Source organism: Croceicoccus sp. BE223, assembly GCF_031457155.1.
GTDB lineage: Bacteria > Pseudomonadota > Alphaproteobacteria > Sphingomonadales > Sphingomonadaceae > Croceicoccus.
On the sequence record NZ_JAVDWB010000004.1, the window covers coordinates 1 to 110,339 of the forward strand.

At 67.4% G+C, this 110,339-nt stretch carries 115 protein-coding genes, 1 tRNA gene and 1 pseudogene (1 of these 117 running past the window's edge); 41 read left to right on the forward strand and 76 right to left on the reverse strand.

Going from position 1 to position 110,339, the window contains the following annotated elements; genetic code table 11:
- A pseudogene (locus tag J2X37_RS09330) lies at window positions 1-150 on the forward strand (phosphotransferase family protein); the annotation flags it as partial.
- On the opposite strand, the gene J2X37_RS09335 reads toward J2X37_RS09330, so the two are convergent.
- Together J2X37_RS09335 and J2X37_RS09340 are read right to left on the reverse strand one after the other, a co-directional pair.
- Window positions 147-599: a YaiI/YqxD family protein gene (locus J2X37_RS09335; RefSeq protein WP_310020376.1), complete on the reverse strand. Its 453-nt coding sequence runs from the start codon at window positions 597-599 to the stop codon at window positions 147-149. The pseudogene J2X37_RS09330 and the gene J2X37_RS09335 overlap by 4 nt on opposite strands.
- Window positions 600-610: 11 nt before the next feature.
- Complete coding sequence (locus J2X37_RS09340; RefSeq protein ID WP_310021087.1) at window positions 611-2,581, reverse strand: DEAD/DEAH box helicase; 1,971 nt, start codon at window positions 2,579-2,581, stop codon at window positions 611-613.
- 474 nt (window positions 2,582-3,055) lie between these two features.
- On the opposite strand from J2X37_RS09340, the gene purU reads away from it, so the two are divergent.
- Both purU and J2X37_RS09350 read left to right on the forward strand, forming a co-directional pair.
- Complete coding sequence (purU, locus tag J2X37_RS09345; protein ID WP_310020378.1) at window positions 3,056-3,910, forward strand: formyltetrahydrofolate deformylase; 855 nt, start codon at window positions 3,056-3,058, stop codon at window positions 3,908-3,910.
- A gap of 177 nt (window positions 3,911-4,087) precedes the next feature.
- Entirely contained in the window at window positions 4,088-6,394 is a 2,307-nt protein-coding gene (locus J2X37_RS09350) for an EAL domain-containing protein (protein WP_310020381.1), read from the forward strand.
- 196 nt (window positions 6,395-6,590) lie between these two features.
- Here the strand turns inward: J2X37_RS09350 and J2X37_RS09355 are convergent, their stop codons facing one another.
- From J2X37_RS09355 to purC, 7 genes are all read right to left on the reverse strand, one after another.
- Window positions 6,591-7,694: an ionic transporter y4hA gene (locus J2X37_RS09355; RefSeq protein ID WP_310020382.1), complete on the reverse strand. Its 1,104-nt coding sequence runs from the start codon at window positions 7,692-7,694 to the stop codon at window positions 6,591-6,593.
- 59 nt (window positions 7,695-7,753) lie between these two features.
- Window positions 7,754-8,047 carry a hypothetical protein gene (locus J2X37_RS09360; protein ID WP_310020384.1) on the reverse strand — a complete coding sequence of 98 codons (294 nt, stop codon included), beginning with the start codon at window positions 8,045-8,047 and terminating at the stop codon, window positions 7,754-7,756.
- Between the two features lie 76 nt (window positions 8,048-8,123).
- Window positions 8,124-8,498 (reverse strand): YkvA family protein, encoded by a 375-nt coding sequence (locus J2X37_RS09365; RefSeq protein WP_310020386.1) that lies wholly within the window; start codon window positions 8,496-8,498, stop codon window positions 8,124-8,126.
- A 14-nt stretch (window positions 8,499-8,512) separates the two neighbouring features.
- Window positions 8,513-9,190 (reverse strand): phosphoribosylformylglycinamidine synthase subunit PurQ, encoded by a 678-nt coding sequence (purQ, locus tag J2X37_RS09370; RefSeq protein ID WP_310020388.1) that lies wholly within the window; start codon window positions 9,188-9,190, stop codon window positions 8,513-8,515.
- Window positions 9,191-9,192: 2 nt separating this feature from the next.
- Complete coding sequence (gene purS, locus J2X37_RS09375; protein WP_310020391.1) at window positions 9,193-9,426, reverse strand: phosphoribosylformylglycinamidine synthase subunit PurS; 234 nt, start codon at window positions 9,424-9,426, stop codon at window positions 9,193-9,195.
- A 275-nt stretch (window positions 9,427-9,701) separates the two neighbouring features.
- Window positions 9,702-12,503: an insulinase family protein gene (locus tag J2X37_RS09380; RefSeq protein WP_310020393.1), complete on the reverse strand. Its 2,802-nt coding sequence runs from the start codon at window positions 12,501-12,503 to the stop codon at window positions 9,702-9,704.
- Window positions 12,504-12,634: 131 nt separating this feature from the next.
- A complete protein-coding gene (gene purC, locus J2X37_RS09385) occupies window positions 12,635-13,417 on the reverse strand; it encodes a phosphoribosylaminoimidazolesuccinocarboxamide synthase (RefSeq protein WP_310020395.1) in 783 nt (260 codons plus the stop codon).
- Between the two features lie 235 nt (window positions 13,418-13,652).
- Between purC and J2X37_RS09390 the strand changes: the two genes are divergently transcribed.
- The gene (locus J2X37_RS09390; RefSeq protein WP_310020397.1) at window positions 13,653-14,090 is read left to right on the forward strand and encodes a MaoC/PaaZ C-terminal domain-containing protein; all 438 of its coding nucleotides are present in this window, start codon (window positions 13,653-13,655) and stop codon (window positions 14,088-14,090) included.
- Between the two features lie 36 nt (window positions 14,091-14,126).
- Here the strand turns inward: J2X37_RS09390 and J2X37_RS09395 are convergent, their stop codons facing one another.
- Entirely contained in the window at window positions 14,127-14,717 is a 591-nt protein-coding gene (locus tag J2X37_RS09395; RefSeq protein ID WP_310020399.1) for an NAD(P)H-dependent oxidoreductase, read from the reverse strand.
- Between the two features lie 228 nt (window positions 14,718-14,945).
- Between J2X37_RS09395 and J2X37_RS09400 the strand changes: the two genes are divergently transcribed.
- Together J2X37_RS09400 and J2X37_RS09405 are read left to right on the forward strand one after the other, a co-directional pair.
- Complete coding sequence (locus tag J2X37_RS09400; protein ID WP_310020401.1) at window positions 14,946-17,030, forward strand: TonB-dependent siderophore receptor; 2,085 nt, start codon at window positions 14,946-14,948, stop codon at window positions 17,028-17,030.
- A 21-nt stretch (window positions 17,031-17,051) separates the two neighbouring features.
- Complete coding sequence (locus J2X37_RS09405; protein ID WP_310020404.1) at window positions 17,052-17,462, forward strand: LysR family transcriptional regulator; 411 nt, start codon at window positions 17,052-17,054, stop codon at window positions 17,460-17,462.
- A gap of 7 nt (window positions 17,463-17,469) precedes the next feature.
- Here J2X37_RS09405 and J2X37_RS09410 read toward each other — a convergent pair whose 3' ends face one another.
- Window positions 17,470-18,021 carry a hypothetical protein gene (locus J2X37_RS09410; protein WP_310020406.1) on the reverse strand — a complete coding sequence of 184 codons (552 nt, stop codon included), beginning with the start codon at window positions 18,019-18,021 and terminating at the stop codon, window positions 17,470-17,472.
- A 139-nt stretch (window positions 18,022-18,160) separates the two neighbouring features.
- On the opposite strand from J2X37_RS09410, the gene J2X37_RS09415 reads away from it, so the two are divergent.
- Complete coding sequence (locus tag J2X37_RS09415; RefSeq protein ID WP_310020408.1) at window positions 18,161-19,183, forward strand: transcriptional regulator; 1,023 nt, start codon at window positions 18,161-18,163, stop codon at window positions 19,181-19,183.
- Window positions 19,184-19,254: 71 nt separating this feature from the next.
- Here J2X37_RS09415 and J2X37_RS09420 read toward each other — a convergent pair whose 3' ends face one another.
- The 8 genes from J2X37_RS09420 to infA form a co-directional block, all read right to left on the reverse strand.
- A complete protein-coding gene (locus J2X37_RS09420; protein ID WP_310020410.1) occupies window positions 19,255-19,878 on the reverse strand; it encodes an ATP-binding cassette domain-containing protein in 624 nt (207 codons plus the stop codon).
- Window positions 19,879-19,883: 5 nt separating this feature from the next.
- Entirely contained in the window at window positions 19,884-20,573 is a 690-nt protein-coding gene (gene modB, locus J2X37_RS09425) for a molybdate ABC transporter permease subunit (protein ID WP_310020412.1), read from the reverse strand.
- A gap of 3 nt (window positions 20,574-20,576) precedes the next feature.
- Complete coding sequence (gene modA, locus J2X37_RS09430) at window positions 20,577-21,428, reverse strand: molybdate ABC transporter substrate-binding protein (protein WP_310020414.1); 852 nt, start codon at window positions 21,426-21,428, stop codon at window positions 20,577-20,579.
- A gap of 97 nt (window positions 21,429-21,525) precedes the next feature.
- Window positions 21,526-21,601: transfer RNA gene (locus tag J2X37_RS09435), tRNA-Phe, on the reverse strand.
- A gap of 101 nt (window positions 21,602-21,702) precedes the next feature.
- Window positions 21,703-21,876 (reverse strand): DNA gyrase inhibitor YacG, encoded by a 174-nt coding sequence (gene yacG / locus J2X37_RS09440; RefSeq protein ID WP_310020416.1) that lies wholly within the window; start codon window positions 21,874-21,876, stop codon window positions 21,703-21,705.
- Window positions 21,873-22,844, reverse strand: coding sequence for a ribonuclease (locus J2X37_RS09445; RefSeq protein ID WP_310020418.1), 972 nt, complete (start codon window positions 22,842-22,844; stop codon window positions 21,873-21,875). The genes yacG and J2X37_RS09445 overlap by 4 nt, the downstream gene beginning before the upstream one ends.
- Before the next feature lie 36 nt (window positions 22,845-22,880).
- Window positions 22,881-23,453 carry a nucleoside triphosphate pyrophosphatase gene (locus J2X37_RS09450; protein WP_310020420.1) on the reverse strand — a complete coding sequence of 191 codons (573 nt, stop codon included), beginning with the start codon at window positions 23,451-23,453 and terminating at the stop codon, window positions 22,881-22,883.
- Window positions 23,454-23,491: 38 nt separating this feature from the next.
- A complete protein-coding gene (gene infA / locus J2X37_RS09455) occupies window positions 23,492-23,737 on the reverse strand; it encodes a translation initiation factor IF-1 (protein WP_026325702.1) in 246 nt (81 codons plus the stop codon).
- A 257-nt stretch (window positions 23,738-23,994) separates the two neighbouring features.
- On the opposite strand from infA, the gene J2X37_RS09460 reads away from it, so the two are divergent.
- The 3 genes from J2X37_RS09460 (at window position 23,995) to folE (ending at window position 29,178) form a co-directional block, all read left to right on the forward strand.
- On the forward strand, window positions 23,995-26,454 hold the full coding sequence (locus J2X37_RS09460) for a TonB-dependent receptor domain-containing protein (protein WP_310020434.1): 2,460 nt from the start codon (window positions 23,995-23,997) through the stop codon (window positions 26,452-26,454).
- A 99-nt stretch (window positions 26,455-26,553) separates the two neighbouring features.
- Entirely contained in the window at window positions 26,554-28,494 is a 1,941-nt protein-coding gene (uvrC, locus tag J2X37_RS09465; protein ID WP_310020437.1) for an excinuclease ABC subunit UvrC, read from the forward strand.
- A 75-nt stretch (window positions 28,495-28,569) separates the two neighbouring features.
- Window positions 28,570-29,178 (forward strand): GTP cyclohydrolase I FolE, encoded by a 609-nt coding sequence (folE, locus tag J2X37_RS09470; RefSeq protein WP_310020439.1) that lies wholly within the window; start codon window positions 28,570-28,572, stop codon window positions 29,176-29,178.
- On the opposite strand, the gene J2X37_RS09475 is transcribed toward folE, so the two are convergent.
- Entirely contained in the window at window positions 29,172-29,780 is a 609-nt protein-coding gene (locus J2X37_RS09475) for a TetR/AcrR family transcriptional regulator (protein ID WP_310020440.1), read from the reverse strand. The genes folE and J2X37_RS09475 overlap by 7 nt on opposite strands.
- Window positions 29,781-29,882: 102 nt before the next feature.
- On the opposite strand from J2X37_RS09475, the gene J2X37_RS09480 reads away from it, so the two are divergent.
- Together J2X37_RS09480 and acs are read left to right on the forward strand one after the other, a co-directional pair.
- Window positions 29,883-32,450 carry a DUF2339 domain-containing protein gene (locus J2X37_RS09480; RefSeq protein ID WP_310020443.1) on the forward strand — a complete coding sequence of 856 codons (2,568 nt, stop codon included), beginning with the start codon at window positions 29,883-29,885 and terminating at the stop codon, window positions 32,448-32,450.
- A gap of 210 nt (window positions 32,451-32,660) precedes the next feature.
- The gene (gene acs, locus J2X37_RS09485) at window positions 32,661-34,598 is read left to right on the forward strand and encodes an acetate--CoA ligase (RefSeq protein WP_310021089.1); all 1,938 of its coding nucleotides are present in this window, start codon (window positions 32,661-32,663) and stop codon (window positions 34,596-34,598) included.
- Window positions 34,599-34,646: 48 nt separating this feature from the next.
- On the opposite strand, the gene bfr is transcribed toward acs, so the two are convergent.
- The 3 genes from bfr to J2X37_RS09500 form a co-directional block, all read right to left on the reverse strand.
- Window positions 34,647-35,129: a bacterioferritin gene (bfr, locus tag J2X37_RS09490; RefSeq protein WP_310020445.1), complete on the reverse strand. Its 483-nt coding sequence runs from the start codon at window positions 35,127-35,129 to the stop codon at window positions 34,647-34,649.
- 118 nt (window positions 35,130-35,247) lie between these two features.
- On the reverse strand, window positions 35,248-35,421 hold the full coding sequence (locus tag J2X37_RS09495; protein WP_310020447.1) for a ferredoxin: 174 nt from the start codon (window positions 35,419-35,421) through the stop codon (window positions 35,248-35,250).
- A gap of 59 nt (window positions 35,422-35,480) precedes the next feature.
- Complete coding sequence (locus tag J2X37_RS09500) at window positions 35,481-36,668, reverse strand: DUF418 domain-containing protein (protein WP_310020449.1); 1,188 nt, start codon at window positions 36,666-36,668, stop codon at window positions 35,481-35,483.
- Window positions 36,669-36,830: 162 nt separating this feature from the next.
- Between J2X37_RS09500 and J2X37_RS09505 the strand changes: the two genes are divergently transcribed.
- The 3 genes from J2X37_RS09505 to J2X37_RS09515 are packed head-to-tail and all read left to right on the forward strand — an operon-like array spanning window position 36,831 to window position 39,883.
- Window positions 36,831-37,547 carry a ParA family protein gene (locus J2X37_RS09505; RefSeq protein WP_310020451.1) on the forward strand — a complete coding sequence of 239 codons (717 nt, stop codon included), beginning with the start codon at window positions 36,831-36,833 and terminating at the stop codon, window positions 37,545-37,547.
- Window positions 37,548-38,306, forward strand: a complete 759-nt coding sequence (locus J2X37_RS09510) for a hypothetical protein (protein WP_310020453.1) — start codon at window positions 37,548-37,550, stop codon at window positions 38,304-38,306.
- 35 nt (window positions 38,307-38,341) lie between these two features.
- Complete coding sequence (locus tag J2X37_RS09515) at window positions 38,342-39,883, forward strand: tetratricopeptide repeat protein (RefSeq protein WP_310020456.1); 1,542 nt, start codon at window positions 38,342-38,344, stop codon at window positions 39,881-39,883.
- 90 nt (window positions 39,884-39,973) lie between these two features.
- On the opposite strand, the gene J2X37_RS09520 is transcribed toward J2X37_RS09515, so the two are convergent.
- The 9 genes from J2X37_RS09520 to J2X37_RS09560 form a co-directional block, all read right to left on the reverse strand.
- Window positions 39,974-40,885 carry an acyl-CoA thioesterase domain-containing protein gene (locus J2X37_RS09520; protein ID WP_310020458.1) on the reverse strand — a complete coding sequence of 304 codons (912 nt, stop codon included), beginning with the start codon at window positions 40,883-40,885 and terminating at the stop codon, window positions 39,974-39,976.
- 131 nt (window positions 40,886-41,016) lie between these two features.
- Window positions 41,017-43,182 carry a sodium-translocating pyrophosphatase gene (locus J2X37_RS09525; RefSeq protein ID WP_310020460.1) on the reverse strand — a complete coding sequence of 722 codons (2,166 nt, stop codon included), beginning with the start codon at window positions 43,180-43,182 and terminating at the stop codon, window positions 41,017-41,019.
- 110 nt (window positions 43,183-43,292) lie between these two features.
- Window positions 43,293-44,207 carry a thiamine-phosphate kinase gene (gene thiL / locus J2X37_RS09530; protein WP_310020462.1) on the reverse strand — a complete coding sequence of 305 codons (915 nt, stop codon included), beginning with the start codon at window positions 44,205-44,207 and terminating at the stop codon, window positions 43,293-43,295.
- 2 nt (window positions 44,208-44,209) lie between these two features.
- The gene (nusB, locus tag J2X37_RS09535) at window positions 44,210-44,686 is read right to left on the reverse strand and encodes a transcription antitermination factor NusB (protein WP_310020464.1); all 477 of its coding nucleotides are present in this window, start codon (window positions 44,684-44,686) and stop codon (window positions 44,210-44,212) included.
- The gene (locus tag J2X37_RS09540) at window positions 44,683-45,210 is read right to left on the reverse strand and encodes a DUF1993 domain-containing protein (protein ID WP_310020465.1); all 528 of its coding nucleotides are present in this window, start codon (window positions 45,208-45,210) and stop codon (window positions 44,683-44,685) included. Before J2X37_RS09540 ends, nusB begins: the two co-directional genes overlap by 4 nt.
- A gap of 2 nt (window positions 45,211-45,212) precedes the next feature.
- Complete coding sequence (gene hisD / locus J2X37_RS09545) at window positions 45,213-46,517, reverse strand: histidinol dehydrogenase (protein ID WP_310020467.1); 1,305 nt, start codon at window positions 46,515-46,517, stop codon at window positions 45,213-45,215.
- Window positions 46,517-47,176 (reverse strand): ATP phosphoribosyltransferase, encoded by a 660-nt coding sequence (hisG, locus tag J2X37_RS09550; protein ID WP_310020469.1) that lies wholly within the window; start codon window positions 47,174-47,176, stop codon window positions 46,517-46,519. Before hisG ends, hisD begins: the two co-directional genes overlap by 1 nt.
- 36 nt (window positions 47,177-47,212) lie before the next feature.
- Window positions 47,213-48,115: a pirin family protein gene (locus J2X37_RS09555; RefSeq protein WP_310020471.1), complete on the reverse strand. Its 903-nt coding sequence runs from the start codon at window positions 48,113-48,115 to the stop codon at window positions 47,213-47,215.
- A gap of 52 nt (window positions 48,116-48,167) precedes the next feature.
- On the reverse strand, window positions 48,168-48,449 hold the full coding sequence (locus J2X37_RS09560) for a BolA family protein (RefSeq protein WP_310020473.1): 282 nt from the start codon (window positions 48,447-48,449) through the stop codon (window positions 48,168-48,170).
- 59 nt (window positions 48,450-48,508) lie between these two features.
- Between J2X37_RS09560 and J2X37_RS09565 the strand changes: the two genes are divergently transcribed.
- Window positions 48,509-49,108 (forward strand): J domain-containing protein, encoded by a 600-nt coding sequence (locus J2X37_RS09565; RefSeq protein ID WP_310020476.1) that lies wholly within the window; start codon window positions 48,509-48,511, stop codon window positions 49,106-49,108.
- Here J2X37_RS09565 and J2X37_RS09570 read toward each other — a convergent pair.
- The 6 genes from J2X37_RS09570 to J2X37_RS09595 form a co-directional block, all read right to left on the reverse strand.
- Window positions 49,105-49,590, reverse strand: a complete 486-nt coding sequence (locus J2X37_RS09570) for a GFA family protein (protein WP_310020478.1) — start codon at window positions 49,588-49,590, stop codon at window positions 49,105-49,107. The two genes, J2X37_RS09565 and J2X37_RS09570, sit on opposite strands and share 4 nt — an antisense overlap.
- Window position 49,591: 1 nt before the next feature.
- Window positions 49,592-50,056, reverse strand: a complete 465-nt coding sequence (locus J2X37_RS09575; RefSeq protein WP_310020480.1) for an SRPBCC domain-containing protein — start codon at window positions 50,054-50,056, stop codon at window positions 49,592-49,594.
- Window positions 50,057-50,067: 11 nt separating this feature from the next.
- The gene (locus J2X37_RS09580) at window positions 50,068-50,715 is read right to left on the reverse strand and encodes a glutathione S-transferase family protein (RefSeq protein ID WP_310020483.1); all 648 of its coding nucleotides are present in this window, start codon (window positions 50,713-50,715) and stop codon (window positions 50,068-50,070) included.
- Window positions 50,716-50,821: 106 nt separating this feature from the next.
- The gene (locus J2X37_RS09585; protein ID WP_310020485.1) at window positions 50,822-51,175 is read right to left on the reverse strand and encodes a DUF1428 domain-containing protein; all 354 of its coding nucleotides are present in this window, start codon (window positions 51,173-51,175) and stop codon (window positions 50,822-50,824) included.
- Between the two features lies 1 nt (window position 51,176).
- Complete coding sequence (locus tag J2X37_RS09590; RefSeq protein WP_310020487.1) at window positions 51,177-51,863, reverse strand: glutathione S-transferase family protein; 687 nt, start codon at window positions 51,861-51,863, stop codon at window positions 51,177-51,179.
- 23 nt (window positions 51,864-51,886) lie between these two features.
- Window positions 51,887-52,321 (reverse strand): lactoylglutathione lyase, encoded by a 435-nt coding sequence (locus J2X37_RS09595; protein WP_310020489.1) that lies wholly within the window; start codon window positions 52,319-52,321, stop codon window positions 51,887-51,889.
- An 86-nt stretch (window positions 52,322-52,407) separates the two neighbouring features.
- On the opposite strand from J2X37_RS09595, the gene J2X37_RS09600 reads away from it, so the two are divergent.
- Both J2X37_RS09600 and cobS read left to right on the forward strand, forming a co-directional pair.
- Window positions 52,408-53,133 (forward strand): winged helix-turn-helix transcriptional regulator, encoded by a 726-nt coding sequence (locus J2X37_RS09600; RefSeq protein WP_310020491.1) that lies wholly within the window; start codon window positions 52,408-52,410, stop codon window positions 53,131-53,133.
- 67 nt (window positions 53,134-53,200) lie between these two features.
- The gene (cobS, locus tag J2X37_RS09605) at window positions 53,201-54,178 is read left to right on the forward strand and encodes a cobaltochelatase subunit CobS (protein WP_310020493.1); all 978 of its coding nucleotides are present in this window, start codon (window positions 53,201-53,203) and stop codon (window positions 54,176-54,178) included.
- Window positions 54,179-54,250: 72 nt separating this feature from the next.
- Here the strand turns inward: cobS and J2X37_RS09610 are convergent, their stop codons facing one another.
- From J2X37_RS09610 to fmt, 3 genes are all read right to left on the reverse strand, one after another.
- Window positions 54,251-56,188, reverse strand: a complete 1,938-nt coding sequence (locus J2X37_RS09610) for an alpha/beta fold hydrolase (protein WP_310020496.1) — start codon at window positions 56,186-56,188, stop codon at window positions 54,251-54,253.
- Window positions 56,189-56,334: 146 nt separating this feature from the next.
- On the reverse strand, window positions 56,335-57,081 hold the full coding sequence (gene truA, locus J2X37_RS09615) for a tRNA pseudouridine(38-40) synthase TruA (RefSeq protein ID WP_310020497.1): 747 nt from the start codon (window positions 57,079-57,081) through the stop codon (window positions 56,335-56,337).
- Between the two features lie 6 nt (window positions 57,082-57,087).
- Complete coding sequence (gene fmt / locus J2X37_RS09620; protein WP_310020499.1) at window positions 57,088-57,993, reverse strand: methionyl-tRNA formyltransferase; 906 nt, start codon at window positions 57,991-57,993, stop codon at window positions 57,088-57,090.
- A 60-nt stretch (window positions 57,994-58,053) separates the two neighbouring features.
- Here fmt and recR point away from each other — a divergent pair, with 60 nt between their 5' ends.
- Both recR and def read left to right on the forward strand, forming a co-directional pair.
- Window positions 58,054-58,665 carry a recombination mediator RecR gene (gene recR / locus J2X37_RS09625; protein WP_310020502.1) on the forward strand — a complete coding sequence of 204 codons (612 nt, stop codon included), beginning with the start codon at window positions 58,054-58,056 and terminating at the stop codon, window positions 58,663-58,665.
- Window positions 58,666-58,747: 82 nt separating this feature from the next.
- Entirely contained in the window at window positions 58,748-59,311 is a 564-nt protein-coding gene (gene def, locus J2X37_RS09630; RefSeq protein ID WP_310020503.1) for a peptide deformylase, read from the forward strand.
- Window positions 59,312-59,475: 164 nt separating this feature from the next.
- On the opposite strand, the gene J2X37_RS09635 is transcribed toward def, so the two are convergent.
- Window positions 59,476-59,883 carry a four-helix bundle copper-binding protein gene (locus tag J2X37_RS09635; protein WP_310020505.1) on the reverse strand — a complete coding sequence of 136 codons (408 nt, stop codon included), beginning with the start codon at window positions 59,881-59,883 and terminating at the stop codon, window positions 59,476-59,478.
- A 104-nt stretch (window positions 59,884-59,987) separates the two neighbouring features.
- On the opposite strand from J2X37_RS09635, the gene rmuC reads away from it, so the two are divergent.
- Complete coding sequence (gene rmuC, locus J2X37_RS09640) at window positions 59,988-61,499, forward strand: DNA recombination protein RmuC (protein WP_310020507.1); 1,512 nt, start codon at window positions 59,988-59,990, stop codon at window positions 61,497-61,499.
- Window positions 61,500-61,503: 4 nt separating this feature from the next.
- On the opposite strand, the gene J2X37_RS09645 is transcribed toward rmuC, so the two are convergent.
- The 7 genes from J2X37_RS09645 to J2X37_RS09675 form a co-directional block, all read right to left on the reverse strand.
- Window positions 61,504-62,298, reverse strand: coding sequence for an RNA methyltransferase (locus J2X37_RS09645; RefSeq protein WP_310020510.1), 795 nt, complete (start codon window positions 62,296-62,298; stop codon window positions 61,504-61,506).
- A 12-nt stretch (window positions 62,299-62,310) separates the two neighbouring features.
- Window positions 62,311-62,601 (reverse strand): HPr family phosphocarrier protein, encoded by a 291-nt coding sequence (locus J2X37_RS09650; protein WP_310020512.1) that lies wholly within the window; start codon window positions 62,599-62,601, stop codon window positions 62,311-62,313.
- Window positions 62,598-63,002: a PTS sugar transporter subunit IIA gene (locus J2X37_RS09655; RefSeq protein ID WP_310020513.1), complete on the reverse strand. Its 405-nt coding sequence runs from the start codon at window positions 63,000-63,002 to the stop codon at window positions 62,598-62,600. Before J2X37_RS09655 ends, J2X37_RS09650 begins: the two co-directional genes overlap by 4 nt.
- A 99-nt stretch (window positions 63,003-63,101) precedes the next feature.
- Entirely contained in the window at window positions 63,102-64,037 is a 936-nt protein-coding gene (gene rapZ / locus J2X37_RS09660; protein WP_310020515.1) for an RNase adapter RapZ, read from the reverse strand.
- Window positions 64,038-64,063: 26 nt separating this feature from the next.
- Window positions 64,064-64,486 (reverse strand): HPr kinase/phosphatase C-terminal domain-containing protein, encoded by a 423-nt coding sequence (locus J2X37_RS09665; protein WP_310020518.1) that lies wholly within the window; start codon window positions 64,484-64,486, stop codon window positions 64,064-64,066.
- Window positions 64,483-66,135, reverse strand: coding sequence for an ATP-binding protein (locus tag J2X37_RS09670; protein ID WP_310020520.1), 1,653 nt, complete (start codon window positions 66,133-66,135; stop codon window positions 64,483-64,485). The genes J2X37_RS09665 and J2X37_RS09670 overlap by 4 nt, the downstream gene beginning before the upstream one ends.
- Window positions 66,122-66,832, reverse strand: coding sequence for a response regulator transcription factor (locus J2X37_RS09675; protein WP_310020522.1), 711 nt, complete (start codon window positions 66,830-66,832; stop codon window positions 66,122-66,124). The genes J2X37_RS09670 and J2X37_RS09675 overlap by 14 nt, the downstream gene beginning before the upstream one ends.
- Window positions 66,833-67,175: 343 nt before the next feature.
- Between J2X37_RS09675 and J2X37_RS09680 the strand changes: the two genes are divergently transcribed.
- The 11 genes from J2X37_RS09680 to J2X37_RS09730 all read left to right on the forward strand — a co-directional run bounded on the left by J2X37_RS09680 (window position 67,176) and on the right by J2X37_RS09730 (window position 79,752).
- Window positions 67,176-68,765, forward strand: a complete 1,590-nt coding sequence (locus J2X37_RS09680; RefSeq protein WP_310020524.1) for a phosphoenolpyruvate carboxykinase — start codon at window positions 67,176-67,178, stop codon at window positions 68,763-68,765.
- 461 nt (window positions 68,766-69,226) lie between these two features.
- Window positions 69,227-70,363 (forward strand): phenylalanine--tRNA ligase subunit alpha, encoded by a 1,137-nt coding sequence (gene pheS / locus J2X37_RS09685; protein WP_310020526.1) that lies wholly within the window; start codon window positions 69,227-69,229, stop codon window positions 70,361-70,363.
- Window positions 70,360-72,759: a phenylalanine--tRNA ligase subunit beta gene (pheT, locus tag J2X37_RS09690; protein ID WP_310020528.1), complete on the forward strand. Its 2,400-nt coding sequence runs from the start codon at window positions 70,360-70,362 to the stop codon at window positions 72,757-72,759. The genes pheS and pheT overlap by 4 nt, the downstream gene beginning before the upstream one ends.
- Window positions 72,760-72,768: 9 nt before the next feature.
- A complete protein-coding gene (locus J2X37_RS09695) occupies window positions 72,769-73,683 on the forward strand; it encodes an aldose 1-epimerase family protein (protein ID WP_310020531.1) in 915 nt (304 codons plus the stop codon).
- A gap of 4 nt (window positions 73,684-73,687) precedes the next feature.
- Entirely contained in the window at window positions 73,688-74,431 is a 744-nt protein-coding gene (locus J2X37_RS09700; RefSeq protein WP_310020532.1) for an SDR family NAD(P)-dependent oxidoreductase, read from the forward strand.
- Between the two features lie 15 nt (window positions 74,432-74,446).
- Window positions 74,447-75,967 (forward strand): peptide chain release factor 3, encoded by a 1,521-nt coding sequence (locus tag J2X37_RS09705; RefSeq protein WP_310020534.1) that lies wholly within the window; start codon window positions 74,447-74,449, stop codon window positions 75,965-75,967.
- Between the two features lie 46 nt (window positions 75,968-76,013).
- A complete protein-coding gene (locus tag J2X37_RS09710) occupies window positions 76,014-76,589 on the forward strand; it encodes a pyridoxamine 5'-phosphate oxidase family protein (protein ID WP_310020536.1) in 576 nt (191 codons plus the stop codon).
- 19 nt (window positions 76,590-76,608) lie between these two features.
- Window positions 76,609-77,337, forward strand: coding sequence for an endonuclease/exonuclease/phosphatase family protein (locus J2X37_RS09715; protein ID WP_310020538.1), 729 nt, complete (start codon window positions 76,609-76,611; stop codon window positions 77,335-77,337).
- Window positions 77,338-77,505: 168 nt separating this feature from the next.
- Window positions 77,506-77,844 carry a P-II family nitrogen regulator gene (locus J2X37_RS09720; protein ID WP_310020540.1) on the forward strand — a complete coding sequence of 113 codons (339 nt, stop codon included), beginning with the start codon at window positions 77,506-77,508 and terminating at the stop codon, window positions 77,842-77,844.
- A gap of 14 nt (window positions 77,845-77,858) precedes the next feature.
- The gene (locus J2X37_RS09725) at window positions 77,859-79,181 is read left to right on the forward strand and encodes an ammonium transporter (protein WP_310020542.1); all 1,323 of its coding nucleotides are present in this window, start codon (window positions 77,859-77,861) and stop codon (window positions 79,179-79,181) included.
- Between the two features lie 232 nt (window positions 79,182-79,413).
- Entirely contained in the window at window positions 79,414-79,752 is a 339-nt protein-coding gene (locus tag J2X37_RS09730) for a P-II family nitrogen regulator (RefSeq protein WP_310020544.1), read from the forward strand.
- A 79-nt stretch (window positions 79,753-79,831) separates the two neighbouring features.
- Here the strand turns inward: J2X37_RS09730 and J2X37_RS09735 are convergent, their stop codons facing one another.
- Complete coding sequence (locus J2X37_RS09735; RefSeq protein ID WP_310020546.1) at window positions 79,832-80,266, reverse strand: TIGR01244 family sulfur transferase; 435 nt, start codon at window positions 80,264-80,266, stop codon at window positions 79,832-79,834.
- Window position 80,267: 1 nt separating this feature from the next.
- Entirely contained in the window at window positions 80,268-81,074 is an 807-nt protein-coding gene (locus tag J2X37_RS09740) for a TerC family protein (RefSeq protein ID WP_310020548.1), read from the reverse strand.
- Between the two features lie 247 nt (window positions 81,075-81,321).
- On the opposite strand from J2X37_RS09740, the gene J2X37_RS09745 reads away from it, so the two are divergent.
- The 5 genes from J2X37_RS09745 to queC all read left to right on the forward strand — a co-directional run bounded on the left by J2X37_RS09745 (window position 81,322) and on the right by queC (window position 85,968).
- On the forward strand, window positions 81,322-82,119 hold the full coding sequence (locus tag J2X37_RS09745; protein ID WP_310020550.1) for a cold-shock protein: 798 nt from the start codon (window positions 81,322-81,324) through the stop codon (window positions 82,117-82,119).
- Between the two features lie 124 nt (window positions 82,120-82,243).
- Entirely contained in the window at window positions 82,244-83,422 is a 1,179-nt protein-coding gene (locus J2X37_RS09750; protein ID WP_310020552.1) for an aspartate aminotransferase family protein, read from the forward strand.
- Window positions 83,419-84,348, forward strand: a complete 930-nt coding sequence (gene argF, locus J2X37_RS09755) for an ornithine carbamoyltransferase (RefSeq protein WP_310020555.1) — start codon at window positions 83,419-83,421, stop codon at window positions 84,346-84,348. Before J2X37_RS09750 ends, argF begins: the two co-directional genes overlap by 4 nt.
- Entirely contained in the window at window positions 84,345-85,247 is a 903-nt protein-coding gene (locus J2X37_RS09760) for an Hsp33 family molecular chaperone HslO (protein WP_310020557.1), read from the forward strand. Before argF ends, J2X37_RS09760 begins: the two co-directional genes overlap by 4 nt.
- Window positions 85,248-85,284: 37 nt before the next feature.
- Window positions 85,285-85,968, forward strand: coding sequence for a 7-cyano-7-deazaguanine synthase QueC (gene queC, locus J2X37_RS09765; protein ID WP_310020559.1), 684 nt, complete (start codon window positions 85,285-85,287; stop codon window positions 85,966-85,968).
- Window positions 85,969-86,049: 81 nt separating this feature from the next.
- Here the strand turns inward: queC and J2X37_RS09770 are convergent, their stop codons facing one another.
- From J2X37_RS09770 to J2X37_RS09870, 21 genes are all read right to left on the reverse strand, one after another.
- A complete protein-coding gene (locus tag J2X37_RS09770; RefSeq protein WP_310020561.1) occupies window positions 86,050-87,117 on the reverse strand; it encodes an outer membrane beta-barrel protein in 1,068 nt (355 codons plus the stop codon).
- 200 nt (window positions 87,118-87,317) lie between these two features.
- Complete coding sequence (locus tag J2X37_RS09775) at window positions 87,318-87,776, reverse strand: DUF2793 domain-containing protein (RefSeq protein WP_310020563.1); 459 nt, start codon at window positions 87,774-87,776, stop codon at window positions 87,318-87,320.
- 11 nt (window positions 87,777-87,787) lie between these two features.
- Window positions 87,788-89,911 (reverse strand): phage tail protein, encoded by a 2,124-nt coding sequence (locus J2X37_RS09780; protein ID WP_310020565.1) that lies wholly within the window; start codon window positions 89,909-89,911, stop codon window positions 87,788-87,790.
- A 73-nt stretch (window positions 89,912-89,984) separates the two neighbouring features.
- Complete coding sequence (locus J2X37_RS09785; RefSeq protein ID WP_310020568.1) at window positions 89,985-90,398, reverse strand: NlpC/P60 family protein; 414 nt, start codon at window positions 90,396-90,398, stop codon at window positions 89,985-89,987.
- The gene (locus J2X37_RS09790; RefSeq protein ID WP_310020570.1) at window positions 90,395-91,213 is read right to left on the reverse strand and encodes a DUF2163 domain-containing protein; all 819 of its coding nucleotides are present in this window, start codon (window positions 91,211-91,213) and stop codon (window positions 90,395-90,397) included. The genes J2X37_RS09785 and J2X37_RS09790 overlap by 4 nt, the downstream gene beginning before the upstream one ends.
- Window positions 91,210-93,546: a DUF2460 domain-containing protein gene (locus J2X37_RS09795; RefSeq protein ID WP_310020572.1), complete on the reverse strand. Its 2,337-nt coding sequence runs from the start codon at window positions 93,544-93,546 to the stop codon at window positions 91,210-91,212. The genes J2X37_RS09790 and J2X37_RS09795 overlap by 4 nt, the downstream gene beginning before the upstream one ends.
- A gap of 20 nt (window positions 93,547-93,566) precedes the next feature.
- A complete protein-coding gene (locus J2X37_RS09800) occupies window positions 93,567-94,130 on the reverse strand; it encodes a tail tape measure protein (RefSeq protein ID WP_310020575.1) in 564 nt (187 codons plus the stop codon).
- Window positions 94,123-94,329, reverse strand: a complete 207-nt coding sequence (locus J2X37_RS09805; protein WP_310020577.1) for a phage tail assembly chaperone — start codon at window positions 94,327-94,329, stop codon at window positions 94,123-94,125. Before J2X37_RS09805 ends, J2X37_RS09800 begins: the two co-directional genes overlap by 8 nt.
- On the reverse strand, window positions 94,330-94,656 hold the full coding sequence (locus tag J2X37_RS09810) for a gene transfer agent family protein (RefSeq protein WP_310020579.1): 327 nt from the start codon (window positions 94,654-94,656) through the stop codon (window positions 94,330-94,332). It lies immediately after the preceding gene.
- Window positions 94,656-95,069 (reverse strand): phage major tail protein, TP901-1 family, encoded by a 414-nt coding sequence (locus J2X37_RS09815; protein ID WP_310020581.1) that lies wholly within the window; start codon window positions 95,067-95,069, stop codon window positions 94,656-94,658. Before J2X37_RS09815 ends, J2X37_RS09810 begins: the two co-directional genes overlap by 1 nt.
- Window positions 95,070-95,098: 29 nt before the next feature.
- Window positions 95,099-95,488 (reverse strand): DUF3168 domain-containing protein, encoded by a 390-nt coding sequence (locus tag J2X37_RS09820; protein WP_310020583.1) that lies wholly within the window; start codon window positions 95,486-95,488, stop codon window positions 95,099-95,101.
- A gap of 165 nt (window positions 95,489-95,653) precedes the next feature.
- Entirely contained in the window at window positions 95,654-96,220 is a 567-nt protein-coding gene (locus J2X37_RS09825; protein WP_310020586.1) for a phage head-tail connector protein, read from the reverse strand.
- 188 nt (window positions 96,221-96,408) lie between these two features.
- Window positions 96,409-97,560 carry a phage major capsid protein gene (locus tag J2X37_RS09830; protein ID WP_404979614.1) on the reverse strand — a complete coding sequence of 384 codons (1,152 nt, stop codon included), beginning with the start codon at window positions 97,558-97,560 and terminating at the stop codon, window positions 96,409-96,411.
- 118 nt (window positions 97,561-97,678) lie between these two features.
- Window positions 97,679-98,131 carry an HK97 family phage prohead protease gene (locus tag J2X37_RS09835; protein ID WP_310020588.1) on the reverse strand — a complete coding sequence of 151 codons (453 nt, stop codon included), beginning with the start codon at window positions 98,129-98,131 and terminating at the stop codon, window positions 97,679-97,681.
- Window positions 98,128-98,436, reverse strand: a complete 309-nt coding sequence (locus J2X37_RS09840; protein ID WP_310020589.1) for a DUF6127 family protein — start codon at window positions 98,434-98,436, stop codon at window positions 98,128-98,130. The genes J2X37_RS09835 and J2X37_RS09840 overlap by 4 nt, the downstream gene beginning before the upstream one ends.
- A complete protein-coding gene (locus J2X37_RS09845; protein WP_310020591.1) occupies window positions 98,433-99,680 on the reverse strand; it encodes a phage portal protein in 1,248 nt (415 codons plus the stop codon). Before J2X37_RS09845 ends, J2X37_RS09840 begins: the two co-directional genes overlap by 4 nt.
- Before the next feature lie 34 nt (window positions 99,681-99,714).
- Window positions 99,715-101,013 (reverse strand): terminase large subunit domain-containing protein, encoded by a 1,299-nt coding sequence (locus J2X37_RS09850; RefSeq protein ID WP_310020593.1) that lies wholly within the window; start codon window positions 101,011-101,013, stop codon window positions 99,715-99,717.
- 26 nt (window positions 101,014-101,039) lie between these two features.
- Window positions 101,040-101,519, reverse strand: coding sequence for a hypothetical protein (locus J2X37_RS09855; protein WP_310020595.1), 480 nt, complete (start codon window positions 101,517-101,519; stop codon window positions 101,040-101,042).
- 291 nt (window positions 101,520-101,810) lie between these two features.
- Window positions 101,811-102,482, reverse strand: a complete 672-nt coding sequence (locus J2X37_RS09860; protein WP_310020597.1) for a hypothetical protein — start codon at window positions 102,480-102,482, stop codon at window positions 101,811-101,813.
- A 275-nt stretch (window positions 102,483-102,757) separates the two neighbouring features.
- Window positions 102,758-103,318 (reverse strand): winged helix-turn-helix domain-containing protein, encoded by a 561-nt coding sequence (locus tag J2X37_RS09865; RefSeq protein WP_310020599.1) that lies wholly within the window; start codon window positions 103,316-103,318, stop codon window positions 102,758-102,760.
- Window positions 103,319-103,660: 342 nt separating this feature from the next.
- A complete protein-coding gene (locus tag J2X37_RS09870) occupies window positions 103,661-104,632 on the reverse strand; it encodes an IS1595 family transposase (RefSeq protein WP_310020601.1) in 972 nt (323 codons plus the stop codon).
- A 214-nt stretch (window positions 104,633-104,846) separates the two neighbouring features.
- Here J2X37_RS09870 and J2X37_RS09875 point away from each other — a divergent pair, with 214 nt between their 5' ends.
- Window positions 104,847-105,482 (forward strand): YqaA family protein, encoded by a 636-nt coding sequence (locus J2X37_RS09875; RefSeq protein WP_310020603.1) that lies wholly within the window; start codon window positions 104,847-104,849, stop codon window positions 105,480-105,482.
- 100 nt (window positions 105,483-105,582) lie between these two features.
- On the forward strand, window positions 105,583-105,852 hold the full coding sequence (locus J2X37_RS09880; RefSeq protein ID WP_310020606.1) for a protein usg: 270 nt from the start codon (window positions 105,583-105,585) through the stop codon (window positions 105,850-105,852).
- 9 nt (window positions 105,853-105,861) lie between these two features.
- Here J2X37_RS09880 and J2X37_RS09885 read toward each other — a convergent pair whose 3' ends face one another.
- From J2X37_RS09885 to J2X37_RS09900, 4 genes are all read right to left on the reverse strand, one after another.
- Complete coding sequence (locus J2X37_RS09885) at window positions 105,862-107,520, reverse strand: hypothetical protein (protein ID WP_310020608.1); 1,659 nt, start codon at window positions 107,518-107,520, stop codon at window positions 105,862-105,864.
- Window positions 107,521-107,609: 89 nt separating this feature from the next.
- On the reverse strand, window positions 107,610-108,866 hold the full coding sequence (gene spt, locus J2X37_RS09890; RefSeq protein ID WP_310020610.1) for a serine palmitoyltransferase: 1,257 nt from the start codon (window positions 108,864-108,866) through the stop codon (window positions 107,610-107,612).
- Between the two features lies 1 nt (window position 108,867).
- Window positions 108,868-109,110, reverse strand: coding sequence for an acyl carrier protein (locus tag J2X37_RS09895; protein WP_310020612.1), 243 nt, complete (start codon window positions 109,108-109,110; stop codon window positions 108,868-108,870).
- A gap of 192 nt (window positions 109,111-109,302) precedes the next feature.
- Window positions 109,303-109,683 carry a response regulator gene (locus tag J2X37_RS09900; protein ID WP_310020614.1) on the reverse strand — a complete coding sequence of 127 codons (381 nt, stop codon included), beginning with the start codon at window positions 109,681-109,683 and terminating at the stop codon, window positions 109,303-109,305.
- A gap of 127 nt (window positions 109,684-109,810) precedes the next feature.
- Between J2X37_RS09900 and J2X37_RS09905 the strand changes: the two genes are divergently transcribed.
- A complete protein-coding gene (locus J2X37_RS09905) occupies window positions 109,811-110,065 on the forward strand; it encodes a DUF3572 family protein (RefSeq protein ID WP_310020616.1) in 255 nt (84 codons plus the stop codon).
- Window positions 110,062-110,339: the beginning of an HAD family hydrolase gene (locus J2X37_RS09910; protein ID WP_310020618.1), read on the forward strand. 361 nt of this gene lie beyond the right edge of the window; 278 of the gene's 639 nt are visible here — the first part of the coding sequence; the start codon lies at window positions 110,062-110,064; the stop codon falls past the right edge of the window. Before J2X37_RS09905 ends, J2X37_RS09910 begins: the two co-directional genes overlap by 4 nt.

Consider the following 110,339-nt stretch of genomic DNA (forward strand, 5'->3'; position numbering starts at 1 on the left):
TTCCAGTTCTTCCGGCTTGCCGCCATCTTCCACGGCATCAAGGGCCGCGTCATCCGCGGCACCGCCGCCAACGCCCAGGCTCAGGAGCGCGCCAAGGCCTTCCCACGCCTCGCAACTCTCGCCGCACAGGCCGTGGAGCGCTGTCGCTAGGCGCGGTTCAGGCGCACGATCTCGCGGTCTAGCGCCTGCAGGAAGTTCGAACGGTCGGCCTTTGAAAACGGCTTGGGCCCGCCGATCTGCTCCCCGCCCGCTCGCAAGTCGGCCATGATCGCGCGGGTCGCGATGGCGCCGCCGATCGAGCCGGTGGTGAACGGCTTGCCGGTGGGGGAAAGCACCGTCGCGCCGGCCTTCAGCGCGCGGTCGGCGAGCAGGATGTCGGCCGTCACCACCAGCGAACGCGCGTCGGCCAGTTCGACGATGCGGTCGTCGGCGGCGTCGAAGCCGTCACTCACCACCTCGCGGCTGACCAGCGGGCTTTCGGGAACGCGCATCCATGCATTGCTGACGACCACAACGCTCGCGCCGTGACGCTGGGCGACCCGGTAGATCTCGTCCTTGACCGGGCAAGCGTCGGCATCGACGAGGACGGTGACCGTCACGCCCGCAGCCCTCAGGCCGGATCGCGGCGACCAGGCCGGCCGCCGGCGGGACCCTTGCGGAACGGCTTTGCGCCGCCCGGCTTGACGCCAAAGGGCTTGCCACCGGGAGCGCCGGGCTTGGCCTTCCACGGCTTGGCACCGGGCTTCGCGGGCTGGGCATCATCGCGACGCTCATAGGGCCGCGCCTCGGCGCGTTCGCCGCGCGGGCCATCGGCCTTCGGACCCTGCCCGCGATGCGGCTTGGGCTTGTGCCGCGGACTGGCCGATGCGCCGGGATTTTCGGCATCGCGGCTGTCGTTGCCGGCACGGCGGTCGCGGCGATATTCGCGCGGACCGTCGTGACTGCGTTCGCGGGACTCTTCGCGCGGCGCTTCGGACGGCTCGATGCGCGATCCCTCGCGGTCTTCCTCTCCGCCAGCGGTCCTTTCCAGCGTGGCGGCAAACTTGGCGGCGATGGCGGTCGGCACCTGAAACCAGGTATCACTGGGCCCGATGCGGATCGCGCCGACCTCGTTGCGGGTGATGTGGCCGCGGCGGCACAGCAGCGGCAGGATCCAGCGCGGATCGGCGTTCTGACGCCGCCCGATGTCGAGCCGGAACCATTGTACGTCCTCAAACCCGGGACGCTGGCGTTCCTTCTGCGCGGCGCGGCGCGCCTCGGGCGAATTGTCGGTCAGTTCCTCGGGCTGCGGCATTGCGGCGCGGTGGGCGCGGACCAGTGCGGCGGCGATATCCTCGGCCGAGCGTTCGGCCAGCAGCCGTTCGGCCAGCGCGCGGTCCTCGTCGTCGAACTCGACCGGGGCGAGGAGGGCGGCGATCAGCCTCTCGCGGTCCTGCTGGCGGATCATCTCGGGGGTCGGCGCCTCGATCCATTCCGCTTCGATCCGCGCACCGCGCAGCATCGATTCGACCCGGCGGCGGCGGGTGTAGGGCACGACGATGACCGCGGTGCCCTTCTTTCCGGCGCGGCCCGTGCGGCCCGAACGGTGCTGCAGCGTTTCGGCATCGCGCGGGATCTCGACATGAACGACGAGGCTGAGCGTGGGCAGGTCGATGCCGCGCGCGGCGACGTCGGTGGCGACACAGACCCGCGCGCGCCGGTCGCGCAGCGCCTGCAGCGCATGGTTGCGTTCCGACTGCGAATGTTCGCCCGACAGCGCGACGACGGCGAAGCCGCGTTCCTGCAGGGTGGCGTGCAGATGGCGCACGTTGTCGCGCGTGGCGCAGAACAGGATCGCCGTCTCCGCTTCGTGATAGCGCAGCAGGTTGACGACGGCAGCCTCGATTTCGGAGGGGGCGACGGTCATCGCCTGGTAGGCGATGTCGCCGTGGCCGCGATCGTCGCCCACGGTCGAGATGCGCAGCGCATCGTTCTGATACCGCCGCGCCAGCGCGACGATGGGCTTGGGCATCGTGGCCGAAAACAGCAGCGTGCGGCGATCCTCGGGCGTGGCGTCGAGGATCTCCTCAAGGTCCTCGCGGAAGCCCATGTCGAGCATCTCGTCCGCCTCGTCGAGCACGGCGACCTTCAGTTGGGACAGGTCGAGCGCCCCGCGCTCGAGGTGATCGCGCAGGCGGCCCGGTGTGCCGACGACGATGTGCGCGCCGCGGCTAAGGGTCCGCCTCTCCTTCGAAGCGTCCATGCCGCCGACGCACGTGGCGATGCGCGCCCCGGCGCTGGCATAGAGCCAGGCCAGCTCGCGGCTGACCTGCAGGGCCAGTTCGCGCGTCGGCGCGATGACCAGCGCCAGCGGGGCAACGCCGAAGGGAAGCGACTGCCCGCCGACGCTATCGCCCAGCAGGTCGCTGGCGAAGGCAAGCCCGAAGGCGACGGTCTTGCCCGAGCCGGTCTGCGCCGAAACGACGAGGTCGCGGCCGTTCGCCTCTTCGGCAAGGACCGCGAACTGGACCGCGGTGGGCGCCTCGTAGCCGCGTTCGGCAAGGGCTTGGGCTAGGACGGGGTGGACATTGGAAAAAGTCATCGTGCTCACGCAGGTTGGCCACGGCGGGTGGCCGGGGAAGGGGCAATCGGGTTTTGCGACCGGGGTCAAGCGCCACCGCCGGGCCGGGCCGGAAAAGTGGACGATCGTGGCCCGCAGGGGTTCCGGTTCGGGCCGTTCGGGCCGCCCATACAGGCAAATGGCGCGTTTGGCTTGCATTCTTTTCGCCTTGCAGCGCGTGGCATGCCGCGAACGGCGAGAGGAACGAAGACCTCTCCCCGTTTCCCAGAGGAAGTGGCTGCGCCGCGCGACAGGTACGACTAGCCCATCGGGCGGTCGATGACCCGCTTGGGCAAGTGCTCAACGGCCGGACGCGCTTTCGCTGATCCAGCGATATGCAGCCGCTTCGGCACGGCCTGACTTCGAAGCTGGCGCGAGAGGTGGACTTCGCGGTCGCACCCCGTTAACCCGCCGCAGCGATCCATCGCGCGTCAACCTGATCGACCGGGAGCAACCGTGCCGAAGAGTTTCGTTCTCAGCCTGTCCTGCCGCGATCGTGCGGGTCTTGTCGCCAGGGTCGCGGGCTTCCTCGCCGCGCTGGGCGGCAACATCACCGAAGCGCAGCAATACAACGACCAGGCGACCGAGCGGTTCTTCATGCGGGTCGAATTCGATCCGGGTGAGGTGAGCCTCGAGAATTACCGCGCCGGTTTCGCGCCCATCGCGGCGGAAGCGGGCATGGACTGGCGGTTGCGCGACCAGGACGAGTTGCGCAAGGTCGTGCTGATGGTGTCCAAGTTCGACCATTGCCTCGCCGACCTGCTCTATCGCAACCGCATCGGCGAACTGCGGATGGACATTGCGGCGATCATCTCCAACCATCCGCAGGCGGCGCTGGGCGCGTCGCATATCGAGGACATTCCGTTCCACCACCTTCCCGTGACCGCCGCGACCAAGCCCGACCAGGAAGCCGCGGTGAAGCGGGTTATCGAGGAAAGCGGCGCGGAACTCGTCGTCCTGGCCCGCTACATGCAGATCCTGTCAGACGATCTCGCCCGGTTCCTTTCGGGCCGGTGCATCAACATCCACCACTCGTTTCTGCCCGGCTTTAAGGGCGCGAAGCCTTATCACCAGGCGCATGCGCGCGGGGTGAAGATGATCGGCGCGACCAGCCACTACGTCACCGGCGATCTCGACGAAGGGCCGATCATCGCCCAGTCGGTCGAGCCGGTCAGCCATTCCGACACGCCCGATATGCTGGTCGCCAAGGGGCGCGACGTCGAACGTCGGGTGCTTGCCCGCGCGGTGCGCGCCCATCTCGACGACAGGGTCTTCCTGAACGGTAACAGGACCGTCGTTTTCGAAAGCTGAGGCTGGGCACCGGTGCCTCGCGGCCCGTGCAAACAGGCGTGGCGGCGTTTACCCTTAATCAACCCTGTTTGGCTTAAGCCTTGGGCCATGTTGGGGTCATTTCTTTCCAGAAAGCGCGCCACTGCCGCGCCGCCGCCCGATTTCGAGGATTCCTTCGCGGGCGAAGGCCGCCCAGGCATGGCCGCCCGGATCATGGGCAGGCTGCGCGGGGCGGAGGAGAAGCCGGGCCGCCTGACCGGGCTGCAATACGGCGCATTGTCGCGCGGGGCGGGGCTTCGTTTTGCGGTGTTCGTTGCTGCCGCGCTGCCTGCCATCTCCATCTGGATGACGGCGGCGGGCGGCATGATCGCGGCCGGCTGGTTCGTCGTCATCGTGATGATGGCGATGGCGCTGATGCGGATCGAACGCACGTTCGCCGATGCCGAACGCCGCCAGCTATCGGCAGAAGAGCTGCGCAACCATCTCGCGACGGTGGGCGCGGCAGGCGCGGTCTGGGCCGCGCCGATGCTGATCTTCCCCGCCGCGCTCAGCACCGGGGGCGCGCCGCAATATGCCGTCGTCGTCATGCTGATCGGCGTCTTCGTCCTGTCGCTGTCCGTCGTGCCGACCGCGGCGCTGGTCTTCATCGGCATCTTCGGCATCGGCGGCGCGATCGGCCCGGCGATCCACGGCGATTTCCTTGCCGCTGCGGCGCAGTTGGCGTTCAGCGCGGTGATCGCGGGCGGCGCGCTTGCCCTCTCGCGGCTCTACCTGCGCCTGCGCCTGACCGAGGCGAGCCTGGCCGAAAAGGCCGAGACCGTCTCGCTGCTCCTCCACGAGTTCGAGGAAAACAGCGCCGACTGGCTGTGGAGCGTCGACAGTTCGCGCCGGGTGCGCGGCGTGTCGCCCCGCTTCGCCCACGCCCTGCAGATGCACGGTCACGAGGCCGACGGCCAGCCGTTGCTGCGCCTGATCGCGGGCGAAGGCTGGGAAACCGGCGCGCTGCCCTCTTCGCTTCGCGACCTTGCCGAACGGCTGAAGCGCCGCGAATCGTTCTCCAACCTCATGGTCCGCGTCAACGTCGGCAACCGCAGCCGCTGGTGGGAGCTTTCGGGCACCCCTAAGTATGACGAGCACGGCCAGTTTTCGGGCTTCCGCGGCGTCGGTTCCGACGTGACCGAACAGCGCGAATCGGCGGAAAAGATCGCGCAGCTTGCTCGCTACGACCAGCTGACCGGCCTGCCCAACCGCATGATGCTGACCGAGGCGCTGGGATCGGCGCTGCAGCGGGCCGAACAGTGGCGCACGCGCTGCGCCTTCCTGATGATCGACCTCGACCGGTTCAAGGCGGTCAACGATACGCTCGGCCACCAGATCGGCGACGAACTGCTGGCCCAGGTCTCCCGCCGCCTGCGCGTGCTGATGGGGCCGCAGGACACCTGCGGACGCCTTGGCGGCGACGAATTCGCGGTCGTCATGGCCGACGTCAACGATCGCAACGCGGTCGACCGGATGGCCCACGCGATCATCGACGTGCTGTCCAAGCCCTACGACGTCGATCACCACACCCTTTACGTCGGCGCCTCGGTCGGCTCGGCGGTCGGGCCGCGCGATGCGCGCACGGTGGAAACGCTGATGCGCAACGCCGACCTCGCGCTCTACCGTTCGAAGGACGAGGGCGGCGGCAGCCACTTCGCCTACGAACCGCAGATGCACGCCCATGCCGAGGAACGGCGCAAGCTGGAATTCGCGCTGCGCCACGCGCTGGAGCGGGACGAGATGTCGCTCGCCTTCCAGCCGGTGGTCGATGCCGTGACCGAGCGGGTGATGAGCTTCGAGGCGCTGATCCGCTGGAACTCGGCCGAATTCGGGCCGATCAGCCCCGCCAAGTTCATCCCGATCGCGGAAGACACGCGCCTCATCGTGCCGATCGGCGAATGGGTCCTGCGCCGCGCCTGCGAGGAAGCGGCGCGCTGGCCCGGCAACATCCGCATCGCGGTCAACGTGTCGGCCGAACAGATGCTGGACGCGAGCTTTGCCAGCACGGTCGTGTCCGCGCTGGCCAGCAGCGGGCTGGCTGCCGAACGGCTCGAGCTGGAAGTCACCGAATCCATTTTCCTGCGCGATGGCGGCGCGGCGCAGAACACGCTGTCGCAGATCCAGTCGCTGGGCTGCGGCATCGCGCTCGACGACTTCGGCACCGGCTATTCATCGCTCGGCTACCTGCGCAACAACCGCTTCTCGACGATCAAGATCGACCGCAGCTTCGTGCAGGGCGCGGCCAAGGACAGCCCGGAATCGCTCGCCATCATCCGCGCCGTCGTCGCCATGGCCGACGCGCTCGACATGACGACCACGGCAGAGGGCGTGGAAAGCGAGCGCGAGCTGGACCGTATCCGGCAGCTGGGCTGCACCAAAATCCAGGGCTTCCTGTTCGGCCGCCCGATGGGCGCGATGGAGGCGGCCTCGCTGCTCGCCCGCGATGCGGAGCGGCGTTACGCCTGAGCGGGAGCCGATTCGGGTGACAAAGGCGACACCGTGTCTCCCGCCCGTCCGCCCGAGGGTCCGGCGCGATCGCCGGGGTTCTGGCTTGGGGTGACAGGTGACACCTTAGCGGCGACGCGCATTTCGACGATGACCAAAGAGCCGGGCGCACGATGGCGCGGCGGCGCCGTGTAGGACAGCGCTTTCCCCCGCGCCGCTAGGGCACCACCGTGGTGAAGAGGTAAACGCCGAAGATCACCAGGTGGACCATGCCCTGCAGCACCGTCGTCCGCCCCGTCGCCAGCGACTGCGTGGTGACCAAGAGCGTCAGCAGCAGCAGCACCGTGCCCTTGCCGGTGAGGCCGAGGGCGATCGGTAGGTCGATCATGATCGACACCACCGCCACCGCCGGGATCGTCAGGCCGATGGTGGCGAGCGCCGATCCAAGCGCGAGGTTGATGCTGGTCTGCAACCGGTTGGCGAGCGCGGCGCGGGTCGCCGCGATGCCTTCGGGGGCCAGCACCAGCGCGGCGATGACCACGCCGACCAGCGCCTTGGGCATACCGGCGGCGGCCACGGCCTCGTCCAGCGGCTTCGACAGCGCCTTGGCCAGCAGCACCACCGCGCCGAGGCTGACGACCAGCAGTGCCGCGGACACGATCGCGCCGCGTCTGGATATGTGCGCCTCGCCATGGTCGTCGTCCGTCCCGGCACCGGTGCCCGCCTGCTTGCCCGCCGCCGCATCGGGTTCGGGCCGCAGGAAATAGTCGCGGTGCCGCACGGTCTGGACCATGACGAACGTGCCGTAGAGGATCAGCGACACCACCGCGACGAAGATCAGCTGCGGCACGGCATAGACCGGTCCCGGCTCGCTGACGGTGTAGTTGGGGAGCACGAGGCTCAGCACGGTCAGCGCCGACAGCACCGCCAGCGCGGCGCTGACGCCGGTCTGCTGGAAATCCTGCTCGTGATGCTTCAACCCGCCGATCAGCAGGCAGACGCCGAGCAGCAGGTTGAGAATGATCATCACCGCCGCGATCACCGTGTCGCGCGCCAGCGTCGCCGATCCTTCGGCCGATCCGAGCATCAGGGTGACGATCAGCCCCACTTCGAGCACGGTGACGGAGAGCGCGAGGATGAGCGTGCCGAACGGTTCGCCGACCCGGTGCGCGATGACTTCGGCATGGTGAACCGCCGCCATGACCGTGCCGCCCAGCACCAGCCCGGTGAGAAGGACCGGCGACAGCCCGGCCAGCGACAGGATGGCGACGAGCGCCGCGAGCAGCGGCACGACGATGGGCAGAAGGGCAAGCGGGCGCATGGGTAACGGACCTAACCGGTCCGACGCGAGCGGGCAAACCGCAATGCGACGCGCGTGTTTCAGCTATCGTGCGGGGCAGCCAGGTCGCCCGTCGGCGCGGTCCGCCAGCGGCGGGTCAGCAGCCGTAGTGCCGCATAGTTCACGGCCATCGCGATCAGGATGACCGCCACCGTTACCGCCATCGGCACGTCGCCGAGGAATTCGAGGACGAGGATCAGGGGCAGGGCGAGGATGAAGGCGAAGACCACCGCCAGCGGATCGGCATCGTCGCCCGCCACCGCCGGCAGCCCCGCGACGAGGATGCCGAGCGAGATGATCGCGAGCACGAGATAGATGGCAGGCAGGTGTCGCACGGTCGCTCTCCCCCGCGAAGGACGCCGCGCATTGTGCGCCCGGACGTGCCGCGCGGCAATGGCCCTTGTCGGCCCGTCACGAATGGCGGGCGGCGATGAGGCGCCAGGCGAGCACGGCGGCAAGGGCCCAGAGCGCGAGGACGGCGACCAGCCCGGCGGTGGAACGCGGCCGGGCGAGGCTTTCCGCCCGCAGCCGCAAGTCGGCCATGACCGCGGGCGGAACCAGCCGCAGCACCAGCCAGATCCCGGCGGGCACGATCAGCAGGTCGTCGAGAAGCCCCAGCACCGGGATGAAGTCGGGGATGAGGTCGATCGGCGAGAGCGCGTAGGCGGCGACCGCGCCCGCCAGCAGTTTCGCGCCCCACGGCACCCGCGGATCGCGCGCGGCGAGCCAGAGCGCGATGACGTCGCGCTTCAGTCCCCTTGCCCAGGATTTCAGCCGGTCGAGCATCCCGGCGGCGCGGATCAGGCGACCGAAAGCCCGGCAAAGACGCTTTCGAACAGGGCGCGACCATCGCTGCCGCCGTGGGCGGGTTCGATCATCCGTTCGGGGTGCGGCATCATGCCCAGCACGTTGCCGGCATCGTTCAGCACGCCGGCGATGTCGCGCGCCGATCCGTTGGGATTGTCGAGATAGCGGAACGCCACCCGGCCTTCGCCCTCCAGCCGATCCAGCGTCGTCTCGTCGGCGTAGTAGTTGCCGTCGTGGTGCGCGACCGGAATGGTGATTTCCTGCCCCGCGGCGTAGTGCGAGGTGAACAGCGACTGGTTGTTACCGACCGAAAGACCGACTTCGCGGCAGACGAAGTGGATGCCCGCGTTGCGCATCAGCGCGCCGGGCAGCAGGCCGGTTTCGGTCAGCACCTGGAAGCCGTTGCACACGCCCAGCACCGGGACGCCGCGCGCCGCGGCATCGGCGACGGCGCGCATGATCGGGCTTTTCGCCGCCATCGCGCCGCTGCGCAGGTAGTCGCCGTAGGAGAAGCCGCCGGGCACGGCGATGAAATCGATGCGGTCGGGCAGGGCCGCGTCGCCGTGCCAGATGCGCAGCGCGGGCTTTCCGGTCACCGCCTCGATCGCCACCGCCATGTCGCGGTCGCAGTTGGAACCGGGGAAGGTGATGACGCCGGCGGCGAGGGCCATGGTCAGGCCACCTTCTCGATGCGGTAGTTCTCGATCACCATGTTGGCGAGCAGCTTGCGGCACATCTCGTCCAGCGCCTCGTCCGTGGTGTCGTCGGCGACGTCGAGGGCTATGAGCCGGCCGGCCCGCACGTCGTTGACCCCGGCAAAGCCGAGCCCTTCGAGCGCGTGGTGGATCGCGCGGCCCTGAGGATCGAGCACGCCGGGCTTCAGACTGACGTGGACGTTGACCTTCATGCGCTGCGCCTTTCGCGTGGTGGGATGCCGGGACCGCTCGGCGCGGCCCCGCGTTTGCCGCGCCTATGCCCCGGTCGCGGCCATTTCACAAGCGGTGCGTGAAGGCGCGCGGTTCTGGTCGCGGCCAGCGGTGCGGGACACGAAAAAACCCCGGCCCGCGTCGGGGCCGGGGTTGTCAGTGCATGGTGGAGGACGTGGTGTAGCGAGCGGCGCGAGCGATGCAAGCTTGCCGGTCCGGGCCTGCCGGTAAGGGCCTGCCGGTCGGGGCCTGCCGCTCAGGTTGTGCCGGTCGTGCCCGGCAGCGCGGGTTCGGCCGCGCCGGTGGGGATCGCGACGATTTCGACCGCGCCGCCCGCCGGCAGCCAGCGACGGGCCGCGGCCTGAATGTCGGCGGGCGTGATCGCCTCGGCGCGCTTGCGATAGGCGGCGAAGCGCTCGATTCGCTCGGGCCTCGTCTGCGCCCGTTCGACAAGGCCGATCCAGCCGCCGTTGGTTTTCAGCGCGTTGTCGTAGCGTTCGAGCGCGGGTTCGCGGGCGCGTTGCAGGATGTCGGCGGAGACCGGCGCGTCGCGAAGTTCCGCCATCGCCGAATGGATCGCGCCGAGCGAAGGGGCGATCCGCGCGTAATCGACGCCGACGGTGACGACGAAGAAGCCGAAGCCGGGATAAGTCTGGCTGAGGCTGCTGGTGACGTCGGGCGAATAGGCTTGGCCCAGTTTTTCGCGGATCTCGTCGTTGAGCACGACCTGCGCGACCTTTTCCAGCATGTCGAGCCGGATCGCGACTTCGGGGTCGCTGTCGTCGGTGGTGGGCCAGAAGGCGCGGATCATCGCCTGGTCCGCCTCGCCGCCGTGGCGCACGAAGACCGGCCCGCGCCGCGCGGTGAAGCTGCGCTGCCGCCCTTCGGCACGGGGCAGGAAGGCCGGTTCGCGCATCGGCAGCGCGCCCAGCGTGCGGGCGACCGTGGCGATGGCGTCCTCCTCCGCAATGTCGCCGACGATGCCGATCTCGATCGCGCCCCTGGCAAAACGGTCGCGGATGGCGGGGCCGTAGGTTTCGAATTCCAGCGCCTGGTAGGCGGCGATCGGCTGAGTGGTGTAGCGCGGATCGCGGTCCGAGATGATCTCGTACTGGTGCGTCCCGATCGACGCGCCGGCGGTCGCCTCCATCCGGGCGAAGCGGTCGGGCAGGCTGCGGCGATAAGCGGCCAGCGCCTCGGGCCGGAAGCCGGGATCGGTGAGATAGGCCGAGACGAGGTCGAGCTGCAGTTCCAGGTCGCGCGGTGTCGTCGCCCGGCTGCTGACGAAGGCGTCGCCGAAGGGCTGGATGCCGATGCCGACGTTGCGGCCCGCCAGGATCGAATCGAGTTCGTCGGCGCTGTGCCTCTCGAGCCCGCCCGCCGGGATGCTCGTCACGAGTTCGACCGCCAGCGGATCGCGCGGCGTTTCGAGCAGTTGCCCGCCCTCGACCGCGACGCGCACCAGCACGCGGTCCTTTTCGTTGTCGGTGCGCTTGACGTTCAGCCGGACGTTGTTGGCAAAGCGCACCTGGCGGATGCCCAGCACCGGATCGCGGGTGTCGGCGACGACCGTGCCGGGGGTGCCGAAATCGGTGTAGGCGAACGTCCCGGTGGTCGGCGGGGCGACATCGGCCAGCGGCGCCTGCATCGCCGTGCGCCATGCCGCCCGCAGCGCGGTCGCGCCGCCCTTCGGCTCGCTGCGGCCCGTATAGCGGATCATCGCGGTATCGAGCGGGACATGCTCGGCCTTCATCGCCGCCAGCACCGCCGCCGGGGTCGCGCTGTCCTTCAGCGGCAGCAGCGTCGCCAGCTTCTGGCTCGGCAGGTCGGGGATGGCGCCTTCGTCGAAGAAGCTCATCAGGTCGTTGGTCAGCGCGCCGTTGCTGCGCGTCGCCTCGCTCGCGGCGGCATCCTCGTAGGCGGCGACGAGGCGGCCCAGCTGTTCGGCCACTTCGCCTTCGCTGAAGCCGCCGGCCAGCGCGCGGCGGTATTCGGCGACTGCGGCATCGATGCCGCGCTGCCAGCGGCCTTCCTCGGTATCGACGATGAGGCGGCTCATCCGGCCGACGCGGAAGGTATCCACCGTGCCGAAGCCCGCGCCCTTGAACGGCGGGTCTTCCTGCCGCGCAAGGCGGGCGAGGCGGCGGTTGACGATCGCTTCGCCGATCCAGGCGAGAACCTCCTGCCGGCGCTCCTCGATCGTGTCGGGCGCGATCCGGGCCTCGCCCTCGCGCGTGGCGGTGACGCGTTCGGACAGCGCGGGGTGGAGGAAAATGTCGACCGCCGGTTCGCGGGCAAGGTCGGGCTGGCCGTATACCCGTTCGGGCGCGGGCGCCGGCTTCGCCTGCCAGTCGGCGAAGTGCCTGGCAATCGCGGCCTCCACCGTGTCGGGCGGAAAATCGCCGACGATGGTGAGAACCGCGCGTTCGGGCCGGTAGTGGCGCGCCCAGAACGCCTTCAGCGTTTCGGAAGTCGCCGCGCCGATCGTCTCCACCGTGCCGATCGGCATGCGGTCGGCCATGCGGATCTGCGGCATCTCGAACGCGATGCGGTCGACAAGGTCGAGATAGCCGTAAGTGTTGCGATCGCGCCGTTCGGACAGGACGACGCCCTTCTCGCGCTCCACCGCTTCGGGGGCGAAGGTCAGCTCGCTGCCGGTTTCGCGCATCAGCATCAGCGCGGTGTCGAGCAGCGCCGGATCGTTCGTCGGCAGGCTCAGCTTGTAGGTCGTCGTTTCCAGGTCGGTGGAGGCGTTGGTGTCGGCGCCGAACGACAGGCCCTTGCGTTCGAGCAGCGCGATCATCTCCCCTTCGGGAACGCGGGTCGATCCGTTGAAGGCCATGTGCTCGACGAAATGGGCAAAGCCCAGTTCGCCCGCATCCTCGTCAAGCGAACCGACATCGTAGCGCAGCCGCACTTCGGCGGTGCCGGCGGGGGTGGCGTTCTGGCGGATGACATAGGCCATGCCGTTGGGCAGGCGGCCGAAGCGCATCGCCGGATCGGGCCGGACATCGCTCTGCGCCAGGATGCGTTCGAACGGCGGCAGGCCGGATCGCATCGGCTCTGCCGCAACGCCGAGGGCAGGTGGTGGCGCGGCCGGGCCGGACGGGCCCGGCACGGCGGTGCACGATGTGAGAAACGCTGCGGCCGCGAGGCTCGCGAAAAACCCCCGGATGCGACCCTTCGGAATTATTTCTTACCCCGCAGCTTGCGATGGTGCGCGATGTCGGCAACCTCGCTCGGCCCGTCTTCCTGCAGGACGCCGAGGCGGCGGGCCACTTCCTGGTAGGCGTCCTCTTCGCCGCCAAGGTCGCGGCGGAACCGGTCCTTGTCCAGCTTTTCGTTGGTCGTCATGTCCCACAGGCGGCAGCCGTCGGGGCTGATCTCGTCGGCAAGGATCACGCGGCTATAGTCGCCGTCCCAGATGCGGCCGAATTCCAGCTTGAAATCGACCAGCCGGATGCCGACCGCGGCGAACATGCCGCACAGGAAGTCGTTGATGCGGATCGCCATCGACGACATGTCCTGCATCTCTTCGTTGTTGGCCCAGCCGAAGCAGGCGATGTGCTCTTCCGCGATCAGCGGATCGCCCAGCGCATCGTCCTTGTAATAGTATTCGATGAGGGTGTGCGGCAGCGGCTCGCCCTCTTCCATGCCCAGCCGCTTCGACAGCGAACCGGCGGCGACGTTGCGGACCACGACCTCGAGCGGGATGATCTCGACCTGGCGGACGAGCTGCTCGCGCATGTTCAGGCGGCGGATGAAGTGGGTCGGGATGCCGATGTGCGACAGGCGGGTGAACACGAACTCGCTGATGCGGTTGTTGATCACGCCCTTGCCGTTGATCGTGCCCTTCTTCTGGGCGTTGAACGCGGTGGCGTCGTCCTTGAAGTACTGGATGATCGTGCCCGGCTCCGGACCTTCGTAGAGGATCTTGGCCTTGCCTTCGTAGATCTGGCGGCGACGCGACATGAGCGTTTCTTCCTGACTGAAAAACATGGCCCCGGCGCTGCCCGGCGGCCCCCGCGGGACCGGCCAGGCGTTGCCGGGGCGCCTTTGGCGGACCCTATAGTGGAACCGGCCCCAAATGCAAAGCATGTGCGGCAGGGGGTTCTTTCGGGGACGGTGCATGACCGCCCCTGCGGGATTGCCGGGGGCGCATGGCCGGGCCTAGCCTCCGATTCTTTGCGGGCGGGATGGGGCGCGGATGGCTCAGGGCGGCGAAACGGCGGAACCGGCAGGATGGCAGTCGGACTGGGTCCGGGTAAGCCAGGACATGATCGACCAGTTCGCCGACCTGACCGAGGACTGGAACGCGATCCACGTCGACGCGGACGCGGCGCGCGCCGCCGGGTTCGCCGGGCCGGTCGCGCACGGCTTCCTGCTGCTCTCGCTGCTTGCGCCGATGTTCTACGATTGCGGGCACCCGCTGGCCGCGGGCGACGGCGGGATCAACTACGGCTTCGATTCGCTGCGCTTCGTCGCGCCGGTGGTGGCGGGCACGCGGGTGCGGGCACGCTTTGCCGAAGCGGGGCGCGAGGCACGGTCGGGCGGACTGCGCGTCGTGATCGATGTGACGATGGAGCGCGAGGGCGAGGAGCGGCCCGCTCTGGCCGGGCAATGGACGATGCTGTTGCCCGGCTGATGCGGTCGGGGCGGGCGGGGCCGGCTGGGCCGGCGGTCAGAACGGGGTCTGCCGCTCTGCCCGGCCCGCCTTGGCGGCATGGGCCCACCATTCCAGCGCGCCCGCGCACTTGGCGAGATCGCGGCGCAGCGCCTCGCCCGCTTCGCCCTGCGGCTGCGCATCCTCGTCCAGAACCTTGCCGATCTGGGCGACGGAAACGGTGGCGTTGATCGGCACCATCCCCATTTCGCTGATCGAGGGCATGAGGTGGGTCGCCGCGCGCACCCCGGCCATCCGCCCGGCGGAGTAGGACATCACCGCGGCGGGGCGCCAGAACCATTCCTCGAGGTAATGGTCCATCAGGTTCTTGAGGCCAGGCTGCACGTTCCAGTTGTATTCGCCGGTGACGAAGACGAACCCGTCCGCGCGGCGCAGCACGTCGGCCACCTGTTTCATGTTGGCGGGGGCGCTGCCCTTTTCGTGCTCCTTGTACATGCGGTCGAGCATCGGCAGGCCGACCTCCTTCGCGTCGACCAGTTCGCTCTGCGCCCCGCGTGCCGTGAATTCGGCGACGGCATAGCGTGCCAGCCGGATGCCGAGACGGTCGCGGCGGTAGGAACCGTAGAAGACGGGGAGGAACAGGGACATCGGATACTCCGGGGCAAAAAGGCGAGGGGCTGGGACGATGATCACAACGAGGCTTGGCCGGGTTGGTGCCCGCGTGAACGGATGCTCTTAAGCAATAACGAGAATGATTCGCAAAAAGACCGTTGCAACTGCTAATGACTCGCACTACCGACCGTCCCGCACCGACACGCGGTGGCCTGCGAAACCGTCTCCAGGCCCGCCGCGACCATCAAAGTGAGGGAATTACCGATGTTGCTAGCCGACCGCGCCGCGCGAATCGCCACTCTTGCCGCAGGCACGGCCCTGTCCTGCCTCGCGCTCGCCGCTCCGGCCCACGCCAACGCCGCGGCAGAGGCCGCGCCCGAGACCACGCCTTACAACGAGATCGTGGTGACCGGCGAGGCCCAGGGCTATCTCGCCATCGATTCGGTAACCGCGACCAAGACCGACACGCCGCTGCTCGACATCCCGCAGACGGTGAACGTCATCACCTCCGAGCAGATCGCAGACCAGGCGATGCGCTCGATGGAGGACGTGATGCGCTATGTCCCCGGCGTCACCGTGGGGCAGGGCGAGGGCAACCGCGACCAGATCACCCTGCGCGGCCAGAACACCACCGCCGACTTCTTCCTCGATGGCGTGCGCGACGACGTGCAGTACTACCGCAACCTCTACAACATCGAGCGGGTGGAGGTGCTGAAGGGCCCCTATGCGCTGATCTTCGGGCGCGGCGGCGGCGGCGGCATCGTCAATCGCGTGCAGAAGGCGCCGAGCGCGGAAAAGGCGTTCGGCAGCGTCGGCGGCAGCGTCAATACCTTCGGCGCGTGGGAGACGAGCGCCGACGTCAACCTGCCGATCAGCGGCACGGCTGCGTTCCGCATCAACGGCATGTACGAGGAACTCGCCAGCTTCCGCGACGAATACGACGGTCGCCGCGTTGCGGTGAACCCGCATGTCGCGGCGGACCTCGGTGACTGGACCGCCTCGCTCTCCTACGAATATGTCGACGACCTGCGCACCACCGATCGCGGCATCCCCAGCCTGAACGGCGCGCCCGCGCCGGGCCTGCGCGATGCCTTCTTCGGCAGCGACAGCAACGAAGCCGGGCTCGAGGCGCACGTCGTCAAGGCGCGGCTCGACGGCGAGATCGCGCCGGGCCTGCGGTCGACCACGACCGTCCTCTACGGCGACTACGACAAGTTCTACGTCAACGTGTTTGCCGGCGGCGCGCTCAACCCCGCGACCAACACCGTGGCGCTGGCCGGGTACGATGCGCGCACGCAGCGCGAGAACCTGATCGCGCAGACCAACCTGATCGCCGACTTCGCCACCGGCGGCATCGACCACAAGGTGCTGCTCGGTCTCGAATACGGCAATCAGAAGACCGGCACCCAGCGCTACGGCAGCAGCGCCGCGATCCCCGCGCTCGATCTCGACGATCCGGTTTACCCCTCGGTCACCTTCGACGTGCTGACGCAGGACCGGCAGAGCGAGGTCGAATTCGTCAGCGTCTATGCGCAGGACGAGATCGCGCTGGCCTCGTTCCTCGACCTGATCGTCGGGGTCCGCTACGACCGGTTCAACATCACCGGCGAGGACGTGCTGGCCGCCTTCCCGTTCGACCGCACCGACGAGAAGTGGAGCCCGCGCGCCGGCCTGGTGCTGAAGCCGCAGGACGATCTCTCGATCTACGCCAGCTATTCGCGCAGTTTCCTGCCGCGCGCGGGCGACCAGTTCAGCACCCTGTCGCCGACCACCGCCAACCTCGACCCGGAGCGGTTCGAGAACATCGAGGCGGGCGCGAAGTGGGAGGTCCGCCCCGGTCTGGCCCTGACCGGCGCGATCTTCCGCCTCGACCGCACAAACACCACCACGCCCGATCCGGCCAACCCGGCGCAGAACATCAACGTCGGCGAAACGCGCACCAAGGGCGTCGAACTGGGCCTGGTCGGCGAAGTGCTGCCCGGCTGGCAGGTCAGCGGCGGCTATGCCTATCAGAAAGGCACGGTCCGCAATCTCGACCGCAGCCTGGGGCAGGTGCCGCACCACCAGGCAAGCCTGTGGAACCGGTACGACGTGACCCCCTCGCTCGGCCTCGGCCTTGGCGTGACGCACCAGTCGAGCCAGTATGCCTCGATCTCGAACGCGGTGAAGCTGCCGTCGTTCACCCGCATCGACGCGGCGGCCTATTACACGCTGAACGACCGGGTCGATTTCCAAGTCAATGTCGAGAACTTGCTGGACGAGAGCTATTACGCCAGCGCGCACAGCGACAACAACATCATGCCCGGCGCGCCGATCAACGCCCGCTTTACGGCGCGGGTCCGCTTCTAGGGGCATTGCATGGCGCCGCGCATGGTCCGACAAGAGGCCATGCGCGGCGCCATCAAGATAAAGGTCCAGCTCCTGTGCGGCGAGGAGATCGCCATGGGGCCCGGCAAGGCCGATCTCCTCGACGCCATCGCGCGCGAGGGGTCGATTTCCGCTGCCGCCCGCGCGCTGGGCATGAGCTACCGCCGCGCCTGGCTGCTGGTCGACACGATGAACCGCTGCTGGAACGCGCCGCTGGTAACGGCGCAGACCGGTGGCGGCGCGCAGGTTACCGAGGCGGGCGGCGAAGTGCTGGATTTCTACCGCGCGGTCCAGCGCCAGGCCGAAGGCGCCGCCGACGGCCCGGAGATGGCGCGGCTGGCAAGGCTTGTCCGCAACGTGCCGCTGCCCGCGCGGGATGGGACCAAGCGCCGAGCCGCGCGGCGGAGACGGTGAGGCGGACTTATCCCGCCGGGGTCGTGACGGCGCGCTGGAAGCACCACGCGGCGGTCAGCCACAGGAGGGCAAAGACGGTGAGAAAGCCCCATTCCACACCGTGCCCCGGCATCAGGTTGAGCGCGGCGACGCCCACCGCATATTGGCCGATCGCCAGCGACGCCGCGATCCAGCGCATCGCGCCCGGCCGGAAGCGGACGATGATCCCGGCGATCAGGGCCGCGACGACCATCAGATAGAAGAAATCGTTGACCGTATCTTGATCGCCGATGATGCCCACCGCGGCATTCGACCAGACCGTGACGAAGGCCGTGAAGCCGGACAGGATGTAGCCGATGCGCGGCGCGCCGGGCCGGGCGAAGCGTGCGGCCAGTTCGACGACGATCCCGACGAAGCCGAGCAGGATGGCGGCGAAGACGAAATCGCTGGCTGTCCAGTTCACGTCGCCGCCCAGTTGCATCGCCAGCGCGGGCAGCGAGAGAAGCGCCAGAAGGCTGCCCCAGCCGGCGATGCGCCAGCCGTTGAAGACGGTTGCACGGTGCAGGGACGTGTCGTTCATGGCGCGAAACTCCGTGAGAGATTGTCGCCCCCGGATCTGGTTCACACCCGCGTGAAAGGCATGAGCAATTCATGAGCAATGGCTGAAAAGAGCGGCCGAGGGTTGCCACCGCGTCGGGTTGACCGCACACCCCGCAGCGATGGGACGAAAGCCACGAACCCTGCGTTTCGACGCCTTCGAGCTCGATTGCGACAATCGCCAGCTGCGCCGGCATGGCCGGGTAATCGAACTGGGCAGCCGGTATTTCGACGCGCTGGCGCTGCTCGTCACCCGGCGTGGCGAGCTGGTCACGAAGCAGGCGTTCATGGACGCGGTGTGGCAAGGCATACCGGTGACGGACGAGGCATTGACGCAATGCATCCGCACTCTTCGCCGCGCACTCGGCGACGACGCGGCCAATCCGCGGTTCATCGCAACGGTCCCGAAGCACGGCTATCGGTTCGTCGCGGCCGAACCCCGATCAGCCGGGGCACGGGCGCGGCCCCGGGTGTCGCAATTGGGCGGAGCGTGCGCGCTGACCGGTCTGGCCGCAGGGGCCGTGGCGGGTCTGGTCTACGGCATGATTGCCGGGACTGGCGGCGGCGGACAGGTGATGATCCTGGCGGCGATGATCGGCGCGCTGGGGCTGATCGCCGGTTCCGGGCTCGGCGCGGGGATGGCGGCGGCAATTGCCTGGCGCGGGCGGGCCGATGCATGGGTGGTTGCCGGCACCGCGATGGGCGGCCTGTGTGTCGGGGCGCTTGGCAACCTTCTCGGGCGCGAAGGGGTGGCGCTTCTTTCCGGGGTGCCCATCGCGAACGTGACCGGCCCGTTCGAGGGCGCGGTTATCGGCACGGCCACGGGCCTTGTCGCATGGGTCGCCCTTGCAGGCGGCGGACGGCTGGCCGTCCTCAGCGTGTCCGTGGTCAGCGGTCTTGCCGCGGCCGGCCTGATCTTTCTATCCGGCGGAACGCTGCTCGCCGGATCGCTGCAAGCGCTTCAACACGGCCTTTCCGGGTTTCGGCTCGATGTTGCAAAGATCGGCTTTTTGGCCGGCGAACCGGGGCTGACCCGAACCGCGCTGGGATGGACGTTGGCCATCGAAAGCCAGATCTTCATTTTCGCGATCGCAGGCGGGCTTCTCGTCGTGCGAAGACGCCTGATCGAGCCCGACCGGTCGTGACGGCGAGCCAGCCGGCCTGAGGGGCCGCCCGCTCAGCAAACTGCCTGATCCGGAAGCGAGGCGCTCGGGCGCTAGCCCAGTTCGACCACGCGCGAGGCCAGCCGGTCCACCTCGGCGTGGTCGTGGCTGACGTAGAGGATGGGGAGGGCAAGGTCGTCGCGAATGCGTTCGATGACCTGCATGATGCCGTCGCGCCGGTCGGCGTCGAGCGAGGAGAGCGGTTCGTCCATCAGCAGTGCGCGCGGGCCGGACAGCAGCGCCCGCCCGATGGCGACGCGCTGCGCCTCTCCGCCCGACAGGGTGCGGGGGTGCCGGTCGAACAGGTCGGCGATGCCGAGGAAGCGGCCCGCCTCCTCCAGCGAGAGGAAGCGCCGTTCGGGCGGGGCGAGGCGGTGGCCGTAGAGCAGGTTGTCGCGCACGCTCTTGTGCGGGAACAGCCGCCCGTCCTGAAAGACGTAGCCGCAGCCGCGCCGTTCGGGCGGAAGGTCGATCCCGGCGGCATGGTCGAAGAGGGTCGTGCCGGCGATGGCGACATGACCCTCGGCAGGGCGAACCAGTCCGGCGACCGCGTCGAGCACCGTGGTCTTGCCGACGCCGGAAGGGCCGAACAGGGCGGTGATGCCGGGCGCAGGCTCGATCCGCACGCGCACGGTGCGGTTCCCGCGCGGCACGGCGATGGCGAGGTCAAACGACATGGCGTTCACAGCACATGCGCGCGTCCCCCGCCCCGGCGCACCAGCCACTCCGACACCGCCAGCGCCGCCAGCGACAGCACGACCGAGGCGATGGCCATCCGCGTCACGCTGTCTTCCGCCCCCGGCACCTGCAACGCGGTATAGATCGCCAGCGGCAGGGTGCGGGTTTCGCCCGGCACGTTGGAGACGAAGGTGATCGTCGCGCCGAATTCGCCGAGCGAGCGGGCAAAGCCCAGCACCACTGCCGCGCCGATGCCCGGCAGCGCGAGCGGCAGGGTGACGCTGGCATAGGCGCGCAGGCGTGAAGCGCCGAGCGTGCGCGCCGCGGATTCGAGCCGCCGATCCACGGCCTCGAGTGAGAGGCGGATCGCCCGCACCATCAGCGGCAGCGCCATGATCCCCGCCGCCAGCGCCGCGCCTGTCCACCGGAACATCAGCGTCGTGCCGAACAGCGCCTGCAACATCCGCCCGCCCGTTCCCTGCGCGCCGAAGAACAGCAGCAGCAGCCAGCCCGTCACCACCGGCGGCAGCACGAGCGGCAGGTGGACCAGCGTGTCGAGCATCATCCTCCCGTAGAACGCCTTGCGCGCCAGCACCCAGGCGAGCGCGAAGGCGACCGGCAATGTGAGCGCGATGGCCGCGAACGCGACCTTGAGCGAGAGCGCGACGATGGCCCATTCGGCCGCGGTCAGCATCGCCTAGAACGCCGTTTCTTCGATGGCCGCCGCGGTGCCGGTGTCGCCGTTCTCACCGGGGGCGGGTGGCGGGCTGAAGCCATGCCTGGCCAGGATCCGCTGGCCCGCATCGGACAGTAGGAACAAGCGGAAGGCGTCGGCATCGGGGTGGCGCGACCGGGCCGGGATCGCCATCGGGTAAACGATCGGGCGGTGGCTGCTTTCGGGAAAGGTGCCGACGACGCGCACGCCTCCGCCCGCCCCGGCATCCGCTTTCGCGTCGGAGGCATAGACCACCCCCAGCGCGGCATCGCCCCGGCTGACCAGCGCCAGCGCCGCGCGAACGTCGGCGGTCGTCACGACATGGTCCGAGACTTCGTCCCATACCCCGGTGGAGAGCAGCGCGGCCTTGGCATAGCGGCCCGCCGGCACGGCGTCGGGATCGGCCAGCGCCAGCTTGCCGCCCGCCAGCGCCTTGCCCCAGCCGCCCTTCGCCGGGAAGGCCGCCGTGCCGGCAGCGGGTGCGACGAGGACGAGGGTGTTGCCCGCCACGTCGGCGCGGCTGCCGTCGCGGACGGATACCTGCTGCGCGACCCAGTCCATCCATGTCTCGTCCGCACTGATGAACAGGTCGGCCGGAGAGCCGATGGCAATCTGCCGCGCCAGCGCGCCCGAAGCCGCAAAGGACAGGACCGGGCGCAAGTGACCCTGCGCCGCCCACTGGTCGGCGGCATCCTCCAGCGCTTCCTGCATGCTGGCCGCGGCGAGGACGACCGGGCCGGTCGGCTCGGGATCGTCGGCGCAGGCGGCGAGCAGCGAGAGGCCGGTGAGGGCAAGCAGGGCCGCGGCGAGCAGGCGGGCAAGACGGCGTGTCATGGCCGACGGTGTAGCTATATACCGCCGGATATAAAAGCGCGCAGAAGGCGACGCACGGCGGGCGCCCGGGCGTTCGGCGATTTCAAAGGTGGGGAAGTGGTGCCCGGGGACGGAGTCGAACCGCCGACACTGCGATTTTCAGTCGCATGCTCTACCAACTGAGCTACCCGGGCATTGCCTTGCGGCAGGCCGCGTCGCGAAGGCGGCAGGGCCACCCGGCGACGGGAGCGCCGCCTATGGCCAAAGCCGTGGCGGCTTGCAAGCCCCTATTTCGTCAGATGTCGTCCTCGTCCCGCGCGGTCGGGATCGGGGCCCGTTCGCCGGGAATGGCGTAGCCGTCGTCGAGCCACTGGACGAGATCGCGGTCGCGGCATCGGGTCGAACAGAACGGGGTGTGCTCGGCGCTGCGGGGCTTGCCGCAGATGGGGCATTTGCGGTTCGTGGTCATGACGGCACCGACTGCGCGAAAGCGGCGTGGGGTGCAAGCGCCGCGTCGGGTTCGACGCGAATCATGCGGCCTGTCCGGCGGGCAAGCTCCGCCTGCCATTCGGGCCGAATCGCGGCGGGAAGCGCGGGATGGCAGGTGAGCAGGATCGTGCCCGCGCCCTCCACCCGTTCGGCCCGGCGCAGCAGCAGTCGCACTGCGCAGCCGACCGGATCCTGCGCGCAGCGGTGCAGCAGCGACGGCCCGGTGCTGCGCGCGACGATCTGGACGAAGCCGAAGCCGTTCATCGCGGTGCGTTCGTGCGCGAAATCCTGCAATGCCCGTTCCAGCGCATCGTCCACCGTGCGCCGGTCGGCCTTCGCCTCGATGGTCGGAAAGTCGATGCCGATCGACCCGCCGATGTCCCAGAGCGCCAGCGTTTCGGCGAGCGCCGGCACCGCGGCGAGCGACAGGGCGGCGGGCGGCAGGGTGCCGTCGATGTCGAACAGGGTCATCGCCGGGGTCGGCGAGACGAGCAGCGCACCGCCCGCGAAATCGACCCGCGCCTCGGTAAGGCCGGTCCACATCTCGTCCCAGCCGGCAACCGGGAAACGGTGGACGGCGCGCACCGTTTCGCCGTTCAGCGCGAGGCTGTCGGCGAGGGTGAGGCGGCGGGGCGCGGCGGCGGCGGGGCGGGCCTGCGCCGGCTTGCGGCGGCGGCCTTCGCCGACGGCGGTGCGGGTGATCTCCAGCGTCAGCGGCGCGCCCTCGCTCGCGTCGCGGGGCAGGCGGCTGACAAGCACCTCGCCGCCGTCGTCCAGCCGCGCCGTGCCGCGTGAGGATCCCGCGTGGCGCGATACCAGCCGTGCCGACACGACCGACCCGGCGAGCAGTTCGCCTTCCCACGCGACCCGCGCGGCGACGATGGCATCACCGGCAACACGGATCGCACGATCCTCGCCAATGCCGCGTTCGACCAGCCACTCGCTCATCGGCGCAAATCCGGGTCGCGATCCGGCAGGGGTCGATCAGGCAAGGGGAAAGCCCGCGGCGCGCAGCAGGGCCCGGGTTTCGAACAGGGGCAGGCCGACGACGCCCGAATGGCTGCCCTCGATCCAGGCGATCAGACCTTCGGCCGCGCCCTGGATGGCATAGCCGCCCGCCTTGCCGTGCCATTCGCCGCCCGCGATGTAGGCGTCGATCTCGTCGGGATGGAGCGGCTTGAAGCGGACGACGGTCTGCGACAGCTTCTCGTGCAGGACGCCGCCCGGCGACCGCAGCGCCACGGCGGACAGCACCCGGTGCCGCCGCCCGCTCATCAGTTGGAGGCAGCGGCGCGCGGTCGCCTCGTCCTCCGCCTTGGGCAGGATGCGGCGGCCCAGCGCGACGACGGTGTCGCCGGAAAGGATGTGCGTGTCGTCACCCGGTTCCGGTGCGGCCAGCGCCTTTTCGCGGGCCATGCGCCGCGCATAGTCGCGCGGCAGTTCGCCGTCGGCAGGGGTCTCGTCGATGTCGGAAGGGGCGATCCCGTCGGGCACCACGCCGAGCCGCGCGATCAGTTCGCGGCGGCGCGGGCTGGCGGAGGCGAGGAGCAGGCGCATGGTCGCGCAATCGGGCGCGATCGGAGCGCCGCAGCCGCTTATTGCGGCCCGGGACCGCCGCGGCCCGGCATGAAGCGATAAGTGATGCGGCCCTTGGTCAGGTCGTAGGGGGTCAGTTCGACCAGCACCTCGTCACCCACCAGGACGCGGATGCGGTTCTTACGCATCTTGCCGGCGGTGTGGCCCAGGATCTCGTGATCGTTTTCAAGCCGGACCCGGAACATCGCGTTGGGCAGCAGTTCCACCACCTGCCCGCGCATTTCGAGGAGTTCTTCTTTGGCCATAGTCGGGCTTTTCCTGCCCTTCCTTTCGTAACGTCGTGTCTGCGGGAGAATTCGTCGCGCGCCTTTAGCCGCATGAGGCCAAAATGGGAAGCCCACACGCGTCTTTCAATTTGGCCGATGGCCGGGACGCTGCGCCGACAATGCGACAATATGATACCCAAGGCGGCTTGTTGCGACCGGACCGCATGACCAATTACCGGGCGATGATCACACGAAACAGCATGTCGCGGGGCCAATCGCCCTTTTTTCGCAGGGGCTTGGCGCAGGTCAGCCTGATGGCCATCGCCTCGCTGACGCTGGCGGCTCCCGCCTCGGCGCAGGACGCCACCGACGACAGCGTCGTCGAACCCACGGACAACGAGATCGTCGTTACCGCTGCGCGCATCCGCGGGCAGGTCGACGTGCCGCAGGCGCCGGTCGCGGTCTATGACGAGGACGAGATCGCCACTTTCGGCGCCAGTTCGCTGGCCGATCTGATCGAGCAGATCGCGCCGCAGACCAGTTCGGCGCGGGGCCGGGGCGGTGGTGGCGGGCCGGCGTTCCTCGTCAACGGGCGGCGCATCAACGGCTTTCGCGAGATGCGCAACTACCCGCCCGAGGCGATCCGCCGGGTTGAGGTCCTGCCCGAGGAAGTGGCCCTGCGCTTCGGGTTCAGCCCCGACCAGCGCGTCGTCAACTTCATCCTGAAGGAAAACTTCAGCTCGCTGACGGCAGACGTCGAATACGGTTTCCCGACCGGTGGCGGCTACGCCACTAACGAGCAGGAAGTCTCGCTGCTGCGGATCGACGGGGCCCAGCGCATCAACATCGCTCTGGAGGCGGAGGACAGCTCGATGCTGACCGAGGCCGAGCGCGGCGTGTCCTCCATATCGGCCATCCCGCTGCCCGGCGACGCGGCGCAGGCGGACTATCGCAGCCTCGTCGCCGACAGCCGCGACCTGCAACTGAACGGAAGCTGGTCGCGCACGCTGGGCGAGGGCGGCACCGGGGGCGAGATCTCCGCCTCGGCCACTCTGACCCGGTCGGACAGCCTGTCGCTGCGCGGGCTGGACGCGGCGGTGCTGACCGATGAGGAGGGCAACAGCGCCTATCGCACGCTCTACGACCCGACCGCCGGGTTTGGCGCGCGGGTGCGCGATACCCGGAGCGAGGGTTTCGAGATCGGCACGGCCTACAATCGCCGGCTGGGCGACTGGCAATTGACCGGAACCGCCAACTGGGCGCACGACGAATCGCGCACGCTGACCGATGCGAGCGTCGACACCGACGCCCTGCGCGACGCGGTCGCGGCGGGAACGGTGGCCTATAACGCGCAGGCCGCCGATCTGCTCGCGACCGGGCTGGTCGGCGCGCGCGAGACTTATCGCGCGACCTCGAACACCGAGGCCGTCGATTCGCTCGTCACCCTGACCGGCAACCCCTTCACCCTGCCCGCGGGCGAGGTTTCGGTGGTGCTGAAGGCCGGGGCCAAGTGGAACGAGATCGACAGCCGCGATTCGCGCAGCACCGATTTCGACACCCGCCTGTCGCGCACCAGCGGCACCGGCGGCTTCACGCTGGGCCTGCCGATCGCCAGCCGCCGCGCCGACGTGCTTTCGGCCATCGGGGATCTCTCGCTCGACCTGTCGGGCGGGGTGCGCGAGGTATCGGACTTCGGCACGCTGATGAACGGCAGCGCCGGGCTGACCTGGGGCGTGACCCGCAACCTCGACCTGTCGGCGAGCTACATATACAACGAGGAGGCGCCCAGCCTGACCCAGCTCGGCGCGCCGCGGATCGTGACCGGCGGCTCGACCGTCTACGATTTCGCGACCGGGCAGACGGTGCTCGTCGATCTGCTGTCGGGCGGAAACCCGGATCTCGTCGCCGAACGGCAGAGCGACTGGAAGTTCGCGTTGAACTGGGACGTGCCGGTGCTCGACCGGTCGCGCATCATCGCCGAATACTACGACGAGCATTCGAGCAACGTCTCCTCTTCCTTCCCCGTGCTGACCCCGGCGATCGAGGCGGCGTTCCCCGACCGGGTCGTGCGCGACGCGGCGGGTAACCTCGTCTCCATCGACCAGCGACCGGTGACGTTCGCGGAAACCAGCGGCAAGCGCCTGCGCTACGGCTTCGACATCTCGGACCGGATCAAGGGCCAGGAGACGGGCGAGCGTGGCGAAGGTCGTGGTGGCGGCGGTCGTGGTGGCGGCAGGGGCGGGCCGGGCGGCATGCCGGGCATGGGCGGCCCCGGCGGCGACGGCGGGCGCTGGAACCTCGCGCTCTACCACACCGTGCGGTTCGAGCAGGACGTGCTGATCAGCGATGTCGGTCCGCGGCTCGACCTGCTCGACGGCGATGCCCTCACCGGCAGCGCTACGCCGCGCCATCAGGTCGAGATGCAGGGCGGCCTGTTCAAGGACGGCGTCGGCCTGCGCCTGTCGGGCAACTATTTCGGCGCCAGCTCGATCGAAGGCAGCGGGGCGGCGGGGTCGAGCAGCCTCGACTTCCACCCCTATGCGACCTTCGACGCCCGGCTCTTCGTCGACCTCGAACGCAAGTTCGAGGACGTGAAGTTCCTCAAGGGCAGCCGCCTGTCACTGCGCGTCGACAACATCTTCAACGCGCAGCAGCGGGTGACCGACGAGTTCGGGACGGTGCCGATCAGCTACCAGCCCGATTTCCTCGACCCCAAGGGCCGCTTCTTCGAGATCGACTTCCGCAAGCGGTTCTGACGGCGGTTCGCATCGGGGGCAATCCGGACGGGACAAGCGATGGGCAACCCGGCGCGCCGGGTTCCCTTTCGTCCCGCCGACTCCTATCTGGAGCCGATCATGTCGCGCACCGAGGCCGGAACCCCTTCCCACCACAAGGGACAGGATCGCTTTCTCGAGGAGAAGGCGACGCATACCGTGCGCGGCTCGCAGCCCGATCTGGAGGCGGGGGTCAAGGCGATCCGCGAGGTGCAGCGCACCCTGAAGCCCAAGCCCGGCGTCTATCGCATGACCGATGCGAAGGGCGACGTGCTCTATGTCGGCAAGGCGCGGGCGCTGAAGAACCGGGTGGCCAACTATACCCAGGTCGACCGGTTGCCGACGCGGCTGAAGCGGATGGTCAGCCAGACCCGCGGCATGACCATCGTGACGACGAACTCGGAGGCCGAGGCGCTGCTGCTGGAGGCGCAGCTGATCAAGCGCTATCGCCCGCCGTACAACGTGCTCTTGCGCGACGACAAGAGCTTCCCCTTCATCCTGCTGCGGTCGGAACACGACTTTCCGCGCATCATGAAGCATCGCGGCGCGCGGCGGGCGAAGGGCAACTACTACGGCCCGTTCGCCAGCGCCGGATCGGTCAACACCACGATCAACGCGCTGCAGAAGCTGTTCCTGCTGCGAAGCTGCACCGACAGCTTCTTTTCGCGGCGCGACCGGCCCTGCCTGCTCTACCAGATCAAGCGTTGTTCGGCGCCCTGCGTCGGCCGCATCGACAAGGCGGGCTACGCCGAACTGGTGGGTGAGGCGAAGGACTTCCTGGCCGGCAAGTCGAGCGCGGTGCAGGCCAAGATCGAGGCGCAGATGGCCGAGGCGGCCGCCGATCTCGATTTCGAGCGCGCGGCGATGCTGCGCGACCGCCTGCGCGCCGCGACCTTCATTCAGGGCAGCCAGGCGATCAATGCGGCGGGCGTCGGCGATGCCGATGTTTTCGCGATGGCCAGCAAGGGCGGGCACGTCGGCGTGCAGGCCTTCTTCATCCGGGGCGGGCAGAACTGGGGCCACCGCGCCTTTTTTCCGCGCCACACCGAGGGGCTGGAGGAAGCCGAGGTGCTCTCCGCCTTCCTCGCCCAGTTCTACGAGGAAGTGCCCCCGGCCAGGACCATTCTCGTCGACCGCGAATTGCCCGAGCGCGAGCTGCTGGAGGAAGCGTTCTGCGAAAGCGCGGGGCGCACCGTGTCGATCAGCGTGCCGCAGCGCGGCGACCGTCGCCGCCTGCTCGAACAGGCGAAACGCAACGCGGTCGAGGCGCTGGACCGGCGCATGGCCGAAACCAGCACTCAGGCCGCGACCCTGCGCGAGACGGCGGAGTTCCTCGACTTGCCCGAAGTGCCGCAGCGGATCGAGATCTACGACAACAGCCACATCCAGGGCACCAGCAGCGTCGGCGCGATGGTCGTCGCCGGGCCCGAAGGCTACCTCAAGAACCAGTACCGCAAGTTCAACATCAAGACCGCGCAGACCAACGACGACTTCGCCATGATGCGCGAGGTGATGACCCGCCGCTTCAGCCGCGCCTTGGCCGAAGATCCCGAGCGGGAGAACGGCACCTGGCCCGATCTCGTGCTGGTGGACGGCGGCAAGGGGCAGGTCAGCGCGGTGATGGACACGCTCGAGGAACTGGGCATCGAGGACGTCAACGTCGTCGGCGTTGCCAAGGGGCCGCACCACGGGCGCGAGGGGCGCGAGGTGTTCCATTTTCCCGACGGCCGCGAAAAGATGCTGCCGACCCATTCGCCGGTGCTGTTCTACCTGCAAAGGCTGCGCGACGAGGTGCACCGTTTCGCCATCGGCGCGCACCGGGCCAAGCGCAGCCGCGCCATCAGCGCCAGCCCGCTGGACGAGATTCCCGGCATCGGCCCGGCGCGCAAGCGGGCGCTGCTGCTGCATTTCGGCACGGCGGGCAAGGTCCGCGCCGCCGCGCTGGAGGACTTGCGCCGCGTGCCCGGCGTGTCGGCCACCGTGGCCCGGCAGATATACGATTTCTACCACCCCAACGGGTGAGGCGGTGGCGCAGGCCGCCATCGATGCCTACATGGCCGGCAGTACGCACGTGCATGATGCAAGGGAGACACCTGAATGAGCAGCCTGGTCGGACCGGACGAAGACGATCCGCGCGGAAAGCCGCCGGTGCCCGAAGAGGTGCAGGACGCGATCCGCACGCTGATCCGCTGGGCCGGTGACGATCCCACCCGCGAAGGGCTGATCGACACGCCCAAGCGCGTGGCGCGGGCGTGGAAGGAATACTGCCTCGGTTACGAGGAAGACCCGGCGGTCCACCTGTCGCGAATCTTCGAGGAAGTGGGCGGCTACGACGAGGTCGTGCTGCTGAAGGACATTCCGTTCCAGTCGCATTGCGAGCACCACATGGCGCCGATCATTGGTAAAGCGGCGATCGCCTACCTGCCGCGCAATCATGTCGTCGGCATATCGAAGCTGGCGCGCGTGCTGCACGGCTATGCCCGGCGCCTGCAGATCCAGGAACGGCTGACCGCCGAAGTCGCGCAGTGCATCTGGGACCACCTGAACCCGCACGGTGTCGCCGTGGTGATCGAGGCCAGCCACGCCTGCATGACTGCGCGCGGGGTGCGCACGCCCGGCGTCGCGATGACGACGAGCCGGATGATGGGCACGTTCCTGGAGGATCAGCGCAGCCGCAAGGAAGTGCTCAGCCTGATGGGTTACTGACCGCCATGCGCGGCGAGGCTCTCGCGCACGCGGGCCAGCGCCGCGCCCTTCGGATCGGGTTCCTCCAGCAGCGCGAAGCTGCCGGTGACGACGAAACTGCAATGGCCGTGGACGACAGCCACCAATGAGCGGGCGAGGCGCGGCACGTCGGGCGCGTCATCGGGCAGGACGGTGCGGATCTCGTCCTCGACGATGCGGGTGAGGCCCGCGCGCCGTTCCCGATCGTCCTCGGGCAGGGCCATGCCGTCGGGCAGGCGATGGGCGTAGATCGCCGACCACAGTTCGGGCTGTCGTTCGGCAAAGGCGAAGTAGCCGTCGACCAGCGCGGCGATCCGGTCCGCGGCGGGGCAGTCCAGCCCCGCCGCGGCCAGCCGTTCGCGCAGCAGGTCGGCCCAGATTTCGAAGCTGCGCGAATTGATCGCGACGAGCAGTCCGTCGACCGAGCCGAACAGGTTGGCGATGGTGCCGACGGAATAGCCGGCCCGCTTCGCCACCTCTCGCCCGGAAAAGCGCGCCAGCCCGACTTCGCCAAGGTGTGCATGGCCGTGCGCGACGAAGAGCGCGCGCAGTTCCTCTCGTGTATGATCCGAACGGCGTCCCATGCGCCGGGTTTAGCGGAGGAATTGAACACTGTCCAATAAATATATTGAACGCTGTTCATTTAGCTGCTATCGGCTGCCCAACCGCAGGGAAGGACCGTGGCGATGGAATGGCTGATCATCATCGGGCTGGGCGTTGCGCTCTACCAGCTCTGGCGCCGGATCGAGCGGCTGGAAGAGCGGCTGTCGATGCAGGAAATGCTTGCGCGGCGGCCGGTCGTGCCGGTCGCGAAGCCCGCTGCGACCGCCTCTGCCGAACCGGCCAGACAGCCTGAGCCTGCGCGCGCATCGGCTTCCGTCCCCGCCGCGCGCCGCGCCGTCGCTAGGGTCATTGCGGCGGCTTCGCCAACGCCTGCGGAGACCCGTTCGGACAACGCCGCTCCCGAACCGCGCCGCACCCTCTCGGTCAACTTCGAGGAACTGTTCGGCCGCCAGCTGCCGATCTGGGCGGGCGGCATCACGCTGGCCGTCGCCGGGTTCTTCATCGTCCTGTACGCGATCGACCTCGGCCTGCTGTCGCCGACGGTGCGGGTCCTGCTCGGCTTCCTGACCGGTGCGGCGTTGCTCGGCGGGGCCTTCGTGGCCGACACCATGCGCGAGCGGATCCGCGACCCGCGCGTGCCGCAGGCGCTCGCCGGCGCGGGGCTGGCGACGCTCTATGCCTGTTTCTACCTGGCGGGCACCGGATACGGCCTGATCGGCGCGGGCCCCGCCTTTGCCGGGCTGGCGCTGGTGACGGCAGGGGCGGTCTGGCTCTCGTTCCGCTTCGGCTTGCCGTGCGCGGTGATCGGCCTGCTCGGCGGGTTCGCCGCACCGGTCATGGTGACCAGCGACAACGCGCAACTGCCGATCCTCTCGGTCTATCTCGCGCTGGTGTCGGCGGGGCTGACGCTGACCGGCAACCGGCAGGAGCGTCCCTGGCTCGGCATGGCGGCGCTGGGCGGAGCGCTGCTGTGGGGCGTCGGGCTGCTCCTCGCGCAGCGGCTCGACCCGTGGGACGAGCTGTTCGTGGGGGCCTACCTGATCGCGGTCGGCGTGGTCCTTCCCGCAGCGCTGGTCGATGCGCCGTGGCGGCGCTGGCTGCGCGCCGGGGCGGGGGCGCTGGCGGCGGTGCAGATGGCGGCGCTCGTTTCGCACGGCGGTTTCTCGCTCATGGCATGGGGGCTTTACGGCTTGCTCGGCGCGGCGCTGGCGGTGCTCGGCTGCAAGCGGGCGGACCTGCGGGAGGCGAGCGCCTTTGCCGCCGCGGTCGCGCTGGTCATGCTGCTGGCCTGGACCGCGCCGATGCGCGCCGACTTCGCGATCGTCGCAGCGGGGCTGGCGCTGGTCTTCGCGGCGGTTCCGCTCGCGCTTGTCTGGCGCGGAGGGGCGCGAGCCGCCGATGTCGTGCAACTGGCGGGCGCCGCCTTCGGCCTCGCCTTCGCGACGGTCTGGCATTTCGGCGACCTGTCGAGCGCCGAACACGAGCCGTTGCTCGCACTGGCCTGCGCCGCGCTGGCCGCTCTTCCCGCGCTCGCCGCGTGGCGGACGGGCGGGGGGCATTGGCGCGGCTGGCTGCTCGAAACCTCGGCGGCGGCGGCGATGGTGGCGGCGTTGTCGCAGGTCATGGTCGACGAATGGGCGGCCGTCACCTGCGCGCTGCTGGCGGTGGCGACCGCGCTGGTCATGCCGCTGCGGATCGCGGCGGCGCGAGTCTTCCTGTTCGGGGCGGCCGTCTTCGCGCTATACCCGCTGGCTGTCTGGATGATCGGAGCGGGCGCGGCGCTGGCGGGCGATGCGATGCTCTACGACCGCTTGCCGAAGCTCGTCAATGTCGCGCGCTACCTGGTCCCCTCGGCGTTCGCCGGGCTGCTGGTCGCGTGGCGGCAGGCCGCGTTTGGCGACCGGCGCGTCACGATCGGTATCGGGGCGCTGGCCGGCGCGGGGTCGGCCATCGCGTTGCACGTCCTGTTCCGGCAGGCCTTTCCGCTGGCCGACGAGGCCGCCTTCGTCGCACAGGGCCTGGCCGAGCGCACCGCGTGGCAGGCCTTGCTGCTGGGCGGCGGTGCGGCGGCGTGGTTCCTTCGCGAGCGTTTGCCGGCCTTGCGCTGGGCGGCCCAAGCGCTGATCGGCCTTTCGCTCCTGCATTTCGCCTGGTTCTCGCTTCTACTGCACAACCCGCTCTGGGACGAGCAGGCGGTCGGCCGCTGGCCGGTCCTGAACCTTGCGCTGGCGGCCTATGGCGTGGCCTTCGCAGGCCTCGCCTTGCTGCGCCGCATGCTGCCCGCGCGGTGGCGGGCCTGGCCCGAGGCCGCGATCATGGCGCTGCTGCCGGTGCTGGCGATCACGCTGTTGCGGCAGGTCTTCGCGGGTTCGATCCTGAGCGCGGTGCCGCTGGGACAGGGGGAGGACCTGCTGCGTTCGTTGATCGGCATCGTGCTTGCCGCCGGATACCTCGCCTGGGGCGCGCCGCGTGCCGACCGGGCTTGGCGGATCGGGTCGCTGGTGCTGATGCTGCTGGCGGTGGGCAAGGTGTTCCTCGTCGATGCCGCGGTGCTCGACGGGCTTGCCCGCATCGCCAGCTTCCTGGCGCTGGGCTTCAGCCTGATCGGCATCGGCTGGTTCTATTCGCGGATCCTGTCGGCACCTTCCCCGGCATCTGCGCCGGCGATGCCTGCAAAGCAGGATATGTGACGAGCGGGCGGCCAGCTTGCACGGATCGGCCATCGCGGGGTGGAAATCGCGATATTTGTCGGCAAGAACCGATGTAAGACTAAGGTCGATGAAGCGTTCGCGGCCGATTGGCGGTAGGAAAAACGCCCCGAACCCCGTGGCGATCGCGGGGCCGGGGACATGTCGAGACGAGGGGATGTGATGCAGGAAACCATCGAACGCGGGGCCGACATGGTGCCCGTACCCGATAGCGCCAAGGTCGGCACGGCCTGCACGGCGGAGCAGTACGCGACGCTCTATGCCCGCTCGCTCGACGATCCCGACGGTTTCTGGCTGGAACAGGCGGCCCGGCTCGACTGGGTAAAGGCGCCCACGGTCGGCGCCGACTGGTCGTTCGACCCGGTCGACATCAAGTGGTTCACCGACGGGCAGATCAACATCTGCCACAACGCGCTCGACCGCCACGTCGCGGCGGGCAAGGGCGACGTCACCGCGCTGATCTTCGAGGCCGACAGCCCCGAAACCCCGTCACGCCATATCAGCTATGCCGAGCTGCTGGCCGAAACCGTGCGCATGGCCAACACGCTGAAGACGATGGGCGTCGGCAAGGGCGACCGGGTCACCATCTACATGCCGATGATCCCCGAAGGCGCGGTGGCGATGCTGGCCTGCGCTCGCATCGGCGCGGTCCATTCGGTCGTGTTCGGCGGGTTCAGCCCCGATGCCATCGCCGGGCGGATCGAGGATTGCCGCTCCGACTACGTCATCTGCGCCGACGAAGGGCTGCGCGGCGGCAAGCGCGTGCCGCTGAAGGGCAATGTCGACGAAGCGCTGAAGAAGGTCGCCGTCAAGTCGGTGCTGGTCGTGCGCCACACCGGCGGCGACGTCGCGATGACCGAGGGGCGCGACCACTGGTACCACGAACTGTCGCAAGGAGTGGCGGCGGAATGCCCGCCCGAACCGATGAACGCGGAAGACCCGCTCTTCATCCTCTACACCTCCGGCTCCACCGGCAAGCCCAAGGGCGTCGTCCACACCACCGGCGGCTATGCCGTGTGGACCGAGACCACCTTCCGCTACACCTTCGATTACCGTCCGGGCGAGATCTACTGGTGCACCGCCGACATCGGCTGGGTCACCGGCCACAGCTACATCGTCTATGGCCCGCTGCAGGCCGGGGCCACCGCGCTGATGTTCGAGGGCGTGCCCAGCTACCCCGACCACGACCGGTTCTGGGCGGTGTGCGACAAGCACAAGGTAAACATCTTCTACACCGCGCCCACCGCGATCCGCGCGCTGATGCGCGAAGGCGACGATTTCGTGAAGCGGCACGACCTGTCGAGCCTGCGCCTGCTGGGCACGGTGGGCGAGCCGATCAATCCCGAGGCATGGCGCTGGTATCACGAGCAGGTCGGCCACGGTAACTGCCCGATCGTCGACACCTGGTGGCAGACCGAGACCGGCGGCCACATGATCACCACCCTGCCGGGCGCGCACCCGATGAAGCCCGGCAGCGCGGGCAAGCCGTTCTTCGGCGTCTGCCCGCAACTGGTCGACAACGAGGGCAAGGTGCTGGCCGACGAGAGCATCGGCGGCGCGACCGAAGGCAACCTGTGCATCACGCACAGCTGGCCCGGCCAGGCACGCACCGTCTATGGCGATCACGAGCGGTTCGAGCAGACCTATTTCGCGACCTATCGCGGCAAGTACTTCACCGGCGACGGCTGCCGCCGCGACGCCGACGGCTATTACTGGATCACCGGCCGCGTCGACGACGTCATCAACGTGTCGGGCCACCGGATGGGCACCGCAGAGGTCGAATCCGCGCTGGTGCTGCACGAACTCGTCGCCGAATCGGCGGTCGTCGGCTTCCCGCACGACATCAAGGGGCAGGGCATCTACTGCTACGTCACCCTGAACGCCGGGGTCGAGCCGGACGACGATCTCGCCAAGGAACTGCGCAACTGGGTGCGGACAGAGATAGGGCCGATCGCATCGCCCGATCACATCCAGTTCACGCCGGGCCTGCCCAAGACGCGTTCGGGCAAGATCATGCGCCGCATCCTGCGCAAGATCGCGGAGAACGACTTCGGCTCGCTGGGCGATACCTCGACGCTGGCCGATCCCTCGCTGGTCGACGGGCTGATCGAGGGGCGCTGCAACCGCTGACGCGGCCACGCCCGCCTCGTCCCATCGCGCGGCGGGCGGGTGCCGGGGTCAATCCTCGCCGACGGGCTTCGAATGGAGCTGGACGTAGTTTTCCAGCCCCATCCGCGCGATCATGTCGAATTGCTTCTCGAGGTGGTCAACATGCTCCTCCTCGTTGTCGAGGATCTCGGTGAAGAGGTCGCGGCTGACATAGTCGCGCACTGTCTCGCAATGGGCGATGGCGTCGCGCAGCAGGGGAATCGCCTCTTCCTCGAGCGCGAGGTCGGCCTTGAGGATCTCTTCGACGTTCTCGCCGATCTTCAGGCGGCCGATATGCTGGAAATTGGGCAATCCGTCGAGGAACAGGATGCGGTCCGCCAGCTTGTCGGCGTGCTTCATCTCGTCGATCGATTCGTGCCGCTCGAAATCGGCAAGGCGCGCGATGCCCCAGTTGTCGAGCATGCGGTAGTGCAGCCAGTACTGGTTCACCGCGGTCAGTTCGTTGGTCAGCGCCTTGTTCAGGAACTCGATGACCTTGGCGTCACCCTTCATCTGCTTTTCCTTTTTCGATCCTGCGAGCCGATCGGCGGGAGGAGGAAGGATGGAAAGCCGGGCGCGGCGGTGCAAGCGAAAAGCGCGGTGCCGTGGAATCAGGGCTGAGGCGCCGGGTTCAGGCCGCGCAGCAGCGGACGTCGCCGAGGATGTCGTCGGCGTCGTCGAGACATTGGCGGCACTGCGGTTCGTGGCCGAGCTGGCGATAGATGTCCTCGGCACTGCCGCGGCACAGCGGCGCGACGGCGCGGAAATCCTTTTCGCGAATGGCATTGCAAATGCACAGATACATGGTGGCGGCGACCCTTTCGATGCCCCTGCCGAATCTGTTAATGCGAATTGATTGCAAAATCAAGAGGACCGATCGGTCCCGGCAAGCCTTCGCCACGACCACTCCAGCGGACCGGCCCCGAACCGCGCCAGCCACGGCGCGGACCATGCCAGCATCAGGCCCCAGCCGAGCAGCATCAGCCCCACCAACGCCGCGTGTCCGGGGTATCCTGACGCGAGGCCGAGGCCCCATGCGTGGAGGATGAAGGTCATCACCAAGGTCGAGCCGAGGTAGTTGCTGAGCGCCATTCGCCCGACTGCGGCCAGCCGCCGTCCGACGCCGGTGCCAAGGATTGCCTCGCCGAACAGGGCGATCAGCGCGAAGTAGCCCGCCGCCTGCGCGATATGGCCGGGCATGCCGAAACGGAAGGGCAGCAATGCGACCGTCGCCGGGGCAAAGCCCTGCGAGGCGGCATAGCCCAGCACCGCTCCGCCCCAGGCCAGTCCCAAGACCAGACCCGCCACCGCGATCAGCGCCAGTCGCCGACGGGGCCAGGCGCCGTCGAAGAAGCCGGTGCGCGCCAGCCCCATGCCGCACAGCATCAGCGGCCAGACCTCCATCAGCGCCTGGGAGGCCATGGACAGCGGAAAGGCCGGGTGATGGGTCAGCCGCCAGCCGATCGCCTCGGCAAAGCCCATCCCGTATTCGCCGAACTGTTGCGCGGCGTGGGCGCGGACCGCCTCGGCATAGGCGGCGACCGACGCGATCTGATCGGGCGTGCCCGTGCCGGCCGCGACGGCGTGGGCGTCGCGCAGTGCCGGCACCACCTCGATCATCAGCCCCGCCGCGACCACCATGTAGATTGCCAGACCCAGTCCGATCAGCCGCCACGGCGGCATCTCGCGGAACAGCAGCGCGATCATCCCGCCGAGCGCGTAGACGAACAGGATGTCGCCCCACCACAGCAGCAGGAAGTGGAGATAGCCGAACACGGCCAGCCAGAGCAGCCGCCTGACCTGCTGCAGCAAGCGCCGCCCCGGATCGCCGCGATCGAGGAACAGCGCGAGGCTGACCCCGAACAGCGTCGCGAACATCGTCCGCATCTTGCCTTCGAAGACCAGCCAGGCGAACGCGAAGCTCGCCCAGTCGTGCGGCGCGGCGCGGCCGTGCCAGTCCGGCGTCGCGGCGGCGAGGCCGGGGCCGGCCATCGTCGCCACATTGATTGCCAGGATGCCGAGCACGGCAATCCCGCGGGCAAGATCGATCACCGGAATTCTTGTCGGCCGCGCAACCGCTTGCGCCGGATCAGCCGTTGTCATCATGGCCGCAAGGCGCCTTTTTTGGGTCGTTTCGCGCCTGCCTTAACGCAAAATTAGTCTTACGCCGCAAGAGTGGCATCCACACAAGAGTGTCACTCAAGGGGATCATCGGTGCGCGTACTCGCATTGGCATCACAGAAGGGCGGTTCGGGCAAGACGACTCTGTCCGGCCATCTCGCCGTTCAGGCACAGCGCGCGGGCGCCGGTCCCGTCGTCCTCATCGATATCGACCCGCAGGGCTCGCTCGCCGACTGGTGGAACGAGCGCGAGGACGAGTTTCCCGCCTTCGCCCAGACCGCGGTCGCCCGCCTGGCACAGGATCTCGTGACGCTGCGCGAGCAGGGTTTCCGCCTTGCCGTCATCGACACCCCGCCGGCGATCACCATGGCGATACAATCGGTGATCAGCGTCGCCGATCTCGTCGTCGTGCCGACCCGGCCCAGCCCGCACGACCTGCGCGCCGTGGGCGCCACCGTCGACATCTGCGCCCGGGCCAGCAAGCCGCTGGTCTTCGTCGTCAATTCCGCGCTGTCCAAGGCGCGCATCACGTCGGAAGCCGCCGCCGCGCTGGCCCAGTACGGCAATGTCGCGCCCGTCGTGCTGCACCACCGCACCGATTTCGCCGCCTCGATGATCGATGGCCGCACGGTGATGGAGATCGATCCATACGGCCGCTCCGCGCAGGAGATGGAGCAGCTCTGGGCCTACCTCAACGAAAAGCTCGAAAAGCAATTCCGTCGCAACGTCTTTGCCGGCAAGCAGCCGGGCATCGGCGGCCCAGCCAGCCGTCCGGCCGGGGGCTTCGGCCGCCGCGTCGCCGGCCAGTAAATGGACGCCCCGATGATGACCAGCGGCACGATCCCGATGGGCTCTCCGGCAGGCGGACTGCTCGCCAAGAAGGGCAGCGCCCGCCCCGCGATGCGGCGGCAGGCCCAGATCCAGCAGACCGGTTTCGGCAATTCGGCCATGGGCGCACCGGGGGGCGGCGCGCTTTCCGGCTGGCTCACCGGCGCGGAAGACGACTGCGGCTGGAACGACATGGGCGAAGGCGCGCAGCCCAACTACGGCGTGCGCAGCGCCATCGGCCTGACGGCGATGACCAACTCGCCCGATTCGCTTTATGTCGATGCCAACCCCGCCGGTGCCGACTGGGACGAGGCGGACAGCTACGACGACGATGCTTCGGACTGGAACGCCGCCGCCGCCCCGGCCTGGCAGCCTTCGGCACCGGCCAACCCGGTGGGCGCGATGCAGCAGCGGTTGCAGGAAGCGGCCCTGCCGGCAACGTCCTTCGACCGCGACGAACCGGTGGTGGACGACGTCCTCGAACTCGGAACGGCCGAGGAAGTGCCGGTCGGACTGTTCGGCCACATCCGCGCCGCTTTCGCCCGGTTCGCCGCGCTGCTGACGGGCCGCGGCCCGGTCACGGTGCTGCATCTCGACCATGGCCTGCGCGAACGGCTGCGTGTTGCCGCGATGCGACAGGGCCTGAGCGACGAAGCCTTGGCCGAGCGCGCGATCGAGGATTACCTTGGCGCGCAGGCGTCGAAATCTGTTACCGCTCCCGCGTCGACGACGTGGAACTGACCACCACGCACATCCAGACAAGGACCTTGAGGGACATGAGCAGGATCCGCTTCGACATCATGGGCAAGACCGCGCTGCGCGCAGTCTGTGCCGCCGCGATGCTGACCGGCGCGATGGCCGCCCAGCCCGCCCTCGCCGGTGACGGCGAACGTTCGGGCAAGGGCGCAGCGGCGCGACAGGACGATGACGCCGACCGTGCGGTGCGGCTGGCGGAAAAGTCGGTCGCGGATGCGCCGCGCGACGGTGCGCTTCGCGCCGCCCTCGGCCAGGCCTATCTTCGCGCCGGACGCCTCGCTTCGGCGCGGGCGGCCCTTTCCGATGCCATGCAGCTTGGCGAGGACAGCCCGCGCATCGCGCTGATGCTGGCCCTCGCCGAGATCGGCGCGGGTTCGCCGCGCCATGCCTCGATGCTGCTGGCGCAGCAGGGCAACCTGATCCCCGCCGCCGATCGCGGCCTGGCCTTTGCGCTCGCCGGGGAGACATCGCGCGGGGTGGAGATCATTTCCGCCGACATCCGCGCGGGCAACGACAATCCGAAGACCCGCCAGAACCTCGCCTATGCCTATGCCCTCGATGGCCGCTGGCGCGAGGCGCGGATGATGGCGTCGCAGGACGTGCCCGCCGACGTGCTCGATCGCCGCATGACCGAGTGGGCGATGAACGCCCGGCCCGAACAGGCCGCGGCCCGCGTCGCCGCACTGGTCGGCGCGACGCTCCAGGCCGATTCGGGCATGCCGACCCAGCTGGCGCTGGCAAACTTCCCGGCCGCCGCGCCGGTGGCGAAGCCCGCCGCGCCCGCATCGAAGATCGTGACCCCCGCGCCGCGCCTGGCCGCCGCCCCGGCTGCGAAACCAGCCCAGGCCGCAGTCCCGGCGGTGAAAACAGCTCAGGCCGCTCCTCCGGCGGTGAAAGCCGCGCCTGTCGCCTCTCCTGCGGCCCAGCCCGTCGCCACCCCGGCGGCAAAGCCGGTCGTGGCCCCGGTCGTGGTTGCCCGGGCCGAACTGCCGCCGGTTGCGGCTTCTGCCCCGGTTGCCGCTCCGGTCCAGGCCAATCCGGCCAAGTCCGAGATCAAGCTGGCCGCCGTGCCGGCATCGACCGCCAGCGGGCCCGCGATGGTGCGCAATGCCGTGGTCCAGCAGGCGCCCGCCGCGCCGGTTCCTGCAACCGTCACCCCGGCTGCGCTGACCACCACCAAGGCGCCGGTCGCCAAGGCTCCGGCCGCGAAGGTCGCCGCCAAGCCCGCTCTGGCGAAGCTCGCGGCTGCGAAGCCTGCCTTGCCCGCTCCGTCGGCCAGCGGCACGCATATCGCGCAGCTCGGCTCGTACGGTTCGATGGCCGACGCCCGCGCCGGATGGAAGGTGCTGCAGTCGCGCTACGCCAATCTGAAGGGGCAGCAGCCGGTCATCACCCAGGCCAAGGTCGACGGCAAGGATTACTGGCGCGTCGCCGCCGGCAGCTTCGACGCCGCCGGGGCCAAGGCGATGTGCCAGGCGGTCAAGGCCAACGGCGGCGGCTGCCTGCCGATCGCCAGCGCAGCCAGGGCCGACGGCAAGGTGCGTATCGCCAAGGCCGACTGAGATCGAGACAGCCGCCACGGGACGGGGCGGAGAAAGGGGCGGTGCGGACCAGAGGTCGGCACCGCCCTTCGTCTTTGTGGGAAGAACCCGTCAGGCCGGCGGCGTGTAGCTTCCTTCGGGCAGGCGGATCATGCCTTCCTGCGCAGCGGACGCGATGAGGCGCCCGTCGCGAGTGAAGAACTGGCCCCTCGTCAGGGCGCGGCCATGGCCCAGCCACGGCGAATCGGTGACGAAGACGATCCAGTCGTCGACCGGCGCCTCGTCATGGAACCACAGCGCATGGTCCAGGCTGGCGATCCGCGCTTCCTTGAACACGATCCGCATCGTGCGGCGCAGCAGGGCGGTGGTGAGCAGGCCGTAATCGCTCATATAGGACAGGGCGAGCCGGTGCAGGTCCGGGTTGTCGCCCAGCGGCGACCGGACGCGCAGCCAGAAGAACGTCGGCTGGTCAGGCGCGGTGCTCATGTCCCACTGTTCGGCCGGCGCGCGCAGGTCGAACGCGCGATGCTGGACCAGCGCCGGGACGGGGCCGGTGTAATCGACCGGATGCCGGCGAGAGGGCGCGTCGAGTTCGTCGACCAGCCCGTCCGGACCCGGAATGTCGGGCATGGCGACCGGCCAGTGCGGCGCGGCGGACTTGCGCTGGAACGAGGCGGTCAGGTTGAGGATCGGCGTGCCGTTCTGGCTGGCGATGACGCGGCGGTTGGAAAAGCTGCCGCCGTCGAAGTCGCGCTCGACTCTCAGTTCGATGGGGTACTCCTCGTTCCCGCCGCGCAGGAAATAGGCGTGGAGCGAATGCGCCTTGCGGCCCGGATCCACCGTCTGCTGCGCGGCCGCCAGCGCCTGGGCCACGACCTGCCCGCCGAAGATGCGGCCGACGCCGTCTGGCATGCGCGGGGCGACGAAGATGTCGTGCGCCACCTCCTTCACGGTAAGCAGGTCGGCCAGGATCGCGGTGCGTTCGGCATCGGTGCCGACCAGCAGGGAACGTCGGGTGGTCATGCGACGGGGCATGGAACGCGCAGTCGCGCGCGTCAATCGCGCGGCGCGGTGTCGGTATCCTCGGCGGGCAAAAAAAGCCCCGCCCGGCACGGGGCCGGACGGGACTTTCCCCCACTCAACGTGGCGTGACCTCAGCCGGCGGCAAGCGCCGCCAGCAAGAGGAGCGCCACGATGTTCGTGATCTTGATCATCGGGTTGACCGCCGGGCCGGCAGTGTCCTTGTACGGATCGCCGACGGTATCGCCGGTCACCGCGGCCTTGTGGGCCTCGCTGCCCTTGCCGCCGTGGTGGCCGTCCTCGATGTACTTTTTCGCATTGTCCCACGCGCCGCCGCCGCTGGTCATCGACAGGGCGACGAAGAGGCCGCCGACGATCACGCCGAGCAGCAACGCGCCCAGCGCGGCAAAGCCGTTCTGCTGGCCTGCGACAAGGGTGATGACGAAGTACACCGCCACCGGCGCCAGCACCGGCAGCAGCGAGGGCACGATCATCTCCTTGATCGCGGCCTTCGTGACGAGGTCGACCGTGCGGGCGTAGTCCGGCTTCGACGTGCCGGCCATGATGCCGGGATTGTCGCGGAACTGGTCGCGCACGTCCTTCACCACGTCGCCCGCCGCGCGGCCCACCGCGGTCATGCCCATCGCGCCGAACAGGTACGGCAGCAAGGCGCCGAGCAGCAGCCCGACGATGACGTAGGGGTTCTCGAGACTGAAATCGACGTCGAGGTTCGGGAAGAAGTGGGCAAGGTCGGTGGTGTAGGCGGCGAACAGGACGAGCGCGGCAAGGCCGGCCGATCCGATCGCGTAGCCCTTGGTCACCGCCTTCGTCGTGTTGCCCACGGCGTCGAGCGCGTCGGTCTTTTCACGGACCGAATCGTCCAGCCCCGCCATTTCGGCGATGCCGCCCGCGTTGTCGGTGACCGGGCCGTAGGCGTCGAGCGCCACGACCATGCCGGCCAGCGCCAGCATCGCGGTCGCGCCGTAGGCGATGCCGATCAGGCCCGCGAGCTGGTAGGCGATGATGATCCCCGCCACGATGACCAGCGTCGGCAGGGCCGTCGCCTCCAGGCTGATGGCGAGCCCCTGGATGACGTTGGTGCCGTGGCCGGTTTCCGATGCCTTGGCGATGGACTTCACCGGGCGGAAGTTGGTGCCGGTGTAGTATTCGGTGATCCAGATGATCAGGCCGGTGATGGCCAGGCCCAGCATCGAGCACCAGAACAGGTCCATGCCGGTGAAGCCGCCGGCCATCTCGGTCGTCGAGGCAATCTCTTCGCCAGTATCGAGACTGACAATACTGCTCACCACGGTTTCGCTGCCGCCGATCATGGCGTTCATGTCGCCTAGCGCCAGTTGCGTCACGAACCAGATCGCCGGGATCGACAGGATCGCGGTGACCAGGAAGCCCTTGTACATCGCGCCCATGATGTTCGTGCCGCCGCCCAGGCGGACGAAGTAGGTGCCGATGATCGAGGTGACGATGCACGATCCGCCGATCAGCAGCGGCAGCGCCATAAGCCCTTCGAGCTGCGGCACGCCGGCCAGCAGCAGCGCGGTCAGCACCATCGTGGCGCCGACGGTGACGACGTAGGTTTCGAACAGGTCGGCGGCCATGCCGGCGCAGTCGCCGACGTTGTCGCCCACGTTGTCGGCGATGACCGCGGGGTTGCGCGGATCGTCCTCGGGGATGCCGGCCTCGACCTTGCCGACGAGGTCGGCGCCGACGTCGGCGGCCTTGGTGAAGATGCCGCCGCCAAGCCGCGCGAAGATCGAGATCAGCGACGCGCCGAAGGCCAGCGCGACGAGCGCGTCGACGACGGTGCGATTCTCACCGCCGACGGTGAACCCGGCGATTTCGGTGAGGTAGTAGTAGAAGACCGCGATGGCGAGCAGGGCGAGGCCCGCGACGAGCATGCCGGTGATGGCACCGGCGCGAAACGCCAGCGTCAGCCCCTGTTGCAGCCCGCTCTGCGCCGCGGCGGCGGTGCGCACGTTGGAGCGGACCGAGATGTTCATGCCGATGAAGCCCGCCACGCCCGAGAGGATCGCGCCGATGACGAAGCCGATCGCGCTGATCGGGCCGAGGAACACGGCGACGAGCACCGCGACGATGACGCCGACGATGGCGATGGTGGTATATTGCCGCTTCAGGTAGGCCTGTGCCCCCTCCTGGATGGCGGCGGCAATTTCCTGCATGCGTTCGCTGCCCGCGGCAGCACCAAGGACCTGACGGCTGGTGATGAAACCGTACAATACGGCCAGCAGCCCCAGGACAATGGCGATCGTGACCAAGTTCACTTCGCAATCCCCTCCAGTATTATTTCTGGGTCGCACCCGTTCTTCGGGTGTCGGGGCCGGAAGCTACACGGAAACGAGTCGGGCGCAAGCGCGCTAAGGCATTAGCCTGTTCACGACGCCGCGTGGCGATAGCCGAGGTGCAGGTGCGAGGGCGGCGGCGATCCGTCGATCAGCAAGGGCGCCTCGCCGCGCGCCAACACCTTGCCGATCCGATGCGCCGCGACCGGGGCTGGCATGTCGGCGGGAAGGGTGAAGAGAAGCTGGTAGTCGTCGCCCCAGGTCATCGCCTCTGCCGCGCGGTGGGCGAGGGCGGGGTGGACGGGGACCGACGCGCTGTCGATGGCGATGGTCGTGCCGCTGGCCTCTGCCATGCGCAGGGTGTCGAGGAGGAGGCCGTCCGACACGTCCATCATCGCGCCGACATGGGGGGCGAGCGCCTGTCCGGCGGCAAGCAGCGGGACGGGGCGGCGATAGGGGAGCGAGGCCGGGCCGCCATCGCTCGCCTCCAGCGCCTCGAACCCGGCCAGCGCGGCGCCGAGCGGGCCGGTGACCCAAAGCGCCTGCCCCGGCACGGCATCGCCGCGGGCGGGAGAGGGCACGCGGGTCGCCTCGCCGATGGCGGTGAGGCCGATGGCGCGGGCCGATCCCACGGGCGCGGAGACGGTGTCGCCGCCCAGCAGCGGCACGGCAAAGGCGCGGACCGCTTCGTCCAGCCCCGCCGCGAACCGCGCGTCGTCCGCCGCATCGCCCAGCGTGTAGCCGAGCAGCAGCGCCAGCGGCCGCGCGCCCTTGGCGGCCAGGTCCGAGAGATTTACCGCGACCAGCTTCCAGGCCACGTCGGCGAGGTTTTGCCCCGGCAGCCAGTGAACGCCCTCGACCATCATGTCGTGCGTCAGGACAAGCGTGGCGCCGCCCAGCGTCAGTTCGGCGGCATCGTCGGCAAGGCCGCGCGCACCGGGCGCGGTGGCGATGGCGCGCAGGGCGGCGATGAAGCTGTCTTCGCCGCCTTTGCCCGCGTCGGCCATGATCAGGCCAGGCCCTCTCCGGCACCGGCCTTTCCGGCCCGCACGTCCCGGGCGACCGCGTCGAGCAGGCCGTTCACGAACTTCGCCTCGCGCGCTTCGAAGAAGGCGTGGGCGACATCGACATATTCGCTGATCGCGGCGGCGGTCGGCACATCGGCGCGGGCGACCAGTTCGTAGGTGCCGGCGCGCAGGATCTGGACCATCGTGCGGTCCAGCCGCTTCAGCGTCCAGCCTTCGGCCAGCTTGCCCGAAACTAGCGCGTCGATCTCATCGCGCCGGGCGTCGACGCCCTTGACGATGTCGTCGAAGAAATCGACCTCGGCGTCGGCATACTGCGCCTCCTCGATCTCGCGGCCCAGCCGGTGCTGGTGAAACTCGTCGAGCAGGCGGGCGAGCGGCGTGCGCTCCATGTCCATCTGGTAGAGCGCCTGCACGGCGGCGAGGCGCGCGGCGGAGCGGGATTTGGATCGGGCAGTCATGCAAGGTCCCTGAGGCGCAGTCCGCCAAGATAGTCCATCTTGCCGATCTTCACGCCCAGCATGCGCAGGATCGCGTACGTCATGGAGGCGTGGAAATGGAAGTTGGGCTGGGAGAAGGAAAGCAGGAAGTTTTCCGCCGTGAACGGCATGTGGAAGCTCTTGAAACGGAAGTCGGCAGGCTGTCCCTCGATCGCGTTGACCGCATCGGGGGTCAGCGTCTCCAGCCCGGCGATGGCCTGATCGACCAGCGCGCGCAAACCCTCGAAACTGCGCGGCGCCTCGTCGAGGTTGGGGCTGAATTCGCCCTCCTGCGCCTTCTCGATCGCCATCAGCGAATGGGTGTGGCAGGACTTCACCTGGTAGGCGAAATCGAACATGTCGGGGGCCAGCCTGGCCCCGATGACCTGTTCAGGGTTCCACCCATGCTCGGTGCAATGCGCCTCCGCCTTGTCGAGAAGGGTGCGGATCGAGCGCAGGATCTGCAGCTTGGTGGGCACGATGGCGTCGTAGAGCGTGATCGGCACGGTCAGTCTCCCTTGCGGCGGTCGAGCCGGATCGCGACCGAGCGGGCGTGGGCGGGCAGCCCCTCCGCCTGGGCCAGCGCGACGGCGGCGGGGCCGATATTGGCGAGCGCGGCCCCGTCCAGTTCGATGAAGCTGGTGCGTTTCATGAAGTCCAGCACCGAAAGCCCGCTGGCGAACCGCGCGCGGCGACCGGTGGGCAGAACGTGGTTGGGGCCGGCGACATAGTCCCCGATCGCTTCGGGCGAATGACGGCCGATGAAGACCGACCCGGCGTGACGGATCGATTCGAGCAGCGGTTCGGGGTTCGCGACCGCGAGTTCGACGTGTTCGGCGGCGAGCGCGTTGGCAAGCGCGGGCGCTTCGTCGAGCGACGCGACCTCGATGATCACGCCGTGGTCCTTCCACGACTGTTCGGCGACCTTGCGGGTCGACAGCATGGAAAGCTCGACACCCACCCGGTCGGCGACGCGGTCGGCGAACTCGGCATCGTCGGTGATCAGGATCGACTGCGCGACGGGGTCGTGCTCGGCCTGCGACAGGAGATCGGCGGCGATGAAGCCGGGGTCGTTCTCACCGTCGGCGATGACGAGGATCTCGCTCGGCCCCGCGACCATGTCGATGCCGACGGTGCCGTAGAGCTGGCGCTTCGCCTCTGCCACCCAGGCGTTGCCGGGGCCGGTGATGACGTCGACCGGCGCGATGCGGTCGGTCCCGTAGGCGAGCGCGGCCACCGCCTGCGCCCCTCCGATGCGCCAGATCTCGTCCACGCCCGCGATGTGCGCGGCGGCAAGGACCAGCGGGTTCATCACCCCGCGCGGTGTCGGCGTGACGACCGCGAGGCGCCCGACGCCCGCGACCTTGGCCGGAATGGCGTTCATCAGCAGCGACGAGGGGTAGGCCGCGCGCCCGCCGGGCACGTAAAGACCCGCCGCGTCGACCGGCCGCCAGATCGCCCCCAGCCGCACGCCAGCCTCGTCGCGGTAGTCGCGCCGTTCGGGCAACTGCGCCGCGTGATAGGCGCGCACGCGATCGGCAGCCGTTTCCAGCGCATCGCGCAAGGTCGCATCGAGCGCGTGGTAGGCCGCCTCGCAAGCCTCGCGCGGGATGCGCCAATCGTCGTCGCCCGCGAGTTCCCAGTGGTCGAACCGCCGGGTGTAGTCGACCAGCGCCTCGTCGCCCGCCACGCGCACGCGGTCGAGGATGACGCGCACGTCGCGGCCGACATCGTCGTCGGTCTCGCGCCGGTCGGCCACCAGCCTGGCAAAGGCCCTGGCAAAGCCGGGGTCGGATGAGACCAGCCGCTTCATCAGGCGGCCTTCTGCTCGGCCAGCGCGCGGAACCTGTCGATCAGCGCGCCCAGCCTTTCGGGATCGGTCTTCAACGCGGCGCGGTTGACGATCAGGCGGGCCGAGACCGGCAGCAGTTCCGCGGTTTCGACAAGGCCGTTTTCGCGCAAGGTCGTGCCGGTCGAGACGAGATCGACGATCCGCCCCGCAAGGCCCAGCGAGGGGGCCAGTTCCATCGCGCCGTTCAGCTTGACGCACTCGGCCTGGATGCCCTTCGCCTCGAACCAGCGGCGGGTGAGGTTGGGATACTTGGTCGCGACGCGCAGGTGGCTGGCGCTTTCGACGTCGCCGTCGGCACCGTCCTTCGGCTCGGCGATCGAGAGGCGGCAGTGGCCGATGTCGAGATCGACCGGGGCGTAGAGATCGGGATAGTCGAACTCCTCGATCACGTCGGAGCCGACGATGCCCGCCTGCGCCGCGCCGTGCGCCACGAAAGTTGCCACATCGAAGGCGCGGACGCGGATGATGCGCATCGACGGATCCTCGCACGCGAAGGAGAGCGCGCGGTTCTTCTTGTCGTGGAAACCGGCTTCCGGAACGATCCCGGCGCGCGCCATCAGGGGCAGCGCCTCATCGAGGATGCGCCCCTTGGGCACGGCGAAAGTGAGCGTGGCGGTCATGACAGGCGCGCAGATAGGCCGCGAGCCCCGCCAAGGCTAGGGGTAACTGACCGTCTGGGGCTTTTCGGGAATGGGAATGAATTCCTTCTCGTCGCCCGGGACCAGCGGGAAACGGCCCGCCTGCCAGTCTTCCTTGGCCTGTTCGATCCGCTCCATCCGGCTCGACACGAAGTTCCACCAGACCCGGCGCGGCCCCATGCTCTCGCCGCCCAGCAGCATGACCCGCGCGCCGCTCCCGCTCGCCAGCGTCATCGCGCGGCCCGGTTGCAGGACGTGGAGCGCGTAGAGTGCGAGCGGTTCGCCGTCGGCGCTGGCTTCGCCCGCCACCAGCATGACCGCGCGCTCCTCCGCATCGGCGTCGAGCGGGATGTGGCCCCCGGCGCCCAGCGCGATGTCGGCGTAGATCGTTTCGGCATGGCAGGTCGTCGGCGCGGAACGGCCCCACAGGCTGCCCATGATGACCCGCGCCCGCGTGCCCCCGTCCTCGATCACCGGAAGGTCGCCGGCCCCGACGCTTTCGAAGGCGGGGTCGGTCTCTTCCAGCCGTTCGGGCAGGGCGAGCCAGGTCTGCATGCCGAAAAGGTCGAGCCCGGTGACCCGTTCGGCGGGCGGGGTGCGTTCGGAATGGACGATGCCGCGCCCGGCGGTCATCAGGTTGACCGCGCCGGGCCGGATCGTCGCGTGGTTGCCGAGCGAATCGCGATGGTCGATCGCGCCGTCGAACAGGTAGGTCACGGTGGCGAGGCCGATGTGCGGATGGGGCCGCACGTCCATGCCGTGCCCCGGATCGAGGCGGGCGGGGCCGAATTCGTCGACGAAGACGAACGGGCCGACCATGCGGCACCGGGCCGACGGCACGGCGCGCCGCACCTCGAAATTGCCGAGGTCGTGGGCGACGGGGGTGACGGTCTGGGCGAAGGGAGAGGTCGCGTCGGTCATCGCGCCACGATGGACCGCGCGTGTTTCCGGCGCAAGTCGCCGCCGCGAAGCCTCACTCGCCCGGCGCGCGCGCCCTGATGGCGAGGGCGTGGACGCGCTGGCCCGGAAGATCGCCCAGCGCGCGGTTCACCATGCGCTGCCGTTCCAGCCGCGAGACGCCGGCGAAAGCGTCGGCCACGATCGTCACGGTGAAGTGCGATTCGCCGGTGCCGTCGTCGCCCGCGTGGCCGCGATGGCTGGCGCTGTCGTTGCTGACTTCGAGCCAGGAGGGGCGGAACGCTGCCTCCAAGCGCTGGCGGATTTCGGTTTCGGCAGGTCCGGGCGTGCTGTTCATGCGGCCCGATATGGCGGCGGGGGTTCCAATTGCAACGCGCAAGGCACATCTGTCGTTCGATGCGGCACGACAGGTTTCACGGACGAATCGAGAATACGGGGCGCGAGTGCGAGGCGCCGGGATGCGCGGAGGCGGGCGAATTCCGGGCGCCCGGATCGCACGGGCCCGGTTTCGACGGGCCGGGCGACTGGCGCTGGTTCTGCCTCGACCACGTCCGCGCGTTCAACGCGGGCTACGATTTCTTCGAAGGGATGAGCGCGGACGAGATCCTCGACGCGCAATCGCCGGTGTTCGGCTGGAAGAACCAGGCGCGGGTCTATTCGGGCCTCGGCAACGACGGGCCGCGCTGGGCCGATCACGAGGATCCGCTCGACGCCATTTCGGCGCGCGCGCGCGGCATTCGCGGCGACCGCGAGCGGCAGTGGAAGCAGGATGCCGAAGCGCGGCAGCGCGGCCTCAACGCGCAGGATCGGCGCGCGCTGGACGAACTGGGCCTCGGCTACGACGCGGATCGACCGGCGCTGCGCCGCCGCTATTCCGAACTCGTCCGCCGCTTTCATCCGGACCGCAACGGCGGGGACCGCACGCACGAGGCGCAGTTGCAGCGTGTCGTCGACGCCTATCAGCACTTGCGCAAGACGACCCGCTTTACCGGCTAGAGCCCGCGCAAGGCGAGATAGCGCGCGGCGCGTTCCGGCCCGAACAGCGTGTTGTAGTCCTTCCGGCCGTAGAACGCGTCGCGGGCCGGGGCATCGTCCGTCTGCACCCAAGGCTGGCGACTGCGCGTGAAGATGTGGATGTCGGGCGCAAAGGCGTCGGGGTCGTCCAGCGTGCCGATGCGCACGAACCTCGCCTTCTCGCCCATGCCGCCGTAATGGCTCCACAACGCGACCTGGCAATCCGGGCAGCGCGCGATCGACTGGCCCTTGCCGCTTTCCGACGGAGTCTCGACGCGGACGGGTGCGCCGGCAAGCATGGTGACCCGGTCCGCCTCGATCAGGCCGTTCAGGGCAAAGGCGCTGCCCGTTTCGCGCTGGCAACTGCGGCAATGGCAGCAGTGCACGGCAAAGGGCACGTCCTCCAGCCGGTAGCGGACCGCGCCGCACGGGCAGCCGCCTTGGTGGCCGTGCGGCCCCGCCATGTCAGCGGCCTCTTCGGGCGGCTTCCTCGCACAGGGCGACGAACTGGTCGGCGACCGCGCCCCAACCCGGCTCGAACCCCATTTCGGCGTGCTGCTGCATGGCCTCCTCGGTCCAGTGGCGGGCGCTGGCGGTGTAGCGGGTGCCGTCGCCTTCGGGCTCGATCCGCCACGATCCGATCATGAACGGATCCATGGGCTCGTAGCCCGCGTCGGCGAGCCGGATCGCGTCGGTGACGACGAAACCGCGCCCCTCGTCCCACGCCAGGAAGAGGCCCTCCTGCGGCATATTCTCGCCATCGGGGCCGAGCATGACCATCGCGCTGCGCCCGCCCGGGCGGCGTTCCTGCGCCAGCATCTCGATGCGCCAGGGGGCGGGGCACCACCACTCCTCCTGCCGGTCGGCGAGGACCGGCCAGCAGATTTCGGGCGGCGCGTCGATGAAGCGGGTCAGTTTCAGTTCGTGCATGAAAGGCTCCGTCAATCGCGATGGGGGTCGCCCAGCGGGAACAGGTGGCGATAGGGGTAGGCCGCATCGACGCAGCGCACCACTTCGGGCAGGGCGAGCAGGCGGGCGCGCAGGGCCTTGAGATCGGGGCAGTCGTCGCCGATCTGCTCCACCCAGTCGGCATAGAAGAGCGAGGGCGCGGCGGCGCATTCGACCAGCGTCAGCGGCCCCCGGCACAACAGGTCGGCGCGCGGTTCGAGCCAGGCGTAGGCCCGGCGCAGCTTCGCCCTTGCCTCCTCCTGCCGCGCGGTGTCGGGGCCTTCGGGATTGCGGAGCTGTTCGTCGACCACGACCTGCATCACGTTCATGACGTAATTGTCGAAGACCCGGTCCATCTGGCGCAGCTTTTCCGCGCGGCCCGACGGGATCAGACCGCTGGCCTTCTGGTGATGGGCGGCCAGGTGCTCGATGATCGAGGTCGCCTCGAACACCACGGTGCCGTTGTCGTCCATCACCGGAAACTTGCCGAACGGGCCGCCATGCGCTGCCACGAAGGCGAGGTTGTCGGGGTGCCCGGGGTCCAGCATGTGGAACTTGTAGTCCAGGTCGGCGGCGTGGAACGCGATCTGCGCCTTCCAGGTGTAGGACGAAAACGGGTGGCCGTAGAGTTCGATGAGCACCGAATGGTTTCTCCTGTCCCGCGGCGCCGCGTCGCTGATCGCACGGCTGCCGGATGGATGGGCTAGCACGCGCCGCCCGCCCGGCGCCAGCACAACGCGCGCGGTTTCAGCGGCCCATCGTCACGATGGGATCGAAACCGCCCCAGATCATGCGCCGGCCGTCGAAGGGCATCTCGCCCATCTCCTCGAACCGCTTGTCCTCCATGATCCGCGCATGGCCCGCGTCGCAGGTTTCCCGGTCGGGCCAGATGATCCAGGAAAAGACGATCTTCTCGCCGCCCTCGGCCTTTACCGCGCGGCGGAAATCGGTGGTGTGTCCGTCGGTGACGTCGGCTTCCCAGCATTCGACGATCTCGGTCGCGCCGTACTCGCGGAAGATGGGGGCGGCCGCCTCGGCCATCCGGCGATAATCCTCTTTGCGGCCTTCAGGCACGGGGATCAGGAAACCCTGCACGTACATCTCAGCTCTCCTTCGGCTTGTTGCGTTCGAACGTCGCGATCTGGTCAGCGAGCGCCCGCTGCCAGGCGGGGCGGGCCTGGCCGCGCGCGAGATAGGCGGCCAGCACCGGATCGCTCGCGACGAGGTCGCCCGCGCGCTCGCCCGCCCGTTGGATAGACATGAGCACGTGGACCATCGCGATGTCGGCGATCGAGAAGGCGCCCGCCAGCCAGTCGCGATCCGCCAGCCTGCGCGCGACCGGGGCGAGGCGGGCCGAGATCGATTCCTCGAGCGAGGGGCGGCGCAGCGCGGCCCATTCCTCGTTGCGAGCGAAGAAGGCGATGTTGGCCAGTTCCATCGCGCCCGGCTCGACCGAGTTGAGCGCGCCCAGCAGCCACGAGATCGCATCGGCCCTCGCCTGCCCACCGGCGGGAAGGAGGGCGGGGTGGCTTTCGCCCAGATGCAGCAGGATCGCGCCCGTCTCGAACCAGCGGGTCTCGCCGTCACGAAGCGCGGGTACCTGCCGCCAGGGTTGCAGCGCGGCATAGCCATCCGGCTTGGCGCGCACGTCGATCAGGTCTTCGGCATAGGCGAGGCCGGCCTCCTCGCAGGCCCAGCGGATGCGGACGTCGCGGACGAGTCCGTGGACGAAGGACGGCACCCAGGCATAGGCGGTGAGGACCAGCGGGGCGGCAGGATCGATCGGCATCGGTGCTCTCCTGTCCCCCGGCCCTACGATCCGTCCGCGACGAGATCGGGCGGGCCCTGTTCCGCGGCGAGGGGATCCATCCACATCGGCTCCCAGATATGACCGTCGGGGTCGGCAAAGGCATGGCTCATCATGAAGTCATGATCGGTCGGCGGATCGCAATCCGCGGTACCGCCGTGCAGGCCCGCGAGCCGGTTCATCTCGCGCACCTCCTCCGCCGTATCGAGATTGAGGCACAGGCGCAGGCTCGAGGATCCGTCGCTGGTGATCGGGCGCCGGGTGAACTCGCGCCACTTCTCGTGCGTCAGCAACATGACGACGATGGTGTCGGACCATTGCATGGCGGCGGCGGTATCATCGGTGAAACGCGGTTCGTTCACGAAGCCCAGCGCTTCGTAGAAAGCCATGGCGCGGGACAGGTCGGCGACGGGCAGGTTCACGAAGATCATGCGGGTCATCGTCTCGTCTCTCCTCGTCGCGCCCCGTCGTGCCGGGGCGAATCGAACCTTGCGATTCGTGATCGATCGAGTTTAAAAAGGCAACCATGGAGTTACAAAAGGAAACCATTTCGTCGTCTTCCTCGCACGGCCGGTGGTACGGCGATGCCTGCGGCGCGGCCTTCGCGATGGAACTGCTCGGCGAACGCTGGACGCTGCTGGTGCTGCGCGAACTGATGCTGGGGCCGCGCCGGTTCTCGGGCCTGCGCGCCAGCCTGCCGGGGATCAGCGCCAAGGTCCTGACCGAGCGGCTGGAGCGCCTGGAGCGGGCGGGCCTTCTGGTTCGCACGATGCTGCCGCCGCCCGCCTCGATGCAGGCTTACGAACTGACCGAATGGGGCCGGGAAACCGAGCCGATCATGCAGGCGATGGGCCGCTGGGCGGTGCGTTCGCCCGAACACGATCCGACCCTGCCGCTGACGCCGGTAGCGGCGATGCTGGCGCTGCGCACGATGCTCCGGCCCGAGCGGGCGGCGGGGCTGGCGCTCAACGCCGACTTCGCGTTCGGGCACGAGCGGTTCGCCGCGCGGCTGGCCGACGGGTCGCTCCACGTCGTGCGCGCCCAGGCGCCGACGCCCGGTGCCGAACTCGCGATCGGGGCCGCAACGCCGGGTGCGATGCTGCTGTGGATCTTCGGCAAGCGGCCGCTGGAGGAGGTGTCGCGAGAGACCGGGCTCGTCGTCGAGGGCGACCGCGATCTGGCCGAACGCTTCGCCGCCGCCTTTGCGCTTCCGCCCAGGATCGGCGCCCGCGCCGCCCCGTCAAAGTCATAGGCGGCTGGCCTTCGCGGCGTTTAGCCTGTTGCAGCGCCGCACAAGGGCGTTTACCGCCGCCGATGCAATGAACGACATGACCAACAGCCACCACACCGCCCTTGCCGCCCCGGACATCGAAGTCGACATCCGCGAGACGTTCGGCATCGACATCGACCTGAAGGTGCCGGCCTTCAGCCGCGCGGACGAACGCGTGCCAGATCTCGACAGTGCCTATGTCTTCGATCCGGACACAACGCTGGCGATCCTGGCAGGCTTTGCCCACAACCGCCGCGTCATGGTGCAGGGTTATCACGGCACCGGCAAGTCGACGCATATCGAACAGGTTGCCGCCCGGCTCAACTGGCCCTGCGTGCGCATCAACCTCGACGCCCACATCAGCCGCATCGACCTAGTCGGCCGCGACGCCATCGTGCTGCGCGACGGGCTGCAGGTGACCGAATTTCGCGAAGGCCTGCTGCCATGGGCACTGCAGACGCCGACTGCGCTGGTCTTCGACGAATACGATGCGGGCCGCCCGGACGTGATGTTCGTGATCCAGCGCGTCCTGGAAACGGCGGGCAAGCTCACCTTGCTCGACCAGAACCGCGTGATCCGCCCGAACCCCTGGTTCCGCTTGTTCGCGACGGCCAACACCGTCGGGCTGGGCGATACCAGCGGCCTCTATCACGGCACCCAGGCCATCAACCAGGGCCAGATGGACCGCTGGAACATGGTCGTCGCGCTGAACTACCTGCCCGAAGCGACCGAGGTCAGCATCGTTTCGGCCAAGGTGCCGGGCATGGATGCCGACACGATCACCCGGATGGTCCGCACCGCCGACCTGTCGCGGCAGGGCTTCATCAACGGCGACATCAGCACCGTGATGAGCCCGCGCACCGTGATCTCGTGGGCGCAGAACACGAAGATCCTCGGCGACATCGGTTTCGCCTTCCGCCTCTCGTTCCTCAACAAGTGCGACGAGACCGAACGCATGCTGGTCGCCGAATACTACCAGCGCGTCTTCGGCAAGGACCTGCCCGAAAGCGTCGTTCACAAGGCCTGACGGCGCGACCGATGCCGGGCCCGATTTGACGGGCGGCGCGGTCCGGAACCGCGCCCGCCGTCACCCTGTGCGTCAGTTGGCGGGGTTATGCTTCTCGACGAAGCCGACCGCCGCCTCCAGCATCTTCATCCGGGTTGCGGATGTCGAGAGCCAGTGGTCCTCTCCGTCCAGCATCACCATCTGGACCGGCTTACCGGCTTTCTCCAACGCCGCCTTCATCGACGTGGAATGATAGAGCGGCACGACGGTGTCGTCCTTGCCGTGGATGAGCAGGATCGGTGCGCTTGCCTGCGCCGCCTTGTCGCGCGGTGAAACCTCGGTCCAGCTGCTGCGCGGGCCGAAGCGCCGGTCGATCGAATCCTTGCCGACCTTGCCGTCGAACATGCTGAGATCGTCCTTGATCAGCATGTCGCCGATGTCGCTGACGGGAGCGACGGCCACCGCGCAACGGTAGATGTCCTTCTGCAGGACAACGCCCGCCAGCGCGGCATAGCCGCCATAGCTGGCACCGACGATGCAGGCACGCTTGGGATCGACGATGCCCTGTTTCGCGAGTTCGGCAAGGCCGTCCGAAATGTCGGTCTGCATCTTGCGGCCCCACTGCTGGTCGGCGGCGCGCATGAAGGCCATGTCGCGGTTGGTCGATCCGCGGAAGTTGGGCTGGAACACCGCGTACCCGCGCGAGGCATAGGCCTGCGCCCACCAGTCGAAATCGGCCCGGTCCATACTGTGCGGTCCGCCGTGCGGCAGCAGCACCACCGGCAGGTTCTTCGCCTCACGGTCGGCGGGCAGGGTCAGGATGCCGTCCATGTTGAGCCCGTCGGCCGCCGCATAGCGGATCACCCGGATCGGGCCGACCGACTCGTTCGCGATCTGCGGATAGTCGCGGCCCAGGATGCTCGCCTTCATCGTCGTCGTGTCGATGTTGTACCAAGTACCGCTGTCCTTGTTGCCCGAGGTATGGACGATGAACTTCGTCAGGTCGGGCGACATCGCTTCCAGCCGGGGATTGCGCCCGATGAAGGACGCCGCAAGCTGCTGCATCGTCTGGCTCACCGCCGGATTGACGATGGTCGGAAACGCCTTTCCATCCTCTAGATAGCCGAGCAGGTGGCCGGTCAGCGGGTGCGTGTAGATGCGGTCGACCGAAACGTCGGCAAGGAAGGGTTTGGGCGTGCCGCCGGCCAGCGGCACTTCCATCCACTGAACCTCGCTGCCGATGGGCGCGAGCGAATAGATCACGCTCGTCCCGTCATAGCCGAGGCTGACGAGCCCGACGTTCCCGTCCGGGGCGACGCCGCTGGCGATGGTCTTGTTCGATGCGTTGTCGATGCGCCAGATGCCGCCCTGCGCGCTTATCGCCAGCTTTGCGCCGACCGTGCCGTTCGCGTTGACCAGCCAAGTCGCCCACTCGCCCTGGTCGCCGCCGGTCGCCACCTGCTTGTCCTTCATCGACGTCACGTCGATCCGGAACAGGCCGGGGCTGGTGCGGCCGTTGAGAACGTAGCCGGTGTCGCCGAATTCGCGGTCCAGTCCCTGTCCCTTGACGAACAGGTTCCACTTTCCGTCGATCTGCCGCACGCCGTAGTGGCCATAAGTCAGCTTGAGCTTCGACTGGTCGCCCTCGAACACCTGCTTCGTGGTGCCCTTGTCGACGTCGAGCACGATGCTGCCATAGGTTTCGATGCGGCGTTGCATGAAGTCCATCGGCAGGTTCGTCGTCTGGCTGGCCCGGATGACGAGATGCTGCGGCCCGGCCCATTGCAGTTCGCGGACCTTCGATTCGCCCGCGGGGAGCGCGACCAGCGGCTTGCCGCTGCTGTCCCAGACGACGATCGTCGGCGCGCCCTTTACCGTCATGGCGGCGGCCATGCGCGAACCGTCGGGCGCGATGTCGATCGAGGACACGTCGGGAAGTCTGCCATAGGCCGAAAGCGGCGGCGCTTCGGCCATGACCGGCGTGGATGCCAGGAGCGCGCCGACAAAGGCGCTGCGAACGATATGACGCATCGGTGATTATTCCCCAGAAGCGGGCCTGCGACCCCGACGGAGGCCGATCCTGCCCCGTCCCCGCCGCGATTTATGCGGCCGAGTGCGCCTCAGGTAAAGACCGGTTTCGCTCGAAACGATCGCATTTTGTCGGTTTTTTGATGGACTTACTCGTCCGGATAGACGGCTTTCACGAAATAGAGCCCCTCGGGCGGCGCGTTGAGGCCGAGCGCCTGCCTGTCGCGCGCTTCCAGGGCGCGTCGCAGGTCATCGGGGTCCCACCGCCCCATCCCGACCAGCGCCAGACAGCCGACCATCGAGCGGATCTGGTGATGCAGGAAGCTGCGCGCCTCGGCATGGATGCGGACGTCCTCGCCCGCCCGCTCGACGTCCAGCCGGTCCAGCGTCTTGACCGGCGACTGCGCCTGGCAATGGGCAGAGCGGAAGGTGGTGAAGTCGTGCAGCCCGACGAGGTGCTGCGCGGCCCGGTGCATCGCCGCCGCGTCGAGCGGATGGGCCAGCTGCCATGCGCGGTTCGCGTCCAGCGTCAGCGGCGCGCGGCGGTTGACGATGCGATAGACATAGGCGCGCCCGAGGCACGAAAAGCGCGCGTGCCAGTCACCGGGCACGATGTGGCAGGCGGTGACGGCGACCGGACGGGGCCGCAACCGGGCGTTCACGCCTTCCATCAGGCGGAAGGGCGCAATGTCCTTCGCCACGTCGACGTGGGCGCGCATGGCAAGGGCATGGACCCCGGTGTCGGTGCGCCCGGCGGCATGCATGCGCACGTCCTCGCCGGTGATCGCCAGCACCGCTTCCTCGACCGCCTGCTGCACCGACGGGCCATGCGCCTGCCGTTGCAGGCCCATGAACGGTGTCCCGTCGAATTCGAGCGTGAGGGCAAAGCGCGGCATGGCCGGTCAGCGGATCTCGGTGCCGGCGGGGATCGGATAGCCGCGCAGCATCGCGGCGGTGTCCATCGCCGGCTTGCCCGCGCGCTGCACCAGCGTCGGCCGGATCGCGCCGAAACCGCAGGCGATCGTCAGCCGGTCGTCGAGCGTGGTCGCGGTCGCGCCCTCGCGGCCGATGACGTCGGCGGCCAGCACCCTGATCCGCTCGCCTTCCAGTTCGAAGAAGGCGCCGGGGCGCGGCGCGAAGGCGCGGATCTGCCGTTCGATGAATTCGGCGCCCTTGGCGAAATCGATGCGCGCCTCGGCCTTGTCGATCTTGTGAGCATAAGTCACGCCCTCGACCGGCTGGATTTCGGCCCGCACGCGGGGGAGGCGGGACAATACCTCGACCATCGCCTCGGCGCCCATCGCGGCGATCTCGTCGGTCAGCTCGCCGGCATTCTTCGCGTCGATGCGGGTGGTGCGTTTCAGCAGCATCGGCCCGGTGTCGAGCCCCTTCTCCATGTGCATGATCGTCACGCCCGTCGTCGCGTCGCCGGCCAGGATCGCGCGCTGCACCGGCGCCGCCCCGCGCCATCGCGGCAGGATCGAGCCGTGGACGTTAAGGCAGCCGTGCGCCGGCGCTTCCAGCACCGCGACCGGCAGCAGCAGGCCGTAGGCGGCGACGACCGCGACATCGGCACCCAGCGCGGCGAAGGCGTCCTTCTCCTCCTGCGGCTTGAACGAGGGCGGGGTGCGGACGGGGATGCCCAGTTCCTCCGCCGCCAGGTGCACCGACGAAGGCTGCAGCTTCCTGCCGCGGCCCGCCGGGCGGGGCGGCTGCGAATAGGCGACGATCACCTCGTGCCCCGCCGCGACGATCGCGCGCAGGGTGGGGACCGCGAAGTCCGGCGTTCCCATGAAGATGACGCGCATGTGCATATGTCCCCGGTGCCGGACTTCCCGGCCTGCGCCGCAGTCCCTATCTATCGCCACATGGCTTCACAAGACCCGCGGGGGAAAGAGATCGGGGCGCTGGCCGCCGCGCTGGCGCGCCTGCCGGGGCTGGGCCCGCGTTCGGCGCGGCGTGCGGTGCTGTGGCTGGTCAAGCGGCGCGACACCGCGCTGGTCGATCTGCTCGCATCGCTGACGGCGGTGCGCGAGACGCTGGTCGAGTGCCAGGTGTGCGGCAACGTCGATACTGCGAACCCCTGCCACGTCTGTGCGGACCCGCGGCGCGACGACCGCGCGCTTTGCGTGGTGGAGGATGTCGCCGATCTCTGGGCGCTGGACCGGGCGAAGCTGTTCACCGGGCGCTACCACGTGCTGGGCGGCAGGCTCTCCGCGCTGGACGGGGTGGGGCCGGAGGATCTCGCCATCGGCGCGCTGCTCGACAGGATCGACGCGGGCGGGGTGGACGAAGTGGTGCTGGCGATGAACGCCACGCTGGAGGGGCAGACGACCGCCCACTACATCGCCGAACGGCTGGAGGAACGGCCCGTGCGCGTCACCCAGCTTGCCCACGGCCTGCCGGTGGGCGGCGAACTCGACTACATGGACGAGGGCACGCTGGCGCAGGCGCTGCGGGCACGGCGTCCGGTATCCTGAGAGCGCGCGTTATGGATAGAGCGTGTCTGGTCACGGGGTCTGGCGACTTGCCGAAAAGACGCGAAATCCCTACATGGCGGGCATGGCTATCCGTGACATCATCGAAGTGCCCGATCCCCTGCTGAAGCAGATATCGGCCCCCGTGGAATCGTTCGACGACGAGCTCAAGACGCTGGTCGAGGACATGTTCGACACCATGTACGACGCCCCGGGCATCGGCCTTGCCGCGATCCAGATCGGCGTGCCCAGGCGCGTCCTGGTCATCGACCTGCAGCCCGACGATCCCGACGCCGAACCGGTGCCGTGCGACCACGACGGCCACCACCATCACCACCAGCCGACGAAAAAGGAACCGCGGGTCTTCGTGAATCCCGAGATTCTCGACCCGTCGGAGGAAACCAAGTCGTACCAGGAAGGCTGCCTTTCGGTGCCCGACATCTTCGCCGAAGTCGATCGCCCCGCCACCTGCCGCGTCCGCTACCAGGATCTCGACGGCAAGGTGCACGAGGAGGACATGGACGACCTGATGGCGGTGGTGATCCAGCACGAGATGGACCACCTCAACGGCATCGTCTTCATCGACCACCTCTCGCGCCTGAAGCGCAACATGGCGATGAAGAAGCTGCAGAAGCTGCGCGCGGCCTAGTTTGTCTATGTCCGGTTCCTTGAGCCGGATCCCTCAAACGCCGGGCGCGGACCGTCCGGTCCGCTTGGCTTCGCGCCAATAAGGCGCGGCGCGCGGTCGCACTTACCGGAGTCGCTTCGCGCCTGGGTGTTGTTCGGGCGGGTATTTTCCGGGCGCGAAGGGGTTCAGGCGGCGACGGCCTCGTCGTGCAGCTCTTCCATCGCGGCCTTGCAGTCGCGTGCGCATTCGCGGCACATGCGGGCGCAGCGCTGACAATGCGCGTTGTCGTGCTTCTCGCATTCCTCGGCGCAGGTTTCGCAGGCCTTGACGCACAGCGCCAGCATCGCCCGGATGACCGAGCGGTTCTCGTCGGTCCGGCGGCTGGCGACGCGGTAGGTCGCGGTGCAGATGTCGGCGCAGTCGCTGCACAGCCGGATACAGCGCTTCATGTCCATACCCTCGGCGCTGCAGGCATCGACGCAGGAATTGCAGATCGCCGCGCAATACATCGCGTGCCGCACGGCGAGCGCCAGGCTCTCGTTGAAATCGCCACCGACGTCGGGGTGCTCGGAAATCATCTTTTCTATCGACATAGAACGTCTCCTCGTACCCGACTGACGAACGGGGCGGGGAGAAGTTCCGGATCGAACCGGTCGGTGCCTTTGCCTTGGCCTATGTTCGATGTATGTTCTGGCGCATGGATGTGCTCGCGCTCGTTTTCGTCATCGTCGCCCTTTGCGTCGGGCTGGGTCTCGGCTGGTTTCTGGGCGCGCGGCCCGTGGCCGAATGGCGCCAGCGCCATGGCGCCCTCGAAGGCGAGGCGAAGGAGCAGGCGGAACGCTTCCGTACCGCCATCGCCGAACTCGCGACGATGAGCGAGCGGGCCGAACGGGCGGGCGAACTGGACGCGCAACTGCGCGACGCGCGATTGCAGCTCGACGGCTTGCGCGTGCAGGTGGCCGAACTCAACAAGGACCGCGCCAACCTCGCCGAGCGCGAGGCCCTGCTGAAGGAGGCGCGCGAGGAGCTCGGCAAGCAGTTCGAGGCAATGGGGGTCAAGGCGCTGGAGGGGGCGCAGGCGCGCTTTCTCGAACGCGCCAACGAGCGTTTCACCGAAAGCGAGAAGACCAATGCCGAGCGGATCAAGGCGCTGCTCGACCCGGTCGGCGCGAGGTTGAAGGCCTACGAGGAACAGGTCGCGGCGCTGGAAGAAAAGCGGGTCAAGGATTTCGGCAGCCTTGCCGGGGTGATCGAGCAGATGCGGCTGGGCCAGGAGGAAGTGCGGCGCGAGGCGCAGCGGCTGGGCAATTCGCTCACCAACGCGCCCAAGGCTCGCGGCCGCTGGGGCGAACGTGCCTTGCAGAACGTACTCGAACAATGCGGCCTGTCGGAACACACCGACTTCATTCTCGAACATTCCCTGTCGACCGACGAGGGGCGGCTGCGTCCCGATGCCATCGTCAACGTGCCGGGCCAGAAGAAGCTCGTCATCGACGCGAAGGTGTCATTGAACGCCTACCAGGCCGCGTTCGAGGCGGACGAGGGGGCGGAGCGGTCGCGCCATCTCGACCTGCATGCCAAGTCGATGCGGAACCACGTCCAGACGCTCGGCTCGAAAAGCTACCAGAGCCAGTTCGACGATGCCCCCGACTACGTCGTGATGTTCGTGCCGGGCGAGCATTTCGTGGCCGCTGCGCTCGAACACGATCCGGAACTGTGGGACTTCGCCTTTCGCAACAAGGTGCTGCTGGCTACGCCGACCAACCTCGTCGCCATCGCGCGCACCGTCGCGCAAGTCTGGCGGCAGGACACCATCGCGCGCGAGGCGGTGGAGATCGGCAAGGCCGGGGCAGATCTCTACGACCGGCTCGCGGTGGCGGCCGACCACCTGAAGCGGGTCGGCGGCGGGCTGGAAACCGCGGTCAACAATTACAACAAGTTCGTCGGCAGCTTCGAGCGCAATGTGCTGACCTCGGGCCGGCGGCTGGCTGAAAAGGGCATCGAGATCGGCAAGCGCGAGCTGGATGAAGTGCCGCTGGTCGAAGCCGCGCCGCGCTACGGCCGCGCGGATGCGGCTCTCGTTTCTGAGGGCGATGCGGGTGAGGCCGGGGGAACGGGCGAGGGCGGGCTGGGCGTGGCCGGGCTGAACGAGGTCGGGCCGGCAAGGCCGGACCGCCTGTCGGTCGTTGGCGGCACCGGGCCGGAGTGACGGTTCAGCCGAGCCTGGCGAGCACCTCGTAGGAAAGGACCGCGCTTGCGACCGCGGCATTGAGGCTGTCGGCCCGACCCTTCATCGGCATGTGGACGCGAAGATCGCAGGCCATCTCGTACTCTTCGGGAAGGCCGCGCGATTCGTTGCCGACCATCACGAAGCACGGCGCGGCATAGGCGGCGGCGCGGTAGTCGTGCGATTCGCGCAGCGACGCGGCGACGAGCTGGCCCGGCCCCTCGCGCAGCCAGGCATGGAATTCGTCCCACCGCGCCTGCGCCAGCGGCACGGTGAAGATCGCGCCCATGCTGGCGCGCACCGCTTCGACGCTGAACGGGTCGGCGCAGTCGTCGACCAGCACCAGCCCCCCCGCGCCCACCGCGTCGGCGGTGCGCAGCATGGTGCCGAGATTGCCCGGATCGCGCATCGCCTGCGCCACCAGGAACAGCGGAGCGGCATCCCGGTCGATGCGCGAAAGCGGGGTGTCGAATTCGGCGAAAACGCCGGAAACGGCCTGCGGGTTGTCCTTCCCCGTGATCTTCGAGAGCGCCTCTTGCGACACCTCGATCACGTCGCCGCCCGCGGCCTCGACGTCGGCAACAAGCGCGTCGAGCAGGGGATGCGCCTCGCGCCCTTCCGCCATCACCAGCGTTTCGGGACAATGCCCGGTCTCGCGCGCGTCGGTGAGCAGCCGCAGACCTTCGGCCAGGAAGCGCCGCTCACGCCGGCGGTGCTTCTTGTCGCGCAGGGACCGCAGATACTTGACGGTGGGATTGGAAAGGCCCGTTATGCGGCGCATCCGCCCGGATCCTCATTCTTCGCCGAAGCGATCCTCGACCAGCGTGCAAAGCTGGGTCAGCGCGTCGGCCGCGGCGGGGCCGCTGGTCACGATCTCGATCTCGTCGCCCTTGGCCGCGCCCAGCATCATAAGGCCGAGAATCGAGCCGCCCGCCGCCTCGTTCCCGTCGCGGATCACGCGCACCCGGTTGCCGTCGGGCAGGGCCGCGACCATGCCCACGAACTTGGCACTGGCGCGCGCGTGGAGCCCGCGCTGGTTGGCGATGGTCACCCGGCGGCGCAATTCCTCGCCCGTCTCGCTCATGCGTCCTGGCCCAGGAATTCGGAGGCGATGGTGATGTAGTTGCGCCCCGCCTCGCGCGCGGCCTTCACCGCGTCGACGACGGAAAGATCGACCCGCGCGCCGGCGAGGCGGATGAGCATCGGCAGGTTGATGCCGGCGATGACCTCGACCTTGCCCGCCTGGAGCAGCGAAATCGCGAGATTCGACGGCGTGCCGCCGAACAGGTCGGTGAGAATGATGACGCCCTTGCCCGAATCGGCGGCGGCGATCGCTTCGCGGATATCGTTGCGACGCTGTTCCATGTCGTCGCTGGGGCCGATGCAGATCGGCACGACCTTGTCTTGCGGCCCGACCACGTGTTCCATCGCGCGGACGAACTCTTCCGCGAGATTACCGTGGGTTACCAGAATTAGCCCGATCATGTGGTCCCTATGCAGTCCGTATCCGCGTCGACACCGGTGAAAAATAGCCGGTGCCGATGAACCGGGGGTGGCCTGTCCGGCCCCCGGGAAAAGTCCCGTTCACGCGCGGGTCGCGCCTTCGACCAGATCGGTGGTGCCCGAGTCAAGGTTGCGATGGAACAAGGTGGGTGAATGGCCTGCCGCGCGCAAGGCCCCGGCCAGGCTCTCCGCCGCAAAAACCGAGCGGTGCTTGCCGCCGGTGCAGCCGAAGGCGATGTTGACGTAGGCCTTGCCCTGCGCCTCGTACCGGGGCAGCAGCATCAGCACCAGGTCGCGGATGCGGCCGAAGGCCTCGTCCCAGGCCGGGTCCTGCCGAATGTGATCGGCCACCGCCTCGTCCCGGCCCGTCAGCGGGCGCAGCGCGTCGTCCCAGTGCGGGTTGTCGAGAAAGCGCATGTCGAAGACGAGGTCTGCCGTCGGCACCATCCCGCGCGAAAATCCGAAGCTGGAAACCGTGACGGTCATCTCCTGCGGCGCGGTGGGGGCGAACAGTTCGCGGATCGTGCGCTGCAGGTCGTTGGTCGAAAACCGATTGGTCGAGATGACGACGTCGGCGACCTGGCGCAGCGGCTCCATCATCGCGCGCTCCGCCTCGATCCCCTCGGTGACCGGGCGGTCGCCCGCCAGCGGGTGGCGGCGGCGCGTCTCGTTGTAGCGGCGTTCCAGCTCTTCCGACCCGCAGTCCAGGAAAAGAAGCGAGAACGCCATGTCCTCCGCCTCCGCCACGGCGGCGATGTCGGCCAGGATCGCCCGCGGGTCGAAGCCGCGGGTGCGCGCGTCGAAACCGATGGCGAGCGGCGCGGTCGCGTCGCCGCTGCCTTCGTGCCCCGGTCCCGGTTCGGTCTGGAGCAGGCGGCCGATCATGCGCACGGGAAAATTGTCGACCGGTTCCCACCCCAGGTCTTCGAGCGCGCGCAGCGCAGTCGTCTTGCCCGCGCCGAGCAGCCCGGTGACGAGCAGGACGCGGGTGGGCCGGGATGGCGAGTCGGTCAGCATGGATGCCCTTCTATGCCCGTTTGCCTTCAGGGCGTCAGCCCGTGAAGGGCCAGCGCCATTTCGGCACGGATCGCCCCCACCGTGCTGTCGGGCCAGAAGGACAGGCGGGGCAGGCGCACCCCTTGGCGCACGATGCTGTCGGCCGCCTCGACATGGCGCGGCGCCGCCTGGTCCAGCGTCAGGACCAGCGCCGCTGGCGCCTCGCCGCTGGGCATGGTGACGATGCCGACGTTGCGCACCTCGATCAGGCCACGGGTCGTGGGATGCGGCATGACCCACAGGCGGTCGCCCCGCTTCTCCAGCATCACCCCGTCGTCGCCGATCAGCGTTGCGCCCCGGTCGATCAGCGCGAGCGCGAGGCTGGTCTTGCCGCTGCCGGGCTCGCCCTCGATCAGGATGGCGCGGCCGTCGATCGCGACGCAGGTCGCCTGGTGGGCGGCGGCGCTCACTTGTCGGGCCCCAGCGCGGGCAGGGTGACGACCATCACCGCGCCGCTCTGCCCGTCGGCCCGGTCGCGCACAGACATGGTGCCGTCGTGCGCCGCGACGATCGAGCGCGCGATGGCAAGGCCCAGCCCGCTGTGGTTGCCGAAGGCCGCTTCGGGGCGGACCGAGTGGAACCGCTCGAACACCGCCTCGCGCTCTTCGGGGGGGATGCCGGCGCCGTCGTCGGTGACGGTCATCTCGACCCTGTTGCCGAGGTCGGCGAAGGCGACGACGATGCGCCCGCCGTGGGGCGAGAAGCCGGCCGCGTTGTCGACGAGGTTCTCGAGCACGCGTTCCAGCCGCGCGGCGTCGCCCTTGACCATCGTGGCGCTGCTCGGCGCGCTCTCGACCTCGAAGGTCAGGTCCCGCTCCTCGCCCAGCCGCGCGGCCATCGTGCGCCCACCGATGACCCCGCGAGCCAGCGCGAAGAGGTCGACCGGGGTGAAGGTGGTGCGCGATAGTTCGGCATCGACGCGGGTCGCCTCGGCGATCTCGGTGATCAGCCGGTCGAGCCGGCGCACGTCGGCCTTGGCGATGTCGACCAGCTGGTTCTTGAGCTTCGGATCGTCCACCGATTCGAGCGTGTCGAGCGCGGTGCGCAGGGAAGCGAGCGGGTTCTTCAATTCGTGGCTGACGTCGGCGGCAAAGGCCTCGCCCGCGTCGATCCGCTCGCGCAGCGCGCCGGTCATGTCGGACAGCGCGCGGGCGAGCATGCCGATCTCGTCGCCGCGTTCGGGCAGGCGCGGCACGACCACCTCGCGGTCGCGGCCCAGCCGCACGCGCGCGGCGGCGCGGGCCAGCAGCTGCAAGGGCTGGACGATGGTGCGTGCGAGGAACAGCGAGAGCTGGATCGAGAAGAGGATGCCCAGCGCGAGCAGGATCAGCAGCGTCTGGCGTGCCTCGCGGACCGACTGGGTGATGTCGAGCGCGTTGCGCATGGTCAGCAGCGTCTCGCCTTGCGGGCCGTAGGGCGCGGCGGCGGTGATCACCGGCGTCCGGTCCGGGGCATAGCGCAGCATGACCGCTCCTTGCCCCGCCTGTTCCGACACGAAGATTTCTGGCCATTCCGACTTCCTGGCCGGATCGGCGTCCTTCGCGGGATCATAGGGCGGGACCGGCGGCGCGCCGACGAGGAAATCGACCGTGCGGTCGAGCCAGCGGGCGAAATCCTGCACCCAGGGTTCGCTTTCGGGGTCGACGAATTCGAAGGCGGGCGCGCCGACCACGAAGCTGTCCGTCTGGAGATCGCCCACGGCGTTAAAGGTCCGCAGCCGCAGGCGCTGCTCGCTGCCGATGCGGGCGAGGAGAGCGGCATGTTCGCTCGACGGCGCCTCGGCCAAGGCGTTGGCGATGATCTCCACTTCGGACCGGGCGAGCTTGAAACGCTCGGCGATCAGCTGCTTGCGATAGGTGTCGAGGAAGAACAGCCCGCCCAGGACCAGCCCGACAATCAGCACGTTGACCGCCAGGATGCGGGTGGTCAGCGAAAATCGGCGGGTCCAGAACAGGCGGTCGGGCGCCTGCTCGGCTCCGCGATCCTTGCCGGCAGGCAGGCGCTCTTCCGCTTCGCGATCCGGGTCTGACGGGTCCGAAAGGGTGTCAGTCGCCCGCAAAGCTGTAGCCTGCCCCGTAGAGCGTCGCGATGCCGGAGAATTCGCGGTCGACCTCGCGGAACTTGCGCCGCAGCCGCTTGATGTGGCTGTCGATCGTGCGGTCGTCGACGAAGACATCGTCCTGATAGGCGGCGTCCATCAGCTGGTTGCGCGTCTTTACCACGCCGGGCCGCTGGGCCAGCGCCTCCAGGATCAGGAATTCCGTCACCGTCAGCGAGACCGGCTCCCCGTCCCAGGTCACGCGGTGGCGTTCGGGCTCCATCGACAGGCGGCCGCGGGTGATCACCTCCGCCGGCGGTTCCTCGCTGGTGCCCGACAGGCGCGAACGGACCAGTTCCTCGCGCCGCAGCAGGGCGCGGATGCGGGCGATCAGCAGGCGCTGGCTGAAGGGCTTGGCGATATAGTCGTCCGCGCCCATGGCCAGGCCGATGGCCTCGTCCTGCTCGTCGGTCTTGCTGGTCAGGAAGATCACCGGCAACGAGCTTTTCTCGCGTAGGCGGCGCAGCAGTTCCAGCCCGTCCATCCGCGGCATCTTGATGTCGCAGACGGCCAGATCGGGCGGATTCTCGATCAGCGATTCGAGCGCGGCCGAGCCGTCGGAATAGACGCGGGTCTCGAACCCCTCGGCCTGGAGCGCGATCGAAAGGCCGGTAAGGATGTTGCGGTCGTCGTCGACCAGCGCGATAACCTGCGCCATCAATCTCCCCTGCGCGTGGCATCTGGATGAAGCAGCCTCATGCCAGCGACCCGGGCCAAGGTAAATGGATTCGCCGAAAAGACCATCTGGCAAGGGCCAGCGCGCATGCAGTAAATACTTTCGAATAATCAATTATTTTGTCCCCGGCCATGACGGGAAACAGCCTGTTTGACCTCGTCCCCCCGCTCGACTATGCGCAACTCCGGTTCCGGCGCGCGCCGGAGGATGGGGGCGAGAGGGAGAAACCGCCGTCCATCCGCCCGAGGGGATCGGGGATCGGATTGCCCGCCGCTGCAGGTGCCGCCGGCACAGGCCGCAGGCCGGGCGCTGACAGGAGACAGACGTGTCGCTCAATACGCCGCTTGCCGCCCAGGGCATTGAAACTGGTGCGAAGATCCATGCCAATCTCGGAACCGCCGCCCTCGTCGAGCATGCTCTCGAAAACGGGGAAGGCCGCCTCAGCAAGTATGGCGCGCTCGTCGTCGATACCGGCCGCTTCACCGGCCGCAGCGTGAAAGACAAGTTCGTCGTCCGCGACGACATGACCGAGGCGACGATCAACTGGGGCAAGATCAACCAGCCGATGAGCGCCGAGCACTTCGCCAACCTGAAGGCCGACTTCATGGAAGCGCTGAAGGGGGAGGACGAGCTTTACGTCGCCGACCTGTTCGGCGGTTCGCAGCCGGAATACCGCGTCAACGTGCGCGTCATCACCCAGATGGCATGGCACTCGCTGTTCATCCGCACGCTGCTCGTCCGCCCCACGGCGGAGGAACTGGCAAGCTTCGTGCCCGAATTCACCATCATCAACCTGCCCAGCTTCAAGGCCGATCCCGAACGGCATGGCAGCCGCTCGGACACGATGATCGCGGTCAGCTTCACCGAGAAGCTCATCCTCATCGCCAACACCGAGTATTCGGGCGAGATGAAGAAGGGCGTGTTCGGCCTGCTCAACTACCTGCTGCCCGAACAGGGCGTGATGCCGATGCACTGCTCGGCCAATGTCGGCGCCGACGGCAAGACCGCGATCTTCTTCGGCCTTTCCGGCACCGGCAAGACGACGCTTTCGGCCGATGCCAGCCGCACGCTGATCGGCGATGACGAGCATGGCTGGTCGGACGATGCGGTGTTCAACTTCGAGGGCGGCTGCTACGCCAAGATGATCGACCTCTCGCCCGAAGGCGAGCCGGAGATCTACGCGACGACCCGCATGTTCGGCACGATCCTCGAGAACGTGGCGATGGACGAGGAAACCCGCGACATCGACTTCTCGGACACCAGCAAGACCGAGAACACCCGCGGGGCCTATCCGATCGAGTTCATCCCCAACACCTCGGAAAAGAACCTCGGCCCGGTTCCGGCCAACGTCATCATGCTGACCGCCGATGCCTTCGGCGTGCTGCCCCCGATCGCGCGACTCACGCCCGACCAGGCGATGTACTACTTCCTGTCGGGCTACACCGCCAAGGTCGCCGGCACCGAGATCGGCGTTACCGAACCCGAGGCGACGTTCTCGACCTGCTTCGGCGCGCCGTTCATGCCGCGCCATCCCAGCGTCTACGGCAACCTGCTGAAGCAGCGGATCGCCAAGGGCGGGGTGCAGTGCTGGCTGGTCAACACCGGCTGGACCGGCGGCAAGTACGGCACCGGATCGCGCATGCCGATCAAGGTGACGCGCGCGCTGCTCAACGCCGCGCTCGACGGTTCGCTGAACGATGCCGAGTTCCGCAAGGACCCGAATTTCGGCTTCGAGGTTCCGGTCGCGGTGCCGGGCGTCGACAGCCAGATCCTCGATCCGCGCTCGACCTGGGCGGACAAGGAGGATTTCGACCGGACCGCGCTGAAGCTGGTGCAGCTTTTCGTCGACAACTTCGCCGATTTCGAGGCGCATGTCGACGAAGGCGTCCGCAAGGCGGCCCCGTCCGCCGCCTGAGCGGATCGTCATATCGAAACGCGAAACGCCCCGGGCCGGCAAGGTCCGGGGCGTTTTCCTTTGATGGTCCTGCCTGGCGGGAAACCGGCAAAGGAAAAGGCGCGAAGTGCCGAGACACTTCGCGCCTTCTTGCCCCCGGTGTTCGCGGCGCCGGTCCCCCAACCGTTGCCGCTCTGCCGAGCATGCACCGAGGCCTGCAACCCAGGCCCGATGCTTCCCTGACCGGTCGTGCCGCACACCATGACGGCGCGCCGGCTTCCAACCGTTTCGAGCCGCACCTACTCCCGCATGGCTTCCTCCGGCAAGGGGCAGACCGGTTTCGAACAGCGATTGTCATGGACTTGCAGGCAAAGGTCATCGCCCTGCCGCCCCCGACTGTCGTGCGCAGGCATTGCGGAGCGGGGGCACTGTGCCTAGAGAGCGGTCGCAATCGCCCACCTTCGAAGCCGAAGACAGGATCCATGACCGACACCGATTCGCTGCGCGCAGAGGCGCTAGCACGCATCAACGAGGCGCAGACGCTCGACGCTCTGGAAGAGCACCGGGTCGGCTACCTCGGCAAGAAGGGGTCGATTTCCGCCCTGATGAAGACGCTGGGCGGCATGAGCCCCGAGGAACGCTCCGCCGCCGGGGCCCGCTTCAACGTGCTGCGCGACGAGGTTGCCGCCGCGATCGCCGCGCGCAAGGCCACTCTGGAAAGCGCGGCGATGGAAGCGCGGTTGGCCAGCGAAATGCTCGACCTGTCGCTGCCCGCGCCCGATGCACCCGCCGGATCGGTCCACCCGGTCAGCCAGGTGATGGACGAACTTGCGGAAATCTTCGCCGATCTCGGCTTCGCGGTCGCGACGGGGCCGGAGATCGAGGACGACTGGCACAACTTCACCGCGCTCAACATGCCGGAAAGCCATCCGGCGCGGGCGATGCACGACACGTTCTATTTCCCGGATGCCGACGCCGAAGGACACCCGGCCTCAAGCAGCGAAGCGGTAGGCCAGAAAAAATCCATGCTGCTGCGCACCCACACTTCGCCCGTGCAGATCCGGTCGATGATGAGGGACGGTGCGCCGCTGCGCATCATTGCGCCGGGCCGCGTCTACCGCAGCGACAGCGACGCGACCCACACGCCGATGTTCCACCAGATCGAGGGACTGGTCATCGACAAGGGCATCCATCTCGGCCACCTCAAGTGGACGCTGGAAACCTTCCTCAAGGCGTTCTTCGAGCGGGACGACATCGTCCTGCGCCTGCGGCCCAGCTACTTTCCTTTCACCGAGCCTTCGGTCGAGGTCGATGTCGGCTATTCGGTCGAGAAGGGGCGCCGGATCGTCGGCGGGTCGGGCGACGACGAGGGCCATGCCTGGATGGAAGTGCTGGGCAGCGGCATGGTCAATCGCAAGGTCATCGAATTCGGCGGGCTCGACCCCGACGAGTGGCAGGGCTTCGCGTTCGGCACCGGGGTCGACCGGCTTGCGATGCTGAAATACGGCATGGACGACTTGCGCGCCTTCTTCGACGGCGACTTGCGCTGGATGAAGCACTACGGGTTCTCGGCGCTCGACGTGCCGACCCTGTCCGGCGGCGTGGGAGTGGCGGCATGAAGTTCTCGCTCTCCTGGCTCAAGGATCATCTCGACACCGACGCGACCGCGACCGAGATCGCGGCCAGGCTCAACGCCATCGGGCTGGAGGTCGAAGGGCTGGAAAACCCGGCGGCGGCGCTGGCGGGGTTCCGCATCGCGCGCGTCATGACGGCCGCGCCGCACCCCGATGCCGACAAGCTGCAGGTGCTTTCGGTCGACCTGGGTGACGGACAGCCGCTGCAGGTCGTGTGCGGCGCGCCCAATGCGCGGGCGGGGCTGGTCGGCGTGCTCGGCACCCCCGGCGCGGTCGTGCCGGCCAATGGCATGGAAATGCGCAAGGCGGCGATCCGCGGCGTCGAATCGAACGGGATGATGTGCTCCAGCCGCGAACTGGACTTGGGCGACGATCACGACGGCATCATCGAGCTGCCCGCCGATGCGCCGGTGGGCCGCGAATTCGCCGAATACGCCCATCTCGACGACCCGGTCTTCGATCTGTCGATCACCCCGAACCGGCCCGACTGCATGGGCGTCTACGGCATCGCGCGCGATCTCGCGGCGGCGGGGCTGGGGACGCTGAAGCCGGTCGCGGCGGTCGAACATCGCGGCTCCCACCCCTGCGTGGTGGAAATCCGCACCGAGGACCCAGAGGGTTGCCCTGCGTTCTTCGGGCGCACCATCCGCGGCGTCACCAACAGCGCCAGCCCGGCCTGGATGCAGGCACGGCTCAAGTCGGCGGGGCAGCGCCCGATCTCGGCGCTGGTCGACATCACCAACTACGTCATGCTGACTTACGGCCGCCCGGCCCATGCCTATGATCTTGCCAAGCTGACCGGCGCGGTCGTCGCGCGGCGGGCGAAGGCGGGCGAGGGGGTCACCGCGCTCAACGAGAAGAGCTACGTGCTCGACGAAACGATGACGGTGATCGCCGACGACAGCGGCGTCCACGACATCGCCGGCATCATGGGCGGGGAGCATTCGGGCTGTTCGGAAACGACGACCGATGTCCTGCTCGAGGTCGCCTACTTCGATCCCGAACGCATCGCGCAGACCGGGCGCGCGCTTAATCTGACGAGCGATGCGCGCAGCCGCTTCGAGCGCGGGGTCGATCCCGACTTCCTGCGGCCGGGGCTGGAGATCCTGACCGGCCTGATCCTCGACATTTGCGGCGGCGAGGCGAGCGAGGCGAGCCACGTCGGTGCGCCGCCCGCCGGCGGCAAGGTCGTGCGCTACGATCCGGCGCTGGCCGCAACGCTGGGCGGGGTCGCGGTGCGCGAGGAAGAACAGCAGCGCATCCTGGCCGCGCTGGGGTTCGAGATCGCTGCGGTGGACGATCACTGGGCGGTGACGGTGCCGAGCTGGCGTCCCGACGTCGACGGCGCGCCCGACATCGTCGAGGAAGTGATCCGCATCCACGGGCTCGACGACGTGCCTTCGGTGCCGCTGCCGCGCGCCGCCGGGGTCGCCATGCCGACCGCGACGGCGATGCAGGCGCGCGAGCGCCGGTTGCGCCGCGCCGCCGCCGCGCGCGGGTTGAACGAGGCGGTGACCTGGTCTTTCCTGCCGTTGGCCGAGGCGGAAATGTTCGCGGACCAGCCGCTCTGGGTTCTGGCCAACCCGATCAGCGAGGACATGAAGGCGATGCGCCCCTCGCTGCTGCCGGGCCTGCTGATGGCGGCGCGGCGGAACCTGGCGCGCGGCGCCGGTTCGGCTCGCCTGTTCGAGATCGGCCGCCGTTACCTGCGCGGCGAAGCGGGCGCGAGCGACGAGCGCATGACGCTCGGCGTCGTGCTGGCGGGTGAGCGTTCGGCGCGGTCGTGGCAGGGCGGCAAGGCGCAGGGCTTCGACGCCTTCGACGCCAAGGCGGAGGCGACGGCCCTGCTCGAGGCTGCCGGTGCCCCTGTCGCCAACCTGATGGTGATGGGCGAGGCCGGCAACCAGTATCACCCCGGCCAGTCGGCGACGCTGCGGCTGGGGCCGAAGAACGTGCTGGCGCGCTTCGGCACGCTGCATCCCGCGGTCGCCAAGGCGTTCGACCTCGACGGGCCCGTGGTCGTCGTCGAGATCGACCTTGAGGCGATTCCGGCGAAGAAGGGCGCGGCGACATTTACCCGCGCCAGCTACACCCCGCCCGCGTTGCAGGCGGTGTCGCGCGACTTCGCCTTTCTCGTGCCCGCCGCGATGCCCGCGGGCGATCTCGTCCGCACGATCCGGAACGCGGACAAGAAGCGCATCGTCGATGCCCGCCTGTTCGACCTGTTCGCCGGGCAGGGCGTGCCCGAGGGGCAGAAGTCGCTCGCCGTCGAAGTGACGCTGCAACCGACCGATGCGACCTTTACCGAAGCCGATCTGAAGGCGGTGAGCGACGCGGTGACGGCGGCGGCGGCGAAGATCGGGGCGGTCCTCAGGGGCTGAGGAGGGCGGGTGAGCGAAACCTTCACCATCGCCTCGGACGAACTGACCGTCCGCATCGCCGCGCTTGGCGCCGAACTGCTGTCGATCGCCGACGCCAGCGGCGCGGAGTGGATAACCGACGGCGACCCGGCGTTCTGGTCGGGCCATGCGCCGATCCTGTTTCCGATCGTCGGCGAACTGGCTGGCGGGGTGATGCGGCTGGACGGGCGGGAATACCCACTGCCGCGCCACGGCTTTGCCCGGCGGCGCGAGTTCGACACGGTGGAGCATGGCGAGGGCAACCTCGTCCTGCGGCTTTCCGACGATGAAGCGACCCGCCAAGTCTATCCCTTCGCCTTCGACTTGGAGCTGCATTACGCGATTGAGGGCGCGACCCTCTCCGTCGCCGCCATCATCCGCAACACCGGCGACGAGCCGATGCCCTTCTGTATCGGTTTCCACCCCGGTTTCGTCTGGCCGCTGCCGGGCGGGGGCGCGAAGCTGAAACACCGCATCGTCTTCGACAAGCGCGAGCCGGGCCCGATCCGCCGCCTCGACGCCGACGGCCTGCTGCGCGCCTATGAGGATACCAACGTCGGCCCCGACGGCGTGCTCGACCTGCGACCGATCCTGTTCGAGAACGACGCGATGATCTGGGACCAGCCCGCCAGCCGCGCACTGACCTATGAAGGCGAGACCACCGAAGGTATCCGTGCCGCGGCCATAGCCATTGCCTACCCCGATTGCCCGATGCTGGGCATCTGGCAGAAGCCGGGGGCGGATTTCATCTGCCTCGAACCCTGGGCCGGGATCGCCGATCCGGCGGGGTTCGATGGCGATTTCCGGACCAAGCCCGGAGTGATGGAGCTGGCGCCGGGCGAGGATCGCAGCTTTGCCGTCGCCATCACCATCCGCCCCGCCGCGCCATTGACCGAGGGAGACTGACACCATGCCCACTGCACTCGTCACCGGGGCCACCGCCGGCATCGGCGCCGCCTGCGCGCGCGAATTCGTCGGTGCGGGCTGGCGCGTTGTCGGCACCGGGCGGCGCGAGGAGCGGCTGACCGAACTGGCCGAGGAGCTGGGCGACCTGTTCTGCCCCGCGCTGTTCGATGTGCGCGACGAGGCGGCGCGCGATGCCGTGCTCGCCGCCCTGCCGGGCGAATTCGCGCAGGTCGATTGCCTCGTCAACAATGCCGGGCTCGCGCTCGGCACCGCGCCGGCCTGGGAATCGGATCTTGCCGACTGGAAGACGATGATCGACACCAACGTCACCGCGCTGGTCTCGATCACGCACAGGCTGCTGCCCACGCTGATCGAGCGGAAGGGTTCGATCATCAACCTGTCTTCCGTGGCGGCGAGCTACCCGTACAAGGGCGGCAACGTCTATGGCGGGACCAAGGCCTTCGTCCGCCAGTTCAGCCTGTGCCTGCGGTCCGACCTTGCCGGAACCGGCGTCAGGGTGACCTCGATCGAGCCGGGGATGGTCGAGACCGAGTTCTCCATCGTTCGCAACGCCGGGGACAAGGACATGGCCGACAAGCTCTATGCCGGCGCCAACCCGATGACCGGCGAGGATATCGCCGAGACCATCCTGTGGGTCGCGACGCAGCCGCCCTACCTCAACATCAACACCATAGAACTGATGCCAGTGACCCAGAGCTTCGCGGGTTTCCATGTCATCAGGGACTGAGACAGAACTTCCCGCATGACACAGCGCCGCACTTTCGCGATCATTTCCCACCCCGATGCGGGCAAGACCACGCTGACCGAGAAGCTGCTGCTGACCGGCGGCGCGATCCATCTTGCCGGCGAAGTTAAGGCCCGCGGCCAGGCGCGACGCGCGCGGTCGGACTGGATGAAGATCGAGCAGCAGCGCGGCATCTCGGTGACCTCGTCGGTCATGACCTTCGAGCGCGAGGGGATCACGTTCAACCTGCTCGACACGCCGGGGCACGAGGATTTTTCCGAAGACACCTATCGCACGCTGACCGCGGTCGATTCGGCGATCATGGTGATCGACGCGGCCAAGGGCATCGAACCGCAGACCCGCAAGCTGTTCGAGGTCTGCCGGTTGCGGTCGGTGCCGATCATCACCTTCGTCAACAAGGTCGACCGCGAGGGACGCGATCCGTTCGAACTGCTCGATGAAGTGGCCGACATGCTGGCGCTGGACGTGACGCCGATGACCTGGCCGGTCGGCATGGGCGGCCAGTTCGAGGGCATTCTCGATCTCGCGACCGGGTCTGTCGCACGGCCCGAGGGCGGGTCGAAGGAATTCCTCGGGCGCGTCGACGCGAATGCCGAGATCCCCGAAGCCTTTGCCGAACAGATCGAGCTGGCCCGGCACGGCTATCCCGAATTCGATGTCGACGCCTATCGCAGCGGCGACCTGACGCCGGTCTACTTCGGTTCGGCGCTGAAGAACTTCGGTGTCGTGCAATTGATCGAGGCAATTGCCGGGTACGCCCCGCCGCCCCGCCCGCAGCCCAGCGAGAACGGCCCCATCGAACCGACGCAGGACGAGGTTTCGGGGTTCATCTTCAAGGTCCAAGCCAACATGGACCCGCAGCACCGCGACCGCATCGCCTTCATGCGGCTGGTGTCCGGCACCTTCAAGCGCGGCATGAAGCTGACGCCGTCGGGCCTCGGCAAGCCGATCGCGGTGCACTCGCCGATCCTGTTCTTCGCGCAGGACCGCGAGATCGCCGACACCGCCGAGCCGGGCGACATCATCGGCATCCCCAATCACGGCACGCTGCGCGTGGGCGACACGCTGTCGGAGCGCAACGACATCCGCTTCACCGGCCTGCCCAATTTCGCGCCCGAAATCCTGCGCCGCGTGCAATTGCGCGACCCGACCAAGACCAAGCAATTGAGGAAGGCTCTCGACGACTTGTCGGAAGAGGGCGTCATCCAGGTGTTCTACCCCGACATCGGCAGCCAGTGGGTGATCGGGGTCGTCGGTCAGCTTCAGCTCGACGTGCTGATCAGCCGCCTCTCCGCCGAATACAAGGTCGAGGCGGGGCTCGAGCCCGCGCCGTTCGCGACCGCGCGCTGGCTGAAGGGCGACGAGCGCAAGATCGAGGAGTTCGCCGGCTTCAACCGCGCCAACATGGCCAGGGACCGCGACGGCGATCCGGTGTTCCTCGCCAAGTCGTCGTGGGATGTCGGATACCAGCAGGAACGCAATCCCGACCTCGCCTTCGGAACGACCAAGGAGCGGTGAGCAGTGGACAGTGACAGGGCGGCGGACGCGTTCTACAACGTCCGCCATGGCCCAGTTCTTCGATGCGATCGATGACAGGCACGCCGCGATGATCGGCGCGCAACCGATGTTCTTCGTGGCAACCGCCGCGCCGGAGGGGCGCGTCAATCTCAGTCCCAAGGGATACGATGTGTTTCGCATCCTCGGCCCGAACCGGGTCGCGTGGCTCGATCTGGCGGGTTCGGGAAACGAGACGCACGCGCACCTCGTCGTCGATGGACGGATCACGGTGATGTTCTGCAATTTCGTCCAGCCGGCGCAGATCCTGCGGCTCTATGGCCGGGCCAGGCCGGTGCTGCCAGACGACGCCGACTGGGCGGGCCTCGTGTCGCACTTCGCGTTGCTGCCGGGCACGCGCCAGATCTTCGACATGACGGTGGAGCAGGTGCAGACCAGTTGCGGCTACGGCGTGCCCTTCATGTCCTTCGAAGCCGAAAGAAACACGCTGATCAGGCATCACGCCACCGCCGACCCGGAGGCCTGGCTGGCCAAGAACCGGGCTCGCGACCGCAGCATCGATGGTCTTCCGGTCCGCACGCCCGATCGCTACATCGCGGGCGATCCCGGAACGCGCGAGGCGTGAGGCGCGTTCGTTTCGGAAGATGAGAGACAACGGATTGCGCCTCAAGTTCGCAAGCTACAACATTCACAAGGCCGTGGGACTCGACCGACGTCGCGATCCCGACCGGATCCTGTCGGTGCTACGAGAGATCGACGCCGATATCGTCGCCTTGCAGGAATGCGACCGCCGTTTCGGCCAGCGCGAGAGCGTGCTGCCGCGCGCGCGGATCGAGGATTCGCATTACCGCACGATCGGTCTCGGCATGATGCCGACCAGTCTGGGCTGGCACGGCAATACCTTTCTGGTGAAGAAGGGCATCGAGGTACTCGACGTCGCGCCGGTGCCGCTGCCCACGCTGGAGCCACGGGGCGCGGTGCGGATCGACGTGACGATGGGAAAGCGGCGGGTGCGCGCCATCGGCATGCACCTCGACCTGTCCGGATTCCGCCGCCGCCACCAGGGCGAGGCGGTGCTCCGGCATCTCGCCGACTGCGACGGCGATTGCCCGACGGTGGTGATGGGCGACACCAACGAATGGTCGGCGACCGGCGGGCTGCTCCGACTGTTCCGCGAAGGCTGGCACACTGCGGAGTGCGGGCCGAGCTTTCCGACCCGCCGGCCGATCGCCAGGCTCGACCGTATCTTCGCCACCAGCGACTGGGCCTGTGACGACAGCGGCGTCCATCACAGCCTCCTTGCCTCGAAGGCGTCGGATCATCTGCCCGTCTGGGCCACCCTTTCGCTGCAGGTGCACACAAAACGTGCCTAAAAAATAGGCAGGACGTCACGGTGCCCGGAATCCGTGCGCCTTGCCGCGGGCGGGGATGGGCTGCTCAAGGTCAAAACCGTTAAGATACAGTGGTTCCGTCGATTTGGCACGGGGCTTGCAAAGCTTGTTGCACCGGCAGAGGGGCCGGCAGGCAACAAGGGGGCCGAGATGAAATTCATCATCGCCATCATCAAGCCGTTCAAACTGGATGAAGTCCGCGAAGCCCTGGGCTCGCTCGGCGTCGCCGGCATGACGGTCACCGAGGTCAAGGGTTTCGGACGCCAGAAGGGCCAGACCGAAATCTACCGCGGTGCGGAATACTCGACCAACATGCTTCCCAAGGTGAAGATCGAGGTCGCCGCCAGCGATGCGCTGGCTCCGCAGATCGTCGAAACGATCCAGAAGGTCGCCAGCACCGAGGCGATTGGCGACGGCAAGATCTTCGTTCTCGACCTCGCCAGCGCCGTGCGCATCCGCACCGGCGAATCCGGCGATACCGCGCTTTGACGGGGGGTATGACCATGATCCGTAAAATGCTTTGCGGCACCGCGGCGCTCGGCGCTTCGATTTTCGCCGCCACTGCCGCCTTCGCGCAGGACGCCGCCGAGGCGGCCGCTGCCGTTCCCAATCCGGGCAACAACGCCTGGATGTTGACCTCGACGGTCCTCGTCCTGCTGATGATCCTGCCCGGCCTCGCGCTGTTCTACGGCGGCCTGACCCGTTCCAAGAACATGCTCGCCACGATGACGCAGATCGGCGCGGTCGCCGCGCTCGCGATGCTGATCTGGGTCATGTACGGCTACGGGCTCGCCTTCGGTCCCGAAGGCAACCAGTTCATCAGCTGGGGCAAGTTCTTCCTCGCCGGCGTGACCCCGGATTCGACCGCGGCCACCTTCACCGACGAAGTGATTTCCGAATACGTCTTCATCTCGTTCCAGATGACCTTCGCGGCGATCACGGTCGCCCTGGTGCTGGGCGCGCTCGTGGAACGCATGAAGTTTTCGGCCATCATGGTCTTCGCCATCGTCTGGCTGACCATCGTCTACTTCCCCGTGGCCCACATGGTCTGGGAAGCCCGCGGCGTGTTCTTCGCGATGGGCGCGCTGGACTTTGCCGGCGGAACAGTCGTCCACATCAACGCCGGCGTCTCGGCACTGGTCGCGGCCTTCATCCTCGGCAAGCGCAAGGGATACCCGAGCGAGCCGATGCCCCCGCACAGTCTGACGTTGACCATGGTCGGCACCGGCCTGCTGTGGGTGGGCTGGTTCGGTTTCAACGCCGGCTCGGCGCTGGAAGCCAACGGCTCGGCTGCGCTGGCGATGATCAACACCTTCGTCGCGACCGCTGCCGGCGGCCTGTTCTGGATGATCACCGAACGTGCGATGGGCCACAAGGGTTCGGCCCTGGGCTTCTGCTCGGGCGTGATCGCGGGTCTCGTCGCGGTCACTCCGGCGGCCGGCAACTCCGGTCCCTTCGGCGCGATCGTGCTGGGCGCGGCGGCTTCGGTGATTTGCTTCTTCTTCGTTGCGAAGGTGAAGCCGGCGCTCGGCTATGACGACTCGCTCGACGCCTTCGGAATCCATGGCATCGGCGGTATCGTCGGCGCCATCGGCACCGCGGTCGTGTTCGCCCCCTCGCTGGGCGGCCCGGGCGGCGACGACTATGTCATGGGCGCCCAGCTCGTGACGCAGCTTTTCGCGGTCGTCACCACGATCGTCATCGCCGCTGTCGGCACCGCGATCGCCATCTTCATCGCCAAGCTCGTCACCGGCCTTCGGGTCAGCGAAGAGACCGAGGTCATGGGCCTCGACCTGGGCGAACATGGCGAGCGTGCCTACAACTAAGGCTCGGTTACCAGTTTTGGCGGAGCGGAACCTCCTCTCCTCTCCCCGCTCCGCCAATCCAACGTTCCTCCTGCGAACGTAACTTCAGGGGTCGGAAAGCCAGCCGCTTTCCGGCCCCCTTTTTTATGTCCGGAGGAGGTGTTGCCTCTAACGCCTTGCGCGGGGCGGCATTAAGTGCATCAGTGCGGCGACGACAAGGCATCGCACGGACCTGCAGGGGGAGCGCTTTTCGATGAAGTACATCATCGCGGTCATCAAGCCGCACAAGCTCGAGGAGGTGCGCGAGGCGCTCGGCACGCTGGGCGTGGCGGGGATGACCGTTTCGGAAGCGAAGGGCTTTGGCCGGCAGAAGGGGCAGACCGAAATCTACCGCGGTGCCGAGTACGCGGTGAACATGGTGCCCAAGGTGAAGCTGGAGATCGCGGCGTCGGATTCCCTGGCGCCCCAGATCGTCGAGACGCTGCAGCAGGCGGCCGGTGTCGGCGCGATCGGCGACGGGAAGATCTTCGTTCTGGAGCTTGCCAGCGCAGTCCGCATCAGGACCGGGGAAACGGGCGACACCGCGCTTTGACGTGACGCCTTCACCGGATGCGAAAAAGGGCCGGGGCATCGCTGCCGCCGGCCCTTTTTCATGGCGCTTGCGAAGGCTGTCAGCCCCCGGCGGAGAGCATTTCGACCATCTGCCGGATCGGCGAGATGTCGTAGCCGCCGCCAGCCGCCTTCGAGGCAATGACCGACGGGTTGCGGCCCGCCTTCGCCTCGGCCAGCGCCCACAGCAGCGTCGAGCGCGTGCCCGAGCGGCAGAAGGCGAGGATCTTGCCGTCGGCGCGGTCCAGCGCATCGCGCATCGCTTCGACCTGGCCCGGTCCGAAGCCGGCGTGGGTGACGGGGATCGCGACATAGTCCATTCCCGCCGCACGCGCCGCGGCCTCGATCTCCGCGCCGGCAGGCTGGTCGGGCGATTCGTCGTCGGGGCGGTTGTTGACGATCAGGGTGACGCCCAGCGCCTTGGCTTCGGCGATATCCGCCACCGTGATCTGCGGGCTGGCGTAAAGATTGTCGTCGATCTGGCGAAAGTCGCTCATGTCATTGTTCCCTTGCAACAGCGGCCGCGCGGCTGCGCCGGTTGCGCTGCACCATGTTGAGCAGTTCGACACCGACGGAAAAGCCCATCGCGGCGTAGATGTAGCCCTTCGGCACATGGAAGCCGAAGGCATCGGCGATCAGCACCAGCCCGATCATCACGAGGAACGCCAGCGCCAGCATGACCAGCGTGGGATTGCGCTCGATGAACTTTGCCAGCGGGTCGGCGGCGAAAAGCATGATCGTGACGGTGATGACGACGGCGGCCACCATGATCGGGATTTCGTCGGTCATGCCCACCGCGGTCAGGATCGAATCGACCGAGAAGACAAGGTCGAGCGCGATGATCTGGGCGATCGCGGCGCCGAAGCCCAGCGTCGCGACCTGTGCGCCCGCCGACTTGTCCAGCACGGCGCCGGACTCACCCTCCGGATCCATCGAATGATGGATCTCGGTCGTCGCCTTCCACAACAGGAACAGGCCGCCGGCCAGGAGGATCAGGTCGCGGCCCGAAAAGGCTGTCTCGAAGCCCGGCTCGCCATGCGGACCCGGCGCGCCGGTGATGCCGAGATCGAACAGCGGCGTCTGCAGCGTGACCAGCCAGCCGATCAGCATGAGCAGGCCGATCCGCATCACGAGGGCGAGGATCAGGCCGATCCGGCGCGCCTTGCTCTGCTGTTCGGGCGGAAGCCGGTTCGACAGGATCGCGATGAAGATGAGATTGTCGATGCCGAGCACGACTTCGAGCACGACGAGCGTGATCAGGGCGGCCCAGGCCGCCGGATCGCTGAGAAGGGAGAGGATGTCCATCAGCGCTCTGTGCCCCGCGACGATAGGCTTCGCAAGCGGCCAGGACGTTGCGACTATGGTAAATCGGCAGCAGGATTGGCAAAAATCCGGGGGGCTGCGCAAATTGTTCGCATTGGGTTGGCAAATGCCCTATACCCGGGCGCGTATTTGTGTCGAACCCTCCAGTTCGGCACGTTCGTCCGGTCACTGTCCGTCCGCAGGCCATGACGATCGAGGGAAGGGCGAGAGTTAAGGTACGTTTCGATTTATGGGTTATGACAGAGGTCGGCGCGGCCGCGGCCGCGACAAGCGCGATAATATCGGCGAAGAGGGTTTCGATCCCTTCTCGCAGAGCGGGTTCGGCTACGGCCAAGACTTTGGCGGCGAGCGTAGCGGGGGGTACGGCGATCGTGATCGTGGCGGCTTCAGCGACAATCGTGGCGGCGGCGGCGGATACCGCAGCGGCGGTGGCGGCGGCGGCTTCCGCAGCGGCGGCCCGGGTGGTCCGGGCGGCGGCGGCGGTGGTTTCCGTGGTGGCCCCGGCGGCGGCGCTGGCGGTGGCGGTGGCCGCATGCCTCCTCAGGTCGTCGGCACCGGCAAGGGCGTCGTGAAATTCTTCAACGCGCAAAAGGGCTTCGGCTTCATCCAGCGCGATGACGGCGGCGAGGACGTTTTCGTCCACATCAGTTCGGTTGAGCGTGCCGGTCTCGAAGGCCTGGCCGAAGGTCAGGAGCTCGAATTCAACCTCGTCGATCGTGGCGGCAAGATTTCGGCGAGCGATCTCCAGGTCGTCGGCGACGTGATCGCGGTCGAGAAGAAGCGCGAGACGCCGCAGCGCGAGCTGACCGGCGAAAAGGCCGTGGGCACGGTCAAGTTCTTCAATTCCATGAAGGGCTTCGGCTTCATCACCCGCGACGATGGCGAGCAGGATGCCTTCGTGCACATCAGCGCGGTGGAGCGTTCGGGCCTGTCGACCCTCAACGAGGGCGACCGCCTCGAATTCGATCTCGAAGTCGATCGACGCGGCAAGTACTCGGCGGTGAACCTCGTTCCCGTCCAGGGCTGACGCTCGACCGGTGATGCCTCCGGTCAATTGACCGGGAAAGGCCGATACCCTAAATGGGCAAGAATGGCGGCTCCTTCCGGGGGCCGCCATTTCTCGTTTCTCAATTCCGTCCAAGGATCCTGACATGTCGATTACGCCTCTGATGCCGGTCTATCCGCGTTGTGATGTGCGGCCCGTTCGCGGGGACAACTGCCATCTGGTTTCCGAAGACGGCCGCCGCTTCCTGGACTTCGCCAGCGGTATCGCGGTCAACCTCCTCGGTCACTCGCATCCGGGCCTGATCGGCGCGATCCAGAAGCAGGCCGACACGCTGATGCATGTCTCGAACCTCTACGGCAGCCCGCAGGGTGAGGCGCTGGCCCAGCGGCTGGTCGATCTGACGTTTGCGGACACGGTGTTTTTCACCAATTCCGGTGCGGAAGCGGTCGAGTGCGCGATGAAGACGGCCCGCGCCTATCACCAGCACGCCGGCAACGAGGATCGCTACGAGATCATCACCTTCGCCAACGCCTTCCACGGGCGCACGATGGCGACGATCAGCGCATCCAACCAAGAGAAGATGCACAAGGGCTTCATGCCGCTGCTGCCGGGCTTCCGCTATGTCGAGTTCGGCAATCTTGAAGCGACGAAGGCGGCGATCGGGCCGCACACCGCCGGCATCATGGTGGAACCGGTACAGGGCGAAGGCGGCATCCGCGTCGGGACGGAAGCTTTCATCAAGGGGCTGCGGGAACTGGCCGATGCCAACGACCTGATGCTCATCTTCGACGAAGTGCAGTGCGGCGTCGCGCGCACGGGCAAGCTCTATGCGTACGAGCATTTCGGCATAGAACCCGATATCCTCGCCACGGCGAAGGGCATCGGCGGCGGCTTCCCGATGGGCGCCTGCCTCGCGACCGAAAAGGCCGCACGCGGCATGGTCGCCGGCACGCACGGCAGCACGTATGGCGGCAACCCGCTGGCAATGGCTGCGGGGATGGCGGTGCTGGATGCGGTCGCCAACGATGAGTTCTTCGCGCATGTCCGTACGATGGGCGAAAAACTGCGCAGCCGGCTCGAGCAGTTCATCGGCAACTACCCGGACCTCTTCGTCGAAGTGCGCGGCCTTGGCCTGATGCTGGGCGTGAAGATGGCGGTGGAAAGCCGGCCGTTCGTCGCGCATCTGCGGGATCGGCACGGCCTGCTGACAGTGGCGGCCGGCGACAATGTGGTGCGCGTCCTGCCGCCGCTAGTCATCACCGATGAGCATATCGACGAGTTCATGGAGAAGCTGTCCGCCGGGGCCGCTGACTACCAGCCATGAGCGTGCGGCATTTCCTCGACCTGAGCGACGCGGGCGGTGACGCCATCGCGGCGATGATCGGCGATGCGATCGATCGGAAGGATGCGCGCAAGGGGCTGCCGAAGGGACAGCCCGATGCGGACGCCCCGCTCGCGGGCCGCGTGCTGGCGATGATCTTCGAGAAGAATTCGACCCGCACCCGCGTGTCCTTCGACATGGCGATGCGCCAGCTTGGCGGCAGCGCGATGATTATGGAAGCGGGCAGCATGCAGCTCGGTCGCGGGGAAACCGTGGCCGACACGGCGCGCGTTCTTTCGCGGATGGTCGATGCGATCATGATCCGCACGGACGATCATGCCAAGATCGAGGAACTGGCCCGTCACGCGACGGTGCCGGTCATCAATGGCCTGACCGACCGGTCGCACCCGTGCCAGATCGTCGCCGACCTGCTGACCCTGGTCGAACACCGGAAGCCGCTTCCCGGGCTGGAAGTCGCCTGGTTCGGCGATGGCAACAATGTGCTGCACTCGATCATCGAGGCGGCGGGGCTGATGAAGTTCAACGTCCGCTATGCCGTGCCCGAGGGATACGAGCCCGATACCGAGTTCATCGCTGCCGCGCGTGCCGCCGGGGCGCGGATCACGCTTTATCGTGATGCCTGTGAAGCGGCTCGGGATGCCGACGTGCTGGTCACCGACACGTGGGTGTCGATGGGCCAGGCCGAAGCGGAGGCAAAGCTGAGCGCGATGCGCCCGTTCCAGGTCGACGAAGCGCTGATGGGCAGGGCGAAGCACGACGCCGTGTTCCTGCATTGCCTGCCAGCCCACGTCGGCGACGAGGTGAGCGAGGCGGTCTTCGAAAGCCCCGCTTCCATCGTCTGGGACGAGGCGGAGAACAGGATCCACGCGCAGAAGTCAGTGCTGCGGTGGGCATTCGGTCAGCTATGAGTTCGGACGCTTCGGCAGGCGAAACTGGTTTCGACAGGGTTCTCGGCTTCACGCTTCCGGCACGCGACGTGCGCGGGCGTTGTGTCAGACTTGGCCCGGCGGTGGACGCGGTGCTTTCAGCCCATGCCTATCCGCCCGCGATCCAGAACGTACTGGCCGAGGCACTGGTCCTGTCTGCGTTGATGGGATCGCTGCTCAAGAACGGTGGCCAGCTCACCATGCAGGCACAGGCTACCGGCGGGGCCGTGACGCTGCTGGTTTGTGACTATCACGACGGTGCGATCCGCGGATATGCGCAGATTGACGAGGAGCGAATGGCGGAGGTCGGCGCAAATCCACGGCTCGATGCCCTGTTCGGACCGGATGCCTATCTTGCGATCACCTTCGATCTTCCTGCGGCGGGCGGGCGTTACCAAGGCATCGTGCCGCTTGACGGCGACACCTTGAGCGGAGCGTGCGAGCATTATTTTCGCCAATCCGAGCAGCTGCCGACGCTGATTCGCGTTGCGACCAGTTCGGATCGCGAGCATGCGATCGCAGCCGGGATCCTAATCCAGCATCTGCCCGACGGCGAAGAAGGGCGCGAGCGCCTGCATGTTCGCTATGACGATCCCGACTGGGAGCATGTTGCCATCATGGGTGGCAGCGTGCGGCACGCCGAACTGGTCGATCCGGAAATCGGCCTGGAGTCGATCCTGTGGCGCTTGTTTCATGAAGAGGACGAAGTCCGCGTATCGCCGATGGCAGCGATTACGCGCGGCTGTCGCTGCTCGATGGAGCACTACGCTGATGTTCTGGGTCGTTTTGCGGAGGAAGAGCGCGCCGAAATGCGTGAAGCCGATGGCTTCATCCACGTCGATTGCGCCTTCTGCTCCAAGATATTCAAGGTGGCGGTCTGACCTTGAACCGGGCGACGGCGGGGAGTAGCGCGCGGACATGACCCAGCGCTCCCGATCCTCTGCCGTCGTCCTCCTGTCGGGCGGCCTCGATTCGATGGTGACTGCCGCGCTTGCGATCGAGCAGGGGCATGCAGTCAATGCATTGACCATCGATTACAACCAGCGACACCGCCGCGAACTGGAAAGTGCGGCGACCATTGCCAAGGCACTGGGTTGCGAGCGGCACGTGGTCCTGCCGCTCGATCTCCGGGCCTTCGGCGGCTCCGCTCTGACAGATGATGTCGCGGTACCGAAGGATGGAGTCGGAACGGACATTCCCGTCACCTACGTCCCTGCTCGCAACCTTGTCTTCCTCTCGTTGACGCTGGCTTGGGCCGAGGCTCTCGGTTCGCGCGATGTCTTCATCGGGGTGAATGCGCTCGACTATTCCGGCTATCCCGATTGCCGACCGGAATTCATCCAGGGTTTTGCCGATCTGGCGAAGCTTGCGACAAAGGCCGGGGCGGGCGGCGAAGCCTTCGCCATCCATGCGCCGCTGCAGTTCCTGGGCAAGGCGGAAATCGTGGAGGAGGCCTATCGCTTGGGGCTCGATCCGGCATTGAGCTGGTCGTGCTATGATCCGGAAGCCGACGGCTCGGCCTGCGGGTTGTGCGACAGTTGCCGCTTGCGTCGAGAAGGGTTTGCGAAGGCCGGCCACCTCGATCCGCTAAGATACGCCTGAAGCAGCCCTGCACCCGCGCCGCCCACCAAAAAAGGGCCGGATTTCTCCGGCCCTTTTCCTGTTTGCGGTGACGCGCGTTGCTTACATGCCCGAGCCCGGACCGTAGGTGATTTCCACCCGGCGGTTCTGGAGTTCGCGCACGCCGTCGGCGGTCGGAACGCGGGGGTTCGCTTCGCCGAATGCCTGGCTGGTGATCGCCGAGTCCGGGATCGAGCGAGCGGTGAGGTACGAACGGACCGCAGTGTTGCGGCGGGCGGCGAGGCCCATGTTGTACGATTCGCTGCCCGAACGGTCGGTGTAACCGGCCAGCATGATCGGAACGCTGTCGCAGTCGGCATAGGCCGCGATGGCGCTGTCGAGGATGCTTGCGGCCTCGGCCGTGATGTCCGCCTTATCCCAATCGAAGAACACGATGTAGGGACCCGTGTTGCACACCGCAGCCGGGGGCGGCGGGGGCGGCGGGGGCGGCGGCGGCGGCGGGGGCGGCGGCGGCGGCGGCGGGGGCGGCGGCGGCGGGGCCGAACCGAAGTTGTAGGTCAGCGTGCCGAGCAGCGAGTGCGTGCGGTAGTCGTGGTTGAAATCGCTGCCATCCTCGGTGAGGAGGTTGATGTCGTCGTGACGGAAGTAGCGATATTTCAGGCCGACATCCCAGTTGTCCGTCAGCGGAGCGCGAATGCCTGCAATCAACTGCCAGGCAAAGCCGCTGTCCGAATCGTTGACGATATCGACGGACTTCACCTTGGTCCGAGCTACGCCGACACCGCCGCCGACAAACGCCTGCAGACCGTCATCGTCTCCGAAATCGACCATGCCGTTCAGCATGAAGCTAAGGGCGTTGATGTTTACGGCAATTTCCTCGTCATCGAACTGAGTGCCGAGAACAGTGGCGCCATTGTCATCGTTGAACTTGTAGGAGGCTTCCGTCTCAAGACGAAACTGTCCGAAATCGTAACCCACGATCCCGCCGAAATCGGCCCCGTAATCCCAATCGACATTGGCGGCATTCACAGTGTTGCCGATATTGACGTCAGCGTCTTCGGCGACGGTGACACCACCGTCGAGTTCGATGTACCACGCATCGTCGCGAGCAAGAGCTGGCGAAGCAAAGGCAGCAGATGCCATCGCAAGGCCGATTACAGTTTTACGCATAAGCGTTTCCCCTTAGTTCAAGCGTTATTCTCGTTAAGGTATTCAGTTCCAAATCCGACCGTCCGCTCGCCTTCCTTCGCAGCGCCACCACATTGCGCGGTCTTTGTTGCACTGCGAGGACGCTTATGGGTCGTCGTTGGTAACAGCCCTCACTCTGCGCCAAACATCTGTCGGAATTGAAAGTTCCCGAAATCTGGCGGTTAAATTATCGTGACGATCCCGGCCTTTTGCAACGCAGCGATGATGAGGTTGATTGAAGTTCTCGCCTGTGTGTCCTGGACGCTACCACCAGATGGCGCAGCGACATCCACCGCCACATGCCATCCGGCACGATAGTAGCGACGCTTTGCAAGGGCGCTGTCGTAAACCGTCATCCCCTCGACCGCCTTGGCGAAGCACCACTGCCCTGATTGCAGCGTGGCGATCTGGTCCGTTCGATCGGCGAAAGCGCCGGTCGAATTCGCTCCGATTATCCAGCTTTCGCCATCGATTGGCGATGGCGGGGGACTTTCGATGAGACCCTTTACGACCGGATGGAGCAATGCATCGACGAGCGCATGCGCCTCGTTGACGAAAAATTCCTTCTGGGCCTGAGCGGCAAAGAGCAACGGTAATTCGAAACGCGGAGTGATCGAGCCGAAATCGACGGGGTCTGTCATGTCCGTTTTCCTTATGCGGTGGTCAATTTCACGATCAGCGGACGGGACATCGAAACCGACCCGATCTGCCTTATTTCCAGGCGATGCGGCAGCGGACCGGCAGAAAGTTCGGACCACTGCACCACCGAGGGCTGCCATTCTGCGGAGCCGACACGCCAGCTGACGACACGACCGTTGCCGTCGACGAAGCGGACTTCATAACTTTCCATCGACTCAGCCAAGGGGGCGTCGACGGCATCGAGCCATTGCCAGCCACCGCGGCTGCGACGCGTCCAGCGCAATGTGGGAAGTCCCTCGGAATCCCGTTCGAATACGGCTTTGACCGGCGCAAGCGGGCGCAGGGTGGCGCCGAAATCATCGACGGGCACTGCGACAGGAACGGTGTCGCCGGGGCCGATCGCGACGAGCCGGGGAGCTGTGGAACTGCCAAATGCCAGTTCGTCGGCAACGGCGAGAGTATCGTCAATCAGGACGAATGCTTCGCCGCTCACATGTCCGGCAATGGCGTGTTCGGTCCCGCCCCGCCCCCGCAGCAGGGAGGAAAGGCGCCAAAGTCCCGGGCCGACAGGTTCGGCATCGGCGAACTGTATGATCTCCTGCCCAAGTCGTGCCTGGTTCGCGCCAAGGGCGAGACCGCGTATGTCGGTCTGGGTCAGCGCGAACGACGGATCGGCAAGCTGTATGACCACCGTGCTCTGGCGATCGAGCAAGTGCGGGCTTGCCAGCGGTAGCGCTTGGGTCGCGACGCCGACGGTTGCGCGCTGCCGGCCCGCGGTGCCGGCGGGTATCAGCTGTCCGTCGCCGCGATCGGCGAACAGCGCGGTACCGCGCCAGCCTGCGTCGGCGGACGAAGCGGCAACCATGATCCGCCGTTCCGATCCGCTGCCGATTCCGTCCCAAGGTGCCTCAAATGCGGTTAGGATGGTGGTCCCGACCGTGACATCGGCGGGAGGCTTCGTCTGTCCGGGATCGCCCGGTGCCCGTACGCCCTGCGCGAGACGTGTCGGCAAGGCTTCAAGCTCCAGTTCGACACGGGAACTGCGCCATTCCCAGCTACGCACGCGCCAGACGCCCCTTTCGCCGAACGGCCGGACCAGCGAACCGCAGCGCAGCGCGGGGTCGAGCGTGGCGATGCGATAGGACATCGTCTCGCGGCTGCTCTCCCGATTATCGACAACCTTGTCGGCCAGCTCTCGCGCGCATCCGGCATCAAGGCAGGCCGGAAACTCGATCAGGTCGACCCGGCCGGTCCCGGGGCGGCCACGACTACGTTGCATGCCCGGCTGATAGTCACGCCCGGTGTCGTAATAGCGCAGGTTAACGCCCTCGCTCGATCGCTCCATGGTGCGATCGCGGCGCAATCCCGTGCGAGCGGCGAACTCGCCTTGCGTGCTGGATACGGGGGGCGGGAGTACCGCCACGACCTGCCCTGCCGCCGTGCTCGCATCGCGCAGCGACAGCCTTCCCCCGCCGCCATCGCAGGATATGGGGAAGAACGTGTCCAGTTCGGCAACGAGGTCGGCATCGGCGCCGCCGTCGTGGCTGAAGCCGCTCAGCGCCAATTCGATCGGATCGATGTCCAGCCGGTCGTCAGGCAACAAGTCGCGAAGCGTCAGGCCGCTTTCGTCGGCGATTATCTCGAAAGTGAGCGCCGGAATGCGATTGCCGAAGTCGGAAAGGTCCAGATCTTCGAATACCGCATAGGCCATTCCTCGGAACGCCGGGCAACCCGGACCAAGATCAGCTTCGATCAGGGGGTCAGGCAACTGGTCGTCCGCGCCTTCATGGACACGCAGGCTGCCGCCGACCTTGAGGTCTTCGGCAGCTCCGCGCAGGAGATTGCCGTCGGCCCAGACGCGGCCGACGCGAGCTATCCGGCGACTGGCCAGCGCGACGGCAAACGACGCCGTGTAACTGTATGAAGTGACCTTCGGTTTGCCCTTTCCGCCGCCGCTGTTCTCCTTGTGCTCGACGAGGTCGGTAGCCCAGATCACGCTGCCGGCGGCACGGACCTTCCCGAAGTGGCGCGGTATGTTGCTGCCGTAACTCGACGTCGTGACGGCCAGTTCCTTGAGGCGCGGACCTTGGTATCCCCTTGATCCGATGACCGCGCCGTCGAGGGCGCGGCCGGCCAATGCGCCAAGCGCTCCGCCCAACGGCCCGCCCAATGCAGTGCCGACGGCGGTGAGAACGAGAGTAGCCATCCTGTCATTCCTTGATTCGGAGAGAGTGCCGCCAGATCTGCTCGATCCGCCAGCCGTTGCCAGGCATGCCTTCGACCACCCTCTTCAGCCCCGCATGCGCATGGACGATCCTTTCGCCGCACAGGCAGATCGCCACGTGGTGCTGAGCTGCCGGCAGTGCGAAGAGGATGAGATCGCCCGGCTGGGGTGCGCCGCTGGCCGGCTCGAAGCCGTTCTCGGTCGCGAGGGGCAGGAGATGCGCTATCGACGTCTGGCGCAAGGCGTAGTTTTTCGGACTGACGGTCACGGCGCCGATCGAGTCCAGCGCCGCGAGGACGAGGCCGACGCAATCGACCCCGGTCTGGGGGTCGCGGCCATGTAACCGGAATGGCACGCCGACCAGCCGACGCGCCGCCTCGGCGATAGGGGCTGCCGTCATTGCGGAAGGGGATAGCGGGTCAGGAGATCGTTGCCGGGCAGGAAGGGCTCCCCCCGGAAGTTGATCGCATTGCCGAAGCGCGTTCGACAAGTCTCCCAGCGGTGATCGCACCCCTCCCGGACCACGACCCGCGTCCCCGCAGCGACATCCTCGCCGAACCAACGATCGAGAATGAGCTGGTCACCATCGATGGCAGCAACCGCGAATTCAAGTCCGGCCGATTCTCCGCTGAGGAACGAGATCGTCCCGTCCAGCAACTTGTCCGCCCCCGGCGCGCCGACCAGCGACAGCTTCGCGTTGACTTGGTCGACGCTGGCGATCGCGGCGTCGTGGGTGAACGGCGCGGGCGACAGGTTGCATCCCTCGCCGCAGAACGCCGCCCGACACGTTGGACTGGTCTGGGGAATGGGCTGCCTCGCCAGAAGCGTCTTGACGGAGGCGAGGCCGGCGGAAAATTGACCGGCGTCCTGTGAAACCGTGGTGATCGTGCCGGCGTAGATCACTTCTCGTTCCAGCGTTTCCCAATCGACCACACCGACCTCGACCTGCGCCCCGTCGAAGCGCCCTGCCGCAAGGTCCTCGGCCCGGATCGACGCGTGATCGAGCGCGCCGGCGACTTCGGCGCTGTCGGGTTCCAGATCGGAACTCAGACGGATCGCCGACGGTACCATGCCAGGTGCGGTGCGGTGGCGGATACCGTCGAAGGACAGGTCGCGATCGTGGCTGACGAAGCCGTGCGTGATCCCGTCACGCCGATAGACGCGCCACCAAGTGACGACCGTTTCCAGCTCACCTGCAAACCAGCGCCGGGTCATGCGTCTTCCCGCAATTCGATGAGCGGGACACTCGGCGCTTCACCGGCAGCAAAGGCTACGCTCGATATCTCCAGCCGGTCCTCGGCGAACCGGACGGGGACTTCGAACAGGAATCCGGCCCGCACATCCGCGCCTGGCGGCGGGGCCTCGTCGAAAAGGATGACGCCCCGCGGATCCAGCGTGAAGTTTCTCCGCTCGGTGCCGTCGACGCTCACTTTCACCGATCCGGCAACCGGGCGCGTAATCCGGCGGCGCTGCGCGTCGCCGTCCTCGCCGTAGTGCTTGATGAGTAGGAAGGCCGTTTTCGCGCCGTCGCCGATGCCGAGCAATTGGTCGAACGGGGTCGGGATGCCGGTCATGGCCTGCGAACTGAAATCGTTGGGATCGCGCAAACGAAAACCGCGCGCCGCACCGCGCCTGGCGCGGAAGAAGGCGATCAGCGTGCCCAGTTCCGCTTCGCCCCTGACGCCGGGACCGACATCGAACTTCAATCGCGCGTCGGACCAAAGCGTGTTGCGATGTTCGTGGCCCGAAGCGGTTACGGTGATCGACGTCGAGAATTCTGGCACGACTGTCGATCCACGGCCGAGTGCCAGCGGATAGGAAACATCGTCGAAGGGGCGCATGTCGACCTCGTCTTGGTGGTTGGGAAGGCGTACGAAGCCGTCGCGCATCACTTGCGGCGAGGCCCAGACGAACCGATTGCCGACGCCGCGCGTTTCGGCCTCGTCAAGGGCCGCGTCGATCAGCGGCCAGTACGTTTCCGCATCCTCGGGCAGCAGGACGAAACCCGACAGGTAATCCTGCCTGGCGATCGGGTAGCCGAGTCTCTCGCCGACGATCTCGTAACCCTTCCTCCGCAAGCCGTCCTTGCCGTCGGTCAGCCAGTCGTAATCCTCGACTTGCAGCCGGTCGAAGGCAGGATAGGCCCAGCCCGTCGGCAGATTGGCGCGGCGGGCTTCCGGAGTTCCCGGATCGAGGAGCGTAGGCGTGAAGGCAAGTAGCCGGACATCGGCGACGGCTGGCGCCGCGGCCTTTCGCACAGCCTCGCTCAGCGCCGCGGTTGAGGCGGCCAGTTTCGCGCCAGCTTGGTCGAGCAGCGCCTTCTGCGAAGCCGACAGGGGGTCACGCAACGACGGGATCGCCACCGGCTTGCCGCCGAAAGCAGTCTTTGCGGCATCATCGTACAGGCAGATCCGGCCATCGGCATATGTCCACCACCAGGGCTCGCCGATCTGGAACCGGACGTCAGTGCCTGCCGCTTTCATCAGCCCGACCGCTTCGCCGGCAATCTTGCGCAGGTAGGCCATCGCCGCATCGTTAGCCGGCGAAAGCAGGTTGGATGGCGGATCCCAGCCAGTCAGCCCCGCAGTGCCAGACAGGTCCCGCTGCGCCCAAGCCTGCGGGCAATGCATAGCCAGCAATTCGTATGACAAGGATGCGATCGGCGCGAAGCCCATCGCCTTGGCTCGGGCGAAGAAATCCCCATGCCAGGCCCGGGCGGCCACGTTCAGCCCCGCCGCCGCACCATCGACCTCGAACTTGTCCGCCGCGACCGCCTTGAGCCGGAAATAATGGCTCATGCCGAGGTAGTGGACGATTTCGCCCCGGTACCCCAGCGCGCGAACGTTGCGCAGCAGCCGCGCCGGTGTCTGCGTGCCGCAATCGTCGAAGGCGGTGCACATCGAAATACCATGCGGCGGCACCAGGACATCGCCGATCGGCAGCATCGCCCCGGCACCGTCGGCGCGGATGCCGGTCATCTCGGCCCATCCTTCGACCTGTGCGGAAAGATTGCCGCCAGCCTGGTCGTAGGCAGGCGCGACCATCGATACGAACATGCGGTCGATATCCCCGGCAAAGACCCGATCGGCCTGGAAAGGGAGGAGAAAGCCGCCGTCCATTTCAGAGAAGCGCAGGTCTATCTGTGCGTCGGTCGGCGACCCCGTGGCGTAGTTCCACAGCCGCACGTACCATGTGCGCGGCTGGCCCGCTTCGTCGCGACCCTCGATGGTGAGGGTCGGCCCGTTCAGCCCGTCCAGCGCGATGATGCCGCCGGACCGCCAGCGGAACGACAAGGACAAGCCGCGATAATCGCGCCGCGTTTCGTAAGCCGTCAGCGGGTGATCGAGGCGATCAACCGAGTCCCAGATGATCCCGACGAGGTCCTTCTTGCGATAGAACACGCAATCGACGCGCAGCGCGTCGGGCGCGATCGTGGTGATCGCCGCCATCATCGGGCGGGGGAATTTCACGGTCCAGAACCGCGGATCGAAGCGCTGGATGAAATCGCTGCGCTGACCGTTGCGGGCTTTTGCCAGCCAGTAAGCCATGTTCGCGCCCTTTCCTGCGATCAATGGGCGGCCAGCGCGCGGCGCACAGCGCTCGCGACCTGCCGGCCGGACCGTTGCAGGCTCTCCGCCGACGATGCGCCGGGCGGGGTAGTGAGGTTGATCGACACGCGCACGTCGCGCACGCCGCCGCCCATCTGCGCCTCAACTCGCCCGGCGCTCGTCGGGACGAAGAGTTCCGGGCCGCGTTCTCCCACAAGGTAGGCGCTGCCCGGCGCGACATTGCCCCCGGTGGCACGGCCGGGCAGGCCGAGCACGCTCCCGAGAAGCCCGCCGAGGAGCCCTCCGCCGCCTCCGAAAATGCCGCCCAGTTGGCCGAGGCCGCCACGCAACGCGCTGGAGGCGATGTCGTCGAGAACGCGCACGGCCGTCCGCTTGAGATCCTCGAACCCCAGGCTGCCGCGCCGGACTGCGCCCAGAAGGCTTGATTCGAGGATGTTTCCCGCGCGCCCGAACCCGTCGACCAGCGTGGAATCGAAGGTGTCACGCATCCGCTGAATGTCGCTGGCAAACCCTTCGGTACTGGCCCGCACGTCGACCATCAGCGTTTCGATCTGTTTATCCATTGTCCTGCTCCATCATGCGGTCGAGATCGGCACGGCTGACCCCGGCATCGGCGCGCGGCCCTTGCGCAGCGGCGAAGATTGCGGCGACTTCCGCAGGGGTGGCGGACCAGAATTCGTCTGGCCGCCACCCCATCATCAGCGCGCACTGCCCGAAAAGGCGTGCGGCGCTATCGGCAAAGCGAGCCGTCGGGTCGGCCATTCACGCCCCCTGCAGCACCTGTTGCAGCACCGCGCGCAGTGGCGGGGCGCTGGCGGCCAGTCCCTGTCCGGCGATGGCCTCACCCACGTCCTCGCGCGTCAGATCGGCACGGTCGGCAAGGCAGTGCCAGAACAGGGCCGTCATCTCCGTCAGCTTGAGCCGGCCCGAACCCGCCCGTTCGACGAGCGCGAAAAGCGGACCGAGTTCCTCTTCTGCGGCGACGAGCGCGGCGAAGGTCGGGCGCAGACGGCGCTTGCGGCCCTTGACAATGATCGCCGCCTCGCCCCTTGCGGGATTGGCCGAGGCCTCGACGGGCGGGGTCGTCATCAGGCCGCCACCGGCACGACGGGGCCGGAGCTTTCCAGCGTCATCGTGTAATTGCGCTCGCCATTGAAATCGCCGGCATAGTCGAGCCGCTGCACCAGGAACTGCCCCTGCATGCGCTCGCCATCCTCGAAGCTGAGTTCGTAGTCGGCGATGGTACCCGCCAAGGCATGGCCGCGAATCGCGGTCTCCGCGTCGGAGCCAAGAAAGATCCCGGCCGCGCTGACCGAAACCTGCCTTTGTCCGGCGCCGGACAGCATTTCGCGCCAGCCACCCGAATCCTTCGAGGTCGTGACGACGGCATCGCCAGTGATCGACATCTGCGTCGTGCGCAGGCCGGCGACTGTGGTGTAGACGGCGGGCGATCCGCCGTTGCCGATCTTCAAGAGGAAGGCACTGCCTTTCTGGGCGCTCATGGCTGTAGTCTCCAATGTCTGCGGTGAGGTCAGTTCGCGAGGACGCGGAACCGGTATTCGAGAAGGACCGCCCGCGTCGTGCCGCCGCGTTGTTCGGTGCGCGCGCGCAGAAACTGGATACTGGCGATGCGAAACGAAGGCTGACGGGGCGGCAGGGCCAGGATCGCGGCCTCCAGGTTGGCGACCAGCGCTGCGGCGGTTTCGGGGTCGTCGCCCCGCGCTTGCAGTTCAACCGCGATGCGAACCTCGCGACCCATGCCGGTCTTGTGGCTCCAGTCCGCGCTGGCGCTGGCGACGATGGCCAGCCAGGGCAGGCTGGCGCGCAGCGGCACCTCTTCGCTGATGGCGTTCAGTTCCCCCGCAAGGTCGGGATGATGGGCGAGGTGGTCGAGCAGCGCGGCGCGCAGGGCTATTTCCATGGATTCAATACTCGTATCGGGGCGCGAAGTCGGGCCAGAGCCGATCGGCCCGGCGCCAGCGCTGCGAATTTCCATGCGTCATGACCGAACCGCGCTTCCGGCTGCGATCGCGGAGCGATGCGGCGAGGGCTCGGGTGAAGGCGGCGGCGTCCCAGCGCCCGTCGATCACGCGAGCCGAACCCGGCGCCAGGGCTGCCACAAGGCCGCGACTGCGCGGGGCGGAGCGGTGTCGGCATTGCCGGTTTCGCGCTGCCGATGATGGTGGGCGGCCAGCCGGATCGCACCCTGGCGAAGAGCATCGGGCAGGCTTTCCCAGCCCGTGGCATGACCGGCGCGAAAGCGGATCGCGATCCGGCTTTCGGTGACCGGGGCGATCACACGGAAGCGGCCGACGCCTTCGGCATCGATCGCGATCTCGCAGTCGGCGCTCGTCAGCGTTCGTCGACTTGCATCGATCGCCACCGCCTCGACCGAGACGATGTTCTCGACGGGGCGGGTGGACAGCGCCTGCCAACCCGTGCGGTCCGGGCCGACCTGGCGCGTCGGCCAGATCTCCTCGCATTCCGAGGCGATGGGGCGGGAGCCGGTATAGGCCTCGCAGATGTCGAGCGAGGCGGTGAGCAGATGGCCGAGCAACGCGTCTTCGCGCGTGGTGTTGATGCCCAGCCACTCCTTCAGCTCGGCGAGCGCCGATGCGGGCAGGGCGGGGGGCGCAAGGACGGCGCGCTTCATAACTTGCTGCCTTTCGAATGCCTTGAAAAGTCGGAAAGCGTCCCGCCGGGAGGTGAGAACCGGGCGGGGCGCTTTCCTTGGGGGGCCGGAACGGACAGGGGCGATCCGTTCCGGCCGGCGGGGTGCCGCTGGCCCTGCGCCAGGCGCTTAGGGTGCGGCGGATCCCCGGCTTCGGGCGCGATCCCGCGTCAGGTCGAGATCTTGAGCAGCTTGATCGCGTCGCTGTCGATCACCTGGCCGCCGACGCGCTTGGTCGCGTAGAAGTGGACGAACGGCTTGTTGGTGAACGGATCGCGCAGGATCGAAGTCGCCGTGCGTTCGGCCACGAGATAGCCGTTGCGGAAGTTGCCGAAGGCGATCGGCGTGGTGCCCGCGGCGATGTCGGGCATGTCCTCGGCCTCGATGATCGGATAGCCGAGCAGTCGGTCCGGCTGGCCTTCGATCAGGCCCGGCTGCCACAGGAACGCGCCGTCGCTGGTCTTTAGCTTGCGGACCGAGGCCATCGTCGTCGAATTCATCACCCAGCTCGCGCCCTGGCGATGCCCTGCCTTCAGCTGGTGGACGAGGTCGATCAGCTTGGCTTCGGGCGCCGTGTCGAACCCGGTGGCGTTGCCCGAAACGATGAACTGCAGCGTGCCGAACGCGCGGGTGGCATCATTGGTGGCGGCCTGCGGCGACGTCAGAAAGCCGAGCGGCTGGTTGATGCCGGTGCCGTTGACGAAGGCGGCGCCTTCGGCACGGGCGAACTCGGTCGCGATCTCGTCGGCGAGCCAGGTTTCGAGATCGAAGCCCGCGTCGTCCAGCATCGCCTGGCTCGCGGCGGGGTTGGCGTAGAGCTCGCCGGACGGCGGCGCGATCTCGTAGAAGGTCGGCGTCGCGGTCATCGGGCGGGCCGCCGTTTCACTGACCCAGCCAGAGGCCGTGCCGGTACCGGTGACGAGCTTGCGATAGCCGGCGCTGCCGGTCTGCACGACCTGCGCGATCTGGCGGATCGGGCTGATCTTCTTGAGGGCGCGGGCGATCAGCGCGTCAAGCTCGCGCGGGACGGCGTAGCCGCCGTCGGAAAGCGCCGCGCCGCTTACCGACTTCAGCTCGGTCTCGCGGCCCATCCGCAGGTAGTTGTTGACGAAGCCCTTCACTTCGGCCCCCAGCATGGGGGCCGAACCCTGTGCACCGGTGTCGATCATCGGGCGCGCCGCGGCGCGGCTGACCCGTTCGAGGCGGCTCTTCACCTCGTCGACGTCGCTGCGCAGGCCCTTGATCGCCTCATCCGCGGCATCCTGGCGCGCAACGATATCGAAGGAGGCGTCGAGGCCTTCCATCTTGGTTTCCATATTCATCGGGCAATTCACCTTTCGCACATGAAAAAGGCCGCCCGTGCGGACGACCGTTCTGGTTGCTGCCGGGGCAGCTTTCGATCCGACGGCGCGCTGGCTCGGCGGAAATCGGGTCAATGGATCAATCGACGAAGTGGACGCGGGCGCCATGCTGCATGGGCCGGGTGACGAGGCTGACCTCGAACAGGTCGACCTGCGCCAGTTCGCGGCCCTGGCGGCCGTCCTCCAACGTCACTTCGCGGGCTGCCTGGCTGCGATAGCCGAACGACAGTCCGGTCACCGCACCGTCCTTCAGCAGGCGCGCGGCCTGGCTGGCCGGATCGTCGATGCGGGCAACGACGCGCAGGCCCCGCTCGTCCTCGCCGATGCGTTCGACCCAGCCGATCTGGGTATCGGGACGATGCTGCCAGAGCAGCGGAATGGCCTGATTGGCGATGCGGCGTTCGCGCAGGGACTGTTCGAACGCGCCTTTCCGGATCACGTCGCGACCGGCGTCGATCTGGTCGAACAGCGCGGCATAGCCTGCGAAGCGAACGGCATCGAAGCCTGTGGTGAACTTGGTTTCCAGCGTCATCGTACGAGATCTCCGAAGCCCAGGCGGACGGCGAGGGCACACAACAGGATGGCAAGGACGCCGCGCACGACCCAGTCGATCGCCGCGTTCCATGCGCTGCGCTTGGCATCGCGCCATGCCCGGAGCAGTTCGCGCAGTTCGGCGAGGTCATCGTGCGCACTGGCATCGTCGAGGCCCATGCGGCTCAGCACGCGCACCGCGCCCAGCTCGCTCGCCTCCTCGACAACGGCCCTGAGAGTGACGAAGTCGCCGCCGCTGTCCTCGGCCTGGGCGAGCAGCCGGGCGAGCAGTTCTTCGCGGCTCATCGCTCAGACTCCCCGGCCTTGGCCCTTGCGGATCTGGGCTCGTCCTTGGCTGCGCCTTGCGCGACTTGCTCCTCGACAGAGGCCGGGTCGGGCCGAACGGGCCGGGGCGGCAGGCCGAGCATCGCGCGCTTCTCGTCATCGGACAGGAAGTCCGCCTCGCTCAGCTGCGACCAGAGCTTCTCGCGGTCTTCGGACAAGGCCGGCACCCGGTCGAGGTCGACGGCAAGCTCGGCATCCGGGAACCACGGCGACAACCCCTCGGCAATCGCGCGCAGGATCTTGTCGGCCAGCGGCAGCAGGGTCAGGCGCCAGAGCGCGCGATTGGCCTCGCGATAGTTGGCGTAAGTGTTGTCTCCCGGCAGGCCGAGCAGCATCGGGGGCACGCCGAAGGCCAGTGCGATATCCCTTGCGGCCGAGCTCTTGAGCGTGGCGAAATCCATGTCGGCCGGGCTCATCGACAGCGACTGCCACTTGAGCCCGCCTTCCAGCAGCATCGGCCGTCCGGCATTGCCCGCGCCCTGGAAGGCGTTGGCAAGTTCGGCCTTCAGCCGCTCGAACTGATCCGTGGTGAGCGTTGCACCATCCCCGGCATCGTAAACCAGCGCGCCCGAAGGCCGGGCCGCGTTTTCGAGCAAGACGCGGTTCCACCGTGCGGCGGCGTTGTGGATCGCCACGGCTTCGTTTGCGGCGGACAGGCAGCCCGCGCCATAATGGTCGTCGACCGGGTGGAAATCGCGGATGTGAACGACATTGGGGTAAAGCAGGTCGTCGACGATCGGCAGCGAAACCTGGCTGTCGCCGACCCGGTAGCGGAAGGCGACGGGCCAGCCGTCGGCTCCCGGCTCGACCGCCATGCGCTCGGGCCGCAGGGCGAAGAGCTCGACCGGCCGGTTGGCCGCGTCCTTGATGACCTTGACATAGGCATTGCCGTGCAGCAGGACTTGTGCGGCGAGCGTTTCGAGCAGGGCCTGCCCGGCGCTGGTCGCGGTGACCAGCTTGCGGAGGTCATCGTCGCCGCTCTTGAGCGGCGCGCTCGCCACTCCCTCGGCGACCATGCGGACCGCCCGCTGCGCTACCGGGTTCTCGAGATAGGCGCGGTTCACTGCGCCGCGATATTCGTAGGGCAAGGCTCCGCCTGCCCCGTCGGCGAACAACCAGGGCGAGGCGAAGGGCCGCGCCAGCTGCGGTCGCTCCGCCGGGGCACTGCCCTTGAAGGCAGCACCCAGCGCTTCGAAAAACGACATGGAAGTCTCCTGTTACTCGCGGAATTGAGGGGCGCTATTGCACCCAGACCCTGGGCCGCCCCGGCGCGCCCAGCATCAGTTCGGTCAGCGCCCAGACGAGCGCGTCGGCCCGGTCCGGCGATCGACCGGGGCCGTGATAGGCGCCGCCGGTGTCCAGGCCGGTCAGTTCGTCTTCCAGCGCCGGGAAGGCCCCGACGTGAAGGACCCGGCCCGCTACGTAGAGGGCGGCGACGGGTTCGGCGCGGGCGATCTTGCCGCGGCTGGCGTGGACCAGCCGGATCGGCAAATCGACACTGGCCGCCCGCAGGACGGATTCGACCATCGCGCCGCCCTGGTTCGCTTCTGCCACGACCCGGTCGGCGTTCCATCGCGCGGCGGCACTGGCGACGGCGCGGGCCCAGCGTTCGGGACTGGGCCGGTTGACCGATGCATCCTCGAGCACCCGGGCCTGCCCATCCTCGCCAAGCCCGACGACGACGATCCCGCAGGCATCGCCCTGCGCGCTGGCCGGTGGATCGACGCCGACGACGACGCGGACAAGCACCCCGCCATCCCGGCCGCGACTGCGTTCGAGCAGGGCGCGGGTCCAGAGCGCGCCCTCGATGTCGAGCAGCATCTTGCCGTCGAGTTCCTGCCGTCCCAGCGCGCTGTGGCCGAACTGCTTGCGGATGTCGGTCAGGTACCGGGGCGGCAGGTTGGGAGCATTGTCCTCGCTCCGCCCCCGCACGATAACTGTCTCGCCGCCCGCGTCGCCCGCCATCAGCTTGCGCATCAGGGGCACTGCGCGCGGCGTCGTGGTGACGAGCGCCCGGGGTGTGTCGCCAAGCCGCATGCCGAGCATCAGATTGTCCCACGCACGTTCGGCACGGCCGCCCGCGGTTTCCCACTTGGCGACCTCGTCGCACCAGGCATGTGTGTGCTGCGGGCCGCGGAGGCTTTCCGGTTCCGCCGCCGAGAACAGCGTGGCAATGGCGCCGCCTGGAAAGACCACACGGCGCAGCGACGGTTCATAGCGCGGTGCGAAGCCCGGCGGGCAGCAGGCGAGGAGCCCGCTTTCCCCTTCCACCATCACCGCGCGCACTTCGGCCAGCGAGGCACCGACAAGCGCGATGCGCGCCGCGGCGTCCTGACGGGCGACCTGCCGGATCCATTCGGAGCCGGCGCGGGTCTTGCCGAAGCCGCGTCCCGCGCAGATCATCCAGATTCGCCAGTCTCCGGGCGGGGCGAGCTGCCGGGCGCGCGCCCAGAGTTCCCAGTGATAGCGCAGTTCTCGCCGTTCGCAGGGGCTCAGCGTTTCAAGAACCGCGGTGCGCTCCTCCTCGTCCATTTCCATGAGCCAGGCGAGCCTTCGAGCCGAAGTCACGCGTTGCTGCCGGAATCGTTCCCGGCGGCGTGACCGGTTCCGGCATCGTTGGCGGCGGCCGCCTTCATGCGTTGGCGCATCATGTCGATCTTGGCGTTGATCGAGGCGATGATGTCCTCTTCAGCCATCTGTTCCTGTTCGGCGCGGGCCTTGCTGACCGCTTCGCGATGGGCCGAAAGCAGGCGGAAGGCGGTGGCGTTGTCGTACTTGCGCTTGCGCTTGGCATTCGGATTTTCGGTATCGCCCATGCGCAGCCGGCGCAGCAGGTCGAGTTCGAGCAGGTCGTAGCCGTCGCACAGCGCCTGGTACCAAGCCTTGGCAAAGACCGGGTCGCTGCGCCGGGTGCGATAAACGAGACCGGCGTCGACCTTGGCGGCGCGCGCCGCGGCGGAGATGTTCGACGTTCGCGACAGCGTCTCGAGGAATGCCGAGCGCCATTCGTCAGGCGCGCGTTCGCCCTTCGGCTTTTCAGCCATGGTCACCTCCCTGTTGGTGGATCGGCCCCGGAAGTGGGCCCACGCGAGAGCGTACGCCGCCGTTGCCCGTGTCGGCGGCGACTCGCTCTATCGCGATGTTCTTTTTTTCTAGGCGATTATGTAGTTTACAAACCCGCCAACAGTGCGAATAGGCCGCGTACTGCAAAATATCCAGCAGGAACAATGAGTAAAGCCATAAGGATGGCAAATTCGAGTTCGGTGAGGCTGGGTTTGCGGCGCATGCTGCGTTCTAACCAAACTGGTGTGCTGTAGGAAAATTGAATGGCGACATCATACCGGACGATTCGCCCAAAGCTGAGCAAAGCCGCTATCTGGGATTAAATAGCATGCGGTCGTCGGGCACATGCCCTCAATCAGCCAGATCATGTCTTTGCGCCATTCATCGAGCGGCAAATGGAAGATGGGTTCGTGGTGAGCGACACGGTTTCGCAGGTCGAGAAGATCATCTGATATGGCGGATGCATCATCCAATGTGATCGAATGATCGTTCGTGAATATGCGGAACTTGATGTTCGCTTTCCAGCCATACTGTGCTTGATAATTCGAGCCCAGTTGAGAGACCCAAAATCCCGCCGAAAGGTCAGCGACGATTTGATCAGTAGTGGGTTTTGATGGCGACATATCGCGCTCCAAGCGATCGATGCACTCGCTTAGCCGCCTCCGGTCATTGTGGCTGAAGTTTCGTTCGGCTTGCTCGCTCCATGGCCATTTGTCACCATATTTATATATGAAGAAAGCATTCATCTTGTTACGAAAAAGTATTTCCCAAGTCTGGAGCCCCAAATATAAGGACTGCGATAACTGAGATTTCCATAGGTATAGTTTTAAAGCGTCGCAATAGACTCCGTTGGCCACGGTCATATATTTGCTTAGACGGGCCTTGCTGATTGCGTTAACGAACGCGTTAACTTGACCTTCATCTTTGAAAAAATCGTCTTGCACGAGGCGACTCTCTGACATATATCGGCTTCTGCGAGCCTAAGGATTTGGTCCCTGGGGTGCCGCCACAATCGGCAGACCCATACCCCCTATAAGGACATGAGGAAGGCGATCCCTTAACAGGGGTCGCCTTCGACATTTAGGGCTTGCGGTTTTTGGCTTGCCTAGAAACCTTTGTGATGCGGCTAAGCCTATCCTTGAAGTGCTGTTCGTCGTCGTCGCACTCGAGTTCGCGCGCGGCTTCCTTGAATTTGTCGAGCTGCGCCTTCAATGCGTCCTTATCCGATGATGTCATCGAGTTCGCCTCCGCCGCTGCACGCGCTGTCAGGTTCGCCGCCATCGCTCACGCCCGGCTTTGGCGCATCAATCTGCGGAGCCTTGCTGATGGGCTTGAAGGTGCGATTGGGGTACCACTCTTTGAGGCCCCATGTTCCCCGCGCGACCTTCACTACATCACCGACCTGATTGTAGCGTCGAGTAAGAACCGAACCCACAGTGTTAACCGGATCAGCAGATGTCATAACGAGTCCACCGGCTGCCAGTTCGCGGGCAATCTCGGGATTGCCCATCTTTCGCTTGCGCATTGCCAATAGCTTTTTTGTCGCATCTACGATCGACATGCCATGAAAGGCACCTTCATCAAGGGTGGCGCTATCCTCTATCGTAGCCCCAACGGCATGAGCCGACGAAGCTGCGAGGGCATGCCCGGTGCTGGACGCGATCTTAACCCCACTCATCCCTTCTAGGAATTTGATGGTCTTATCGATCTCGTCACGCTTGGCCCGCAGGTCAGCGAGGACCGCAGCGTAGGGGCCGCCTGGCTGAATCTCAGTGCTCATTTTGTTGACTGCTCCTGGCAAAAAGCCTATCAAGGAGCCGCCCCCGCACCGCGAGGGCGCGAGGACGGCGATGCCGGATCTTAGATCGACATCAGGGCCTTATGGGCCCCTCGACTATCTCCTGTTCGTCATCTTCTTAACCCCCGTTAGTCTTGGCCTACGAACCGGCTGATGGAACCCAACGCCCGGGAATCGACCTCCCGGGCGTTGCTATATCTGAACGATGTGCGTGGTTCCCGCAAGGGGTGTTGAAAGAATCTGAGTGAAAAACCACTCAACGCCCATGCAGGGGATCTTCGCCGGGCCTTAGGAGCCCATCGAGAACGCCGCTTTTTCGCGCGTTTACCCGATTTGTTCGCGGTCAGGCCTTGCGTATGTTAAGCGCTTGCCAACGATGCCCTCAACCGCACGAACCGCACGGCCCTTGTCGTCAATGCCGTTGGCCTGACGGGTATTGTAGCGGAACTCGAACTCGGCAAGGTAGCGGTGCAGGTGCTGCTCGCCGCAATGCTGGTACACGCCGCGCATACCGCGCTTGAAGATCGAGAAAGCGCCTTCAACGGTGTTGGTGTGGATCGTGCGATCCTTGGGGTTCACGTACTCGTTGCGGGCATGGGTGGTGGTGCCATGCTCGGCAAACTGGCGACCGATCTTGCGGTACATCTTGGCTTCGTCGGTCATCAGGCGGGCTTCGCGGGCGATGTTGTCCAGCACGATGGGGTGGATCTGATCGGCGGTGCAGCTATCGATCTTGAACCAACGGCTCTGGCCGCTCTCACGGTCCACCAGAGCGACAACGCCATGCTTGTGGGCGGTGCCGCGACGGGTAGGCACATCGCGCTTGAAGCCGATGTAGGTCTCGTCAACTTCGACCGCGCCACCGCCATTGCCGAAGGGCTGCGCAAGGTCGCCAGATCGCATGGCTTCGCGGATACGGTGAGCGAGGAACCAAGCGGTCTTGTACTGAACCTCCAGAACGCGGGCCAGCTGGTGGCTGCTGATGCCTTTCTTGCTGGATACGATCAGGTGAACAGCCTGGAGCATCTTGGTCAGGGGCAGGCGGGCGTGTTCAAACACGGTGCCAACCTTGACGGTGAACTGCTTGCGGCACTCGCCACACTTCTTGAGGCCGTGGCGAACCTTGCCCTCAGGGTTCTTGGCAGAGGGCTTCGTGCGGACGCCCGACAGGTCGTACACGCGGCCACCCGTCACGCCGCAATGGGGGCAGGTAACTCCATCGGCCCACACGATGCTCTCAAGGTACTCATAAGCCTTGGCTTCATCGTGAAAGTGGGGGGACGAAAGTACCGACATTTCCATTGCTCCTTACCCCTACGGTTATAGGGGAAAGGGATGGGTTTGTAAACTACATAATCGCCTTTTTCTAACCAATCAGCGTCACGATGTCAAATAAAAAGTGCCAAATAGGTTATTTCATGGTTGGCGTGTTTTCGCTGTCCTTGCTTGGCGCCTTTTCCTAAACGCGAAGCCACGCACGCGGTTGGCCGTGCACACGCAAGGGTGGCTGATGCTTCGCAAGCTGTACGAATGGACCATGGAAAAGGCCCAGCATCGCCACGCGGAGGGATGGCTGGCCCTGTTTTCGTTCATCGAGGCGAGCTTCTTTCCGATCCCGCCGCATCCGTTGCTCGGCCTCATGTGCCTCGCCAACCCGAAGAAGGCGCTGCGCTATTCGATCGTCGCGATGCTCGCCTCGGTCGCCGGCGGCCTGCTCGGCTATGCCATCGGCCATTTCCTCTACGATCTGGTCGGTGCGCAGCTCCTCGACCTCCTGGGCCTGACCGAGAGTTTCCCGGTCGCGGCGTGCTACTTGCGCGAGATGGGCTTCTGGATCTTCGTCGCGAAGGGCGCGACGCCGATTCCGTTCAAGCTGCTCACCATCACCGCCGGCTTCATCGCGATGCCCATCGGCATGTTCATCCTTGCCAGCATCGTGTCCCGCTCGATCAGCTTCGTGATCGTCGGCGTGCTGTTCCGCCTGTTCGGTGCGCCGATCAAGCGCTTCATCGACAAGTACCTGGGGCTGGTCACGGTGGGTTTCATCGTTCTGGTCATCGCCGGTTTCGCGGCGATCACGCTGATCGAGGGCGGGGGCGAGCAGACGCAGGAGATCTGCGCGAGCGCGACGATGGCCGACATCTGATGCTGCGGCGCAGCATTTCCATCTTGACCTAACCATAATTTTACCGGAATCTGCGACTCTGTTCACCGTGCCCCGGATGGGCATGGACAATGGAGGAGCGATGGTAGACGGCGACTTCCAGCGGCAGCTTCAGGGTTACGGCCTGACCACGGTTCAGGTCCACTTCTGGATGCCCGATCACAGGTCACTGCTTCAGCAGTTCGTCTTCCAGCAATACGACATCGCGCCGAAATACCCGCGGCTGGGACAGTTCCTGGAATTCTGGCGCACGGATATCGAAGCTGTGCTGCATTCGGTCTGTGTCGCCCATCAGGACCTGATCGGCCCCGCCGAATGGCAGGCGGTGGACGGCGTCATCACCATCAACTGAGCCGCTTGCTCAGCCTGCCAGCCTCTGGACGATTGCGGCGGCCACCGGATCGTTCTTGCGGATTTCGAGGGTCTTTCTCGCCTCGCGCAGCGCGCCCGCCTTGTCGCCCGCGCCTTCCAGCGCCAGCGCCATGTCGCGGCGAACGGGATACCAGAACGCGGGCGGGTCGGAAAATTCGCCGAAGTCCTCGGTCTCCTCGACGTTCGCGGCCGTCTCGAACGCGGCGGCCGCGTCGGCATGCCTGCCCTCGGCCATGGCGATGCGCCCGATAAGGACCTGCCGCACGATGGTCAGCATCTGTTCGGGGGCTTCAGAGGGTTTGGCCTCCCCCTTTGCAGGCTCTGTCGTCGGCGGGGCGATACGCTCTGGAATGGCGGCGATCTCGGCCCGGACACCCGCAAGGTCGCCCAGGAACGCCAGCGCCTCGCCCCGCGCGTAATGGCGCGCCGCCGCCAGGTAAGGCGTCTTCGGTTCGGGAAGCGCCAGGACGACACGCGGATCCTCGAACCGGGCGAGTGCGAAATAGCCCGCGGCGGACAGTAGCTGGCGCACAGGGTTGCCCTTGTCCTGCCCCTGCGTATATTCGACCAGCGGCCTCCCCAGCATCAGCGCGGTGCGCGCATCCCCCGACATCAGCGCACCGCCCAGGCCGAAGATGACGTTGTGCGCATGATAGGGCAGGCGCCAGACCCCGCCTTCGCTATCGGCGGGCAGGGTCATCGCCTGGTGCTCGCCCAGCATCACCGCCTTGCGGTTGACATCGGCGGCATCCTGGTAGCGGCCCACCCAGTAATAGGTGTGCGAAGGCATGTGCACCAGATGCGAGGCTTCCAGCTTCATCGCCTTCAGCCGGTCCGCCGCAGCCTCCGCCTTTACCGGATCACCGGCGATCTCCGTCGCGTGGATGTAGAAATGGATCGCACCGGTATGGTCGGGGTTGCGGGCAAGGACCGGCTCGATCAACGCGATGGGCCGGGCCATGTCCGGCTTGTCCCAGTCGGTCGCGACCACCAGCGCGTCGGCGGCGAGGATCTGCAGCGTGTCGTCTTCGGGCCAGCGGGCTGCCAGTTTGGCCATCCGCTCGGCATAGGCGCGGTCGCGCGCCGCGACCGTGCCCCTGGGCTGAAAGCGAAGGGCCAGCGCGTCGATCAGCGCCCGTTCCTTGTCCGTCCCGCCGCTTCTCGCCAGACGCTTGCCGACCAGCACTTCGGCGTAGGCGCCTTTCCGCTTATCGGCATCGGCCTCCATGTTGAGGTTCGGGCCGAGCGACAGGGCGTGGCCCCAGCGGCACATCGCGCATTCCGGGTCGCGCCGCACCGCCTCCGCCATCGCCGCCGTCGCCTCGTCATGACCGAAGGCGAACAGCAGTTCGACGCCATTGCTGAAGAAGGCCTGCGCTTCCGGCACCGTGGTGGTGATGGTGAAACCGCCATTGCCGACATTGGGGAGGAGGGCCGTTGCGCGCCCTGCCGATGGCGCGTGCATGGCGTGCGGCTCTGCCGGGGCAGGGGCCGGAGTGGTCGCGTCGTGCTGATGGCCCGGCGGCACCGCGCTCGATCCCGCCTCTGCGTGCGACCCGTCGGGCAGCGTGTCCTGAGCCCATGCGGGGGAGACGGCCGACGCCAGCGCCGCTGCCATGGCCGCAGCCGTCCTGAACCTGATCCGCATCTTGACCCCCGTCTCCCTGACCCGAAGACAGAGTTCCACGCCGCCCGCCCCAAGGCAAGCGGCGTGTCGGGCGGCAGGCGTTCGCGAGATCAGATGATGCCGACCGCCTTGCCCGCCGCTTCGAACATGCCGAGGATCTGGCCGACCTGCTTCTCGCTATGCTCTGCGCAGAGCGAGCAACGCAGCAGGGTCATTCCCGCCGGGGTTGCCGGCGGGCGGGCCAGATTGACGTAGAGCCCTTCCTTCAGCAGCGCTTCCCACATCGCCGCGCCGCGTTCGAGGTCGGGCATGATCACCGCGATGATCGCGCTTTGCGGTTCGCTCGTCCCCAGCGTGAAGCCGAGCTCGGTCAGCCCCTTGTGCAGCCGCTTGGAGTTGTCCCAGAGGTGTGCGCGCTTGTCGCCCGCGTGCATCAGCTTGCGGATCGAGGTCGCCGCCGTCGCGACCACGCTGGGTGGCAGCGAGGCGGTGAAGACGTAGGGGCGGCAGACCAGCCGCATGATCTCGAACTTCGGGTGGTTCGACACGCAGAAGCCGCCCACCGTGCCGACCGACTTGGAGAAGGTGCCGATGATGAAATCGACGTCGTCAAGCACGCCCTGGTCCTCGGCCACGCCGCGTCCGTTGGGGCCGATGAAGCCCATCGAGTGCGCTTCGTCGACCAGCACCATCGCGCCGTTTTCCTTGGCGATGCGGACCATGTCCTTCAACGGGGCGATGTCGCCCAGCATCGAGTAGACCCCTTCGAGCACGACCAGCTTGCCCGCGCCTTCGGGAATGCGCTTGAGGCGCTTTTCCATCGCCTCCAGGTCGTTGTGCTTGAACGGCACGACTTCGGCGTTGCCCATCGCGCAGCCGTCCCAGATCGAGGCGTGGCTGTCGATGTCCAGGACGATGTAGTCGCCCTTGCCGGCGATGGTCGAGATGATGCCGAGGTTCGCCTGGTACCCGGTGGAGAAGACCATGGCATGATCCATGCCGTAGAATTCGCACAGCGCCTTCTCGACATCGCGGTGCCCGACGTAGGTGCCGTTCAGCACGCGGCTGCCGGTGGTGCCCGAACCGAAGTTGTCGAGCGCGGTCTTGCCCGCCTCGATCACGTCGGGGTCGAAGGTCATGCCCATGTAGTTGTAAGTGCCGAGCAGGATCGTTTCCCGCCCGTTGCAGACCGCCGTCACGGGCGAGAGGACGCGTTCCATCACCAGGCCGAAGGGATCCTCCAGCCCGCTGTCGAGCAGGTCCCGACGCTGCTTGATGATCGGATCGAACTTGCTGAACAGGTCGCCCGGTTCATCGGCCACGGCGGGGGCGGCCGGCTTGTCGGGGGTGTCGATGCCCTCGCTCATGTCAGGCGGCCCGCAGCTTGGTGACGGCGTCGATCAGCTGGCCGTAGGTCTCGATCTCGGCCTGCTGGTTCATGCTGATGATGATGTCGAACTCGTCCTCGATCGCGGCGACGAAGTCCATGACGGTCAGGCTGTCCCACTCCAGGTCGCCGGCAAAGGTGGTATCCTTGCCGATCGTCACGCCCTTCTTGTTGAACGGTTCGATCAGGGTGTCGATGCGGGCCTTGGTGTCGTCGCGTTCCATCGTGCTATCCTAGGGGCCCGGTGCGGGCCATGGGCTGGGCCGCGGCCATCGGGGAGGGCGCGGCGAATTTCGATCAGTCTGCGGCAAAGCGGGAGACTGGCCGCGTGTCAACTGCGCATGGCCGATGCGGTTGTGCATGGCGACGATGCGGGAACGCTCGCCGCATGAAGAGAGCGGTCTTGTGCGGCGCGATCAGGCGGCGGCGCGGCGGTCGATCAGGCCGTTGACGGCGGTCATGAACGGATGGATCGAAACCGGCTTCGACAGGTATCCTTCGGCGCCGGCTTCGCGGATGCGTTCCTCGTCCCCCTTGCCCGCATAGGCGGTGACCGCGAGGACCGGGACATGGGCGAGGCGGGGATCGGCCTTCATCGCCTCGATCAGCGAGATGCCGGACACGTTGGGAAGCTGGATGTCCATGATGACGAGGCCGGGGTCGAAGCGCGCCGCGCGTTCCAGGAAGTCGACGCCGTCGGCGACAGGCTCCACCACGAACCCGTTGGCGCGCAGCAGGTCGCAAAAAAGCTTCCGATTAAGATCGTTGTCCTCGACAACGATAACGCGTTCGGTCACTGGATCCCTTACCCCCGGACGACCCTCCCCCAAGGGCCAACCCGTCAAGTTTGTATGATACAAGGCGTCTCTTTGACAAATGATTTCCCGCGAAACCGCCGAACCCGATGATTTCACTGTGGCTTTGATGGCACTTTCCTGGATCCTTCAGGACGAGGTGCTGACGGACCGTTTCATCGCGCTTACGGGTCTTTTCCCGGATGACCTGCGCGGCTCGCTCGCCGAGCCGGCGACGCAAAGTGCGATCCTCGATTTCCTGGTCGCCAATGACGGCGACCTGCTCGCCGCCGCCGACGGGCTGGCGCTAAAGCCCGAACGCATCGTCGCGGCGCGCGATGCCCTGGCCGGACCGGACGGGCGCGGGCAGGAGTGGGGCGCATGAACCGCCCGCTGGTCATCACCGATTGCGACGAGGTGCTGCTGCGCATGGTCGTTCACTTCCGCGACTGGCTCGACGAGGCGCACGACATCGAGCTCGACCTGACCCGCGGGTTTTCCGACGGGATGCGTCGGCGCGGCGTTGCAGACGCGCTCACCGTGCCCGAGATGTGGGAGCTGCTCGACGGGTTCTTCGACACGCAGATGCACCGGCAGGACGAGATTCCCGGCGCGGTGGAGGCGATCACCAGCCTCTCGCGACATGCCGAGGTCGTCGT

Excerpts from the sequence above, each read along its gene's own strand:
- J2X37_RS09835 (WP_310020588.1), bottom strand. The coding sequence starts at position 98,131 with ATGACGCTGGAAACCAAGTTCACCACAGGCTTCGATGCCGTTCGCTTC.
- J2X37_RS09350 (WP_310020381.1), top strand. The coding sequence starts at position 4,088 with ATGGCCGCCCGGATCATGGGCAGGCTGCGCGGGGCGGAGGAGAAGCCG.
- J2X37_RS09560 (WP_310020473.1), bottom strand. The coding sequence starts at position 48,449 with ATGAACAGCACGCCCGGACCTGCCGAAACCGAAATCCGCCAGCGCTTG.
- hisD (WP_310020467.1), bottom strand. The coding sequence starts at position 46,517 with ATGAAGCGGCTGGTCTCATCCGACCCCGGCTTTGCCAGGGCCTTTGCC.
- J2X37_RS09675 (WP_310020522.1), bottom strand. The coding sequence starts at position 66,832 with ATGGCGCAGGTTATCGCGCTGGTCGACGACGACCGCAACATCCTTACC.
- J2X37_RS09570 (WP_310020478.1), bottom strand. The coding sequence starts at position 49,590 with ATGGCGGGGCCGCACGGCCACCAAGGCGGCTGCCCGTGCGGCGCGGTC.
- J2X37_RS09735 (WP_310020546.1), bottom strand. The coding sequence starts at position 80,266 with ATGAGCGACTTTCGCCAGATCGACGACAATCTTTACGCCAGCCCGCAG.
- J2X37_RS09390 (WP_310020397.1), top strand. The coding sequence starts at position 13,653 with ATGGCTCAGGGCGGCGAAACGGCGGAACCGGCAGGATGGCAGTCGGAC.
- J2X37_RS09850 (WP_310020593.1), bottom strand. The coding sequence starts at position 101,013 with ATGGAAATGGACGAGGAGGAGCGCACCGCGGTTCTTGAAACGCTGAGC.
- J2X37_RS09610 (WP_310020496.1), bottom strand. The coding sequence starts at position 56,188 with ATGCGTCATATCGTTCGCAGCGCCTTTGTCGGCGCGCTCCTGGCATCC.
- spt (WP_310020610.1), bottom strand. The coding sequence starts at position 108,866 with ATGAGCGAGGGCATCGACACCCCCGACAAGCCGGCCGCCCCCGCCGTG.
- rapZ (WP_310020515.1), bottom strand. The coding sequence starts at position 64,037 with ATGCTGACCGACTCGCCATCCCGGCCCACCCGCGTCCTGCTCGTCACC.
- J2X37_RS09880 (WP_310020606.1), top strand. The coding sequence starts at position 105,583 with ATGGTAGACGGCGACTTCCAGCGGCAGCTTCAGGGTTACGGCCTGACC.
- J2X37_RS09600 (WP_310020491.1), top strand. The coding sequence starts at position 52,408 with ATGGAGTTACAAAAGGAAACCATTTCGTCGTCTTCCTCGCACGGCCGG.
- J2X37_RS09700 (WP_310020532.1), top strand. The coding sequence starts at position 73,688 with ATGCCCACTGCACTCGTCACCGGGGCCACCGCCGGCATCGGCGCCGCC.
- J2X37_RS09655 (WP_310020513.1), bottom strand. The coding sequence starts at position 63,002 with ATGATCGGGCTAATTCTGGTAACCCACGGTAATCTCGCGGAAGAGTTC.
- J2X37_RS09400 (WP_310020401.1), top strand. The coding sequence starts at position 14,946 with ATGTTGCTAGCCGACCGCGCCGCGCGAATCGCCACTCTTGCCGCAGGC.
- uvrC (WP_310020437.1), top strand. The coding sequence starts at position 26,554 with ATGTCGCGCACCGAGGCCGGAACCCCTTCCCACCACAAGGGACAGGAT.
- J2X37_RS09365 (WP_310020386.1), bottom strand. The coding sequence starts at position 8,498 with ATGCTCGACCGGCTGAAATCCTGGGCAAGGGGACTGAAGCGCGACGTC.
- J2X37_RS09790 (WP_310020570.1), bottom strand. The coding sequence starts at position 91,213 with ATGACCCGGCGCTGGTTTGCAGGTGAGCTGGAAACGGTCGTCACTTGG.
- acs (WP_310021089.1), top strand. The coding sequence starts at position 32,661 with ATGGTGCCCGTACCCGATAGCGCCAAGGTCGGCACGGCCTGCACGGCG.
- J2X37_RS09480 (WP_310020443.1), top strand. The coding sequence starts at position 29,883 with ATGGAATGGCTGATCATCATCGGGCTGGGCGTTGCGCTCTACCAGCTC.
- J2X37_RS09705 (WP_310020534.1), top strand. The coding sequence starts at position 74,447 with ATGACACAGCGCCGCACTTTCGCGATCATTTCCCACCCCGATGCGGGC.
- J2X37_RS09865 (WP_310020599.1), bottom strand. The coding sequence starts at position 103,318 with ATGAGCACTGAGATTCAGCCAGGCGGCCCCTACGCTGCGGTCCTCGCT.
- J2X37_RS09770 (WP_310020561.1), bottom strand. The coding sequence starts at position 87,117 with ATGCGTAAAACTGTAATCGGCCTTGCGATGGCATCTGCTGCCTTTGCT.
- cobS (WP_310020493.1), top strand. The coding sequence starts at position 53,201 with ATGAACGACATGACCAACAGCCACCACACCGCCCTTGCCGCCCCGGAC.
- hisG (WP_310020469.1), bottom strand. The coding sequence starts at position 47,176 with ATGACCGCCACGCTCACTTTCGCCGTGCCCAAGGGGCGCATCCTCGAT.
- purC (WP_310020395.1), bottom strand. The coding sequence starts at position 13,417 with ATGTCGCGTCGCCGCCAGATCTACGAAGGCAAGGCCAAGATCCTCTAC.
- J2X37_RS09840 (WP_310020589.1), bottom strand. The coding sequence starts at position 98,436 with ATGAGCCGCGAAGAACTGCTCGCCCGGCTGCTCGCCCAGGCCGAGGAC.
- J2X37_RS09475 (WP_310020440.1), bottom strand. The coding sequence starts at position 29,780 with ATGGGACGCCGTTCGGATCATACACGAGAGGAACTGCGCGCGCTCTTC.
- J2X37_RS09795 (WP_310020572.1), bottom strand. The coding sequence starts at position 93,546 with ATGGCTTACTGGCTGGCAAAAGCCCGCAACGGTCAGCGCAGCGATTTC.
- purS (WP_310020391.1), bottom strand. The coding sequence starts at position 9,426 with ATGAAGGTCAACGTCCACGTCAGTCTGAAGCCCGGCGTGCTCGATCCT.
- J2X37_RS09855 (WP_310020595.1), bottom strand. The coding sequence starts at position 101,519 with ATGGCTGAAAAGCCGAAGGGCGAACGCGCGCCTGACGAATGGCGCTCG.
- J2X37_RS09810 (WP_310020579.1), bottom strand. The coding sequence starts at position 94,656 with ATGACGACCCCGCCCGTCGAGGCCTCGGCCAATCCCGCAAGGGGCGAG.
- J2X37_RS09595 (WP_310020489.1), bottom strand. The coding sequence starts at position 52,321 with ATGACCCGCATGATCTTCGTGAACCTGCCCGTCGCCGACCTGTCCCGC.
- folE (WP_310020439.1), top strand. The coding sequence starts at position 28,570 with ATGAGCAGCCTGGTCGGACCGGACGAAGACGATCCGCGCGGAAAGCCG.
- J2X37_RS09565 (WP_310020476.1), top strand. The coding sequence starts at position 48,509 with ATGCGGCACGACAGGTTTCACGGACGAATCGAGAATACGGGGCGCGAG.
- J2X37_RS09645 (WP_310020510.1), bottom strand. The coding sequence starts at position 62,298 with ATGCGCCGCATAACGGGCCTTTCCAATCCCACCGTCAAGTATCTGCGG.
- nusB (WP_310020464.1), bottom strand. The coding sequence starts at position 44,686 with ATGACTGCCCGATCCAAATCCCGCTCCGCCGCGCGCCTCGCCGCCGTG.
- def (WP_310020503.1), top strand. The coding sequence starts at position 58,748 with ATGGCTATCCGTGACATCATCGAAGTGCCCGATCCCCTGCTGAAGCAG.
- J2X37_RS09445 (WP_310020418.1), bottom strand. The coding sequence starts at position 22,844 with ATGAGCGAGTGGCTGGTCGAACGCGGCATTGGCGAGGATCGTGCGATC.
- thiL (WP_310020462.1), bottom strand. The coding sequence starts at position 44,207 with ATGGCCGACGCGGGCAAAGGCGGCGAAGACAGCTTCATCGCCGCCCTG.
- J2X37_RS09885 (WP_310020608.1), bottom strand. The coding sequence starts at position 107,520 with ATGCGGATCAGGTTCAGGACGGCTGCGGCCATGGCAGCGGCGCTGGCG.
- J2X37_RS09635 (WP_310020505.1), bottom strand. The coding sequence starts at position 59,883 with ATGTCGATAGAAAAGATGATTTCCGAGCACCCCGACGTCGGTGGCGAT.
- J2X37_RS09760 (WP_310020557.1), top strand. The coding sequence starts at position 84,345 with ATGAGTTCGGACGCTTCGGCAGGCGAAACTGGTTTCGACAGGGTTCTC.
- bfr (WP_310020445.1), bottom strand. The coding sequence starts at position 35,129 with ATGAAGGGTGACGCCAAGGTCATCGAGTTCCTGAACAAGGCGCTGACC.
- truA (WP_310020497.1), bottom strand. The coding sequence starts at position 57,081 with ATGCCGCGCTTTGCCCTCACGCTCGAATTCGACGGGACACCGTTCATG.
- J2X37_RS09395 (WP_310020399.1), bottom strand. The coding sequence starts at position 14,717 with ATGTCCCTGTTCCTCCCCGTCTTCTACGGTTCCTACCGCCGCGACCGT.
- J2X37_RS09555 (WP_310020471.1), bottom strand. The coding sequence starts at position 48,115 with ATGACCGACGCGACCTCTCCCTTCGCCCAGACCGTCACCCCCGTCGCC.
- J2X37_RS09415 (WP_310020408.1), top strand. The coding sequence starts at position 18,161 with ATGGGACGAAAGCCACGAACCCTGCGTTTCGACGCCTTCGAGCTCGAT.
- J2X37_RS09585 (WP_310020485.1), bottom strand. The coding sequence starts at position 51,175 with ATGTACGTGCAGGGTTTCCTGATCCCCGTGCCTGAAGGCCGCAAAGAG.
- modA (WP_310020414.1), bottom strand. The coding sequence starts at position 21,428 with ATGACACGCCGTCTTGCCCGCCTGCTCGCCGCGGCCCTGCTTGCCCTC.
- J2X37_RS09405 (WP_310020404.1), top strand. The coding sequence starts at position 17,052 with ATGGTCCGACAAGAGGCCATGCGCGGCGCCATCAAGATAAAGGTCCAG.
- infA (WP_026325702.1), bottom strand. The coding sequence starts at position 23,737 with ATGGCCAAAGAAGAACTCCTCGAAATGCGCGGGCAGGTGGTGGAACTG.
- J2X37_RS09830 (WP_404979614.1), bottom strand. The coding sequence starts at position 97,560 with ATGAATATGGAAACCAAGATGGAAGGCCTCGACGCCTCCTTCGATATC.
- J2X37_RS09715 (WP_310020538.1), top strand. The coding sequence starts at position 76,609 with ATGAGAGACAACGGATTGCGCCTCAAGTTCGCAAGCTACAACATTCAC.
- J2X37_RS09870 (WP_310020601.1), bottom strand. The coding sequence starts at position 104,632 with ATGTCGGTACTTTCGTCCCCCCACTTTCACGATGAAGCCAAGGCTTAT.
- modB (WP_310020412.1), bottom strand. The coding sequence starts at position 20,573 with ATGCTGACCGCGGCCGAATGGGCCATCGTCGCGCTCTCGCTCAAGGTC.
- J2X37_RS09725 (WP_310020542.1), top strand. The coding sequence starts at position 77,859 with ATGATCCGTAAAATGCTTTGCGGCACCGCGGCGCTCGGCGCTTCGATT.
- J2X37_RS09745 (WP_310020550.1), top strand. The coding sequence starts at position 81,322 with ATGGGTTATGACAGAGGTCGGCGCGGCCGCGGCCGCGACAAGCGCGAT.
- recR (WP_310020502.1), top strand. The coding sequence starts at position 58,054 with ATGGCTTCACAAGACCCGCGGGGGAAAGAGATCGGGGCGCTGGCCGCC.
- J2X37_RS09845 (WP_310020591.1), bottom strand. The coding sequence starts at position 99,680 with ATGTCGTTTTTCGAAGCGCTGGGTGCTGCCTTCAAGGGCAGTGCCCCG.
- argF (WP_310020555.1), top strand. The coding sequence starts at position 83,419 with ATGAGCGTGCGGCATTTCCTCGACCTGAGCGACGCGGGCGGTGACGCC.
- J2X37_RS09515 (WP_310020456.1), top strand. The coding sequence starts at position 38,342 with ATGAGCAGGATCCGCTTCGACATCATGGGCAAGACCGCGCTGCGCGCA.
- J2X37_RS09650 (WP_310020512.1), bottom strand. The coding sequence starts at position 62,601 with ATGAGCGAGACGGGCGAGGAATTGCGCCGCCGGGTGACCATCGCCAAC.
- J2X37_RS09410 (WP_310020406.1), bottom strand. The coding sequence starts at position 18,021 with ATGAACGACACGTCCCTGCACCGTGCAACCGTCTTCAACGGCTGGCGC.
- J2X37_RS09340 (WP_310021087.1), bottom strand. The coding sequence starts at position 2,581 with ATGACTTTTTCCAATGTCCACCCCGTCCTAGCCCAAGCCCTTGCCGAA.
- J2X37_RS09730 (WP_310020544.1), top strand. The coding sequence starts at position 79,414 with ATGAAGTACATCATCGCGGTCATCAAGCCGCACAAGCTCGAGGAGGTG.
- J2X37_RS09800 (WP_310020575.1), bottom strand. The coding sequence starts at position 94,130 with ATGGATAAACAGATCGAAACGCTGATGGTCGACGTGCGGGCCAGTACC.
- J2X37_RS09590 (WP_310020487.1), bottom strand. The coding sequence starts at position 51,863 with ATGCCGATCGATCCTGCCGCCCCGCTGGTCCTCACCGCCTATGCCTGG.
- J2X37_RS09575 (WP_310020480.1), bottom strand. The coding sequence starts at position 50,056 with ATGCACGAACTGAAACTGACCCGCTTCATCGACGCGCCGCCCGAAATC.
- J2X37_RS09710 (WP_310020536.1), top strand. The coding sequence starts at position 76,014 with ATGGCCCAGTTCTTCGATGCGATCGATGACAGGCACGCCGCGATGATC.
- J2X37_RS09820 (WP_310020583.1), bottom strand. The coding sequence starts at position 95,488 with ATGGAAATAGCCCTGCGCGCCGCGCTGCTCGACCACCTCGCCCATCAT.
- fmt (WP_310020499.1), bottom strand. The coding sequence starts at position 57,993 with ATGCGCGTCATCTTCATGGGAACGCCGGACTTCGCGGTCCCCACCCTG.
- J2X37_RS09875 (WP_310020603.1), top strand. The coding sequence starts at position 104,847 with ATGCTTCGCAAGCTGTACGAATGGACCATGGAAAAGGCCCAGCATCGC.
- yacG (WP_310020416.1), bottom strand. The coding sequence starts at position 21,876 with ATGACCACGAACCGCAAATGCCCCATCTGCGGCAAGCCCCGCAGCGCC.
- pheT (WP_310020528.1), top strand. The coding sequence starts at position 70,360 with ATGAAGTTCTCGCTCTCCTGGCTCAAGGATCATCTCGACACCGACGCG.
- J2X37_RS09380 (WP_310020393.1), bottom strand. The coding sequence starts at position 12,503 with ATGCGATCCGGCCTGCCGCCGTTCGAACGCATCCTGGCGCAGAGCGAT.
- J2X37_RS09895 (WP_310020612.1), bottom strand. The coding sequence starts at position 109,110 with ATGGAACGCGACGACACCAAGGCCCGCATCGACACCCTGATCGAACCG.
- J2X37_RS09420 (WP_310020410.1), bottom strand. The coding sequence starts at position 19,878 with ATGTCGTTTGACCTCGCCATCGCCGTGCCGCGCGGGAACCGCACCGTG.
- J2X37_RS09785 (WP_310020568.1), bottom strand. The coding sequence starts at position 90,398 with ATGACGGCAGCCCCTATCGCCGAGGCGGCGCGTCGGCTGGTCGGCGTG.
- J2X37_RS09510 (WP_310020453.1), top strand. The coding sequence starts at position 37,548 with ATGGACGCCCCGATGATGACCAGCGGCACGATCCCGATGGGCTCTCCG.
- J2X37_RS09775 (WP_310020563.1), bottom strand. The coding sequence starts at position 87,776 with ATGACAGACCCCGTCGATTTCGGCTCGATCACTCCGCGTTTCGAATTA.
- J2X37_RS09495 (WP_310020447.1), bottom strand. The coding sequence starts at position 35,421 with ATGTATCTGTGCATTTGCAATGCCATTCGCGAAAAGGATTTCCGCGCC.
- rmuC (WP_310020507.1), top strand. The coding sequence starts at position 59,988 with ATGGATGTGCTCGCGCTCGTTTTCGTCATCGTCGCCCTTTGCGTCGGG.
- J2X37_RS09450 (WP_310020420.1), bottom strand. The coding sequence starts at position 23,453 with ATGCGCCTGCTCCTCGCCTCCGCCAGCCCGCGCCGCCGCGAACTGATC.
- J2X37_RS09720 (WP_310020540.1), top strand. The coding sequence starts at position 77,506 with ATGAAATTCATCATCGCCATCATCAAGCCGTTCAAACTGGATGAAGTC.
- J2X37_RS09355 (WP_310020382.1), bottom strand. The coding sequence starts at position 7,694 with ATGCGCCCGCTTGCCCTTCTGCCCATCGTCGTGCCGCTGCTCGCGGCG.
- J2X37_RS09825 (WP_310020586.1), bottom strand. The coding sequence starts at position 96,220 with ATGAAGCGCGCCGTCCTTGCGCCCCCCGCCCTGCCCGCATCGGCGCTC.
- J2X37_RS09815 (WP_310020581.1), bottom strand. The coding sequence starts at position 95,069 with ATGAGCGCCCAGAAAGGCAGTGCCTTCCTCTTGAAGATCGGCAACGGC.
- purQ (WP_310020388.1), bottom strand. The coding sequence starts at position 9,190 with ATGGCCCTCGCCGCCGGCGTCATCACCTTCCCCGGTTCCAACTGCGAC.
- J2X37_RS09905 (WP_310020616.1), top strand. The coding sequence starts at position 109,811 with ATGGCACTTTCCTGGATCCTTCAGGACGAGGTGCTGACGGACCGTTTC.
- J2X37_RS09740 (WP_310020548.1), bottom strand. The coding sequence starts at position 81,074 with ATGGACATCCTCTCCCTTCTCAGCGATCCGGCGGCCTGGGCCGCCCTG.
- J2X37_RS09520 (WP_310020458.1), bottom strand. The coding sequence starts at position 40,885 with ATGACCACCCGACGTTCCCTGCTGGTCGGCACCGATGCCGAACGCACC.
- J2X37_RS09750 (WP_310020552.1), top strand. The coding sequence starts at position 82,244 with ATGTCGATTACGCCTCTGATGCCGGTCTATCCGCGTTGTGATGTGCGG.
- J2X37_RS09805 (WP_310020577.1), bottom strand. The coding sequence starts at position 94,329 with ATGGCCGACCCGACGGCTCGCTTTGCCGATAGCGCCGCACGCCTTTTC.
- queC (WP_310020559.1), top strand. The coding sequence starts at position 85,285 with ATGACCCAGCGCTCCCGATCCTCTGCCGTCGTCCTCCTGTCGGGCGGC.
- pheS (WP_310020526.1), top strand. The coding sequence starts at position 69,227 with ATGACCGACACCGATTCGCTGCGCGCAGAGGCGCTAGCACGCATCAAC.